The sequence below is a fragment of the Pseudomonas orientalis genome, assembly GCF_001439815.1.
Lineage (GTDB): Bacteria > Pseudomonadota > Gammaproteobacteria > Pseudomonadales > Pseudomonadaceae > Aquipseudomonas > Aquipseudomonas orientalis.
On record NZ_JYLM01000007.1, the window covers coordinates 283353 to 377564 of the forward strand.

General features: G+C 60.4%; 77 protein-coding genes and 1 pseudogene (1 of these 78 cut by a window edge). 39 read left to right on the top strand and 39 right to left on the bottom strand.

Annotation, left to right across the window (positions count from 1 at the left end; genetic code table 11):
• Nucleotides 1–270 carry the 3' portion of a CS1 type fimbrial major subunit gene (locus TU82_RS18685; RefSeq protein WP_057724819.1) on the top strand. The gene continues 216 nt to the left of window position 1, outside the view, so only the last 270 of its 486 coding nucleotides appear in the window; its start codon lies beyond the left edge, outside the window; its stop codon occupies nucleotides 268–270.
• A gap of 228 nt (nucleotides 271–498) precedes the next feature.
• Nucleotides 499–1116 (top strand): annotated as a pseudogene (locus tag TU82_RS18690) (hypothetical protein); the annotation flags it as partial.
• A gap of 63 nt (nucleotides 1117–1179) precedes the next feature.
• On the opposite strand, the gene TU82_RS18695 reads toward TU82_RS18690, so the two are convergent.
• The 3 genes from TU82_RS18695 to TU82_RS18705 all read right to left on the bottom strand — a co-directional run bounded on the left by TU82_RS18695 (nucleotide 1180) and on the right by TU82_RS18705 (nucleotide 15711).
• Complete coding sequence (locus TU82_RS18695; RefSeq protein ID WP_057724747.1) at nucleotides 1180–7404, bottom strand: membrane-targeted effector domain-containing toxin; 6225 nt, start codon at nucleotides 7402–7404, stop codon at nucleotides 1180–1182.
• 89 nt (nucleotides 7405–7493) lie between these two features.
• A complete protein-coding gene (locus TU82_RS18700; protein WP_057724748.1) occupies nucleotides 7494–12521 on the bottom strand; it encodes a dermonecrotic toxin domain-containing protein in 5028 nt (1675 codons plus the stop codon).
• A 91-nt stretch (nucleotides 12522–12612) separates the two neighbouring features.
• Complete coding sequence (locus TU82_RS18705) at nucleotides 12613–15711, bottom strand: transglycosylase domain-containing protein (RefSeq protein ID WP_057724749.1); 3099 nt, start codon at nucleotides 15709–15711, stop codon at nucleotides 12613–12615.
• A gap of 183 nt (nucleotides 15712–15894) precedes the next feature.
• Here TU82_RS18705 and TU82_RS18710 point away from each other — a divergent pair, with 183 nt between their 5' ends.
• Together TU82_RS18710 and TU82_RS18715 are read left to right on the top strand one after the other, a co-directional pair.
• On the top strand, nucleotides 15895–20487 hold the full coding sequence (locus tag TU82_RS18710; protein ID WP_057724750.1) for a hypothetical protein: 4593 nt from the start codon (nucleotides 15895–15897) through the stop codon (nucleotides 20485–20487).
• A 351-nt stretch (nucleotides 20488–20838) separates the two neighbouring features.
• Nucleotides 20839–22251, top strand: a complete 1413-nt coding sequence (locus TU82_RS18715) for an amino acid permease (protein WP_057724751.1) — start codon at nucleotides 20839–20841, stop codon at nucleotides 22249–22251.
• Between the two features lie 543 nt (nucleotides 22252–22794).
• Here the strand turns inward: TU82_RS18715 and TU82_RS18720 are convergent.
• On the bottom strand, nucleotides 22795–23925 hold the full coding sequence (locus tag TU82_RS18720) for an OpgC family protein (RefSeq protein ID WP_057724752.1): 1131 nt from the start codon (nucleotides 23923–23925) through the stop codon (nucleotides 22795–22797).
• 174 nt (nucleotides 23926–24099) lie between these two features.
• On the bottom strand, nucleotides 24100–25719 hold the full coding sequence (locus tag TU82_RS18725; RefSeq protein WP_057724753.1) for an FMN-binding glutamate synthase family protein: 1620 nt from the start codon (nucleotides 25717–25719) through the stop codon (nucleotides 24100–24102).
• A gap of 104 nt (nucleotides 25720–25823) precedes the next feature.
• Here TU82_RS18725 and TU82_RS18730 point away from each other — a divergent pair, with 104 nt between their 5' ends.
• Together TU82_RS18730 and TU82_RS18735 are read left to right on the top strand one after the other, a co-directional pair.
• Complete coding sequence (locus tag TU82_RS18730) at nucleotides 25824–26378, top strand: hypothetical protein (RefSeq protein WP_057724754.1); 555 nt, start codon at nucleotides 25824–25826, stop codon at nucleotides 26376–26378.
• Nucleotides 26379–26484: 106 nt separating this feature from the next.
• Entirely contained in the window at nucleotides 26485–26757 is a 273-nt protein-coding gene (locus TU82_RS18735) for a type B 50S ribosomal protein L31 (protein WP_057724755.1), read from the top strand.
• Between the two features lie 20 nt (nucleotides 26758–26777).
• On the opposite strand, the gene TU82_RS18740 is transcribed toward TU82_RS18735, so the two are convergent.
• The 4 genes from TU82_RS18740 to TU82_RS18755 are packed head-to-tail and all read right to left on the bottom strand — an operon-like array spanning nucleotide 26778 to nucleotide 32836.
• The gene (locus TU82_RS18740; protein WP_057724756.1) at nucleotides 26778–28157 is read right to left on the bottom strand and encodes an ATP-binding protein; all 1380 of its coding nucleotides are present in this window, start codon (nucleotides 28155–28157) and stop codon (nucleotides 26778–26780) included.
• A complete protein-coding gene (locus TU82_RS18745; RefSeq protein WP_057724820.1) occupies nucleotides 28154–29971 on the bottom strand; it encodes a DAHL domain-containing protein in 1818 nt (605 codons plus the stop codon). The genes TU82_RS18740 and TU82_RS18745 overlap by 4 nt, the downstream gene beginning before the upstream one ends.
• Complete coding sequence (locus tag TU82_RS18750) at nucleotides 29968–30936, bottom strand: cytochrome-c peroxidase (protein ID WP_057724757.1); 969 nt, start codon at nucleotides 30934–30936, stop codon at nucleotides 29968–29970. The genes TU82_RS18745 and TU82_RS18750 overlap by 4 nt, the downstream gene beginning before the upstream one ends.
• A gap of 19 nt (nucleotides 30937–30955) precedes the next feature.
• The gene (locus tag TU82_RS18755) at nucleotides 30956–32836 is read right to left on the bottom strand and encodes a putative bifunctional diguanylate cyclase/phosphodiesterase (RefSeq protein WP_057724758.1); all 1881 of its coding nucleotides are present in this window, start codon (nucleotides 32834–32836) and stop codon (nucleotides 30956–30958) included.
• Between the two features lie 201 nt (nucleotides 32837–33037).
• Between TU82_RS18755 and nosR the strand changes: the two genes are divergently transcribed.
• Genes nosR through TU82_RS18770 form a run of 3 tightly spaced genes read left to right on the top strand, consistent with a single transcriptional unit; the run spans nucleotide 33038 to nucleotide 35264 of the window.
• A complete protein-coding gene (gene nosR, locus TU82_RS18760) occupies nucleotides 33038–34351 on the top strand; it encodes a response regulator c-di-GMP phosphodiesterase, NosR family (RefSeq protein WP_057724759.1) in 1314 nt (437 codons plus the stop codon).
• Nucleotides 34348–34764, top strand: coding sequence for an NUDIX hydrolase (locus TU82_RS18765; RefSeq protein WP_057724760.1), 417 nt, complete (start codon nucleotides 34348–34350; stop codon nucleotides 34762–34764). The genes nosR and TU82_RS18765 overlap by 4 nt, the downstream gene beginning before the upstream one ends.
• The gene (locus TU82_RS18770; RefSeq protein WP_057724761.1) at nucleotides 34761–35264 is read left to right on the top strand and encodes a GNAT family N-acetyltransferase; all 504 of its coding nucleotides are present in this window, start codon (nucleotides 34761–34763) and stop codon (nucleotides 35262–35264) included. Before TU82_RS18765 ends, TU82_RS18770 begins: the two co-directional genes overlap by 4 nt.
• A gap of 207 nt (nucleotides 35265–35471) precedes the next feature.
• On the opposite strand, the gene metR is transcribed toward TU82_RS18770, so the two are convergent.
• On the bottom strand, nucleotides 35472–36389 hold the full coding sequence (gene metR, locus TU82_RS18775) for a transcriptional regulator MetR (RefSeq protein WP_057724762.1): 918 nt from the start codon (nucleotides 36387–36389) through the stop codon (nucleotides 35472–35474).
• Between the two features lie 182 nt (nucleotides 36390–36571).
• Between metR and TU82_RS18780 the strand changes: the two genes are divergently transcribed.
• The 5 genes from TU82_RS18780 to TU82_RS18800 all read left to right on the top strand — a co-directional run bounded on the left by TU82_RS18780 (nucleotide 36572) and on the right by TU82_RS18800 (nucleotide 40217).
• Entirely contained in the window at nucleotides 36572–37591 is a 1020-nt protein-coding gene (locus TU82_RS18780) for an alpha/beta fold hydrolase (protein ID WP_057724763.1), read from the top strand.
• 55 nt (nucleotides 37592–37646) lie between these two features.
• Nucleotides 37647–38300, top strand: a complete 654-nt coding sequence (locus TU82_RS18785) for a DsbA family oxidoreductase (protein ID WP_057724764.1) — start codon at nucleotides 37647–37649, stop codon at nucleotides 38298–38300.
• 218 nt (nucleotides 38301–38518) lie between these two features.
• Nucleotides 38519–39439 carry an arginase family protein gene (locus tag TU82_RS18790; RefSeq protein WP_057724765.1) on the top strand — a complete coding sequence of 307 codons (921 nt, stop codon included), beginning with the start codon at nucleotides 38519–38521 and terminating at the stop codon, nucleotides 39437–39439.
• Entirely contained in the window at nucleotides 39436–39816 is a 381-nt protein-coding gene (locus TU82_RS18795) for a DMT family transporter (RefSeq protein WP_057724766.1), read from the top strand. Before TU82_RS18790 ends, TU82_RS18795 begins: the two co-directional genes overlap by 4 nt.
• On the top strand, nucleotides 39813–40217 hold the full coding sequence (locus tag TU82_RS18800) for a DMT family transporter (protein ID WP_057724767.1): 405 nt from the start codon (nucleotides 39813–39815) through the stop codon (nucleotides 40215–40217). Before TU82_RS18795 ends, TU82_RS18800 begins: the two co-directional genes overlap by 4 nt.
• A gap of 167 nt (nucleotides 40218–40384) precedes the next feature.
• On the opposite strand, the gene TU82_RS18805 is transcribed toward TU82_RS18800, so the two are convergent.
• A complete protein-coding gene (locus tag TU82_RS18805) occupies nucleotides 40385–41155 on the bottom strand; it encodes a MipA/OmpV family protein (protein ID WP_057724768.1) in 771 nt (256 codons plus the stop codon).
• Nucleotides 41156–41384: 229 nt separating this feature from the next.
• On the opposite strand from TU82_RS18805, the gene TU82_RS18810 reads away from it, so the two are divergent.
• The 6 genes from TU82_RS18810 (at nucleotide 41385) to TU82_RS18835 (ending at nucleotide 48748) form a co-directional block, all read left to right on the top strand.
• Nucleotides 41385–42089: an MtnX-like HAD-IB family phosphatase gene (locus TU82_RS18810; RefSeq protein ID WP_057724769.1), complete on the top strand. Its 705-nt coding sequence runs from the start codon at nucleotides 41385–41387 to the stop codon at nucleotides 42087–42089.
• Nucleotides 42082–43476 carry an aspartate aminotransferase family protein gene (locus tag TU82_RS18815; RefSeq protein ID WP_057724770.1) on the top strand — a complete coding sequence of 465 codons (1395 nt, stop codon included), beginning with the start codon at nucleotides 42082–42084 and terminating at the stop codon, nucleotides 43474–43476. Before TU82_RS18810 ends, TU82_RS18815 begins: the two co-directional genes overlap by 8 nt.
• Entirely contained in the window at nucleotides 43473–44321 is an 849-nt protein-coding gene (locus TU82_RS18820; RefSeq protein WP_057724771.1) for an alpha/beta hydrolase, read from the top strand. The genes TU82_RS18815 and TU82_RS18820 overlap by 4 nt, the downstream gene beginning before the upstream one ends.
• Before the next feature lie 137 nt (nucleotides 44322–44458).
• The gene (locus TU82_RS18825) at nucleotides 44459–45583 is read left to right on the top strand and encodes a GNAT family N-acetyltransferase (RefSeq protein WP_057724772.1); all 1125 of its coding nucleotides are present in this window, start codon (nucleotides 44459–44461) and stop codon (nucleotides 45581–45583) included.
• Nucleotides 45583–47361 (top strand): sensor histidine kinase, encoded by a 1779-nt coding sequence (locus tag TU82_RS18830; protein ID WP_057724773.1) that lies wholly within the window; start codon nucleotides 45583–45585, stop codon nucleotides 47359–47361. The genes TU82_RS18825 and TU82_RS18830 overlap by 1 nt, the downstream gene beginning before the upstream one ends.
• A complete protein-coding gene (locus TU82_RS18835; RefSeq protein ID WP_057724774.1) occupies nucleotides 47351–48748 on the top strand; it encodes a sigma-54-dependent transcriptional regulator in 1398 nt (465 codons plus the stop codon). The genes TU82_RS18830 and TU82_RS18835 overlap by 11 nt, the downstream gene beginning before the upstream one ends.
• 62 nt (nucleotides 48749–48810) lie before the next feature.
• On the opposite strand, the gene TU82_RS18840 is transcribed toward TU82_RS18835, so the two are convergent.
• The 11 genes from TU82_RS18840 to TU82_RS18890 form a co-directional block, all read right to left on the bottom strand.
• Nucleotides 48811–49149, bottom strand: coding sequence for a GlpM family protein (locus TU82_RS18840; RefSeq protein ID WP_057724775.1), 339 nt, complete (start codon nucleotides 49147–49149; stop codon nucleotides 48811–48813).
• The gene (gene aauR, locus TU82_RS18845; RefSeq protein WP_478212332.1) at nucleotides 49149–50480 is read right to left on the bottom strand and encodes a two-component response regulator AauR; all 1332 of its coding nucleotides are present in this window, start codon (nucleotides 50478–50480) and stop codon (nucleotides 49149–49151) included. The genes TU82_RS18840 and aauR overlap by 1 nt, the downstream gene beginning before the upstream one ends.
• 2 nt (nucleotides 50481–50482) lie before the next feature.
• The gene (aauS, locus tag TU82_RS18850) at nucleotides 50483–52384 is read right to left on the bottom strand and encodes a two-component sensor histidine kinase AauS (protein WP_057724777.1); all 1902 of its coding nucleotides are present in this window, start codon (nucleotides 52382–52384) and stop codon (nucleotides 50483–50485) included.
• Nucleotides 52385–52541: 157 nt separating this feature from the next.
• Nucleotides 52542–53276: an amino acid ABC transporter ATP-binding protein gene (locus TU82_RS18855; RefSeq protein WP_003231449.1), complete on the bottom strand. Its 735-nt coding sequence runs from the start codon at nucleotides 53274–53276 to the stop codon at nucleotides 52542–52544.
• On the bottom strand, nucleotides 53273–53944 hold the full coding sequence (locus TU82_RS18860) for an amino acid ABC transporter permease (protein ID WP_046071144.1): 672 nt from the start codon (nucleotides 53942–53944) through the stop codon (nucleotides 53273–53275). Before TU82_RS18860 ends, TU82_RS18855 begins: the two co-directional genes overlap by 4 nt.
• Complete coding sequence (locus TU82_RS18865; RefSeq protein ID WP_057724778.1) at nucleotides 53944–54690, bottom strand: amino acid ABC transporter permease; 747 nt, start codon at nucleotides 54688–54690, stop codon at nucleotides 53944–53946. The genes TU82_RS18860 and TU82_RS18865 overlap by 1 nt, the downstream gene beginning before the upstream one ends.
• 193 nt (nucleotides 54691–54883) lie before the next feature.
• Nucleotides 54884–55810: a glutamate/aspartate ABC transporter substrate-binding protein gene (locus TU82_RS18870; RefSeq protein ID WP_057724779.1), complete on the bottom strand. Its 927-nt coding sequence runs from the start codon at nucleotides 55808–55810 to the stop codon at nucleotides 54884–54886.
• A 377-nt stretch (nucleotides 55811–56187) separates the two neighbouring features.
• Nucleotides 56188–57726: a glycerol-3-phosphate dehydrogenase gene (glpD, locus tag TU82_RS18875; RefSeq protein ID WP_057724780.1), complete on the bottom strand. Its 1539-nt coding sequence runs from the start codon at nucleotides 57724–57726 to the stop codon at nucleotides 56188–56190.
• A gap of 274 nt (nucleotides 57727–58000) precedes the next feature.
• Nucleotides 58001–58756 (bottom strand): DeoR/GlpR family transcriptional regulator, encoded by a 756-nt coding sequence (locus TU82_RS18880; RefSeq protein WP_057724781.1) that lies wholly within the window; start codon nucleotides 58754–58756, stop codon nucleotides 58001–58003.
• Between the two features lie 83 nt (nucleotides 58757–58839).
• Entirely contained in the window at nucleotides 58840–60345 is a 1506-nt protein-coding gene (gene glpK, locus TU82_RS18885) for a glycerol kinase GlpK (RefSeq protein ID WP_057724782.1), read from the bottom strand.
• 81 nt (nucleotides 60346–60426) lie between these two features.
• A complete protein-coding gene (locus tag TU82_RS18890; RefSeq protein WP_057724783.1) occupies nucleotides 60427–61284 on the bottom strand; it encodes an MIP/aquaporin family protein in 858 nt (285 codons plus the stop codon).
• 326 nt (nucleotides 61285–61610) lie between these two features.
• Between TU82_RS18890 and ybaK the strand changes: the two genes are divergently transcribed.
• The gene (gene ybaK / locus TU82_RS18895) at nucleotides 61611–62081 is read left to right on the top strand and encodes a Cys-tRNA(Pro) deacylase (RefSeq protein WP_057724784.1); all 471 of its coding nucleotides are present in this window, start codon (nucleotides 61611–61613) and stop codon (nucleotides 62079–62081) included.
• 220 nt (nucleotides 62082–62301) lie between these two features.
• On the opposite strand, the gene TU82_RS18900 is transcribed toward ybaK, so the two are convergent.
• Entirely contained in the window at nucleotides 62302–63357 is a 1056-nt protein-coding gene (locus TU82_RS18900; RefSeq protein ID WP_057724785.1) for an ABC transporter ATP-binding protein, read from the bottom strand.
• Nucleotides 63354–64274 (bottom strand): ornithine carbamoyltransferase, encoded by a 921-nt coding sequence (gene argF, locus TU82_RS18905; protein ID WP_057724786.1) that lies wholly within the window; start codon nucleotides 64272–64274, stop codon nucleotides 63354–63356. The genes TU82_RS18900 and argF overlap by 4 nt, the downstream gene beginning before the upstream one ends.
• A 432-nt stretch (nucleotides 64275–64706) precedes the next feature.
• On the opposite strand from argF, the gene TU82_RS18910 reads away from it, so the two are divergent.
• Both TU82_RS18910 and grxD read left to right on the top strand, forming a co-directional pair.
• Nucleotides 64707–66815 carry a molybdopterin oxidoreductase family protein gene (locus tag TU82_RS18910; RefSeq protein ID WP_057724787.1) on the top strand — a complete coding sequence of 703 codons (2109 nt, stop codon included), beginning with the start codon at nucleotides 64707–64709 and terminating at the stop codon, nucleotides 66813–66815.
• Between the two features lie 99 nt (nucleotides 66816–66914).
• Nucleotides 66915–67253, top strand: coding sequence for a Grx4 family monothiol glutaredoxin (gene grxD, locus TU82_RS18915; protein ID WP_057724788.1), 339 nt, complete (start codon nucleotides 66915–66917; stop codon nucleotides 67251–67253).
• Nucleotides 67254–67445: 192 nt separating this feature from the next.
• Here the strand turns inward: grxD and bfr are convergent, their stop codons facing one another.
• Nucleotides 67446–67916, bottom strand: a complete 471-nt coding sequence (bfr, locus tag TU82_RS18920) for a bacterioferritin (RefSeq protein ID WP_057724789.1) — start codon at nucleotides 67914–67916, stop codon at nucleotides 67446–67448.
• A 200-nt stretch (nucleotides 67917–68116) separates the two neighbouring features.
• Nucleotides 68117–68335: a bacterioferritin-associated ferredoxin gene (locus tag TU82_RS28030; protein ID WP_082632038.1), complete on the bottom strand. Its 219-nt coding sequence runs from the start codon at nucleotides 68333–68335 to the stop codon at nucleotides 68117–68119.
• A gap of 244 nt (nucleotides 68336–68579) precedes the next feature.
• Between TU82_RS28030 and TU82_RS18925 the strand changes: the two genes are divergently transcribed.
• A complete protein-coding gene (locus TU82_RS18925; RefSeq protein ID WP_057724790.1) occupies nucleotides 68580–69182 on the top strand; it encodes a peroxiredoxin in 603 nt (200 codons plus the stop codon).
• 260 nt (nucleotides 69183–69442) lie between these two features.
• On the opposite strand, the gene rnt is transcribed toward TU82_RS18925, so the two are convergent.
• Both rnt and pyrC read right to left on the bottom strand, forming a co-directional pair.
• Nucleotides 69443–70117 (bottom strand): ribonuclease T, encoded by a 675-nt coding sequence (gene rnt / locus TU82_RS18930; RefSeq protein WP_057724791.1) that lies wholly within the window; start codon nucleotides 70115–70117, stop codon nucleotides 69443–69445.
• Nucleotides 70114–71160 carry a dihydroorotase gene (gene pyrC / locus TU82_RS18935; RefSeq protein WP_057724792.1) on the bottom strand — a complete coding sequence of 349 codons (1047 nt, stop codon included), beginning with the start codon at nucleotides 71158–71160 and terminating at the stop codon, nucleotides 70114–70116. Before pyrC ends, rnt begins: the two co-directional genes overlap by 4 nt.
• A gap of 156 nt (nucleotides 71161–71316) precedes the next feature.
• Here pyrC and TU82_RS18940 point away from each other — a divergent pair, with 156 nt between their 5' ends.
• From TU82_RS18940 to TU82_RS18950, 3 genes are all read left to right on the top strand, one after another.
• Complete coding sequence (locus TU82_RS18940; RefSeq protein ID WP_057724793.1) at nucleotides 71317–72225, top strand: flagellar protein MotY; 909 nt, start codon at nucleotides 71317–71319, stop codon at nucleotides 72223–72225.
• A 129-nt stretch (nucleotides 72226–72354) separates the two neighbouring features.
• Nucleotides 72355–73572, top strand: a complete 1218-nt coding sequence (locus TU82_RS18945) for an argininosuccinate synthase (protein ID WP_017738284.1) — start codon at nucleotides 72355–72357, stop codon at nucleotides 73570–73572.
• 627 nt (nucleotides 73573–74199) lie between these two features.
• On the top strand, nucleotides 74200–74832 hold the full coding sequence (locus tag TU82_RS18950; protein ID WP_003188986.1) for a response regulator transcription factor: 633 nt from the start codon (nucleotides 74200–74202) through the stop codon (nucleotides 74830–74832).
• An 88-nt stretch (nucleotides 74833–74920) separates the two neighbouring features.
• On the opposite strand, the gene TU82_RS18955 is transcribed toward TU82_RS18950, so the two are convergent.
• The 4 genes from TU82_RS18955 to metG all read right to left on the bottom strand — a co-directional run bounded on the left by TU82_RS18955 (nucleotide 74921) and on the right by metG (nucleotide 79038).
• Complete coding sequence (locus TU82_RS18955; RefSeq protein ID WP_057724794.1) at nucleotides 74921–75103, bottom strand: PA3496 family putative envelope integrity protein; 183 nt, start codon at nucleotides 75101–75103, stop codon at nucleotides 74921–74923.
• A gap of 107 nt (nucleotides 75104–75210) precedes the next feature.
• Nucleotides 75211–75849, bottom strand: a complete 639-nt coding sequence (gene nth, locus TU82_RS18960; RefSeq protein ID WP_057724795.1) for an endonuclease III — start codon at nucleotides 75847–75849, stop codon at nucleotides 75211–75213.
• A gap of 69 nt (nucleotides 75850–75918) precedes the next feature.
• Entirely contained in the window at nucleotides 75919–76899 is a 981-nt protein-coding gene (gene rsxB, locus TU82_RS18965) for an electron transport complex subunit RsxB (protein WP_057724796.1), read from the bottom strand.
• Between the two features lie 87 nt (nucleotides 76900–76986).
• On the bottom strand, nucleotides 76987–79038 hold the full coding sequence (metG, locus tag TU82_RS18970; protein ID WP_057724797.1) for a methionine--tRNA ligase: 2052 nt from the start codon (nucleotides 79036–79038) through the stop codon (nucleotides 76987–76989).
• Between the two features lie 171 nt (nucleotides 79039–79209).
• Here metG and apbC point away from each other — a divergent pair, with 171 nt between their 5' ends.
• Nucleotides 79210–80304: an iron-sulfur cluster carrier protein ApbC gene (gene apbC / locus TU82_RS18975; protein WP_057724798.1), complete on the top strand. Its 1095-nt coding sequence runs from the start codon at nucleotides 79210–79212 to the stop codon at nucleotides 80302–80304.
• 462 nt (nucleotides 80305–80766) lie between these two features.
• Here apbC and fdxA read toward each other — a convergent pair whose 3' ends face one another.
• The 6 genes from fdxA to TU82_RS19000 all read right to left on the bottom strand — a co-directional run bounded on the left by fdxA (nucleotide 80767) and on the right by TU82_RS19000 (nucleotide 85921).
• Nucleotides 80767–81090, bottom strand: a complete 324-nt coding sequence (fdxA, locus tag TU82_RS18980) for a ferredoxin FdxA (protein WP_030139464.1) — start codon at nucleotides 81088–81090, stop codon at nucleotides 80767–80769.
• Between the two features lie 142 nt (nucleotides 81091–81232).
• A complete protein-coding gene (gene mutS, locus TU82_RS18985; RefSeq protein ID WP_057724799.1) occupies nucleotides 81233–83824 on the bottom strand; it encodes a DNA mismatch repair protein MutS in 2592 nt (863 codons plus the stop codon).
• A 377-nt stretch (nucleotides 83825–84201) separates the two neighbouring features.
• Nucleotides 84202–84483 (bottom strand): DUF3077 domain-containing protein, encoded by a 282-nt coding sequence (locus TU82_RS18990; protein WP_057724800.1) that lies wholly within the window; start codon nucleotides 84481–84483, stop codon nucleotides 84202–84204.
• A gap of 16 nt (nucleotides 84484–84499) precedes the next feature.
• Nucleotides 84500–85027 (bottom strand): hypothetical protein, encoded by a 528-nt coding sequence (locus TU82_RS28035; protein ID WP_231982736.1) that lies wholly within the window; start codon nucleotides 85025–85027, stop codon nucleotides 84500–84502.
• A gap of 41 nt (nucleotides 85028–85068) precedes the next feature.
• Nucleotides 85069–85440 (bottom strand): hypothetical protein, encoded by a 372-nt coding sequence (locus TU82_RS18995; RefSeq protein ID WP_057724801.1) that lies wholly within the window; start codon nucleotides 85438–85440, stop codon nucleotides 85069–85071.
• On the bottom strand, nucleotides 85433–85921 hold the full coding sequence (locus tag TU82_RS19000; protein ID WP_057724802.1) for a Panacea domain-containing protein: 489 nt from the start codon (nucleotides 85919–85921) through the stop codon (nucleotides 85433–85435). Before TU82_RS19000 ends, TU82_RS18995 begins: the two co-directional genes overlap by 8 nt.
• Nucleotides 85922–86154: 233 nt before the next feature.
• On the opposite strand from TU82_RS19000, the gene TU82_RS19005 reads away from it, so the two are divergent.
• The 11 genes from TU82_RS19005 (at nucleotide 86155) to recX (ending at nucleotide 93937) form a co-directional block, all read left to right on the top strand.
• On the top strand, nucleotides 86155–86889 hold the full coding sequence (locus TU82_RS19005) for a LexA family transcriptional regulator (protein ID WP_057724803.1): 735 nt from the start codon (nucleotides 86155–86157) through the stop codon (nucleotides 86887–86889).
• A 592-nt stretch (nucleotides 86890–87481) separates the two neighbouring features.
• Nucleotides 87482–87826: a phage holin family protein gene (locus TU82_RS19010; protein ID WP_057724804.1), complete on the top strand. Its 345-nt coding sequence runs from the start codon at nucleotides 87482–87484 to the stop codon at nucleotides 87824–87826.
• 21 nt (nucleotides 87827–87847) lie between these two features.
• The gene (locus tag TU82_RS19015; protein ID WP_057724805.1) at nucleotides 87848–88363 is read left to right on the top strand and encodes a hypothetical protein; all 516 of its coding nucleotides are present in this window, start codon (nucleotides 87848–87850) and stop codon (nucleotides 88361–88363) included.
• 136 nt (nucleotides 88364–88499) lie between these two features.
• Complete coding sequence (locus TU82_RS28040) at nucleotides 88500–88658, top strand: zinc finger domain-containing protein (RefSeq protein ID WP_082632039.1); 159 nt, start codon at nucleotides 88500–88502, stop codon at nucleotides 88656–88658.
• 38 nt (nucleotides 88659–88696) lie between these two features.
• A complete protein-coding gene (locus TU82_RS19020) occupies nucleotides 88697–89659 on the top strand; it encodes a beta propeller repeat protein (protein WP_057724806.1) in 963 nt (320 codons plus the stop codon).
• A 318-nt stretch (nucleotides 89660–89977) separates the two neighbouring features.
• The gene (locus TU82_RS19025) at nucleotides 89978–90556 is read left to right on the top strand and encodes a hypothetical protein (RefSeq protein WP_231982737.1); all 579 of its coding nucleotides are present in this window, start codon (nucleotides 89978–89980) and stop codon (nucleotides 90554–90556) included.
• Nucleotides 90557–90721: 165 nt separating this feature from the next.
• On the top strand, nucleotides 90722–91279 hold the full coding sequence (locus TU82_RS19030) for a glycoside hydrolase family 19 protein (RefSeq protein ID WP_057724807.1): 558 nt from the start codon (nucleotides 90722–90724) through the stop codon (nucleotides 91277–91279).
• On the top strand, nucleotides 91267–91737 hold the full coding sequence (locus TU82_RS19035; RefSeq protein WP_057724808.1) for a lysis system i-spanin subunit Rz: 471 nt from the start codon (nucleotides 91267–91269) through the stop codon (nucleotides 91735–91737). The genes TU82_RS19030 and TU82_RS19035 overlap by 13 nt, the downstream gene beginning before the upstream one ends.
• Before the next feature lie 81 nt (nucleotides 91738–91818).
• Complete coding sequence (locus TU82_RS19040) at nucleotides 91819–92319, top strand: CinA family protein (RefSeq protein WP_057724809.1); 501 nt, start codon at nucleotides 91819–91821, stop codon at nucleotides 92317–92319.
• 83 nt (nucleotides 92320–92402) lie between these two features.
• Entirely contained in the window at nucleotides 92403–93461 is a 1059-nt protein-coding gene (gene recA / locus TU82_RS19045; protein ID WP_005785454.1) for a recombinase RecA, read from the top strand.
• A gap of 8 nt (nucleotides 93462–93469) precedes the next feature.
• Nucleotides 93470–93937, top strand: a complete 468-nt coding sequence (gene recX, locus TU82_RS19050; protein WP_057724810.1) for a recombination regulator RecX — start codon at nucleotides 93470–93472, stop codon at nucleotides 93935–93937.
• A gap of 182 nt (nucleotides 93938–94119) precedes the next feature.
• On the opposite strand, the gene TU82_RS28045 is transcribed toward recX, so the two are convergent.
• The coding region (locus tag TU82_RS28045) for an IS3 family transposase (protein ID WP_141234440.1) at nucleotides 94120–94212 on the bottom strand (93 nt) is incomplete at its 5' end.

Here is a 94212-nt window from a genome sequence, read left to right on the forward strand (position 1 = left end):
AACTTCGATGTGAAAAACCTCAATGGCGGCGTGGCCGCGCGTCTGGGTGACACGCCGTATCTGTTGAGCGGCCGCGACCGCATCGACTTGCAGGTGCTGTTCAATCGAGTGCCCCTGACGCTTGACTCCACCGAAGTGCTCAACGCCAACGAAGCGCGCACGGGTCGGCGTGCCGAACTGGAGATTTCCGCGATCGAGCCGGACGGCGGCTACAAGGGCGGCAGCTATTACGGCACCGTGCATTTGGTGTTCGATTTTCAGGCGCCTTGAATCAAGAGGTCGTTTGGGCCGTCATCTTCATCAGGTTAACGAGTCATCATGAAACTCAGTGCATACGAAACATCGGGGGGGTGTTGTTTGCCGGGCTGCTGGCGGGGCCTACCCAGGCGATGGTCCAGGAGATCACTGCGAAATTCAGGCCTGATCCCACCAACGTGAATATGAATCGGTTTGTCAACACAACGCCGGTGACGGGGTATTGTCAGACATACCCGTCGCTACGAACTGCGTACCCCCAACCCGCTGAGCATGTCGGCTGGGCAGTATTTCGGCAGTTTCAGTTACAGTCTTGGCCCCCATAAGGATTTCGACCTGGGCGATATAATGTTGCCTGATGACTCGGTACTGACCTTGAATTTCACCCTGGACGTGGATCACATCCTCAAAATCGAACTGCCTCCCGGCGGCAACCGTGTGATCCTGCAACCCCAGGGCGGCTGGCAAGCCTGGCTCAATCAAGGCCGTCGCCCCACAAGATTGTTCCGCGACCAGACCTTCAGCATCTACTCCAGCGGGCGCTTCAAGATTAACCTTGAATGCGGCCTGGCAATCGGCAACACCTGTGGCCTGAGCAACAGCAATGGCGACCAGGTACCGCTGCAGGTGGGGGTGAGCCTGCCGTTTGGCTTGAACGATCAATACGGCCAAAGCCTCAGCAAACGCCCCTTGCGCCTCGACGGTTCCGGTACCGAATTGGTGCAGGCCACCCATTACGTGAGCAACCGGCCGGGCACCTTGCATTTCGAGGTGGGCAAGGACGATGTCGAGCAGATGCTCAAGTCGCCGGGCAGTACCTATTCGGGCCTGGTGACGGTGGTTTGGGATTCAGAGGTGTAGGGCGCTGGCTTGTCAAACCGCAGCAGTGCGACGACTCGACAGGCGCCCTGAACAGGTGAGCGATCAGAAGGCAGGTGACATTCCCTTCACTCTCTTGAGTGCGAAGATCAATATTCCAACATTGCTAAAGGGTTTAGCTTTCAACTCATCCCAGCGGTCAATGAATAATTGCCCCTGCTCGCCCATTCTGATCGGTGTGGAAACGATATCTCCCGTTCTGGCGCGATGGAGCAGATTCATTTGTACCCCTGAAGAACGTTCGATCAGGAAGTCGCCTCTCTCTCGCAACCGTGAGCGCGGCGAAGTACGGATGGGGACGGCCGACATATTCCTTTCGGTCGTGATGGCTTCGATCAAGTCTTCCATCAGCAAGAAACGTCGGTCGGCCAGCGCCGGGAATTGTTCAATGTAAAACTGCTCCACATTATCCTTGTGTATAGGGCACGTCAGGATTTCTCCAGTCGCTGAACGGTGAAGGAGGTTGGCGCGGTTCGCTGAAGGCCTCTCGATCAGGAATTCACCGGTACGGCGCAGTTGCGCGACCGGCAGTGTTGCAGCAGAGGCGTTGGAAAAATACAGGTGCTCTTTCAGGCCACTTTGCAACTGCTCCAGCGTCAAGAAGCGTTTGTCGTTCAGTTGCGGCCAACGCCCGACAAAAAGCTGCCCACGGTCATCAATTTGAATGGGCGTGGACATAATTGCTCCACTGTCGGCACGGTGCAGCACATTGGCCTCGGTCGCTGAAGGCTGCTCTATCAGGAAATCGTCGACATTTCTCAGCCAGGCGCGATCAGGCTGGGGTGTCGCCTGCGGTGCGGGTTTGCCGGCAATACCCACGTCCAGGTAGAAGTCGCTGCGCAGGGGCCTTGTGCCAGGAGAACCTGCGCCACCCTCGACGAACTCCCACGTACCTGGATGCGGCGGGCGTGCGCTGCTTGGGGCAACATCGCGTACCCTCAGGCTGACCGCATCCTGTAGTTGCGCGACGCCCGGAACACCTTGGTACATGTGGGCGTGGCTCTCGCCCATGAGCGCCACCCATTTATGCGCGCCCCGCGCCGCCTGATCGGCGTTGATCACCTCATTGGCGAAATAGTTGAACAGGGTTGTGCGCGCGTTGATGTCGCGCATCCCCCGCACGTGATAACTGGCCGTGCAATCCAGCGCCCGGACCCGTATGCCCGCTTTGTTCGCGGCCTTGATCACATAGGTGTAGCTGTCGGTGCCCGAGTAGTCCCTGCCCATATGCTTGAGCGTTTGCCTGGCCAGATAGCGATTGAGGTTGTGCGGCATGAACAGTGTGGTTTGAAAAGTCTCCAGGTCCAGCTGATGCAGATCGGTGAGCAGGTGTTCCAGGTACAGCGTCCTGACCCCTTGCTGCTTCAATAACTTCATATGGTTGATCAGCAAGCGTTTGCTCGATTGATCCGCATGGGCTTCGCCGATGATCAGCCCGCGCTTGAGTTTGTACGCCTGTTTGATAAACGCCTCTTCACTGGCCGCCGCGGCAAGGCCTGTAAAGCTGGGACGCACGGGTGGCGTGTAATTGGCAAACGCCGCTTTGGCGGCTGTATCCAACCGTTCACGGGTGGCCTTGAACGCCACGAACGCCTCTCTGTAAGGACCACTCTGGATAAAGTGGCTGCTCGTATCCAGGGTACTCGGTGTTCGCACCATATCGTCCAGGGTCGCCCTGAACGACGCCGGCAGATCAAACTTCGTGTAATGGGACGGGGGAGGCGGGAGTGGCACAACTCCTGAAGTGCTGGCTCTAGGCAATGTTTGTGATGCGGTGACCATTGTCAGCCTGTAGTCGCCCCGGGAGAGTGCGGCACTGGATGTATCGGGCAGGACTCCCACCGCCTGGCCCGCAGCGACATCTTCAACACGAAGAGCCACGACATCTTGCAAGGCAGCCAGGCCCGGCACCTCGTCAGCCGTCCCGATGCGATTGTGATCAACCAGGGCGATCCAGCCTTCATCCGGGGCTTTCGCCGCAAGGGCCTTATGGGAGTAGAAGTTTCGAATGTTGGCGTTGCGCGGGATAAACCGTTCCTGGGACGAAAGCTCCAGTACATGCTCCATAAAGTAGGAACTGGAAGCGTCCACGCCTTCGATTGCGACATTGTGTTCGTGGGCTACTTGCATCAGCTTGCTGTAGGTAAACGGGGCATCCGGCTGCCAGCCTAAAGACGTGTCAACCCGCGCCAGGTGTGCCCTGATGCGCTGCAAGGCATACTTCAGATCGCCTTTTTCTTGCCTGTTGATAATTCTAAGCTTGTTGCGAAATACATCAGCAGGCAAGTTTTCGATGTACAGCCGCTTGAGTCCTTTGCTCACCAGTGCCGGCATGTTTTCAATCAGTAGCTGCTTACTGGCAACGCTGGCGTTGGCGGCGCCAATGATCAGTCCCTGCTTGAGTGGAAACAGGGTGGCAAGCACGGTAGACGGGCTGGAATCCGCCGCCAGTACCGGTAAAGGCGCGCGGGGCGGGCGTGCGGGTGGGGAGGTAAAGAACGCGTCCGCATCTTCGGTCAATTGCTTGACCTTATTGGCATAGCTGGTACCCAGTTCGCGAAACTCGAGGCGTAGCCAATCTTGTGTTGATTCTCTAATCGGGTCATCCGGACTGCTGGCGAGGCTTCGTGCCCTTTCAGGGTCCAGCGCCGCGCGGAAATTCGGCCCTTGCTCAGGTGTCATCTCGTAGCGGGCCAGCGGCTGTTCGATCTCCTCTTGGAGGACCTGATAGCTTCTTCTGCGAAACATTCCTCCCGCGACGCCGGAGCGTATCCAACGGCCCTCGGTATCCTGGTTGACCAGACGCGCGGTTGACTGCATGTGCCCGCTGAGTGGGTCATGACGAAACAGCAAATATCGGCCCAGGGCGTCCGGTGTGTCCCTGACCCAGTATTGGCTGCCATCGAACAGCACCGGCTTCATTGCAGCAGCAAGGCCAGGGTCGACCTCATTGAGCAGCGTGGCCTGCCTTGCCACCTTGGTGGCCGGCCTGATGGGCAGTGCGTTGAGCGTACCTGTAAGGGCAGGGCGCAAATCGAACAACACCGCACCGCCCAGATTGGCCAGGTAGCCGATGTAGTGTTGCAGGGCGGCGACCGTGTCGCCCTGTTGATAGGCGTTGATGGCGAGCATCGCGTCCTTGAACGCCAGCAAGCTGCCCAGGCCCAGGCTTAACGCGGGAAAGGGGATAGTGGCGATGGCGGTGACCAGTTCGACGCACGTCCAGAGAATCCCCATGATCATGTCTGTGCGATTGACGGTGGTGGCAGTCACATCATCTATCTTGCGCTGCAACACCATGTCGTAGAGATCACTGCGCAGGTCGATCAGGGTGGTGGCGGGAATAGTCGGGTCATAACGCGCCGGGCTTGGGGTCGTACGGTCAATGGTCTCTGGTAAACCCCCGCGAGCGGTCTTCAGGAAACTCCCGATACGGGTCCTGGATTGGATCGCCACCCGACCATTGAGATAATCCGATACACCGTCGACTTTTTTCAGCCAGTAGTTGAACAGCTTCGCCTCACGAAAGTCGATGCCATCGGGTGCGTTGGGGGTGTACAGCAACACCGGGTTGTCTGCATGGCTGAACAGGTAGGTGCCCATCACCCAATCGCCGTCTATCGTCAGACGATGCACCCAATACGCGTTGCGGGTCGTAACGGCCGTGTCGCCAAGGCTGTCGATAGCACGCTCCAGCCAGGTCAGATCAGCCCGGGTGATATGGCCGCGCAGGCAGCAATCGAGCGCTGCGTATTTCATCTGCAACTGGGTGATTGCCAACGTGGCGTCGCGCCGTTTGGCATAGCCTGGACTGCTTGCGCTTTGCAATTTAGCGCGCACTTCGTCGGTGTAACGTTGGCCGATCCACACACCGCTCACCGAGCGTGAAACGTTCTGTGGGGTCAGGCGACTCAGGTCCACGCCTTCCGGCCCGCTGAAGGTGGCCGAGGTGGAAAATTTCGCGTCGATGAAGCCGACGTTATCCGTGTACCCGTCCCTGTAAAGGCGGGTATAGGAGAGAGGCTGCGGCTTGCCGCCCAACAGCGGCCAGGGCGCCGACACGTAGACGGTGTCCGGGTCAATATCATTCTGGCTGCGGCCCAGCAGGGTGTTCAGGCTGAGTTTGGCTTTGTCGTGCAGATAAGTATTGAAGGCGACGAAGTTCGCTTCTGAATCAGGCGCGGCGTTATAGGTGCGCAGAGCGCCCTGCGCATCCTCGGCAAGGCTGGTCAAGCGCGCCCGGTCGGTCGCCGAGGCCTGGCGATACCAGAGCGGGGTGCTGTATTCGTAGTCGTCCTGCGCGGTGCTGTGTGAATGCACGACCATGGCGTCCAGGCAGACCGTGTGCGAGCACAAAGGGCCGAATGTCACCTCTGCGTGTTCCCCAGCGTCGGGCCGCAAACTCAGTCCGGCGAGGAAGGTACCCATCTTCGGGCGAAAACGCAGCGGGCATTGCTCCAGCAAGTAATCGCTCATGGTGAGCCCCTTGAACCGGGTTTTATCATCGGCCCAAGCGATGATGTGCGCCTGGCATTCGCGCTCGGTGCTGAAGGCCAGAAACTGTCGCTCGCGCGGCGAATCCGGGGTGCACAACAACAAGCGTCGGGTCTGGCCGGCGGGATCCTCCTCGCGCAATAACCACAGGTCTTTGAGTTGTGCCCCGTGCAGCAGCACGGTTCGCGCGCAAAGACGCGGGTTGGTGCCGGCTCGCAGGGCTTCGAACAATGTGTGGTCGGCTTGGCTCAGATCGCCGCGCAATCGGGCGGTAAACGCGAGCAATATCAGGCGCTGATCAAACAGGTCGCGGGCCGCCCTTTTGAATTCAGGTTCGGCCCCCCGTTCTTTTAGCCGTGCGGCAAACTCCAGGCGCGATTGCAGGCCAGGCTCGCGCAGCAGATCGAGCAGGCTCTGCGCGTCCAGATCGGCGTGCTCGCCTTGCAGAGCTGCACCCGCATAAGTCAGGGTGGTCTGCGTCAAAAAGTCAGAACCGGGAAGTTCGTCGCCGGTGTGCAGCCCTGTATAGCTCAAGTCCACCAGGTTGCGGGTCTGCTCATAAATGCCGACATGGGTAACGTTGCGTCGGGTGGTGATTTGCAGGTGACGCGGATCCAGAGTGTGAATCTCCAGTTCTTCATCCAGATATTCAACCAACTGGAAATTCGCCAGGGCTTGAGGAGAGGCGGCAGGCCCCAGCAGTTCGATAAAGGTTGTGCGGGCCTGATTGTAATGCTGTATGCACCGACTCAGGGTTTCCTGGTCCGTTGACGCAGCGCTGCGATACCAATCGGGCAGACCGTTGTACAGGCTTCGCTCCAGCAACCGTTGACGCCTGAACGCCAGGCGTAGCGACAAGTCCGGCAGCGCTGCTTTCACCGCATTCTCCAACGCTGACTTGAGCAGCATCGCATCGTGCAGGGGGTTTTCAACCAGGCTTAACGCCAACGCTATGTCCTGGCGGCGCTTATCGATGATTGCGTTGTAGGTATGTTCGAACAATGGCTCGCCTTCAATACGCTGCAATTGCAATGGCCAGATATCGACGACATCCAGCGCCTGATAGTGCGCAGGCAAGTGACGGCAGAACTCCTTGTGGCCTGCCGGCAGGGCCAGGGTCGCCTTGAGGCGCTGGTCGAGTTGCGCCAACGAGTCGAATGTCTCCAGACCGCGGCTTGGGGTAAACAGCACGACTTGGCCGAGATCTTCGCCCGACGTCAGGCTGTCCACGCCAGGGCTGGACTTGCGTGTGAGCACAAAGGCTCCGGCAAACGTTACGGTATTGTCCCGGTAGCTGAAATTGAGCGCGTACATGCCCGGTCGAAAGCTCGGCCCTCGGGCGCAGTTCTCAACCATAAGCTGTTCGGCGGGGGACAGCAGGTAGTCACGCACATCCAGCTTGGCCTGTTGTTCCAGCGCGTGAGCGCCCACCGTCGAAATCAGATAACTTTTGCGACCCTGGCCGTCCACCGTGCTGGTTTCGTCCAGGGTTTGCAGCTGGTTGTTCAGGTCGGCTTTGAGCGTCGCGAGCAGCGTCTTGCCTGCCTCCTGGGTGAGGTCAGCCTCCTCCAGCGCTTCAAAAAGCTTGCGTGCCTGGTTCAGGAACTGTTCGTTGGCGATGCTCAGGGTGGTGTTCAGTTTCTCCAGCGCCAGCAGTTCAGGAGGTAAGACGACGGGACGCCTGGTTTGGCTGCGCAGGCTTGGGGCAATTTCAAGCAGATGGGTGTGCAGTTCCTGGTGCGTCGGTGACGCGGGGGGGAGGTTTGACGTGCTCATGGGCACTGTCCTCATGCTGATGGAATGAAGCAGCAGCATGAGGTGCAGACAAGTTATAGCGGAGGTAACTATTCCAAGCGTCAATCCCGTTATGCGGCGCGGTTGCTACGCCCTGTATCACGGGCGAGCGCCTGTCGGGTCAGTTGGCGCATCCATTCCTTTTCGCTGTAGCCCAAGTCGTTGAGCAGGCGGTTATACAGCTCCTCGGGCTGCTCCTGAGCGGTTTGCAGGTCGTCAAGTTGCAGGAAACGGTCGGAGTACAGCTGTTCATTCTCACGATAAGCCTGATCGTGGCTGTCGCGCAGGTACTGTTCCCAATAGGGCTCCAGCAACATTTGATTGACCAGTCCGTCGCCTTCGCCCAGTTCCATTACCTTGTCGTAGGCAGCGTTGACCTGTTCAGCGCTGACGTTGGCGGTGGTGCGGTACAGCATGTGATTGGAAATCCAGGGCAAGTCCAGCCTGGCCGCGAGATCGGTCTGGTACGCGAGGTGAACATCCACTTCATCGACCTCCCCAGGCACGCCGTTGCGCACGTCCGACCTGAACCGTTGCCCGAGGCCGCCGTCGGCCACCGGTCGCAGGCGGTGGGCGATGTCTTCGCCGACCACCTTGCCCAGCAGTTTGAGGCGCGCACTGCCTTTGGCCAGGGTGACCAGTTTGTCCTCGCACTCGGCGGCGGACGACGAGTAACGCAAGGCTTCGCTGGCCATGACCTCGATGCCCATTTCATTGAAAATCTGCGCCCCGGCGTCGGCGCACAAACCGGGGAAACTGGACATCTTGAACAAGCGCCCGCGCAGCGGGGTGTCTTCGTGGGCGGCACGTATCAATCGCCAGACTCTTTGTGTCATGGCTCTGCGGTTATCGTCGTAGCGCAGGCGGTCCTCGCCGAGCTCAAAAAACTCGGGCGGCTCGAGGAAGCGGATCACTTCGAAAAAGCCCTGGGAGCCGTGTTCCTGTTCGACCGCGTTCCATACCTGTTCTGCGATGGCGCGGATGTGGTCGTCAGTGGTTTCCAGCAGCCACGGACCGCTGTTGCCCAATGGCTCGTAGGTGCGGTTGGGATCCAGGCCGGCGGCGGTTCGGTAATGCTCATAGCGCACCAGCGACTCGACAGACAAGGCGTTTCGATCCAGGCGGGCGCGGGCAATCAAACGGGCTTGGGGAGTCCCTGGGGTGGCATTCGGCAGCGCGTCGATGGGGTTGGCGCGCAGATCGAGCAAAAAACCGTCATCGCGTGGGTGGGCGAACAGGCCGCGTGGCCACCGAGTGATGGCGCTGCGGCTCAAGCCCAGATGGCGCAACGTGGGCATCAAGCTGATGTCGGGTGTCAGTACCAACGGGTTGTTGCTCAGATCAAGGCGTTCCAGGCGGCGGGCTTTCCTGAGGCTGCGTACATCGTCCGGGCTGAGCGTCAGGTCATTGCCGCTCAGGTCGAGCTCTTTGAGCGAACGCATTTGCGTCAGTGCAGGGGGCAGATCCATGAGCTTGTTGGCATGCAGGTCCAGGCTGCGCAGGCTCGGGAAGTGTTTGAGAAAGTCGCTGTGCTGCGGGCTGAACTCGGTGTTGCTCAGGTTCAGGGCGGTCACGTGTTCGAAGCTGGCGCTCAGCCGGGGCAGTGTCGATGGCAGCGGCCAGCCGTGCAGATCCAGGCGCGCGCCACTTTGAGTGTGGCCGAACGTATCGGTGTGTTGCGCAAACCGGTCGCCCCAGCATCGCTCGATGGCCACGGACAGACGCCTTCTCCTGGCTTTTTCCGTACGATCGTCCCGACTGCCTATGGCCTGGCGGGTCGGGCTGTCTTTCCAGGTTTGCAGTTCGACATGCAACCTTTGTTTTTCCTCGGTCAATTCGTTGAGCAGGCTGCGCATTTGTGGCGCGGGGACGCTGTCGATAAAAAGGTCCAGGCGCTGTTCGTTGAGCGTGGGAAACAGCAGTTGCAAGGTTTGCCGGGCATGTTGATCAGAGGTCTCGACAGGCAGATCGGCGCAGCGACTGATACCGCCGCCGCCCAGCAGCTGCAAGGTTTCCAGATCGGCACGCCGGTACACCGGCGGCTCAGCGAGCACCACGCGCCGCTCGGCCAGTGATTCATTCTGCTGCATCAGCCACTCCTTGAAGGCATCGCCTTGGCCGGACGTGTAGCCCAGCTGCCGGGTTTTCTCGGCGGGCAATGCACCGAGGAGCGCTTCGTAGAAGTCGGTATATGAGGCCCGTCGCGTGTTGGCCTGGTCGAACAGGTCATAACCGCGCAGAGTCGGTACCAACGTTCGTCGAGTGCTTGCATCGGCAGGTCCGGCCTCACAACGCAAGGTCCCGGTCGGTGTCCGCTCACGGACCTGGAGGTGCAGATCGGCAAAGCTGTCACTGTGGAATTTGAGGGTGTTCAGCGCCAGTTGCTCCGTGGCAACCGGCAAGGGGAGCGCTGCGTAGAAGCCTTCGAAAGCGCGCACCGACTGCGCGGCCACGTCCAGCTCACGGGCCTGGTTATGCAGGCGCAGCGGCAGGCGGTGCTGCGCCATGGCGGCGTGTTCTTCACGGTTGGCGGTACTGAGCAGGCGTGTCTCCATGGCCATGTCCAGGTGCGGGAAGGATTGGCGCAGCAGCAGGTGTTCCGGGTCGTCCGTCAGCTCCCATGTCTGGTGATAGACGTTGTCGGCGAAATCCCGGCGCCAGCGCACTACGTGGTCGGCCAATTGATCGCGCAGGTGTTGCACCCGTTGCGCTGGCGCGATGTCGGCACCCAGCAACTGACGCGTGTCGGCGTCGTCGAGAAAGTCCAGCACATGCTCGGGCAGTTGACCGGACATTACCTGGGCGAAACCGAGCGGCAGGGTATCGGCGGGCGCGGCATCCGGGTTGCCGACCTTGATGCTGCGTCCGGACAAATCCGGGTTGAGGAAGACGTTGATCGCTTTGTCAGTGGGCCAGCCCTCAAGCTCGGTGACGGTTTGTATGAACCAGTCCGATGACGGATCGAGTGCCAGTGGTTTCCCCGTCCGAATCCTCTGGCTGGCGATAGCAGGGTAAGCCTGGGCCTCATAGCGCCGCAACGTGCCGGCCAGCAGCGGCGGCATGGGTTCCTGGTAGCGATGCATGGCGCGCAACACGCCTTCGTCGGTGCCGCTGGCCAGGCGTATCTGTTGCAGTTGCCGGTCGCTGAAACCGTCTACCCGATGCCCGAGGCGCCGCATCAGCGTGGCGCTGTCCCAGGTCTGCGGCTGCTCGCCCTCGTGCAGCACCGCGCCGTCGCCGTTGAACAACACCTGCGGGCGATAGGCGTCCGCCCGCGTGGGGTGGTTGATTCGATGCTCATCGGTTTGGCCTTCAGGTTGCACCTCGTAGTGTTCGCCCTCCAATCTCAGCCATTGCTTGCCTTGATGCTCATGCAGGCCGGACGGCGAGGGCTGCGAATCGACGGGCAGGCCGCTGTCTTTTTGGGCATAGGGGCGCAGGTCGGGGTTCCATAGCTTGAGCTGGCCGTTGGGCGTGTGCACCGGGTGCAGTCCATCGACGAATGGCGACACCTTGAGCCGGACCCCTTCGCCGAGCCGTGCCGCACCGGCGAACAGCCCGGCCTGGATCAGGTTCTGCGTGACACCCAGCAAGTGCTCCGCCGCCTCGGTGCGTTGGCCCTGGGTCCAGTCGACAATGCCTTCAAACGCTTCATCAAGCACCTGGTACAGGGTATAGGCCAACATCAATTCCCCCAGCAGGGGCACGAAGGGCGTGATCAGCAACAGGCTGGCATTGAGTACATCCTCGACGACCTGCGCCAGGTTATCCCACCATGCCCATCGGGCCAGTTGGTCGATGTACGCGGTGGGCACGGCCATGTCCCTGGCGTCACTGACGATCTTGTTCAACTGGACGCGGTACAGGTAATTCCACAGGTCGTTGGCGGCCGGATCGTCCGAGCGGTTTTGGTAATCCTGAGTGATGTCCTGCAGACGAAACTGCAGGTTGGGCCGTTCGTTCGGCGTGTCTCGCCAATTGGGGCGGCTGTTATCCGGCTGGCTGGCGTGCCAGGTTATCTGGCTTAGCCGCGCATTGAGTCTGGCGAAAAATTGTCCGCGCTGCTGGTGGGCCACGAACTGGCTGAAAAACTGTTGATAGAGGCCTGAGGTTCGTGGTGGTGTATCCCTCAACTGATGGGTCAGTTCCTGAATGAAGGCGATGGGGCCGGGGTATTCCTTGACCGGGTGTTCCGGGTCTCCCGGCACATACACGATGACTCGGCCACTGTTGGGCTCGGCCATGAACAGCACGATCCCGGTCAGCTGGCACTCCAGCAGGCTCAGGTTATAGCTGTTGAGGCGCCGGCCGTCGAGGTGTACGCCGTTGCGTTGTTCGATCAGGCCGAGTACCGCTTGCAAGGCGTCGGCGCTCAGGTCGCCTTTGAGGCGCGCCAAGTGGGCCGCGCTCTTGAGGCTGGCCTTGTGCGTGGTCAGGGTCTCACGGCGTACGGCGAGGGCGACCGGGGGGTTATCGAAACCCAGTCGCTGCCTGAGGCTGCTCTGGTAGCGCGCCCCGATATTCAGGACTCGACAGATATTTTTGAAGGTGTCTGCGTTGAGGCGCACACCCGTGAGGCGATGGGGAAAGTGCAGAATGTCGCGTTGCCCGCGCGGGTCTTGCGCGCTGAGAAAGGCAAAGTCGACAAAGCGATCGTCGGCGGAAAAATTGGCGAGAGCGGCGTCCAGCAGTGAAAAGGTTTTACTCTGCACACCGACAAAGAATTTGATCGTCCACCACGCTTGCTTGGCCTTGGTGTAGACGCGCAGGTAAGTGTTCCTGACGTCGATGTCACCGTAGTCGGCCAAGGCGGCCTTGAGCAGCGGCCCGGCAAAGGCATAGAGGTCGTGGATATCCCCCAGGCGTTTTTCCAGTGTGTTGTGCGCGCGCCACTGTTCGGCAATCGCGCGCCTGAGGGGTTGATGAGCTTCGGCGCTGGCGTGGGGATAAGGCATGCCGTCCGGCAGTGGTACTGCCTTGAGTGACTCAACGCGGTTCAGTGTGCTGTTTGTAAGCCAGTCGGGCAGGGCTTTCTTGAGATGTTCGATATGGCGCCCCTGGAAACTGTCCGGCGTTGCAGGGGGAGGCGAGCTGGGCATTTTTTCAACCTGAAGAGTCCTTTAAGGCGGTTGATTCTAGGGAGGCAGGAAGGTAAGTAAGAAGCACACAACTAACACCCATGGCACATGGTCACTCAACGGCGTCGTTCACGCAGGCGTGCTGGCCGTTGCCCTGCAGATAAGGCATCAACAGAGGCGCCATGCCTTTGAGCACCTGCACCGGCAGCGCCGAGGTAAAGGTGAAACCTTGCGCCGAACTGCCGGGGACGAAGGCGGTGAGCGTGCCGTAATGGCGGTCGCCGATATAAAACACAAACGTGGCGGTACGGTTGATCGCCTTGGAACTGAGGATACGCCCGCCGGCGCCGATGGCCTCGATACGGTTGTCGCCGGTGCCGGTCTTGCCGCCCATGGCCAGCGGTGTGCCGTCGGCATACTTGAAACTGCCGGCGACGCGTTTGGCGGTGCCGGCATCGACCACTTGGGAGAGCGCGCCGCGCAGGGCTGTCGCCACCTCGGAAGGCATCACCCGGCGTGCGCGGTCGGGCGCGTTGACCAGGCGGGTGTCATAGGGCGTGCCTGCGGCAAAGTGCAGGCTGTCGATGCGCAGCACCGGAATGCGCACGCCGTCATTGAGGATGATGCCCATTAATTCGGCCAGGGCTGCCGGGCGGTCGCCGGAGCTGCCGATGGCGGTCGCCAGCGACGGCACCAGATGATCAAAGGGATACCCCACGGCTTTCCAGCGCTGATGGATGTCGAGGAACGCTTCGATCTCCAGCATGGTGCGGATACGCCCGTCGCGGGCGCTCTGGTGGCGGCTCTTGAACAGCCAGCTGTAGACCTCCTGGCGCTCGAACTGACTGGCCTTGACGATCTCGCTGAACGCCGCGTCCGGGTGGTTGAGCAGGTAGCCCAGCAGCCACAAATCCAGCGGGTGCACCTTGGCGATGTAGCCTTGGTCGGGCAAGTCATAGGCGCCTGGGCCGTAGCTGTCATACAGCGTGTCGAGGCGCTTGTCGTTCAGCGCCTGCTGACCCTTGGTGCCTGCCAGGCGTGCACGCAGGAAGCTGTTGAAGCTTTCGCGGCTGGCTTCGGGCAGCAAGTAACGGTGCACGGCCGCCAGGCGGATCGGCGTGGGGTGCAGGCTGTCGAGGAAGGTTTCCAGGCGCGCCTGGGTGTCTTTTTTCTGGTACTTCTTCCAGAACTTGAGCAGGAAGGCGGTGCCTTCGCGGTCGGCGAATTGCGCCAGGTATTCCTGGCGGCGTGGCTCGCTGTCGTCCTTAAGCAACTGCGCGCTGTTGTTGGCGCTGGTGTAGGTGACGTAGCGCACCAGGTCGCGCATCAGGCGTATGAACGGCAGATTGATCGACTCGCGCAGGGCGTCGCGCAGGCTCGGGTTGCGGCCGTCGTCCTGGTTGCGAAAGTTATGGAAGCGGTGCAGGCCGCCACCGGTGAAAAAACGTTCGCCGGGGCTGGCCGAATAGGTGCGGTCCAGGGCCGCATCGAGCATGTCCGCCAGGGATTTCCCGGGATGTTGCAGCAGGTAGTCCACGGCCCAGCGGCTGAGACGGTCCTGCTCGGCGACCTCGACTTTTCGCAGGGCCGCGGGCGCCCATGCGGCGTAGCGCTCGTGCAGCTCGGCGATGATTTGCAGGTAGGTGGTCAGTACGCGCAACTTGGCGGTGGAACCCAGCTCCAGCTTGCTGCCCTCGTTGATGTCGAATGGCTGGTCGGTGTTGTCGGTCTGCACCCGCACGCGCGCGCTGTCGGCGGTGCGTTCGAACAAGGTAAAACTGTAGCGCACCTGCGGCGTGCTGGCGGGGGTGAGCAAGCGCTCGCCCAACAGGCCGACTTCCTTGGCGTAGGCCGGGTCGGCCAGTTGCTTGAGGTAGGCGGTGATCTGTTCCTGCAACTGGCCCTGCAAGGTGCTGGTGGCGGAAAGGTCGAGGCGGTCGAGGTCGTACAGCGGCCGGTCGAGCAGCGCGGCCAGGCGGCTGCGGGCCACGCTGATGCCTTTGTTGGCCTCGATCTTCTGGGTGGTCGGCTGCTGCTGCCAGTCGCGGTAGGTGACCTGGCTCGCCAGTGCGGCGTTCAGTAATCCAGGCTCGACCACGCCCTGTTGCGCCAGCAGTCGCAGGTGACTGTCGGTCAACTGCGCCAGCTCGTCGCGGCCCTTGGTCAGGTAATGGGATGGACGGCGCTGAGCGATCATCAACGACAGCACCTGGCGCAACGCCAGGCCACGGGCCGCGAGGCTGGCCGGGGTGCTGGAGGTGTCGGCCAAGGCCTGGTTGACCTGTGCGAAGTCGGCGCCGTACCACACCCGCAAACCTTCGGCCATGCCATGCACCTCACCGTGGCCCGGTACTGCCGAAAGCGGCACGCTGTTGAGGTAGTCGCGCACCACGTTCTGCCGAGCGACGAGGGTATCGGGACCGTGCTGGTAGGCGCGCACGCTGGCCGAAAGCATCTGGCGCAGCTTTTCGCCGCCCGACAGGGTCAGGCCGTCCGGCGAGTGACGGTACTTTTCCAACTGCGTGGCCAGGGTGCTGCCGCCCGCCGTCTGCCCCGGCAGATGCAACTGGCGCGCCACCTGCGACCACGCGGCCTTGGCGAAGCGCGGCCAGTCCACCGCCGGGTTGGCCTGGGCGGGCTCAGGGTCGAGCAGCTCGCGGTTTTCGATGAACAACAAACTGCGCACCATTAACGGCGGCACCTCGCTGAACTGCTCATACAACTGGGTCGGGTAGTTGAACCGATACAACGGTGCGGCGCGGCAATCGGTGATGCTCAGCCCGGCCTGGATTTTTTCTGCATAGGGGATAAACAGGCCATGGCGGCTGTAATCCATCAGCGCCTCTGAGAAACGCGCCTGTGACTGGATCACATAATTGCGCTTGAGCAGGCGCGGCAGGAGTTCCCCGAGGGCGCTGTAGCCCAGGCGCTGATCGAACGGTCCGGCGCCAGGGTACACAATGGCGTCGCTGGCACCGGGCTCCACGCGGTAGGTCAATTGCGCGGCCCATTGGCTGAGAGTACGTGCCTGCCAGCGGGCGCTGTGCATCTCGCGCAACGCTGCAAAACCCAGGGCGACCAACGCCAGCAGCAGGATCAGCCAGAACAGTCGGCGCCAGGGGCGGGGCTGTCTGGATTTTTTCGGCAATGGGGCGGGTGACGGGCTGTCGGCTGCAGCCTGGTGCGAGTCGGTTTGCCACAGTGCGCCCATAGTCGATTGATCCATTCCTACAGATTGATCGGACTTGTCTGAAGCGTAGACGCGAATTGCCCTGGCTACGAAGTTTGTCGACGGGGCAGCACACACCGCGTCATGGCAGGCGTTAATTGTCTAGGCCGGCGGGCAGGGCGGCGACGGTTAGCGTTTGGTTTTAACTGCCCTCAGAGCCTTGTCATGACCGCTTCCACCCCAGCAGCCGACTCACCGCGCCAAACCACTATCGAGCAAATCGAAACCTTGTTCCGCGAGCCGCCGTCGTTGCTGGCGGTTGCGCAGGAAAGTGCCCAGGCCTATCTGGATCAGCATCTGGCCGCAGGCAGGTGGCAAGCCGGGCTGATTTATATTGCTACGCCCGCGGACAGTGACGGCACCCTCGTTTACCAGGCCTTGCCCGAGTGGCTGCTGCAACGCCTGGCCCGCGCCGCGCCGGTGTGGCTGGTAGCTGACTATCATGTGGTTGCCCTACGGGTGCGCGAAGTGTTTGCCGAAGGTGGTCCGAGCCTGGTTGAGCTGGAAGGGCTGATCAATCGCTGCGGTACGCTGCTGCTGGGCGCTTATGCGCAACGCCTGCAAGCCTGGTGGCGTGAAGACCTGCCGGTGGACATGACGCGCTGGGGCTATCTGTCGGACGACCTGTTGGCGCTGCTATACGACTCGCCCAAACCGCCGGGCTACAGTGATCAACAATTTGCCACTTTATTCCCGAAAAACCTCCTGCGCCCGATACGTCCGGATCACGAGTGGAGTGCCCACGGTAAGGCGCTGCGAGTGCAGGCGGTGTACCTGCCGGGTCCGTCCGTTGAAATGCTGCCGGTGCTGATCCTCATTCACGGCCGGCAGCGCCTGCTGTTCAGCCCCGCCAGTGGTCTGCATCCGCTCGATGCCGTGGACGACGTCGCGGCGCTGTTGCCGGCCTATGCCGCCGAGGGAACGCCGATTGAGCGATGGTTCGTCGAGGACGTCGACAGCGATCCGTTCGATGCCCTGGCGGCCAGCTATCTGGCACGGCAACTGCGCGACATCGACGGTATTGACCGCAACCTCGCGCTTGCGCCGGGGCAGCATCAGGCGCTGCTGAGCTACATCACCGATCCACGGCGCTGGTTCGCCCTCAGCCTGAACGCGCGCCAGCGGAGCCTGCGCAACGCCATGCCGCTGTGGCTGGCCGAGGCCGACGATGAAGACAGCATCGCCTATGCACGCCTGTTCCAGGCCCTGGTGCTGGCCCGCGAACAAAACGGCGGGCAACACTTTCTCGACGGCATCGGCTCTATTCGCCAGTTTGCCGAGGACGCGTTGCAGACCTGCCTGAGCGCGCACCCGGCGGCGCGCAACGTGCGGCCTGCCGATATTCAACTGACCTTCAACCAGGTGATTGCCGCCGCCGTGCCGGTGCCCGGAGGTTTCATCGCGGGTGAGGTCGATCCGGTCACTGTAAGCCTGACCGAGCTGGCGCTGGAGAACCTGGCCGGGTTTGCGCATACCGTCACTGAGATCCGCCTGAACGGCGCCGTTGCGCCCAAGTGGCTGACCTATGAGCTGCTGCGCGATTGCGTGGAAAAAGCCGATGTCGGTCAAGCCTACCCGGATCTGCTGAAGAAAAAACTGCTTGAAGATACCGGGGAAAGTACGCGCCGCTTGCAGTTGTTCACGCGCCTGTTACGCGTACAACTGCCGATGCTGGCGCTGGAGTTGAAGATCAAGGGCGAGCACGGCCTGACCCTGGACGGCTTCAAGCGTGTGCAGGCTGCGCTGCAAGCCGGTGTGGCCGAACGCCAGATGCAAGGCCAGCTGATGGCGCTGTGGCCGTTGACATTCAAGGCGTCGGCGCAGGCCGGGGTCGATGAGGTGGCTGGCCACTACGTCATCGGCCCAGAAGTTGGGCAGGCCGGCGCGCATCTGCTCTATCGGCCGTTGCTTGAGCCGATGTTGCAGGAGTACGAGTCGATCGAATTGTTGTTCGATGCGATCAGGGCGCCGGGCCTGTTGCAGGACAGCGTGCTGACCTGGATCGAGCCGGCACGCCGTGCGGTGTATGCCAACGGTGGTTTCCACGAGCCGCATATTCGCCGCTTTTTGTCGGGCGATGAGTTCAGCGCTTATGAACAGCCCGCCCCGGCGCAACTCGGCAAGCAACTGGGCGGGGAGGATGCCTGCAGCCTGGTATTCCAGGGTACCGCCAAGGCGCTGGTGACTCTGGCCGACCGGCAATCGGTGTCGAATGCCGAACAGCGCTGGGCGCACCTCAAGCAGGTCGGCTGGCTGCTGTTCGGCAATGTCCTGCCCTTTGCCGGCGAGTCATTGCAATTGGGCGGATGGTTGCTGCAGATGGTCGTCAGCCTGCAACAGGATATCCAGGACCTGGCCAGTGACGATGAGCAGGCCAGGAACAGAGCGGTCACGGACGTGTTGAGCAACCTGATGGTGGTCCTTGCGCATCAGGCCGCGTCCCACGACCCGCATCTGCCGTTGCAACTGGAGCATCCGGTGTTCAGGCCTCTGGCCCGCGCCAAGCCCGCCGCGAAGGTGCCGACTCGCATCCCCACGCCAGCGGCATTTTATGCACCGACCCGCTGGAGCAATGCGCGTAACCACTTGACCGCTGCGCAGAATGCACTGGCGCGCAAACTGAGCCTCAGGGCTTTTTCCGGAGAATGGGATAAGGCCGAGCAAACCGGCCCGCGTAGAGGCTTGCGGCGTGATACATCCTTCTCGCCGCCGCAATGGCAGGCCCTGGTGCGTGGTCATGTGTATCGGGTACAGGAGGCGTCGAACGCGCTGCGAGTGATCAGCGCAGACGGCACGCAACGCGGCCCCTGGTTGAAAGCGCTGGGCGACGGCCACTGGGATTTTGACGGGCAATTGCGTTTGAGCGGCGGCAATGCCGATGCGGCGATCGAGGCGGGAATGCAGGCACTGGAGGTGTCGGTGCCGAGCCTTGAGCAGCAATACCGTGACGCAGGTCGCGCCCGCGCCAGGGCCGCTGCGGCGATGGAAGTTGCACGTAACCTGATGCGTGAATCATCGGGCAGGATCAGCGATGAACAGCTTGCGCGGCTGCGCGAGCGGTATCGCACGGAATTGCGGAGCAAGGTCGGTTTTTCCCAGCAGGAGCTGCAGCTGCTCATGCAACTGCGGGACATCAAGCCACGGCCGCATTACGAACAGGAACTGTGCGAGATACTGGAATCGCTGATTCTGTCCCTGCAACTGTTGGATGTGCATACCCGCGACGACATGCTGCAGATCAATCGCCGGATCCAGCCGCTGTTGCAGGTGCTGGAGTCGGAGAGCGATGACGAGGCCGGCTCCGACCTCAATCGCCAGGCGCATGCCGACCTGGACAGGAACATGCGCGCTCAGGTGGCTGCCGAGGACGCCGCGATTCAGTGGCGCAGCCTGGAAAATACCTACATGAGCCAGCTCAACAGCGTGCCGCGCCTGGGCCGTGACAAAGCCCGCTCGCTGTCCGGGAAATTGGCCGCGCGGCCCTCGATCCTGGATCTGCAAGCGCTGCAAGTGACGACCCTGTGGGGCGTCACCATTCGCATCGAGGGCGCTCCGTTGGAGGTGGAATTTTTCGAGAGCCTGAATCAGGTAATCAATCGCGCACGCTGGGCCAGCCGGTCACTGGCCGACCTGGAACACTGGCCGGCCACCCGCGAGGAGCGCATCGAAGTGCTTAAAAGCCTCGGTCGCATTTATGCCGTGACCGACGACCATATCCAGTTCTGGCGCGCCATGGCGCCGGACACGTTTGACTTGCCCAATCTGCAAAAGCTACAGGCCTTATTGTCCGGCCTGCACAGTCAGGTTGACCAGCAATTGGCTGATTTGCTGGCCCCCGAGCCCGGCGCGAGCGCGGTCAAGACGCCGGTCGCAGGCGCCAGCCGGCAGAAGAAACTCATCCGCACGCGCAACCGCGACGTTTACGTAGCCAGGGTCAAGGCCCCTGCCGGCAAGGCGGAACTGGTGGATGACAAGGGCAGTGTGATCGCCACCTTCACTGAAGCCGATGACGGCGTGTGGGACGCGGTTGCGCCGCCGGGCAAGGCGCCTGCGGCCGATCCGCAATTGGGCGCCCTGATGAACAAGGGCCAGCGTTTGTTGGCGGACGTCGACAAAGCGATACAGAAGGTACAAGGCATGTCTGATATTTGTGAGCCCGAATCCCTGCAAGCCCTGTTGACGGCGCAGGCTAACAGCCGGCGCATGGCGGCGGCGGATATCGACAGGAAATTGCGCAGCCTGGATGTTTCACGGCTGGCGGCCACCCAGCGGACCAACGCCAGGGTGCGTGCCAGCGACCTGCGCGCAGCGGCGATGCGCCTGGACGCCGCCGGTGTGCAGGCCCGTGTGCGTGCGAGCAAACTCAAGCTGGTGCGGGCCGAAGATGTGGATTTTTTGCAGGGGCTCAATGAGGTGCGCATTCATCGACAGGGCGCCCGTGTACGCCTCAAGGGCAAGTCCAGGGATTTTTTGCAGGTGTATGAGGTGGTGGATGCGCACACCGGGCAACCGCTGTGCTATGCGCATTTTCATTATGAAAACCGCCTTGGCCCGGACGATCACTACACGGCCGCACACCTCAAGAGCCCCGAACAGCAACGCCTGGGGCGCCAGGCCCAGGCCCAGGCCCAGGCCGAAGCCCTGGCGTTCGCGCGGATACGCAGCGGCCAGACCGGGCGCGTGCAGCAAACCCTGGAGATCGACCGTGCAACCATTTCCCGCGTGCTGGCCAGACGGCTGTTTTTCAGTGTGGACTGAACGGCGCGGCAGCTCTTGCATTTGATCGGCATCGGGAGCGAGAGCCGCGCCCGATCCTGACCAGTTATGCAATAATCTGCGCCGTTTTGCGCCGGGAAGGCCGATCTAGACGCTTGGTGCTTGCACCGTGCAATCGGTTTTTCTCGGGGCTTATCGCCAAATTTCCCTGTTTATTGAGTGAAAAGCCCTGACGTGGGCTTTTTATACTGCATGCCCGCTGACCTGGCCGCCTCAGGCGCGCCAGGCGGATGTGCCCATGAGGCAAGTCCGGTCCAGCCGGCGTATCGGCCCACCCGCGGATACGCCCAGGCTCGGTGGCCAAATCCAATAACAAAATGAGGTTGTATCCCTATGCCTGTCGGCAAACCACTGCCCCCTGGCGAGACCGCTCAAGGCGGTCCGCTCAAACGCGAACTCGGTGAACGGCATATTCGCCTGATGGCGCTCGGCGCCTGCATCGGTGTCGGTCTGTTCCTCGGTTCGGCCAAGGCCATTGAAATGGCCGGCCCGGCGATCATGCTCTCGTACATTATCGGTGGCCTGGCCATTCTGGTGATCATGCGCGCCCTCGGCGAAATGGCCGTGCACAATCCGGTGGCCGGTTCGTTCAGTCGTTACGCCCAGGATTACCTCGGCCCATTGGCAGGCTTTCTCACGGGGTGGAACTACTGGTTCCTGTGGTTGGTGACCTGCATCGCGGAAATCACCGCCGTCGCGGTGTACATGGGCGTCTGGTTCCCCGACACGCCCCGCTGGATCTGGGCCCTGGCGGCACTGATCAGCATGGGCACCATCAACCTGATCGCGGTCAAGGCGTTCGGTGAGTTCGAGTTCTGGTTTGCCTTGATCAAGATCGTCACGATCATCGCCATGGTCATCGGCGGCGTCGGCATCATTGCCTTCGGCTTCGGCAATGACGGCGTAGCGCTGGGTATTTCCAACCTGTGGACCCATGGCGGCTTCATGCCCAACGGCGTGCAAGGCGTATTGATGTCGTTGCAGATGGTGATGTTCGCCTACCTGGGCGTGGAGATGATCGGCCTCACCGCCGGTGAAGCACGCAACCCGCAGAAGACCATCCCCAGTGCCATCGGCTCGGTGTTCTGGCGCATCCTGCTGTTCTACGTGGGCGCGCTGTTCGTGATTCTGTCGATCTACCCGTGGAATGAAATCGGCACCCAGGGCAGCCCGTTTGTGATGACCTTTGAACGCCTGGGCATCAAGACTGCCGCGGGCATCATCAACTTCGTGGTGATTACCGCCGCGTTGTCGTCCTGCAACGGTGGCATCTTCAGCACCGGACGCATGCTCTACAGCCTGGCGCAGAATGGCCAGGCCCCGGCCACCTTCGGCACCACGTCCAGCAACGGCGTGCCGCGTAAAGCGTTGCTGCTGTCGATTTTCGCCTTGCTGTTGGGCGTGCTGCTCAACTACCTGGTGCCGGACCAGGTGTTCGTGTGGGTGACCTCCATCGCCACCTTCGGCGCGATCTGGACCTGGTTGATGATCCTGCTGGCGCAGCTCAAATTTCGTAAGGGCTTGAGCCCGACCGAGCAAGCGGCGCTCAAATACCGCATGTGGCTGTACCCGGTCAGTTCCTACCTGGCGCTGGCGTTCCTGCTGCTGGTGGTGGGTCTGATGGCGTACTTCCCGGAGACTCGCGTGGCCTTGTATGTGGGGCCTGCGTTTCTGGTGCTGCTGACCGTGCTGTATTACGTGTTCAAACTGCAGCCGACTCAGGCAGCGGAGCGTTCAGCCGCCTGATCCCTGAGGCCGAACCGGAGCCGGGAAATAGGGGAGCAGGCTTGTCGATCCTGGCTCAAATGTGGGAGGGGGCTTGCCCCCGATGGCGGCCTCAGAGCCGACCAGAATTTTGTGTCGATCCCGGTCCAAATGTGGGAGGGGGCTTGCCCCCGATGGCGGCCTCAGGACCGACCAGAATGTTGGATCAGACCGAGTACATATCCGTTTCTGCGGTAACGGCCACTTAGGGTTCCGCTTTTACAGCGGCTCACTTTTGAAAAGCCGGAATGCCGGCCCAGTCAAAAGTAAGCAAAACGCTCTTGCCCCACCACTCGGCACCTCGCTTGGGCTCGGTGTGCCCGAACGCAGGCTTGAATCCGTGGGCCGCCGCAATGGGCCATCCATGGCCCAGTGCGGCTAACCCGGCGTCCTGCCGGGTTACCCACGGATTCAAGCCTGCGTTCGGCCAGCGTGGTTTAACGGGGCGCCTGAGATCAAAAGCAGATCAAGATCAAGAGCGACTCGCTTCGCATCGTGGTTACGGTTGGGCTCTACAGAGTTGTGCTAGACAGCCGGCGGCTGGAGCGTAGCGGCCCTGCGCTGGTCCACTTGCTTGTTGAACGCCAGCCACGCGGCAAACGCAATCATCATGGCTGCCCCCACCAGCGCGGTAACTGTCCGCATGGCGAAGGTATCGCCGGTCAGCGCGTTGGCCATATCCGCCAACGGCGCCAGTACCACCCCCAGGCAAAATACTTCCAGAGAGTAGCGTCCCATCCGCGCCAGTTGCCTCGCCAACCACTGCTGCGTCCAGTCGACGCCGGAGAGCAATCTGGCGGTGACATAGGCCAGCGCCAGGAAGTGCAGCAGGCGTACGGGTGACAGGTCGGTCTTGCTGATGGGGTACAGCCATTCGCCGATCAGGCGTGGCATCCAGGCATCGTGCACCTCGGGCCAACGCCACGACAGGGTGATCACGCACGTCGTCAGCACATAAGCCGCGGCCGCGATGAACAGCGGTTGACGCAGCAAAGGGCGTCGCTCGGCGGGGGACGCCGAACGCAAGGCCGCTGCGCCGCCCAGGATAAACAGGCACTGCCAGGTGATCGGGTTGAAGTACCACACCCCGCCGTTGCTGGCGGGCAGGTTCCAGCCCTGCCAGGGCGCCAGCAGGTAGACCGCCACAGAAATGCCCACCGCGACCCTTGGCATACGCAACAGCAAGGGCAGCGTGATGGGCAGGCTGAGAATCAGCACGATATACAGTGGCAACGGGTCGGTCAGGTTGGGCTTGAAGCGCAGCAGCAACTCATCGACCAGGGCCTGCTGGGTATTGTTGAGGAAATACTCCAGGCCCATTTCCTGCACCAGGTCGCGGGTTTCGATATGGCTGTTGGCGAAAATCACGATGCCCATCAACAGCGCCAGCAGGAAAATATGCACCACGTAAAGCGTCCACACCCGGCGCAGGATTTTCAAACAGGCAATGAAATAGCCATCGCGCTGCAGGATCTTGCCGTACGCCAGCACCGCCGCGTAGCCGGCCAGGAACACGAAGATTTCGGCGGCGTCACTGAACCCGAAGTTCTGCACCGTGACATGGGCCAGGGGGTTGTGGGGCACGTGATCCCAGAAAATGAAGATCAACGCCAGGCCCCGAAAAAAATCGATGCGCGGGTCGCGTCCGTTCAGCATGGCTGCGGGCTCTTGAACAGGTTGTTGAATGAAAATTGGCGAGCGCGGGCGTTTTCGTACGCCACGCGTCGGGCGGGCGCAGGTTGGCGGTATTTGTAAGCAATTGCAAAGTCCGGGTATTACCGAATGTCTCGATGGCCTGCCCGAAGGCCGGGCAGGCATCCGCTGGCCGAGTCAGGCAGCGGCCACTTCATGCGGTTCAAAACTATCGGCCCGTGCCATCTGCCACATGCGCGAATAGAACTCGCCGTTCACTGCGCCGGTGAGCAGTTCGCCCGGTTTGAGGAATACGTGCAACTGCGAGAACAGTTTGATCTCGGTTGCCGACATGCGTCGCACCAGGTGCTTGGCTGACAGCTGCGATGGGTGATCGAGCCCGGCGGCGGCGAGCATTTCCGCCAGGGCATGGAGGGTGTTGCGGTGGAAGTTGAACACGCGCTGGGCCTTATCGGGAACCACCAGCGCGCGCTGGCGCAACGGGTCCTGGGTGGCGACGCCGGTGGGGCACTTGTTGGTGTGGCAGCTTTGCGACTGAATGCAGCCGATGGCGAACATAAAGCCGCGTGCCGAGTTGGCCCAGTCGGCGCCGATGGCCAGCACACTGGCGATGTCGAACGCGCTGACGATCTTGCCGCTGGCGCCAAGCTTGATCTTGTCGCGCAGGTTCAGGCCCACCAATGTGTTGTGCACGAACAGCAAGCCCTCGCGCAGCGGCACGCCAATGTGGTCGGTGAATTCCACGGGGGCGGCGCCGGTACCGCCTTCCTTGCCGTCGACCACGATAAAGTCCGGAAGGATGCCGGTTTCGAGCATGGCCTTGGCAATGCCCATGAATTCCCACGGGTGGCCCAGGCAGAACTTGAAACCCACTGGTTTGCCGCCGGACAGCTCACGCAACTGGGCGATGAATTGCATCAGTTCGATGGGCGTGGAAAACGCACTGTGGCGCGACGGCGAGATGCAGTCTTCGCCCATCAGGATGCCGCGGGTGTCGGCGATTTCCCGGGTGACTTTGTGCTTGGGCAAAATCCCGCCATGGCCAGGCTTGGCGCCTTGGCTCATCTTGATTTCGATCATGCGCACCTGCGGGTCCTGCGCTTGCACGGCAAAGCGTTGCGGGTCGAAACGGCCATCGCTGGTGCGACAGCCGAAGTAGCCGCTGCCCAGTTCCCACGTGAGGTCGCCGCCGTTTTCACGGTGGTAGGGGCTGATGCTGCCTTCGCCGGTGTCATGGGCGAAGTTGCCAAGTTTGGCGCCCTGATTCAGCGCGCGGATCGCGTTGGCACTGAGCGAGCCGAAGCTCATCGCCGAAATATTGAACACCGACGCCGAGTACGGCTGTGTGCACTGCGGGCCGCCGACTATCACGCGAAAGGCGCTGGGGTCGCTCAGCGGTGCAGGCCGCATGGAGTGGCCGATGAACTCGAAGCCCGACTGATACACGTCGATCAAGGTGCCGAAGGGTTTGTCGGCGGTTTCGTTCTTGGCGCGTGAATACACCAGCGAGCGCTGGGCCCGGGAGAAGGGCAGGGCATCGCTGTCGGATTCGAGCAGGTACTGGCGAATTTCCGGGCGGATGGCTTCCACCAGATAGCGGATATTGCCCAGGATCGGGTAGTTGCGGCGCACGGCGTGGGGGCTTTGCAGCAGGTCGAAAATGCCGATCAGGCTGAGCAGTCCGGTAACCAGCGTGAGGGGCCACAGCCATTCATGTTCGATGAAGGGCAGGCTGGCCAGGGTGAATATGACGCATGCGGCAAAGAACGCGTAACGGCTTAGTAACGACAGGCTCATACGGTTTTTTCCTTGGTTCGGACTCTTGAGGTCGATCCGCCATTCTGCGCCTGTACTCAAACAAGCGCCAAGGGATTGAAGGCTCTGGCGCGCAGGCGCAAGCCATGGAACTGTTGGGTGAAAGGCGGCCACTATCCGTGCAGGACGCCCGCTTTCTCACGCACCTGGAGTCATCGCTCATGCCGATCTCGTCTGCTGTTTCCGCCCATTCCCTTGTCAATCAAGGCCTGCCGCTGGCGCCCGGCCGTGAACAGTCTGCCGCTCAACCCGAGCAGCGGATCAGACCTGCTCGGCACGAGGGTTCCCACGTGAACCGCGATGGGACTCAACCGGGAAAATTTCAACGGTTTGCCGCTGAGGCCGGCAAGAATCTGTGGTTTATCCCCGGCATGAGTAACGTGTTGTCGGGCATTGCAAAGGCCAAGTCCAATGGCGAGAGCGCTGTCAGTGGGGCGCTGGCCGGGTTCAATAAAACCTGCGCAGATGGTTTTGACCAGGCGCTTGTCGGCGCGGCCACTGGGGATTACAAGGCCGTTGCCAAAGGTTACTTCGATGCGGTGAGAAAGAACGACGCCACGCCGGGCTCGGTCAAAACCGGATTGCATGAGGTGTCGGATGCAGTGAGCCTGGTCACCGCGCTACGCGCCAAACATCCGTGATAACAGCCCATTCGCTTACTGGGCTATTGCAATACGTTCTCGTTTGGGTGTGTAATTAATGTTACTGTATAACAAATTAAAAACACCCAGACGCCCCGGAGGCCTTATGAAAGCTGGTATCCATCCCGACTACCGCACCGTGCTGTTCCACGACACCGCCGCCGACGTGTTCTTCCTGATCGGCTCCACCGCCGACAGTGATCGCACCCATAAACACAGCGATGGCAACACCTACCCGTACATCCCGCTGGACGTCTCCAGCGCTTCGCATCCGATCTATACCGGCCAGCAACGCAAGACCCAGGTTGAAGGCCGTATCGCCGGGTTCAACAAGCGTTTCGCGTCGTTTGGCTCAAGCCCGAAAAAAGCCGACGAATAAGAACGGCCGGCGGCGTACCCCTACGCCGCCGTCTGCCGGATTGGCAGCACCACGCGAAACGTCGTGCCCTTGCCCGGCTCACTGCTGACCGAGATATCCCCACGGTGTTTCTTGACGATACCGTAGGACAGTGACAGCCCCAGCCCGGTGCCTTCGCCCACCGGCTTGGTGGTGAAGAACGGGTCGAAAATTTTCTGCACGGTGTCGGAGTCAATGCCGCAGCCGTTGTCCGCCACTTCCAGCCAGATGGTGTCGCCGTCCACGCCGTTGCTGATGGTGATGGTGCCGCGCTCCGGCCCCATGGCCTGGGCGGCGTTGATCACCAGGTTCATCACCACCTGGTTGAGCTGCGAGGCCAGGCATTCGATGTCCGGCAGCGGCGTGTAGTGCTTGATCACATCGGCCTTGTACTTGAGTTCGCTGGCGACGATGTTCAGCGTTGAATCGATGCCGTGTTGCAGGTTGGCGAACTGCCAGGTCTGGTCGTTATCCACCCGCGAGAAGTTTTTCAGGTCCTTGACGATCTGTACCACGCGACCAATGCCGTCCTTGGACTCGCGAATCAGCACCGGGATGTCTTCCCTGAGAAAGTCCAGTTCCAGCGCTATGCGCAATGCATCGAGCCGGTCGCGTGATTCCTGCTGCGGGATCAACGCTTCGCTGTGCTGATAAGCCTCGAGCATCTGTTGCAACTGGTTGAAATAGCTCTCGAGGGTGCTGAGGTTGGACGAAATGAAACCCACCGGGTTGTTGATCTCATGGGCCACGCCGGCGGCGAGTTGTCCCAGCGATGCGAGCTTCTCCGACTGCACCAGCTGGCTTTCCAGGTGCTTGCGCTCGTTGATTTCCAGTTGCAACGCCTGGGTGCGTTGTTCCACCAGTTGTTCCAACTGCAAGGTTTGCAGGGAAGCGCGCCGGGCCATGTCCCATTTATTCGCCAGGGTATTGGCCATTTGCTGGACTTCAATGTTGTCGAACGGTTTTTTCAGGATCAGCACGCGGTCATAAGCGTCCAGGCGAGACAGCAGGTCGTCCCAGGAGTAATCCGAGTAGGCGGTGCAGACCACCACTTGCAGGTCAGGGGCGACTTTCCACAAGTGTTCGATGGTCTTCGCGCCGTCCCAGCCCTGGGGCATGCGCATGTCAACGAAGGCCAGGGCATAGGGACGTTTTTCCGCCATGGCGGTGGTCAGCAGGCCCAGGCCTTCTTCACCGCCATAGGCACAATGCAGTTCGAATGCCTGGGCCTGCGGTCTGGCGGTGTCGCCGAACAGCGCCGACTCCATATCGTCCAGCGCCTGGTTGGCTTGTGCGTCGGGCATCAGGATCTTGCGAAAATCCTCATGGATGGAGGGTGTGTCGTCGATCAGCAGGACGCGCCGGTTGGGAGGCTGGTTCATACGGTACTTCCTGCCAGGGTCAAGGGAATCGTCAAGGTAAACACCGCGCCAAGGCCCGGGCCGTCGCTGTGGGCCGTGAGCTGGCCGTGCATTTCCACGGCGGCCAGCGCGCAGCTGTGCAGGCCGAAGCCGTGGCCTTCCTTGCGGGTGGTAAACCCGTGGGTGAAGATCCGCGTCATGTTTTCGGCCGGTATGCCTTCGCCGTCGTCCTTCACGCTGATCTGAAGCCTTTCGTCATCTGTCTGCTCGACCGTCAGGGTGATTTGCCGTGGCCGCTCGGACAGCGAGGACATGGCGTACTTGGCGTTGCTGATCAGGTTGACCATGATCAGCAGCAGCCGGTGTTTGTCCCCCAGGATCTGCGGCACCGGCGCGTACTGCTTGACCACCATGACATGGTGACGGCTCAGCGCGCCGGCGTTCATGCGCAAGGCGTCGTCCATCAGCGCGCCGATGTCGACGGGCTCGAGCAACGAGGAAGCGCCGGCATAGGATTGCTGGGTTGAAACGATGTCCTTGATGTGGTCGACGCTCTTGCTCAGTTGCGTCAATTCCTCGCTCATGCCTTGCTGCTCGATGGCAATCGCCTCCACCAGTTGGTTCAGGTAGCCCGGCAGCAATTTGCCCTTTTCATCCTCGGTGAGAAAGGTGCCCAGGTCGCCCTGATGCGCGTTGATCAGTTGCATGGCTTTGCCCAGGCCCTGGGCCTTGCTGCTGCGCAGTTTGCGGGTGACCAGGTCGGCGGAAATATTCACGCTGTTGAGCACGTTGCCGACGTTGTGCAGCACATTGGTGGCGATTTCCGCCATGCCCGCCTGGCGGGCACTGTCCAGCAGCTCGCTCTGGGCATCCTTGAGTTGCTGCGTGCGCCGTTCCACCCGTTGCTCCAGGGTTTCGTTGGCCGACTGCAAGGCGCGGTTGACGCGGTTGATCTCGGCGAAACTGCGCAGCAGGCGCACGGCCAGGTAGAGCAGCAGCAGCACCAGCAACGTCGAGAACACCAAGAGGTAGCGATGGTATTGATGATCGACGAGGTCGGCGGCCTGCTGGTCCTGATTGAGGTGGGTGGTCAGCGCGTCGAGGCGTTCGGCCACGGGCACGGCGGCAATCCGCTCAAGCAGGCTGTTGACCACCGGCTGTTCGCGCAGGATCAGCGAAATATGGTTGCTCAGAATATCCACCGGCGCCTGGAAGTCACTGGGCAGGCTCTGCTTGTTGATTGCCAGCTTGCCCAGGCCTACCAGGATATCGGCAGCGCGCTCGTCGCTGGTGACCTGGGCGAACTCCAGGCTGCTGAGCAGCAGGTCGTAGGTGTCGGTGGCCACGCCCTGCAGTTGCAGGCGGCCTTCATCGTCGATGCTGTTGAACTGGGCCTGGATGTCATCTTCGGCGGTCGGCAGAAACGCCAGTGAGTTGCGCAACACGGCGTTGTGGGATTTGAACTGGTCCACCAGCCGGGCTTTTTCCTGGATGGCCGTCTGATATGCCGCCTGGCTGGCGTGCCAAGCCGGCAGGTCGGTAGTGCTGTGGTAGGTGTCGCGGCTCTCGAGTTCCGCCCAGATGCGGGTCATCTGCGTCAGTGGCGTGACCAGTGGATCGTAGTCGTGAGTGATCGCAATCCGGGCCTTGAGCACTTCGCTGTCCCATTGGGCATTGAGCTGCTGGAGCTGGCGGATCAGGTCCCGCGACTGGGTGTAGGTGGCCGTTTGGTCGCGGGAGGACTTGAGGTACAAAAATACCAGGGTCGACGCCAGGAGCAACGTCATGAGGCTCAGCAGCAACTGGCTGGCACGGCGGCGGGCGAATCGTCTCATAGCGGCTTGCCCGCCCATTCGCCGGTCAAGGTCTTGAGAAACTGAATGATCAGGTCCTTGTCTTCCTGGGACGGGTTGCGCCCCAACTGGTACTTGAACATCACGTCAACTGCCTCTTCCAGGGTCTTGGCCGAGGCATCGTGGAAGTAGGGAGCAGTGACGGCTACGTTGCGCAGGCTGGGCACCTTGAACACGTGGCGGTCTTCTTCGTCTTTTGTCAGCAGGTAACGTCCGAGGTCGGACTCCAGCGGATTGCCGCGCACTTTGAAGTAGTCGCCCATCACGCCGAATTTCTGAAACATGTTGCCGCCAATGTTCACGCCCTGGTGGCAGGCGATGCAGCCGTAGTCCTTGAAGCGTTGATAGCCGTACTTTTCCCGCGTAGTCAGGATCTCGGTGTTACCCAGCAGGTATTGGTCAAACCGCGAGTTGGGTGTCAGCAACGTGCGCTCGTAGGTCGCCAGTGCGTTTTGCACATTGGCGGCGCTGACGCCATCGGGGTACGCCTGCTTGAAGGCGCTCTGGTAGGCGGGCAGGGCAGCGAGATTGCGCACCACGGTTTGCCAGTCGCTGCCCATTTCCGCCGGGCTGATCACGACCTGTTCGACCTGGGCTTCCAGCGTGTCCACCCGACCATTCCAGAACTGCTTGAAATTCAGGCTGGCGTTGAATACCGAAGGCGTATTGAGCTCCACCGGTTTGCCGTCAAAGCCGATGGAGAACGGTTGGTTGTCGGCCCCGCCGGTTTCCAACTGATGGCAGCTGGCACAGGACAACCGGTTGTTGACCGACAAGCGCGGCTCGTTGAACAACTGGCGACCCAGCTCAACCTTGGCCGGGTCCAGCGTCGGTACCGCCGGCAAAGGCTTGAGCGCCTCGTTCAGGGGCGCGGCGGATAGCGGCGCGCCGGTGCCCAGGCACAACGCCAGCAGCAGACCCAAACGGTAATTGGAAACGTTGATCAAGCGAGCACTCCTTGCAGGCCTAGGGCGATTGATCGGGCATCAGCGTCGCGCAGTCCGCTTGCAGCAACTGGATGAAATCCTTGGGCGGTAACGCCTTGCTGAAGAGAAAACCCTGACCTTCTTCACACTGCCTGGCTTTGAGGAAATTCAGTTGTTCGACGGTTTCCACGCCTTCGGCAATGATGTTCAGCGCCAGGCTCTTGCCCATGCCGATGATAGCGCTGATCAGTTGTTCATCCTGGTTATTTACACTGAGGCCGCGCACGAAGGACTGGTCGATTTTCAACACATCGATGGGAAAGCGCCGCAAGTAAGTGATGCTGGAGTAACCGGTGCCGAAATCATCCAGGGCCAGGCGCACGCCCATGGCCTTGATCTTTTGCAGGGTATCGACGGTTTCGTCGACATGCTGCATCAGCACGCTCTCAGTGATTTCCAGCTCCAGCAAGGCGGGCGGCAGGCCGGTCTCTTCCAGGATGGCACCCAGGTTGTCGACGAAGTCCCGCTGGCGAAGGTCGACAGCCGAGATATTCACCGACATGCACAGCGGCGCCAGGTCCATCTCCCGCCAGGCTTGGGCTTGTGTACAGGCCTGGCGCAGTACCCACTGGGTCAGGCGCACGATCAGACCGCTGTCTTCGGCGACCGGAATGAATTCGGCAGGGCTGACCCAGCAGCCTGTGGGCTGGAACCAGCGGGTCAGCGCCTCCGCGCCGACGATACGCCCGGAGTCCAGATTCAGCTTGGGCTGGTAGTGCACCACGAACTCATCGCGGTCCAGCGCCTGGCGGATCGCGCTTTCCAGATTTTGCTGATACCGGGCGCGCAGGTTCATGTCTTCGGTATAAAAACTGAAGTCGTTCCGGCCGCCTTCCTTGCGGGTATGCATGGCGGTTTCAGCCTGCTTGATCAACTCCACCGCGTGGCTGCTGTCGTTGGGGTAAATGCTGATCCCCAGGCTTGCGGTCACGCTCAGGTCATGCCCCGCGACGTGACGCGTCGCGCTGACGGCATTGAGTACCTTTTGCGCAATATGCCGGGTTTGCTGGGGATGCTGGATGTCGTTGAGCAGGATCACGAACTCGTCGGCGCCGTAGCGAAACACCGAGTCCGACGCGCGCACCGTCGTCACCAGGCTTTGGCTCACCTGTTGGAGCACCTCGTCGCCTGCCGGGTAGCCCAGGGCGTTGTTGATGCGCTTGAAGCGGTCGAGCCCGATAAACATCACCGCCAGTTGCGTGTCATGCCGCCGGCCCAGGGCGATGGCCTGGGTCAGCCGGTCGCCGAGCAGCGTGCTGTTGGGCAGCCCGGTCAAGGCGTCGTAGTGCAACAGGTGCGAAACCTTGAGCAGTTCCTGTACGCGTTCCTCAATGGTGCGTTCCAGGCCGATCACCTTGAGCGCGGCGTCCTGGGCCAATTGCCATTTCCAGGTCAGCGCATTGACCATCTGGCGGATTTCCAGAGCGTCGAAGGGTTTTTTCAGGATCAGCAACTGGTCTGTGTATTTCAGGCGCGCTTCGACGGCCTCGAAGGAATAGTCGGAATAAGCGGTGCACAGGGCAATTTGCAGGTTGGGGTCGACATCCCACAGTTGTTCGATGGTGTGCAGCCCGTCCCAGCCGGGAGGCATGCGCATATCGATAAACACCATGGCGTAGGGGGTGTTGGCCTGCAGTGCCTTGTTTACCAGCACCAGTGCTTCCTGGCCCTGGTAGGCGGAGTCCAGCTCGAATGCCTGGCGCACTGGCGCGGCGGTGCCGAACAGGGCCGACTCCAATGTATCGAGGGAGGGCTCGCCGTGCTCGTCGGCGCAGAGGATCTTGCGAAAGTCCTGGTGGATCGAAGCGGTGTCATCGACGATGAGTATGCGACGGTTGGCGCGTCCCGAGTCCGGCTTCATGGCGCGCTCCGCAGATGCAAAAGGTTCGATGGCATAACGACTCCTTCCTTGGTGCTACAGCTGAACGACGTGCACATCTGCTGTGACAGCATAGTTGAGTTACCTTGATATCGACGGCCACTTCGCGTCAAATCAACACCGTATGCGTGTTATAGCGGTTCAATTTCGCTTAACTTGATTTAATTTGAAGGCAGAGTCGCCATGGATGAACAACTCGCTACCAAGTCCGCCGTTTTGCTGGTCGACGATGAAGAATCGATCCTCAACAGCCTGCGCCGCCTGTTGCGCAGTCAACCCTATGACGTCGTGCTGGCCACCAGCGGCGCCCAGGCGCTGGAGATCATGGCGACCCGGCCCATCGACCTGGTGATGAGCGATGCGCGCATGCCCGGTATGGACGGGGCCACGCTGTTGGCCGAGGTCCACCGTCTGTACCCGGGCACCCGCCGCATCCTGCTCACCGGTTACGCCGACTTGACCACCATCGTCAAGGCGATCAACGACGGCCAGATTCACCGCTACATCAGCAAACCCTGGAACGACGAAGAGTTGCAGCTGATCCTGCAGCAAACCCTCGAACACCAGCGGCTCGAGCGTCTCACCCATGCGCAGCACGAGCAGCTCAAGGCGCTTAACGCCACCCTGGAAAAACGCGTGACGGCGCGCACCGCCGAACTGCAACAGACCGCCGACATGCTCGACCTGGCCTACGACGAGCTCAAGCGCAGCTACGTGACCGGTACCGAAGTGTTTTCCTTGCTGGCCAACCTGCGCCTGCCCAAAGACAAGCAGACCAACCGCGCATTGATCGAATTGGTCCGCGTGTACTGCGCCGCCCAATCCATTGATGAAGCCAGCACCCGCGACCTGACCATGGCCGCCGCGCTGTACAACATCGGCAAGCTGAGCTGGAACGACAGCATGATGGTGGCCCCCTCGGACAAACTGCACAGCACCGACCGCGCGCTCTATCGCGAGTACCCGACCCAGAGCGAGTCGCTGTTGATGACTCTGGAGCCGATGAAGGACGCGGCGCGCATCATTCGTCATCACCAGGAGCGTTGGGACGGCTCGGGGTTTCCCGACCACCTCAAGGGCGACGCGATCCCGCCCGGCTCGCGGCTGTTGAAGCTGGCCGTGGACTTCATCGAGCTGCAGAAGGGCCTGATCCTGGAGCGGCACCTGAACAGCGACGAAGCGCTGCTGTATATCCGCAAATACGCCGGGCGCCTGTACGACCCGGAACTGGTCGAGGATTTTGTGCAGGCCTGCGCCACCTTTCTCAGCGATGTGACCCTGGGCGACCCCACGGTCAAAGTCCTCACCACCCGCGAGCTGGAGGACGGTATGGTGCTGGCGCGCAACCTCAATGCCGACAACGGCATGCTGCTGCTCAACGCCGGCAAGGTGCTGAACCTGCCGCTGGTGGACAAGCTGATCGCATTCGAGGCGATGGAGGGGGCGAAATACAGCGTATTTATCAAGCAACCTGACGAGATAACGATTCCCATATGAGCCCTTCAACGATTCGCGTCGCCGCCGCCGTCCTGATCGATAAAAACGGCCAGACCTTGATGGTGCGCAAACGCGGGACCCTGGCCTTCATGCAGCCGGGCGGCAAGATTGACGCCGGCGAGCAACCCGTGGAGGCGCTGGCCCGTGAGCTGCATGAAGAACTGAACCTGCGCATCGACCCGGCGCAAGCGGTGTACCTCGGCCAGTTCTCGGCGCCCGCCGCCAACGAGCCGGGCTTTACCGTGCAGGCCGAGATGTTTCAGCTGCGCATCGACGTGGCGGTCACGCCGGCCGCTGAAATCGAAGAAATACGCTGGATCGATCCCATGGGCGACGGCGGCCTGCACCTGGCGCCGCTGACACGCGACGTGATCCTGCCGTTCTATCGCGATTCGCTGGCAACCGCTGGATGATCCGCGCGCTGCTCGGCAACGATGCGCACGCCTATCGGACGTTGATGCTCGAGGCTTACGGGGCTTATCCGCAGGCGTTCACGTCCAGCGTGGCGGAACGGGCCGCGATGCCGTTGAGCTGGTGGGAAAAACGCCTCGACAACCCGCTGGATCGGCTGCTTGGCGCCTTCGAGGGCGATCAGTTGGCGGGTATTGTCGGCCTGGCGTTCGAGCCTCGGGAAAAGGCGCGGCACAAGGTGACCTTGTTCGGTATGTATGTGACCCAGGCTTACCAGCAAAGGGGCTTGGGCCGGCAGCTGGTAGAGGCGGCGCTGGCGCAAGCCCGCCAGCATCCGCGCCTGAAGTTGATTCAGCTGACCGTCACTGCCGGCAACGATGCAGCGTTGGCGCTTTACCAGCGCTGCGGCTTCATTCAGTACGGCCTGGAGCCGTTGGCCGTGCGGGTAGGTGATGAGTATTTCGACAAAATCCATCTGTGGCGGGAATTGACGGATCAGTGATATCCGATGTGGGAGGGTGCTTGCCCGAATGCCAGTCAGTTAAGGCTTTTTGTAGGAGCGAGGGGGGCGCCTAGCTCTTGCTCGCGAAAAACTCACAGGCGCCGCGTTTATTGAGGAAGTACGCGTTATCGTTGACGTTTTTCGCGAGCAAGCTCGCTCCTACATAGGGCTTGCCCGCGAAGACGTCGGCCCGGCAAACACTGGCGCTTAGCGCACGGCACTGACCCCATCCAGGGTGGAAAACGACGTGTCCTTGGCCGTCAGCAAAAAGTCGCGCATATACGGCGCATCCAGCATGTCCGCCCGAATCCCCGCATACAGCGTGGCGAACAAACCTTTCTCGCCCAGCCGCTTGGCTTTCACGTAACCACGCGAGCTGTACTCATGCAGTGCCCAATGCGGCATGCCGCAGACGCCACGGCCGCTGGCCACCAGTTGCATCATCATCACTGTCAGCTCCGAGGTGCGTACCTGGGCGGGTTCGACGTCGGCCGGTTCCAGAAAGCGCGTGAAGATGTCCAGGCGATCACGTTCCACCGGGTAAGTAATCAGCGTTTCCGTCAACAGGTCTTCCGGCACAATGTATGACTTGTTCGCTAGTGGGTGCTGGTTGGCCACGGCGAGCATGGCTTCGTAGGTGAACAGCGGCACGTAGGTGATGCCGGGTAGCTCCAGCGGGTCGGACGTTACCACCAGGTCCAGGTCACCACGGGCCAGGGCCGGCAGTGGCGCGAAGGCAAATCCGGAAGCGAGGTCCAGCTCGACTTCCGGCCAGGCATCACGGAACTGGTCGATGGTCGGCATCAGCCACTGGAAGCAACTGTGACATTCGATGGCCATGTGCAGGCGTCCGGCGGTGCCGCCCGCCAACCGTGCAATATCGCGTTCGGCGCCACGCAGCAAGGGCAGGGTGGCGTCCGCCAGTTGCAGCAGGCGCAGGCCGGCGCTGGTGAAGCGCACAGGCTTGGTCTTGCGCGCGAACAACTGCATGCCCAGGCGCTCTTCCAGTTCCTTGAACTGGTGGGACAAAGCGGACTGGGTCAGGTGCAGGCGTTCGGCGGCTTCCACCAGGCTGTCGGCTTCGCGCAGGGCGTGCAGGGTCTTGAGATGGCGGATTTCGAGCACGGGCCCTCCATGAAAATAATGTGTGAAAAAGCTCAATAGCGTGAGTTTGTCTCATGTGCCGCCGTCTGTCGATCAAGACCGCCCGGCACTCTTCATCAAACTGTCATCGAACTGTGGCAGCGCGCTTGAACAAACTTCATCAGACTCGCGCTCTACTGGGGTTCTGCGTTTCGGTGTTTTTCATGCGCGTGTTGCTTTTACTGGCCGCTTTACTGTTCGGCCTGCCGTCTTTTGCGGCGTCTCGATGTGATGTCAATGTCCCGACCCAAACGGTCGACCTGGAAAAGGTGAGCATCGCCTACCAGAGTATCGGCCGTGCGTCCGATCCGGCCTTGCTGCTGGTGATGGGCCTGGGCGGGCAGTTGATCCACTGGCCCGATGAAGTGGTCGTCGCGCTGTGCCAACAGGGTTTCCGGGTGATCCGCTACGACAATCGCGATGTGGGCCTGTCGACCTGGCGCCAGGCGCCGGCAAGCGCCAACCTGACCTTTGAAGTGCTGCGCTACAAGCTCGGCCTGCCGGTGGCGGCGCCTTATACGCTGACCGACATGGCCGACGACGCCGTGGGCTTGATGGATGCGTTGCAGGTGCGGCAATTCCACGTGCTGGGTGCAAGCATGGGCGGCATGATCGCCCAGCACCTGGCGGCGATGGCGCCGCAGCGGGTGGAGAGCCTGACGCTGATCATGACCAGTTCCGGCGCCGAAGGCCTGCCCGCCCCGAATGCCGCGCTGGTGCAGTTGTTGTCGCGGCGCAGCGCGCCCAATCGCGAAGTCGCCCTGGAGCAGCAAGCCGATCTGCTTGCAGCGCTGGGCAGCCCGAATGTGCAGGATGACCGTCAGGCCTTGCTGCATCAGGCGGCGCTGTCCTACGACCGCGCGTTCAACCCCGAAGGCGTCAAGCGCCAGATCATGGCGATCCTCGCCGAACCGAGCCGCGTGCCGTTGCTCAACCAACTGCGGGTGCCGACCCTGGTGGTGCATGGCACCGCCGACCCGTTGTTACCGGTGATGCATGGGGTTCATCTGGCCGCGCATATCCAGGGCAGCCAGCTGAAGTTGATTCCAGGCCTGGCCCATCGTTTTCAGGAGGCATTCAAGGCGCCATTGCTGGCGGCGGTGCTGCCTTACCTGCAAGCCCATCGCGAAGATACCGCGCACTGGGCGCAGATTGACCTGAGCGCGCCTTCGAAGCTGTTGTAGAGGTGGTGTATCGTATGGCTTTTGCGGCGCATTAATGCCAGCGAGGTTGTCCACCATGAGTACTGCCCTGAAAATCGATTTCATCAGCGACGTCTCCTGCCCCTGGTGCATCATCGGCCTGCGTGGCCTGACCGAAGCGCTCGATCAGCTTGGAGCGCAGGTACAGGCCGAGATTCATTTCCAGCCGTTCGAACTGAACCCGAAGATGCCCCCTGAAGGGCAGAACATCGTCGAGCACATCACTGAAAAATACGGCTCCAGCGCCGAAGAGTCCCAGGCCAACCGTGCGCGCATTCGCGACATGGGCGCCGAACTGGGCTTTGCCTTCCGTACCGATGGCCAGAGCCGCATCTACAACACCTTCGACGCGCACCGCCTGTTGCATTGGGCCGGGCTGGAAGGCTTGCAGTACAACCTCAAGGAAGCGCTGTTCAAGGCCTACTTCACCGACGGCCAGGACCCTTCCGACCACGCGACCCTGGCGCTGATCGCCCAAAGCGTCGGCCTGGACCCCAAGCGCGCCGCCGATATCCTCGCCTCTGACGACTATGCCGCCGAGGTGCGAGAGCAGGAAAAATTGTGGATCACCCGCGGCGTGACCTCGGTGCCGACCATCGTGTTCAACGACCAGTACGCGGTCAGCGGTGGCCAGCCGGCCGAAGCCTTTGTTGGCGCGATTCGCCAGATCATCGAAGAAGCCAGGAAGTAAGAGCCAGGCAAAGATCAAAAAATGTGGGAGGGGGCTTGCCCCCGATGACGGTGTGTCAGTCACCAATCAGTTGGCTGACACACTGCTATCGGGAGCAAGCCCCCCCCACATTTTGATCCGTGCAGGTTTGAATATTTCGCTGGCCCGCCCCTTGCATTGTCCCCCTGAAGCCCATCCGGCCTGCGGCTGGGCGCTGCCATTAGGGGTGAAACATTACCTTGAATATTCTTGACCTCGACCACAGCCTCACCGACCAGGCGCCGATTGCCCAGCGGTTGGCCAGCGGCCGGGCCACGCGCCTCGATCTGCTGGACCTGGGCCCGAAACTGCGCTTGTGGTCCACCGAAAAAACCTGGAAACGTTTCGTCGAGCGCCTTGCCCAGCGGTCACGGCCCACCGATGCGCGCCCGGAAATCCTGTTCGTCGGCTCCGGCGACTATCACCACCTCACGCCGGCATTCCTGGCCGACCTGAAGGAACCCGTCAGCCTGATCCACTTCGACAACCACCCCGACTGGGTGCGTTTTGCGCCCAGGCGTCACTGTGGGTCGTGGGTCAATCGCGCGCTGAAAATACCGGCCATCAAACGCATCGTCACCCTGGGGCCGTGCAGTGATGACCTGCACAAGCCGCAACTGCGCGGCGGTAACCTTGGCGCCCTCAAACGCGGGCAATTGCAGCTGTTTCCCTGGCAGCACCCGCCGTCGCAGGTCTGGGGCCGGATCGGCGATGGCGCCGGGCACCAACAGCAGGAAAACCACCTGCACTGGCGCAATCTGGCGGAGCTGGACTGGGCGGCCTTCCTCGACCAGATGATTGCCAGCCTGCCCACCGAAGCGATCTGGATCACCCTCGACAAAGACGTGCTGGCCAGTGAAGACGCCGCCACCAACTGGGACCAGGGCGGCATGCGCCTGAGTCACCTGCTCCAGGCCCTGCGGGCACTGGCGGCGCATAAGCGCATCATTGGCATCGACGTGTGCGGCGAGTTTGCGGCGCCTGCCTTCAGCAACGCCTTCAAACGCTGGGAGGCCAAGTCCGACCAGCCGCCGCCCGAGCGTTGGAGCACGCAGGATCTGCAGCGCAATGCGGCGACCAACGCCGCCCTGATCGACCTGTTTGAGGAATTGTTTCCATGACCCTGACCGTGGTGCTGTTGCTGGCGTTTTCCATTGTTCTGGATGTGATCGGCCAGTTGTGTTTCAAGCTGGGCGTGGACCGTTTACCGCAACTCGATGGCGGTTTTCGCCTGCGTGCATTCTGGGGCCAGGTGTTCAATGCGCCGCTGCTCTGGGCCGGCGTCGGGGCCTATGTGATCGAGTTTTTCGTCTGGCTTGAAGCCTTGTCCCGCGCGCCGTTGAGCCTGCTGTTTCCGCTGGCGGCGTTGGCCTATTGCCTGGTGGTGCTGGCGGGCAGGGTGGTGCTCAAGGAAACCGTCAGCCGGCGGCGTTGGCTGGGCACGCTGGTGATTACTTTCGGTGTGATGTTGGTGGCGATTGCGGGAGGCCAGGCATGAATACGCAAACCCTCGATACGGGCTGGCTGCATGGGCGTCTTGGCACGCTGGTGCTGTGGGCGCTGTTGATCGCCACGGAAAGCGCCGGGCAATTGTTTACCAAGGTGGCCGGTGATCAGTTGGGCCAGATGGATTTCACCTGGCAGTGGCTGGCGGATGTGGCGCGCAATCCCGGGATTCTGGCGGCGATTGCCAGTTACCTTGGGGCGTTTTTTGTGTGGATGCTGATCCTGCGGCGCAGCAGTTTGTCGTTGGCCTTTCCGTTGAGTTCGCTGGTATTTGTGGCGGTGCTGCTGGGATCGTGGCTGGGGTTGGGGGAGCACATCAGCGTTTTGCACTGGGTGGGGGTGGCGGTGATTGTGACCGGCATTGCGTTGTTGGCGGAGGGAGAAGAGAACTGACCGGACTGGTATGTCCAACTCGGTTAAAAATGTGGGAGGGGGCTTGCCCCCGATGGCGGTGTGTCAGTCGCAGATGCACTGACTGACACTCCCCCATCGGGGGCAAGCCCCCTCCCACATTTTGATCTCCTTATATCAGGCAGATCTGCAGCGTTTTTGCGCAGGCTTTAATCGAAGGTGTAGCTGATCGCCGTCTGCACCTGGCCCTGATTCACCTCGCCAGCCTGCCTGACGATGCTGCTGTTGGCCACCGAGCCGACCAGATGCACCCAACTGGCGCTGGTCAGCAATGCCCAGTGCGGCGCCAGAGGGAACGCGAAGCTCTGGCTCAACGTCACGTTCTGCAAGCCACCGCCGGCGTTGTAAGGCCGAAAGCCCGTGGCGGCGGCTTCGTTGTTGTCCACGCCAAAGAAGGTATTGGCCTGGCGCGCATCGGCAAAATGCGCGACCAGTCCCGTGCTGCCGATAATCCCGCCACCCAGTGGATAGCCCAGTTCGCCGCCCAGTTTGCCGAGCGTGCCACTTTGCGAATGCCCACCGCCCACGGCCTGGCCCAACTGCGCGTAGACACGCCAGAAATCGGCCGGGGCGTACTGGACGAACCCGCCGACCTCGGCCATGTCCGACACATTGCGCAGGCCTTGCAGCGCGCCGTTGGATGTACGGCCCGAGAGGTAGTTGATGTACGGGCCGGCGGTGAGTCCATGGGTGTTCAACGCGCTCCAGGTCAAGCCGTCATCGGTACTCAGGCTGACGTCGCCCCAATCCAGGTCCAGGTAGGGCACGGGGCGGGTTTCGTAGCGGCTGCCCGTGGGGTCATGGGGCTGGTAGCTGAGGCCGGCGCCCACGTCGCCGCTGATGCCTTGCGCCCAGGCGGCACTGGAGACGCTGCACAACCCGAGAAATCCCGCGCATACAACAGACGTGAAGGTGGACATGGCGCGCTTTCCTGATGAGTTCATGCGCGCATGAACGCGCAGACGGCGCCTTGCGCGCAAGCACTCATCTTGTTTGTAGCAAGCTACAAAAATTGTAGCTTGCCGAACACATATCTTCTCCACACCCAGGCGCAACCCCGGGCCCGCCGGGCTTTGGCCTGTTGGCACGCTCCCTGCTCTACCGGTAATGCAAGCGCATACAGCGCGCCTCTTTCCAAAGGTAGATGCAATGAACCAATGGCATATCGTGTGTGACTTCGATGGGACCATCACCCCCACCGATGTCATCGACAACGTCCTCCAACGCTTCGCCGGCCCTGAGTGGGAAACCATCGAACAGCAATGGCTGGATGGACATATCGGTTCACGCGAATGCCTGAGCCGCCAACTGGCGCTGATCAAGGCCACCCCCAGTGAACTGCTGGCGTATTTCGACAGCGTCGAGATTGACCCGGACTTCCCGGATTTCGTCGATCACGTCATGGGCCTGGGCGCGACCATCGAAGTGGTCAGCGACGGCATCGAGCAGGGCATCGCACGCATTCTGTCGCGCAACTACGTGACCTTGCTGCCGATCCTCGCCAACCGCCTGCGCCAGGTCGACCAGAACAGCTGGCGCATCGACTTTCCGTACGCCAGCGATGCCTGCCGCGCCGCTGCCGGCAACTGCAAGTGCAAGTCCACGCCGGGCAACAAACGCGTGCTGGTGATCGGCGACGGCAAGTCCGACATGTGCGTGGCCTCCACCGCCGACTTCGTGTTCGCCAAGGGCAGCCTCGCCGAGTATTGCGTCGCCCACCGCATTCCCCATGCGCGCTTTGACACCTTTGCCCAAGTGCCTGCGTTGCTGGCTCAGCTGCCGCAAGACAGCGCCGCCAACGCCACCTCGTTCAACACCTCTTCCGACACTCAGGAACTCTTCCATCATGTCTGATATCCGCATCGCTACCGCCGAAGACCAGGTCCTTCTGGATAAGGAAGCCAAGTACTGCTCCTACGGCGACACCGTTCACTACATCGAGCCGCCGCGTATTTTCAGCCGCTGCGAAGGCTCCTACGTGTGGGACACCGAAGACCAGGCCTACCTCGACCTGCAGATGTGGTACTCGGCCGTCAACTTCGGCTATGCCAACCCGCGCCTGAACAATGCGCTGAAACAGCAGATCGACACCCTGCCGCAGATCGCCAGTCAGTACCTGCACAAAGGCAAGATCGAGCTGTCGGAAATGATCGCGGTCGACGCCAAGAAAAAATTCGGCCTCGACGGTCGTGTGCACTTCAATGTCGGTGGTTCGCAGTCCATCGAGGACTCGTTGAAGGTGGTGCGCAACGCCAGCAACGGCAAGAGCCTGATGTTCGCCTTCGAAGGGGGCTACCACGGCCGTACGCTCGGCGCCTCGTCGATCACCTCCAGCTTCCGCTACCGTCGCCGCTACGGTCATTTTGGCGAGCGCGCCAACTTCATCCCGTTCCCGTACCACTTCCGTGGCCCGAAAGGCATGACCAAGGAAGAATACGGCAGCCACTGCGTGCAGCAATTCGCGCGCTTGTTCGAGACTGAATACAACGGCGTCTGGGACCCGAAAACCAACCAGTGCGAATACGCGGCGTTCTATGTGGAGCCGATCCAGGGCACCGGCGGCTACGTGATCCCGCCGATGAACTTCTATCGCGAGCTCAAGCACGTCCTCGATCAGCACGGCATCCTGATGGTCTCGGATGAAATCCAGATGGGCTTCTACCGCACCGGCAAACTCTGGTCGATCGAGCACTTCGACGTGCAGCCGGACGTGATCGTGTTCGGCAAGGCGCTGACCAACGGCCTCAACCCGCTGGGCGGCATCTGGGCCCGTGAAGAGCTGATCAACCCGACGGTGTTCCCGCCAGGTTCGACCCACTCCACCTTTGCCTCCAACCCTTTAGGCACGGCGGTGGGCCTGGAAATGTTCAAGATGACCAACGAAGTTGACTACGGCGCGATGGTCATGGCCAAGGGCAAGTTCTTCCTGGAAGGCTTGCAGGACCTGCAGAAACGTTTCCCGATCATTGGCGACGTCGACGGCCTGGGCCTGGCGCTGCGCTGCGAAATCTGCGGCCCGGATGGCTTCACCCCGGACAAGGCGACCCTGGACTACATGGTCGAGGAAGGCATGAAGGGCGACATGGTGGTGGACGGTCAGAAACTCGGCCTGATCCTCGACGTGGGTGGTTACTACAAGAACGTCATCACCCTGGCGCCGTCCCTGGAGATCAGCTACCCGGAAATCGAACTGGGCCTGAAGCTGCTTGAGCAACTGCTGGTACGGGCGACCAACCGGTGAAAACGCCAGAGATCGACCTCGGTGAAGGTGATGCCGGCTTCGTTCTCGGTGAGGGTCCGGTCGGGATTCTGTTGATCCACGGCCTGACCGGCACCCCGACCGAATTGCGCCAGGTCGCCAAGGGGCTGGTCAAAGCGGGCAACTGTACGGTGTATGTGCCCACCCTGGCCGGGCACTGCGGCGACAACAGCGACCTGCAGGCCACCGGCTGGCGCGACTGGTACGAAGGGGTGCGCAAGACCTTCGTACAGGTCAAGCGGCGTCACGAACAGGTGTTCGTCGGCGGCTTGTCCATGGGCGCGGTGATGTCGATGTACGTGGCGGCCGAGCATCCGGGGCAGGTCGCCGGGCTGCTGATGTATTCCACCACCTTGAAGTACGACGGCTGGAGCATCAACAAGCTGGCCTTTCTCACGCCGTTGCTGATGAAGATTCCGTTCGGCGTGCACGTTTGCAGTTTCGAAGAGAAGCCGCCCTACGGCATCAAGAACGAACGCCTGCGGGCCATCGTCGAGCGGCAGATGAAGGAGGGCGCGAGCAGCGAGGCGGGGTTGCTGACCATGGAAGGCATCACCGTGCGCGAGTTGCATCGCCTCAATGCCGTGGTCAAGAAGCGCATGCCCGCAATCAAGGTCCCGGCGCTGGTGCTGCATTCCATCGAGGACGACATCACCAGCCGGTGGAACGCCGATTACGTGGAGCGCCACCTCGGTGGCCCGGTGACCAAGATCCTGCTGGATAACTGCTATCACATGATCACCGTCGATTTGCAGTACCGGCGCGTGATCGAGTTGAGTGCCGAGTTTGTCGGGCGGCATTTGGTGCAACTCAATCGTGTGGCGTGATTCGCTTACCTGTAGGAGCGAGCTTGCTCGCGAAGGTCGTTAACGATAACGCGTACTGCCAGGCTGAACGCGGTCTCTGTGCGATTTCGCGAGCAAGCTCGCTCCTACAGCAGGGGCGGTGCTAATAAGGAAAAACTGTGATAACCACCCAAGCCTACCCGACCATCCGGGCTATCCAGCGCGATGCCTGGAATGACTGTTTCCCCGGTGCCCTGGAGGACTGGGACTATTACCTCGCCGTGGAAAACGCCGCGATCGATGACTTCCAGTGGCGCTATCTGGCCGTCTACGAAGATCAAACGCTGGTGGCCGTGGCGGTTGCGTTCATCACCCATTATCGCCTCGATACCACGGTGTCCGGAGCCGGCAAGCGCTTGACCGAGCGCTTGCAACGCCTGTGGCCGGGTGCCTTACAGTTGGCCCTGTACGCGATCGGCTCGCCGGTGGCCGAGCGTTGTGACGCGGGTATCGCCAGCCATGTGCGCGACGGGCGCAGGCCGCTGTTGCTCCAGCAATTGCTCATTGCGGCGCGCCGCGATGCCGACGGGTTCGGCATCGGGCTGCTGGCGGTCAAGGACGCACCGACCCACGACTCGCACTGGGCCCAGAGTTGTCGCGCCGCAGGCTTTCAAAGCATGCCGAGCCTGCCCACCGGCGTGTTGCCGGTACCCTATGGTTCGGTGGATGCTTACCTGGGCTCGCTGGGCAAATCCACGCGCAAGGACCTGCGGCGCAAACTGCGCGCGCCGGGGCCACGGGTGGAGTGGCGGCACAACATCGATGATGTGCTGCCCGAAGTGATGCGCCTCTATGAAGCCACGCTCACGCGTGCGGACTTGCAGTTCGAACGCCTGCCCGCCGGTTACTTCACGGGGATTCTCGAGCAACTGCAAGCGCGTGCGGTGTGTGTACTTTACTGGGTGGACGAACACCTGGTGGCATTCAACCTGATCCTGCTTGACGAGCATCGGTTGATCGACAAGTTTTTCGGGCATGACATCGCGTTCAGCCGTGAATACAACCTGTACTTCCGCAGCTGGCTGACCAATGTCGACTACTGTATCCAGCACAATATTGCGCTGTACGAATGCGGCCAGGCCGGTTATGCCAGTAAACTGCGCCTGGGTTGCCAGTTCCAGGGCAACAGCCTGTTTTTCCGCCACCGCAACCGGCTGGTCAACGGCCTGCTCAAGCTTGTGAAACTGTTTATCCGACCGGACCGTTCCGACCCTGCCATGGCTGCTGCGATAAGCGAAACCTGATGATTACCAAGACCCGCCAGAAAGCCCGCCCCTTTGCCATCTCGCGCTGGAGCGTGCAGCGCAAGCTGGTGCTGGCCTTCTGGCTGGTCAGCGTCATTCCGACCATGATTGCAGCCGAATTGGCCGCCACCACGCTGTCGCAGATTTTCGACAGCAACGTGCGTATCTGGCTGCAGGAGTCGACCAAGATCGTCAAGGACGAGATCGGCGACATCCTTCACGACAACGCGCGCATGGCCAAGCTGTTCCTGCGCTACACCAGCCCGCCCTCATCCAGGCAGGCCGAACGGCATGACCGGCTCACCGCCGACATCGCCAGTGCCACCGACATCGATGTGGTGGCGCTGATTCGTACCAGTGATCACAAAGTGCTGTTCAGCACCGCCGCCGACGACATCGTCAAGCAGATCAGCCTGACCAGCAATGCGGTATTGCAGACCGTACAGGTCGCCGGCGTGAGCACCGGCCTGGTGGTGTCGACCTTCCAGACCAACCGCGATGGCGTCGATTATCTGCTGCTGGTGGCCACTTACCTGGACAGCAGCTTCCTCACCAGCGTGGCCGATGTGCATTCTCTCGACTTGCGCTTGTACCTGGCCAACCCCTCGGGTTTTTCCGAGATATTCTCGACCCAGCGCTTTGAAAATCATCCGTCGCGCATTCCCAAGGACGTCGAAACCGAGCTGCGCAGCACCCGGCAGCCGAGCGAGCAGTTCACCAGTCAGTACAGCGGTTTGTACTGGCCGATATTCAACGATGCCGGCGAGCTGCAAGGCGTGATCTTCAGCGGCCTGCTGCGCCACACCAGCCTGGTGGGGCTGGTGAACCAGAGCAATTTGTTCGTGCTGATTTTCCTGGTCAGCTCGGCGCTGTCGCTGGCCGCGGGCATGTGGGTGTCGCGACGCCTGACCCAGCCCCTGCGCGACTTGTCCCAGGGCGTGAATGCGGTGATTTCCGGCAACTACACGCACCGTGTCGTGGTCAGCGGCGGCGATGAGCTGGCGCAACTGAGCAGTACCTTTAACCACATGACGCAACGGCTGGGCGAATTGCATCATCTGGAAGCCCAGCTACGCCGGCGTGATCGCCTGCATGCCCTGGGTGAAGTCGCCATGGGCCTGGCCCATGAAATCCGCAACCCGCTGGGCATCATCAAGACCGCCACCCAGCTGTTACACCGTCGCGCCGACCTGCCGGACACCGACAAGCGCCACCTGGAGTACGTCATCAGCGAGGTCAGCCGGATCAACGAACTGATCACCGAATTTCTCGACTTCGCCAAGCCCAACCCGCCGATGCGCGTCCTGCAACCGGCACGCGCCCTGGTGGAAGAAATCCTCGGTTTCTGCGGCCCGGAGTTGAGTTCGCACACCATCGACGCACAGATTGACGACCAGGCGCCCGACGCCACGATCTACGCGGACGCCAAGCAGCTCAAGCAGGCCTGCCTCAACCTGATCCTCAACGCCATCGACGCGATGCCCGAAGGCGGGCGCCTCACCCTGGGTATCCGCAGCGCGGGCGACAACACCGTGATCAGCATCGCCGATACCGGCGAAGGCATCCCGGCGGATATGGTCGAGCGCATCTTCACGCCGTTTGTCACCACCAAGGCTTCGGGCACGGGCCTGGGCCTGGCCAAAGTCTATTCGATCATGGAAAGTCACGACGGCAGCATCGAATGCGTCACCGAGAAAGATGCCGGCGCCACCTTCAACCTGTACATTCCGGCTAACGGTGAAGACGACGGCGAGAATGAGGACGGGCATGACGCATAACGTATTGGTGGTCGACGACGAGCCCAAGCTCTGTGACCTGCTGTCGTCCGCCCTGAGCCAGAGCGGCATCCAGGTGTTCACTGCCGGTAATGGCCTGCACGCGCTCAAGGTGCTGGAGCAGGAAGCCATTGACCTGGTCATCAGCGATTGGCGCATGCCGGGCATGGACGGGCCGGCGTTGCTGGCCGAGATCAAGCAGCGTTATCCGCACGTGCCGGTGATCGTGATGACGGCCTACAGCACGGTGAAAAATGCCGTGCAGTCGATGCGCAATGGCGCCTACGACTATATTGCCAAGCCGTTCGATATCGACGAGCTGGACATCACCGTGGCCAAGGCCCTGCAGTTTCGCGACATCATGCGCGACAACGCGCGCCTGCGCGCCGAGCTGGATGAACATGCGCAGTTCGACAGCCTGGTGGGCGACAGCCCGGCGTTTCGCAAAGTGCTGCAAGCGGTGGACTCGGTGCGCGACAGCAGCGCCACCATCCTGCTGACCGGCGAAAGCGGTACCGGCAAGGAAATGGTCGCCCGCGCCATTCACAAGCACGGCAGCCGTGCCGACCAGCCGTTCGTGGCGGTCAATTGCGCGGCGATCCCCGAAGGGTTGCTGGAAAGCGAGATGTTCGGTCATCGCAAGGGTGCCTTCACCGGCGCCGTGGCGGATCGGGTAGGGCGCTTCATGCAGGCCGACAAGGGCACGCTGTTCCTCGATGAAGTCGGGGATATGCCGTTGGCCTTGCAGGCCAAGATCCTGCGCGCCTTGCAGGAACGGGTCATCGAACCGGTGGGCGACCCCCGCGAGCGCAAGGTGGACGTGCGGGTGATCGCCGCCACCAACAAGAACCTGCTGGACGCCGTGGCCAACAAGGAATTTCGCGAAGACCTGTATTACCGCCTGAATGTCTTCCCGATTCCGCTGCCGGCCCTGCGCGAGCGTGTGGACGATATCGCGCCCCTGGCCCGGCACTTCGCCCGTACCCTCAGCGCAACGGCCGGTAAGCGCATCAGCGGGTTCAGCCCCGAAGCCTTGCAGGCCATGGCGGCGTATCACTGGCCGGGCAATATCCGCGAGCTGCAAAACTGCGTGGAGCGAGCGACCATCGTGGCGGCGTCGCCGGTGATCGAAGATATCGATTTGCCGGGGTATCTGTTTGCCTCCAGGCCCGCCGAGGCTGGCGCGGCGACAATCCTGAGTGATGGGCCGGGTGTACCGCAGGATCTGGATGCGGCGCTGGCGGAAGTGGAGAAAGCTTATATTCTGGCGGCCTTGCAGGAGAGCAATGGGGTGCAGGCTGCGGCGGCGCAGCGCATCGGGATTTCAGAGCGCAGTTTCTGGTATCGCCTGAAGAAGCTGGGTATCCAGGTCGACAAAATAGTCCGCTGACAGAATGTGGTTGAAAATGTGGGAGAGGGCTTGCCCCCTCCCACATTTTTAACTGCGGTGTGTCAGGTGTGGAGGCGTACCCACACGCTGACCAGCACCGTTGCCGCCATCAACCAAGCGACTGCGGCGACTGCAAGTGATGCCTCCAACCGCATCCGATCCACCAGCACATACAACGTCGCCAGATACACAAAGTACGGAATGATCGACCACATCCCGAACAGTATCGTGGTCTTCAGATCCTCCACCGAGCGGCCTTTGCCGACGATGTAGTGGGCGATCAGCGCAAAGGTCGGAAACAGCGGCACCAGGCCTGCGATGTAATAATTTCTGGTCTTGGCCAGCGCCGCCAGTATCAGCACTACCGCTGCGCCAAGCGCGGCTTTGAGAAATAGATCCATCAGTGACTCAACCCGTATTTCTTGACCTTGTCGAACAGCGTGGTCTTGGCCATTCCCAGTTCCTGGCTGGCCTGGGTCAGGTTGCCGCCGCTGCGTTGCAGGGCATCGTTGAGCAGGTTGCGCTCGAAGGCTTCCACCGCCTCGGTAAAGGCCAGGCCCTGGGTGCTGCTACCCGTACCGCTTTTCTTGAAGGCCGGCAGGCCCAGGGCGAAGCGTTCGGCGACGTTGCGCAGTTCGCGCACGTTGCCCGGCCAATCATGGCTCATCAGGCTCGACAGGGTCTGGTTGTCCAGCTCCGGCGCGGTGCGATCGAAGCGCAGTGAGGATTGCTGCAGGAAGTGTTCGAACAACTGCAGGATGTCTTCACGGCGCTCGCGCAGGGGCGGCAGTTCCAGGGTGACCACATTGAGGCGGTAGTACAGGTCGCTGCGGAACTGGCTGGCGCGGCTCAGTTCGTCCAGGTCGGACTTGGTGGCGGCGATCACCCGGCAATCCACGGCCACGCTCTGGTTCGAACCCAGGCGCTCGAGGGTGCGTTCCTGCAGGACCCGCAGCAGTTTGATCTGCAGGTTGATCGGCATGCTTTCCACTTCATCGAGAAACAGCGTGCCCTCATGGGCGTGCTCGATCTTGCCGATGCGACGCTTGCCGGCGCCCGTGAAGGCGTTGGCTTCGTGGCCGAATATCTCGCTTTCGAACAGGTTCTCCGGCAGCCCACCGCAGTTCAGTGCGACGAACTGGTGGGAATGGCGCCGGCTGAAATCATGCAGGCAACGCGCGACCAGCTCCTTGCCGGTACCGGTTTCACCTTCGATCAGCACATTGGCCGAGGTGTCGGCGACGTTGGCGATCAGTTCGCGCAGGTTTTGCATCGCCGGCGAGCGTCCGATGATGCGGCCTTCCAATGAATCGCGCTCGGCCAACTGGCGGCGCAGCGACCAGACTTCCCGCGCCAGCCCGCGCTGTTCCAGGGCACGCCTGGCAACCTCCACCAGACGCTCGGGGGAGAAGGGTTTTTCCATGAAATCGTAGGCGCCGTTGCGCATGGCGCCGACGGCCATGGAGATGTCGCCATGCCCGGTGATCAGCACCACCGGCAGGCTTTTATCCAGGGCCTTGAGGCGGGTCAGCAGCTCCAGCCCGTCGATGCCCGGCAGGCGGATATCGCTCACGACAATGCCGGCGAAGTTCTCGCCGATGTGCGTCAAAGCTTCTTCGGCACTGCCCACGCCAACGCTGGGAATGTCTTCGAGCGCCAGGGCCTGCTGGCAACCGAGCAGCACATGGGGATCATCTTCGACGATCAGGACAGTGAGGTCTTGGGCTTGCATATTCATGTCGACTCAACTTTTTCAGCGCCCGCCAACGGCAGGTTCAGGACAAACGCGGTACCACCGCTGGCCGGATGTTCCACCGCCAGGCTGCCGCCGGTGGCGGCCGCAAGGCTTGCAGACAAAGTAAGGCCCAGGCCCAGGCCTTGCTCGCCGGGTTTGGTGGTAAAGAACGGCTCGAACAGATGCTTGCGGGCCTCGGGGTCGATGCCGTGGCCATTATCGCGCACCCGCAGGCGATATTTGCCCTCGGCGTGCTGGCCTTCCAGCCACAACTGCGGCGCAGGTTGTGCCTGCATCGCGTCGAGGGCGTTACCGATCAGGTTGACCAGGATCTGCTCCAGGCGCGTCTGGTCGATCTGCAGTCGGGCATTGGCGAACTCACGGTGCACAGCCAGGGGCGGGGTGTCCAGGCGCGCGCCGAGCACCTGGAACGCGGCGTCCACGGCCTTGGCCAGGCTCGCCTCGCCCTGGTTGTCACCGCGCCGGGCGAACGAGCGCAGGCTGGCGGTGATGCGGCCCATGCGGTCGATCAGTTCGTTGATGGTCTTGAGGTTGGTGCTGGCGGTGTCCAGGGCCCCGCGCTCGAGGAAGCGCACGGTGTTGCCGGACAGGGTGCGCAGCGCGGCCAGGGGTTGGTTCAATTCATGGGCGATGCTGGTGGACATCTGGCCGATCGCCGCGAGTTTGCCGGCCTGCACCAGTTCGTCCTGGGCGTGGCGCAGGGTTTCTTCGGCCTGGCGCCGTTCGCGGATCTGACCCTTGAGCCGTTCATTGCTGGCGCGCAGGTCGGCGGTGCGGTCGGCGATCCGCCGCTCCAACTGGCTGTTGGCTTCCTGCAAGGCTTCCCGTGCGGCAAGGCGGGTGGCGATGACTTTGCGTCGCTCGTTCCAGGCAATCAGCAAAAACGCGACCAGGCCGAACGCGACGGCGACCAGGATGCCTTGGTTGATCGCGGCGCGTCGCAGGTCATTGAGCGGGGTAAGCAGGGTGAAATTCCACGGTGTGTCATTCAACGGCCGGGTTTGTGCCAGATAGCTGACTTCGTGCTTGTCGCTGGCCACTTCGCTGTTGGCCGGGAAGGTCAGCTTTTCGCTGCCTTCGTTCAAGCGCTCGCGGGCCAGGGGTTCCAGCGCGTTCAGAGTCGCCCAGTAATATTGCAGGCTGTGGGCCAGGCGGTCCCTCGTGTCATCGCTCAGGGGCTGCACCGCCTTGAGGCGGCGGGCCGGGTCACTGGACAGGATGATGATGCCGTTTTCGTCGCTGACAAAGGCTTCGAGGCGCGCGCGTTGCCAGCGTTCTTCAAGTGCTTCCAGACGGACCTTGACCACGGCGACACCGATGATCTTGCCGTGCTCTTCCAAGCCATGGGCCAGGTAGTAGCCGGGCTCGCCGTTGGTACTGCCGATGCCGTAGAAACGACCGGGTTGGCCGCGTACGGCGTTCTGGAAATAGGCGCGAAAGGACAGGTCTTCACCCTGGTAACTGTCGGCGTCGCGCCAGTTACTGGTGGCCAGCACCCGACCGGTGGTGTCCATCACGTAGATGGCCCGGCTGCGGCTGCGGCGGTTCAGGCCCTCGAGGTAATCGTTGACGGTCTTGCGGGTTTCCTGGCTGGGATCGGCCAGGAGCAGGGAAACGCTGGATTCCAGCTCGAGCAGGCTGGGCAGGTAGGTGTATTTGCTCAGTTCGCTTTCGACGGTACGGGCATGCAGCTCCAACTGGCGTCCGCCGTTGTCGCTGAGGGTGCGGATGCCGTAGTACTCACTGACCCAGAAGCCGATATAACCCAGGCCGATCATCAGGGCGATGATCAACGGCGGCAGGAACAGTTGGCGTATCAGACGAGGCTTCACGGCAAGTGATGGCGGCGCTGCGCGATATTGATTGGGGTCGCATTTCATCACAGATGCCTTGGGTCAGCTACTTCTCGCCTGCCAACTGTAGGAGCGAGCTTGCTCGCGAAAAACTCAAAGGTACCGCGTTAATTCTGGATACACGCGTTATCGTTGTCGTCTTTCGCGAGCAAGCTCGCTCCTACAGTGGAGAAGCGAGTTGCTTTTAGTGCTGCAGGATTTTCTCGAGGAAGTGCTGCGCGCGTTCGGAGCGGGCGCTGATGTCGCCGAAGAACTCTTCTTTCGGGCAGTCTTCGATGATCTTGCCGGCGTCCATGAAGATCACACGGTCGGCCACCTTGCGCGCAAAGCCCATTTCGTGGGTCACGCACATCATGGTCATGCCTTCCTGGGCCAGTTGCACCATCACGTCGAGCACTTCGTTGACCATTTCCGGGTCCAGCGCCGAGGTCGGTTCGTCGAACAGCATGACGATCGGGTCCATGGCCAGGGCGCGGGCAATCGCCACACGTTGCTGCTGGCCACCGGAGAGTTGGCCCGGGTGCTTATGGGCGTGCGCCGACAGGCCCACGCGCTCAAGCAGTTGCAGGCCTTTCTGGGTGGCTTCTTCCTTGCTGCGGCCGAGTACCTTGATCTGCGCGATGGTCAGGTTTTCGGTGATGGTCAGGTGCGGGAACAACTCGAAGTGCTGGAACACCATGCCCACGCGCGAGCGCAGTTTCGGCAGGTTGGTCTTCGGGTCGGCAATCGAGGTGCCGTCCACGACTACGTCGCCCTTCTGGAAGGGTTCCAGTGCGTTGACGCACTTGATCAGGGTCGATTTGCCCGAGCCCGACGGCCCGCACACCACGATCACTTCGCCTTTTTTAACCTCGGTGCTGCAGTCGGTCAGCACCTGGAAGTCGCCATACCACTTGTTGATGTTCTTGATAGAGATCATACGGCAAACCTTTTTTGCAGACGCTTGACCAGCAGCGAGGCGGAAAAGCTGATGATGAAGTAGACCACACCGGCGAAGATCAGGAACTCATTGGAGCGGCCGATGATGTCGCCGTTGGAGCGGGCGGAGTTGAGGAAATCCACCAGGCCCACGGTGTAGACCAGCGAAGTGTCCTGGAACAGGATGATGCTCTGCTGCAGCAGCAGCGGGGTCATCTTGCGGAACGCCTGGGGCAGGATGATCAGGCGCATGGTCTGACCGTAGGTCATGCCCATCGCCTGAGCTGCCGCCATCTGTCCCTTGGGGATCGACTGCACGCCGGCCCGCACGATTTCGCAGAAGTACGCGGCTTCGAACATCATGAACGCCACGACGCACGAGGTGAACGCGCCGATCGGCGTGTCTTCGCCGGTGATCCAGCGCAGCACGAAGGGTACCGCCAGGTAGAACCAGGTGATGACCAGCAGCAGCGGGATCGAACGGAAGTAGTTCACATAGGCGCCGGCCACGCGCGACAGCAGCTTGCTGGACGACAGGCGCATCAGCGCGAGGATCGTGCCCAGGATGATGCCGCCTACCACGCCCATGACCATCAGTTGCAGGGTCATGACCATGCCGTTCCACAGGCCCGGGATCGCGGGGATGATACCGCTGAAATCGAAGTCCATTATTTGCCCCCCACGGAGATCAGGCCGGGCACCGCGACTTTTTTCTCGACCACGCGCATCAGCAGCATCAGGCTCATGTTCAGGGTGAAGTAGATCAGCGTGGCCAGGGTGAAGGCTTCAAACAGGTTGGCCGAAAATTCGGCGGTCTGCTTGGTTTGCGCCAGCAGTTCCATCAAGCCGATCAGGGACGCCACGGAGGAGTTCTTGAACACGTTGAGGAATTCGGAGGTAAGTGGCGGAATGATGATGCGGTAGGCCTGGGGCAGCAGCACGTTCCAGTAGATCTGCGGCAGCTTGAAGCCCATGGCGCGGGCTGCGGATTCCTGGCCGCGTGGCAGCGCCTGGATACCGGTGCGCACTTGTTCGCACACACGGGCTGCGGTGAACAGGCCCAGGCAGACGACGACGCTCAGGTAGGCGGAGGTGGTCGGGTTCAGGTCTTGCTTGTACCAGTCCTGCAGGTTCTGTGGCAGCAGATCGGGTACCAGGAAGTACCAGATAAACAGCTGAACCAGCAGCGGCACGTTACGAAACAGTTCCACGTAGCAGGTCGCAATGCCCGATACGAGGCGGTTTGGCACGGTGCGCATGACCCCAAGAATGGAGCCCAGCAGCAAGGCGACAATCCATGCCACGACAGCGATGGCAATGGTCCAGCCCAGGCCGGCGATGTACCAGTCGAGATACGTCTCGCTGCCAACGCCGGTGGACTTGAAGAACACGCCCCAGTCCCAGTTGTAATTCATTAGGGTCTCCCCCGAAATCGATCGATGTACAAGCACCCGCTTGGGGAATGCCATTTCCCACCTGACGTTGAACGCCAGGCACACACGATCGGCTCGAAAACCGCCAGGTCGAGTGTTCCAAGTTAAAGCCAGCAGGTAGTAACAGACGCCCGAGGGAAGGTTGGCTCCCTCAGGCGATAAGCTTAGTCAGGTATCAGATTTTTACTTCTGGCGCTGGTTTGTCGCTTGGGTTGGCGATCAGCTCCTTGACCTTGTCGCTCATCGGGAAGTTCAGGTTCAGGCCTTTCGGTGGGATCGGGCTTTCGAACCACTTGGCGTAGATCTTGTTGATCTCGCCGGACTTGTACAGGCCGACAATGGCGTCATCCACGGCTTTCTTGAAGTCCGGGTCGCCCTTGCGGACCATGCACGCATAGGCTTCAAAGGACTGCGGAGTACCGGTGATGACCCAGTCGTCCGGCTTCTTGGCCTTGGCTTCTTCACCGGCCAGCAGGGCGTCGTCCATCATGAACGCGACGGCGCGGCCGCTTTCGAGCATCTGGAAGGATTCGCCGTGGTCTTTGGCGGAGATGACGTTCATGCCCATCTGCTTGTCGGCGTTCATCGCCTTGATGATGCGCTCGGACGTGGTGCCGGCGGTGGTCACGACGTTCTTGCCTTTCAGATCGGCAAAGTCGGCGTAGGACGGCTTGCCTTCCTTGTCTTTCTTGACCAGCAGGCGAGTGCCGATTTCGAAGATGTTGGTGGTGAAATCAACTTGCTGGGCGCGTTCGGCGTTGTTGGTGGTGGAACCACACTCAAGGTCCGCAGTGCCGTTCTGGATCAGCGGAATGCGCGTTTGCGAGGTCACCAGGTTGTACTTGACCTTCAGGTCGGGCTTGTTCAGGTCTTTTTTCAGGGCTTCGACGACGGCCAGCTGAATGTCATGGGAGTAGCCGACAGGCTTGCCCGAACCATCCGCAATATAGGAAAACGGGATGGAGCTGTCGCGGTGAGCGAGCGTGATAGTGCCGGAGTCGTTGATTTTCTTCAGCGTGCCGGTGAGTTCGGCGGCGAAAACTGGAGTGCTGATCAGAGCAGCAGCGATAGCTGCGCCCAGGATATGGGGAACGATGCGCATCAATACTTCCTCGACATTTGTTTTTTTTATGAAGCCAGCTGAAACGGCTCTCTTGTACAGCGAATGCCTTGACGGCTCCTGAGGCGTCCCAGGCAATCGTCTTGAAGTGTAGAGCATGAGTCGTGCCATACCGCGAATAAAAGCTTAATGTCTTGAATTATATAGAAATTAATTTTATGTGACGGTCACGGTTTGCCGCCAGGGTACGGCAAACCGAATAGCGTCATGTGTTGCGTTCGGAAAACCGAATGTCACGCCCGCTGACTGTAGGAGCGAGCTTGCTCGCGAAAAACGCAAAGCGCCGCGGTTATTCTGGATAAACGCAGCGCTCTCGGGTTTTTCGCGAGCAAGCTCGCTCCTACAGTGTCGGGAGGGTGTCAGGCCGCTTCGGTTTTGCTGCGGTTCTGTTCAACCTTGGACAAGTAGCGTTGCAGGTTTTGCTGCTCCGCAGGCGTGGTGAACAGGCCCAGCTTGGTGCGGCGCCACAGCACGTCCTGAGGCTGCGTCACCCACTCTTCGGCGCACAGGTAATCGACTTCGCGGCTGTAAAGCCCGCCTCCCAGGTGCTCACCCAGGTCAGCCAGGGTATGCACACCTTCCAGCAAGCGCCAGGTGCGGCTGCCGTAGGTGGTCGACCAGCGACGGGCGATCTCGCTCGGCAGCCAGTCGAACTTGCTGCGAATGGCCTCGGCCAGGGCTTCTGGGGTGGTCATGTCTTCGCCGCCCGGCAGGCTGGCCTTGGCGGTCCAGCTTGGGCGCATTTGCGTGAAGTACGGCGCCAGTTGCGCCATGGCCGATTCAGCCAGCTTGCGATACGTGGTCAGCTTGCCGCCGAACACCGACAGGATCGGTGCCTCGCCGGTGCCGCCGGACAGCGACAGGGTGTAGTCGCGGGTAATGGCCGACGGGTTATCCGATTCGTCGTTGCACAACGGCCGCACGCCCGAATAGGTGTGGACGATGTCGTCGCGGCTCACTTGTTTCTTGAAGTGCGCGTTGACCACCTTGAGCATGTAGTCGGTTTCACCTTCGGTGATTGCAACTGCAGCCGGATCGCCGGTGTATTCACGGTCGGTGGTGCCGATGATGGTCAGGTGATTCAGGTACGGAATAGTGAAGACGATGCGTTGGTCTTCGTTCTGCAGGATGTGCGCATGCGCACCTTCATACAGTTTCGGCACGATCAGGTGGCTGCCCTGAATCAGGCGGATGCCGTAAGGCGAATCCAGCTTCAGATCCTCCTTGATGAACTTGGCGACCCACGGGCCTGCGGCGTTTACCAGCGCCCGGGCGCGGATCGAGAACAGGCTGCCATCGGCGCGCTCCATGTTCATTTCCCACAGGCCGTTGCTGCGGTGTGCGCTGATGCAACGGGTCTGGGTGTGGATATGCGCGCCTTTCTCGCGTGCGGCCATGGCGTTGAGCACCACCAGGCGTGCGTCGTCCACCCAGCAGTCGGAGTATTCGAAGCCTTTGGTGATTTCGCTTTTCAGCGGGCTGTCGGCACCGAACTTGAGGCTTTTGGAACCGGCCAGTTTCTCGCGCTTGCCCAAGTGGTCATACAGGAACAGGCCGGCACGAATCATCCAGGCCGGGCGCAGGTGCGGACGGTGCGGCAGCACGAAGCGCATCTGCTTGACGATGTGCGGAGCCTTCTCCAGCAACACTTCCCGCTCGGCCAGGGCCTCGCGGACCAGACGGAACTCGTAATGCTCCAGATAGCGCAAGCCACCGTGGATCAGCTTGCTGCTGGCGGAGGAGGTGTGGCTGGCCAGGTCATCCTTTTCGCAAAGGAATACCGACAGACCGCGACCGGCTGCATCTGCTGCAATGCCGACGCCATTGATCCCGCCGCCGATAACGGCCACGTCATAGACTTCGGCAAGCGGTGGGGCAGGCAAGGTAGAAGGGTTCATCGGCTGGCCTCGCAATCTTTTCGTATTGGAATTCGAACATTAATGTTCATTTGCGAAAATGGTAGCTGATAAATGCGCGCACAGCCACCTGACATCGATTGAAAAAACTCATCGAACGGCCGGGAAAGGAAGAATTGTGAACATGAGCCTGGGGTGGCTGAAGAAAAGGGGGGGGGATAAATCGCCATCGGGGGCAAGCCCCCTCCCACACTCGGATGTGCGACGCTATTGAAATGTGGGAGGGGGCTTGCCCCCGATGGGGACCGGCCAGGCGCTAGACGACTTCCAGACGAACCTTATGCTCATTCAACACCTGCACCAGCGCCGGCACCGGCTGCTGGTCCGTCACCAGGCAGTCCACCAGACTGATCGGTCCCAGGCGAATCATGGCATTGCGCCCGAATTTGCTGGAGTCCGCCGCCAGGATCACTTGCCGCGCATTGGCGATGATCGCCTGGGAGACACGCACTTCCTGATAGTCGAAGTCGAGCAGGCTGCCATCTTCATCGATGCCGCTGATGCCCACGAGTGCGAAATCGACCTTGAACTGGTTGATGAAATCCACACTGGCCTGGCCGACCACGCCGCCGTCACGCCGCACATTGCCGCCGGTCAGCAATACGTCGAAGTCGTCCTTGGCACTGAGCATGGTGGCGACGTTGAGGTTGTTGGTGATGATTTTCAGGTGGTGGTGATTGAGCAGCGCGCGGGCAATGGATTCGGTGGTGGTACCGATATTGATGAACAACGAGGCGTGATCGGGGATCTGCGCCGCGATGGCTTCACCGATACGCTGTTTCTCATCGCGCATCTGATCGGCCCGCATGGCGTACGCGGTGTTTTCGACACTGGAGTCATAGGCCGCGCCGCCGTGGTAGCGGCGCAGCAGATTGGCGTCCGCCAACTGGTTGATATCGCGGCGGATGGTTTGCGGGGTGACAACGAACAGCTGCGCCATTTCCTCGATACTGACATAGCCGCGTTCGCGGACCAGCTCGAGGATTTGTTGTTGGCGGGGAGGCAGATTCATGGGGCGTCCTTTGGGCTGCCATACAAAAGTGGCCCATGATGACGCAGGAATCCGCTCCCTGCCAGTTACAACCTGACGTCGGCTTATTCAGCGCCTTCGTGCGGCTCCCAGTCGCGGGTGCGGCTGACTGCTTTTTGCCAGCCTGCGTAGAGTTTCTCTTTGGAGGCCTCATCCAGCTGTGGTTCGAATTCGCGCTCGATCACCGCCTTGCCGCGCAACTCGTCCAGGCTGCCCCAGAAGCCGCATGCCAGACCGGCCAGGTAGGCCGCGCCCAATGCGGTGGTCTCGCGCATTTGCGGGCGCTCGACCTGGGTGCCGAGGATGTCGGCCTGGAACTGCATCAGGAAATTGTTCGCGACCGCGCCGCCGTCCACGCGCAGGGCTTTGAGGCGTTCGCCCGAGTCCTGTTGCATGGCGTCGAGCACGTCACGGGTCTGGTAGGCAATCGACTCCAGGGCTGCGCGAATAATGTGGTCCACGCGTACGCCACGGGTCAGGCCGAACAGTGCGCCACGGGCATACGGGTCCCAGTACGGCGCGCCCAGGCCGGTGAAGGCGGGCACCAGGTACACGCCGTTGCTGTCCTTGACCTTGCCGGCGAAGTATTCGGTGTCGGTGGCATCGGCGATGATCTTCAGCTCGTCACGCAGCCACTGTACGGTGGAGCCGCCGTTGAATACCGCGCCTTCCAGGGCATAAGCCACTTCGCCACGTGGGCCGCAGGCGATGGTGGTGAGCATGCCGTGCTTGGATTTCACCGCTTTGTCGCCGGTGTTCATCAGCAGGAAGCAACCGGTGCCGTAGGTGTTCTTGGCTTGACCGGCTTCGACGCACATCTGGCCGAACAGTGCAGCCTGTTGGTCACCCGCGATGCCGCCGATGGCGATGCCGCTTTTGGTACGGCCATAGATTTCCGAGGAAGACTTCACCTCCGGCAGCATTTCGCGCGGTACGCCGAGGATCTCCAGCATCTTCGCATCCCACTCCAGCGTGTGGATGTTGAAGAGCATGGTGCGCGAGGCGTTGGTGTAGTCGGTGACGTGGGTCTTGCCGCCGGTAAATTTCCAGATCAGCCAGCTGTCGATGGTGCCGAACAGCAGTTCACCGTTACGCGCACGCTCGCGGCTGCCTTCGACGTTGTCGAGGATCCACTTGAGCTTGGTGCCGGAGAAGTACGGGTCGGTGACCAGGCCGGTGGTGTCATTGATGTATTGCTCGTGGCCGTCGCGTTTGAGCTGCTGGCAGATCTCGGTGCTGCGCCGACATTGCCAGACGATCGCGTTGTAGATCGGGCGGCCGGTGACTTTGTCCCACACTACGGTGGTTTCACGCTGGTTGGTGATGCCGATGGCGGCGACCTGGTCATGGTGCAGGCCGGCCTGCGCCAGCGCTTCGACCATCACCGCGCTCTGGGTCGCGAAAATTTCCATTGGGTCATGCTCGACCCAGCCCGCTTGCGGGTAGTGCTGAGTGAATTCACGCTGGGCGGTGCAGACCACGTTGGCGTCGCGATCGAAGATGATCGCGCGGGAACTGGTGGTGCCCTGATCAAGGGCAATGATGTAGTTCTTATTCTGAAGGTCGGTCATGTCGATTGCCTTAGACGGAAAATAAGGAAGTAAGGAATCAGCCGGGTCCGCAAAGAGGCAGTGCGGGCCAGGCCGGCGGTATCAGGAAATACGCGTCTTGCCGTTGACAGCCGTGTCAGTTGTTTCTTCAGCCATAGCAGGTGCGGCGCTCGGCAGATGACGGGCAATCAGCCCGCGATACGCGGCAGCGCCGAGGCATGCGCCGACAATCGGTGCGAAAATCGGTACCAGGAAGTAAGGAATATCGCGTCCGCCAGTAAAGGCCATTTCACCCCAGCCGGCGAAGAAGGTCATCAGCTTGGGCCCGAAATCCCGCGCCGGGTTCATCGCAAAGCCGGTCAGCGGGCCCATGGCGCTGCCGATCACGGCGATCAACAGGCCGATCAGCAGCGGAGCCAAGGGGCCACGTGGCAGGCCATTGTTATCGTCGGTCAGCGCCATGATCACGCCCATCAGGATCGCCGTGATGACCATTTCCACCAGGAATGCCTGGGCCGTGCTCAGCAGCGCATGGGGATAAGTGGAAAACACCGAGGCCAATTCCAGGCTGGCCTGGGAGCCACGCACCATGTGGTGGGTTTGTTCGTAATCGAAAAAAAGATTGCTGTAGAGCGTGTACACCAGCGCGGCGGAACAGAAGGCTCCGGCGATCTGGGCAAGGATATAGAAGGGCAGTTTGCGCTTTTCGAAATCGGCGAAAATGCACAGGGCGATACTCACCGCCGGATTGAGGTGAGCCCCGGAAATACCGGCACTCAGATAGATCGCCATGCTGACGCCGACGCCCCAGATAATGCTGATCTCCCACAAGCCAAAGCTCGCACCCGCGACCTTAAGTGCAGCGACGCATCCGGTACCAAAGAAGATCAGCAGCGCAGTGCCGAGGAATTCGGCCATGCATTGGCTCGAAAGTGAAGGCTGTTGAAGAGCAGTTGTCATGGAAAACCTCAGTTGTTGTTCTTGTCTGGCGCACTGCCTCAACGGGCGGTTGCGCGATTTTCACCGTGACAAGGATCCCCATCCTGCGCCACGGCTTACTGCTCGAGTACTGGGGAGCTATTCCTACAGTATTCGGAAACGAAAAAATATAGACAAGAATGACCGCTGTCAAAGGTCGAAAGTGAACGATTGGTCATTTCCGAACTATTGGTGTGGTGAATGATCATGGAACGAGCCAGATATCCGTGAGCGCGGAGGACTGAACTAGAGCGTTTTGAGCAGGCTTGGCCTAGAATTGGCCGTCAGTTCGCCCTCTCGGAGCCCACATGACCCCTGCTTTGGATCTGTTGAAAAAAGTTCGCGCCGAACATCGTATCCACAGTTATGAACATGATCCCAAGGCGGCGTCGTATGGCCTGGAGGCCGCGGAAAAATTGGGCCTCGACCCGGCGCAGGTGTTCAAGACATTGCTGGCCAGCACTGAGAAAGGCGAATTGCTGGTGGCAGTGGTGCCGGTCGTCGGAAGTCTGGACCTCAAAGCCCTGGCGAATGCGGCGGGCGTCAAGAAAGTCGAAATGGCTGACCCGGCGGCCGCGCAGCGTTCCACCGGGTATCTATTGGGCGGTATCAGCCCCTTGGGGCAAAAGAAGCGCCTGCGCACGTTCATCGATGTGACCGCGCAGCCGTTTGCGACGATTTTTGTCAGTGCCGGCCGGCGCGGGTTGGAAGTCGAGCTGTCAGCCAGTGTGTTGGCTGAACAGACCCAGGCCAGGTTCGCGCCGATTGGGCGGGCCTGATTTTCAGCCCTACGCAAAACCAAATGTGGGAGGGGCTTGCGCTAATGCCAGTCAGTTAAGCGTACGTGGCCCTTTGTAGGAGCGAGCTTGCTCGCGAAAAACGTCAACGATAACGCGTGCTTCCTGGATGAACGCGGTGCCTGTGAGTTTTTCGCGAGCAAGCTCGCTCCTACAGACGGCATTAGGGCAAGCCCCCTCCCACATGTTCAATCCGGTTTCGTCAGCTGGCTGATTGTGCCTGGAACAGCACCAGATGCTCGGCAGCCACTCGAATGCCCACATCCGCCCCGACCTGCTGATCGACGTGGCTGGGAAAAATCGACTCCAGCTGTGCGCCCGTCGGCAGTTGCAGACGGTATAGCGTTGATGCGCCGAGAAAAGTCTTGCCGACGATCCGCGCTTTCAACGCACTGTCCGGCGCATAGACGATGTCGTCCGGTCGCAGCAATACATCCACCGCGCCACCGATCGGCCAGGTATAGGCACGGTTGCCACGCAGCTCGCCCAGCTCAGTGCTGACGGACTCATGCGAGCTCAATTGGCCGCGAATGAAATAGCCCTGGCCGATAAAGCTGGCCACATAGGGCGTCTGCGGTTCGTGATAGAGGTTGTAGGGCGTATCCCATTGCTCAAGACGACCCTCCTTGAAAACGCCTACATGGTCGCTGACGGCGAAGGCTTCCTCCTGGTCGTGGGTGACCAGGATCGCACTGGTGCCGCGCGCCTTGAGGATGTCGCGCACTTCATGGCTGAGCTTGCGCCGCAGTTCGCCATCCAGGTTGGAAAAGGGTTCGTCCAGCAACAGCAACTGTGGTTCCGGCGCCAGGGCACGTGCGAGCGCGACGCGCTGTTGCTGACCACCGGAAAGCTCGTGGGGGAAGCGTTTGCCCAGGTCTTTGAGGTTGACCAGGTCGAGCAGCTCGGCAACCACACGATCCTTGTGCGGGTGCTTGCGGATACCGAAGGCGATGTTGTCGGCCACACTAAGATGAGGAAATAGCGCGTAGTCCTGGAACACCATGCCGATACGACGTTTCTCCGGTGCCAGTGTGAAACCGGCACTGGAGATCACTTCGCCCGCCAGGCTGATTTCGCCTTCGTGCACCGGCTCAAACCCGGCAATGGCGCGCAGGGTGGTGGTCTTGCCGCAGCCCGAAGAGCCCAGCAGGCAACCGATGTCGCCCGCGTTCAAGTGCAGATTGAGGTTCTGCACCACCCGTTGATCTTGATAGCCGCATGCCAGGTTGCGCAGGTTCAGCAGTAATGGCGGGCTCATGCGTGGTGGTACGACGGCGGGACGAGAAATTCGAGCAGGGCCTTTTGCGCATGCAGGCGGTTTTCGGCCTGGTCCCAGGCGACCGAACGCGGGTCGTCGAGCAGGTCGAGGCTGATTTCCTCGCCACGGTGGGCGGGCAGGCAGTGCATGAACAGCACATCCGGCGCGGCCAGGTCGAGCAGGGCGCGGGTGACCTGGAACGGCGCGAACAGGGCCAGGCGCTTGGCGGTTTCGTCTTCCTGGCCCATGGAGGTCCAGACGTCGGTACTCACCAGATGGGCGCCGATCACCGCATCTTTCGGATCGCGCAGCAACTGCACGCGGCCATCGGCCTTGGCCATGAATTCGGCGCTGGGTTCGTAACCTTCCGGGCAGGCGATGCGCAGGTGGAAGTCGAACTGGATCGCGGCTTCTATATAGCTGTTGCACATATTGTTGCCGTCGCCGATCCAGGCCACGGTCTTGCCCTGGATCGAGCCGCGGTGTTCGAGGAAGGTTTGCATGTCGGCCAGCAACTGGCACGGATGCAGGTCATCGGACAGACCGTTGATCACCGGCACGCGCGAGTTGGCGGCAAATTCGGTCAGGGTGCTGTGGGCGAAGGTACGGATCATCACGGCATCGAGCATCCGCGACATGACGATGGCGCAATCGCTGATCGGCTCGCCACGGCCCAACTGGGTGTCGCGCGGCGACAGGAAGATAGCCTGGCCACCCAGCTGAATCATGCCGGCTTCGAAGGACAGGCGGGTGCGGGTCGAGGACTTCTCGAAAATCATCCCGAGCACGCGGTTTTTCAGAGGCTCAAACAGTACGCCGCGGTTACGCAGGTCTTTAAGCTCAATGCCTCGACGGATCACGCTGACCAGCTCTTCGGGCGTGCAATCCATCAGGGAGAGAAAGTGCCTTGCGCTCATCATTAACTACCTTTTGCAACAGACCGCAGATACTCAAAGCCTTGTTTATTGTGACAACGGGCGAGACCTGCGGCGAAAGCCGCACGGGGCGACGAAATAGGGGAAGGCGCGATATTGACATTAAATGTCGCGTCTTACCAATAGGGCTACGGTTTTTAGAGGTGTTCAAGCAGGGCGCCGGGGCGCTTTTGAAGACGGTTTCCTGACAGCAGCGGCCCATTTGTACACTGGCGTTGAGACCTTTTGCAATGCGCAGCGGCGCCTGCGGACCCGGTTGTATCGGTTTAGGGCGCTTATGGGACGTTTCTGAAACATTTGCTCACGCTTAGCCATGCCCTGGGCTATATCCGCCGATTCACCGCGCGAACGTTGCTGGCGCACCGCGTGGGCGCGGCCCATAGTTGAACAAAGCCCTTATAAAAGAGACTGGCCATGACCAAGACTCTCCATCACCGTGCCTGCCACCTGTGTGAAGCCATCTGCGGCCTGACCCTGGAAACCACTCAAGCCGCAGACGGCGGCCTGACGATTACCTCAATCAAGGGCGACCCGCTGGACACCTTCAGTCGCGGGCACATCTGTCCTAAAGCCGTGGCATTGCAGGATATCCAGAATGACCCGGACCGCCTGCACCAGCCCATGTTGCGCGTCGGCGGTGAATGGCAACCGATCCCGTGGGAAGATGCGTTTGCGCTGGTAGCCGAACGCCTTGGGGGCATTCAGGCCAGGCACGGGCAAAATGCGGTGGCGGTGTACCAAGGCAACCCCAGTGTGCATAACTACGGGCTGATGACCCACAGCAATTACTTTCTCGGCCTGCTGAAAACCCGTAACCGCTACTCTGCCACGTCGGTGGACCAACTGCCCCATCACCTGTCCAGTCACCTGATGTACGGCCATGGCCTGTTGCTGCCCATTCCGGATATCGACCACACCGACTTCATGTTGATCCTGGGCGGTAACCCTCTGGCCTCCAACGGCAGCATCATGACCGTGCCCGATGTGGAGAAACGCCTCAAGGCGATTCAGACCCGTGGCGGCAAAGTGGTGGTGGTTGACCCTCGACGCAGTGAGACGGCGGCGATTGCCGATCAGCATCTGTTCGTGCGCCCCGGCGGCGACGCGGCGTTGTTGTTCGGGCTGCTCAACACGCTGTTTGCGGAGGGCTTGACCCGCGACAGCCATTTGCCGGTCGAGGGGCTCGACAGCGTGCGCCAGGCAATCGTCGGGTTTACCGCCGAGACCATGAGCCGCCAATGCGCGGTGCCTGCCGAGCAGATCCGCCAGTTGGCGCGGGACTTCGCGGCTGCGGACAAGGCCGTGTGTTATGGGCGCATGGGCGTCTCGACCCAGGCGTTCGGCACGTTGTGTCATTGGCTGGTGCAGTTGATCAATCTGGTCACCGGCAATCTGGATCGCGTGGGCGGCGCCTTGTGCACCACGCCGGCGGTGGACCTGGTGGCCTCGACCGGGGGAGGGCATTTCAACCGCTGGCAGAGCCGCGTGTCCGGGCGTCCCGAGTATGGCGGCGAACTGCCGGTATCTGCCTTGGCCGAGGAAATGCTCACCGAAGGTGAAGGACAAATCCGCGCCCTGGTGACGGTGGCCGGCAACCCGGTATTGTCGACGCCCAACGGCCGTCAGTTGGAGCAGGCGCTGGACGGGTTGGAGTTCATGGTCAGTGTCGACCTCTATATCAACGAGACCACGCGCTATGCCGACCTGATCCTGCCGTCCACGTCGGCATTGGAAAATGATCACTACGACACCACCTTCAATATGTTCGCGGTGCGCAACGTTACGCGCTTCAATCGCGCGATCCTGCCCAAGCCCGAGGGTGCGCTGCACGACTGGGAAATCTTCGTCGGCCTGGCCAAGGCGTTTGCGGCACATACCGGCGCGGTGCTCAAGCCGACGATGCCGCCCGCGCAGATGATCGACTTTGGATTGCGCGCCGGGACTTACGGCGACGCATCGGCGCACAAGCTGTCAGTGGCGATGCTGGCCGATCATCCCCATGGTGTGGACCTGGGGCCGCTCAAGCCGAACCTGGCCGAGCGGCTCAAAACCGTCGACGGCAAGGTGCAGGCGGCGCCGGCGGTAATCCTGGCTGACCTGGCGCGTTTTGCCGCGCAACCGCTGCCTGTGGCTGACGAACTGCTACTGATTGGCCGTCGCCACGTGCGCAGTAATAATTCCTGGATGCATAACTATCACCGACTGGTGAAGGGCAAGCCGCGCCACCACCTGCTGATGCACCCCGACGACCTGGCCAGTCGGCAGTTGAGCGACGGTCAACGGGTGCGTGTCAGTTCGCGTATCGGGATGGTCGAAATCGAGGTAGTGGCCAGCATGGACATGATGCCAGGCGTGGTCAGCCTGCCCCACGGCTGGGGGCACGGGCGCCCGGGTGTGCAGATGAGCATCGCCAGCGGCCAGCCCGGGGCGAGTGCCAATGACTTGACCGACGAACGGCAATTGGACGAGTTGTCAGGCAATGCGGCGCTCAACGGCGTACCCGTGAACGTATCGGCAGCTTGAGGCTGGCTGTCGGCGCGCCCGAGCATGCTGCAGGTTTTTTGCGTTACAATGCGCCACCGTGCCGACCCGTGAGTCGCAAAGTTCCTGCAGAGGTGTTCCATGGATATCATCGAAACGATCAAAGAGCAGATTGCCAACAACACCATTCTGCTTTACATGAAAGGCGCGCCAAACGCGCCTCAGTGCGGTTTCTCCGCGAAGGCTTCCCAGGCTGTGATGCAGTGTGGCGAGAAGTTCGCTTACGTGGATATCCTGCAAAACCCTGAAATCCGCGCAAACCTGCCAAAGTACGCCAACTGGCCGACGTTCCCGCAGCTGTGGGTAGCCGGTGAGCTGGTTGGCGGTAGCGACATCATCACTGAAATGGCAGCTGATGGCTCGTTGCAAGCGCTGGTCAAAGACGCAGCGGCAAAAGCGGCAGCCAAGACCGAAGCGTGATGCTTCTGTAAAAGGCGCCGCAATAAAAAGCCCCGCTTCTCATAAGAGAGCGGGGCTTTTTTTGGCTTCTCTGTAGGAGCGAGCTTGCTCGCGAAAAACGCCCAGGCAACGCGTTCATTCTGGATAAACGCGGTGGCGCTGAGTTCTTCGCGAGCAAGCTCGCTCCTACAGTAAAAATAAGAGCCGCAGGGGTTATTCGCCCATCTGCGATTGCAGGTAATTCTCCAGGCTGACCTTGTCGATCAGGCCCAGTTGGGTTTCCAGCCAGTCGATGTGTTCTTCCTGGTCTTCCAGGATGTCTTCCAGCAATTCGCGGCTGCCATAGTCGCCAGTGGCTTCGCAGTGTGCGATGGCGGCCTTCAGGTCGCTGTGGCTCTTGCGTTCAAAGCCCAGGTCGCTGCTGAGCATTTCCTGGGTGTGCTCGCCGATATTCAGCTTGCCCAGATCCTGCACATTCGGCAGGCCTTCCAGGAACAGGATGCGTTTGATCAGCGCATCGGCGTCCTTCATGGCCTTGATGGATTCTTTGTATTCGCGCTTGCCCAGCTTTTCCAGGCCCCAATCGTCGTACATGCGTGCATGCAGAAAGTACTGATTGATCGCGACCAGTTCATTGGCAAGGATTTTGTTGAGTTGCTGGATGACTGAGATGTCGCCTTTCATGACTGGGGTCCTGCCCTGTAATAGCTGTGTATGGGCGGAGTTTGAGCGGCGACAATCCTGGTGTCAAACCTAAGTTATTGAATAATAAATGAAAATTAATCGGAATAAGAATGTTTGTGTTCCGCGTCTTGGCGCTAACTAATTGAATTGCAGACATAAAAAAACCGGACACAGGGTCCGGTTGTTTAAAACACGCCTATTCAAGCGTGTGTAAATTCTGCTGAATACGGCGTCGCAGCCTGGGCTGTCTGCAACTGCGTAAGGGTTTCCCGTACCACTTGCTTGGCGAGGCATGCGCATTTACCGCACTGGCTGGCAACGCCGGTGGTTTCACGCACTTCCTTGTAGCTGCAGCAACCTTCATAGATTGCTTCGCGGATTTGTCCGTCGGTGACGCCAGTACAGAGGCACACATACATAAGGGAGACCGTCGCGGGTTCAGGGCTTAAGTGCGATGGATCTTAATGTTAACGAGAATGATTGTCAAAGTAGTTTCATCGACTATCCCTTGGGCGTTGCCTGCGCGCTGACGAACGGTTTTTTCGGTGTATGATGGTCGGTCTTTACGAAGCGTGACTGCGTCACAGGGCTGTCGCTTATAAACGGCAGACTCAGGGCCGGTCCTTTTACTTCAATCGTCACCCCTACATCAGGAGATACCCAATGAGCGTACTCGTCGGCAAACAAGCCCCGGATTTCGACGTACCTGCCGTCCTCGGCAATGGCGAAATCGTAGACAGCTTCAAACTGTCCGAAGCCATCAAAGGCAAATACGGCCTGGTGTTCTTCTACCCGCTGGACTTTACCTTCGTCTGCCCATCCGAGCTGATCGCTCTGGATCACCGCATGGACGATTTCAAGGCGCGCAACGTTGAAGTGGTGGCCGTTTCCATCGACTCCCATTTCACCCATAACGCCTGGCGCAACACCGCCATCAATGATGGCGGCATCGGCAAAGTCAAATACACCATGGCGGCCGACATGAAGCACGACATCGCCAAGGCTTACGACGTCGAGTCCGAAGGCGGCGTGGCTTTCCGTGGCGCGTTCCTGATCGACGACAAGGGCGTGGTTCGCTCGCAGATCATCAACGACCTGCCACTGGGCCGTAACATGGAAGAGCTGATCCGTCTGGTCGACGCCCTGCAATTCCACGAAGAGCACGGCGAAGTCTGCCCTGCCAACTGGAAGAAAGGCGACAAGGGCATGACCGCTTCCACCGAAGGTGTTGCGGCTTACCTGACCGAGAACGCCGGCAAGCTGTAAGCCGGATTCAAGGTAGAAAAAAACCGGCCTGTGAGGGCCGGTTTTTTTATGGGCGGGGCGGTGCGACGATTCGACTTGCGCGTGATTGCGCAGTATCAGCCCATAAATACGTCACTGACACGCCGCAAGCCCTAATGCCTTGTAGGAGCGAGCTTGCTCGCGAGAAACTCACAGGCACCGCGTTCATTCAGCAAGCACGCGTTATCGTTGACGTTTTTCGCGAGCAAGCTCGCTCCCCTACAGACCTGGCGGGACGAGTCTCAGTCGCTGAAGTCTTCCCAGCCGCCCATCTGTTTCCAACGATTGACGATGCCGCAGAACAGTTCGGCGGTCTTTTCGGTGTCGTAGCGGGCCGAATGCGCCTCGCGGCCGTCGAAGTCGATACCGGCTGCGCCGCAGGCTTTTGCCAGCACTGTCTGACCATAGGCCAGGCCCGCGAGCGTGGCGGTGTCGAAACTGGAGAACGGATGAAACGGGTTGCGCTTCATGTCCAGCCGCGCCACGGCGGCGTTCAGGAAGCCCAGGTCGAAACTGCTGTTGTGCCCCACCAGGATTGCGCGCTTGCAGCCGTTGGCCTTCAGCGCCTTGCGCACGCCACGGAAGATATCGGTCAGCGCCGCTTCTTCACTCACCGCCATGCGCAGCGGGTGATCGAGCTTGATCCCGGTGAACTCCAGGGCGGCCGCTTCGATGTTGGCCCCTTCAAACGGCTCGACGCGGAAGAAGTGGGTATGGTCCGGGTACACGAAGCCCTGCTCGTCCATGCCGATGGTGGTCGCGGCAATTTCCAGCAAGGCGTCGGTGGCGCAATTGAAACCGCCGGTTTCTACGTCGATAACGACAGGCAGGTAGCCGCGGAAACGCTCGGCCATCGGATGGCGCGAACCGCCGCCACCGCCGTGTTCCTGGTCGTCCTCGTAATGGTCTTCACTCACTTGCTTTCCTCCAGCAGGCGCCAGCGCAGTGTTTCACCGGCGCGCAGCGGGATAACGGTCAACTCGCCAAAGGGCAGGCTGGCGGGGGCGGTCCAGTCTTCACGAACCAGGGTGATGCGATCGGTATTGGCCGGCAGGCCATAGAAGCGCGGGCCGTTGAGGCTGGCGAAACCCTCGAGCTTGTCCAGGGCGTTGCGTTGTTCGAACGCTTCAGCGTACAGCTCGATGGCGGCAAACGCGGTGTAGCACCCCGCGCAACCGCAGGCGGCTTCCTTGGCGTGCTGGGCGTGGGGTGCGGAATCGGTGCCGAGGAAAAACTTCGGATTGCCGCTGGTGGCGGCGTCAAGCAAGGCCACCTGGTGGGTGTTGCGCTTGAGGATCGGCAGGCAATAGAAGTGCGGCCGAATCCCGCCCACCAGCATGTGGTTACGGTTGTACAGCAGGTGGTGTGCGGTGATGGTCGCGCCGACGTTGGCCGAAGCCTCGGTGACGAACTGCACGGCGTCTGCGGTGGTGATGTGTTCGAACACCACTTTGAGGGTCGGGAACAGCTCGACCAGGCGGCGCATATGCTCGTCGATGAAGATCTTTTCGCGGTCGAACACGTCGACATCGCCACGGGTGACTTCACCGTGGATCAACAGCGGCATGCCGACGTCGGCCATGGCTTCGATGGCCGGCATGATCTTGTCGATGCTGGTCACGCCGGAATCGGAGTTGGTGGTCGCGCCGGCCGGGTACAGCTTGGCGGCGTGCACGAAACCGCTGGCCTTGGCCTCGCGAATCTCCGAAGGCTGGGTGCGGTCGGTGAGGTAGAGCACCATCAGCGGTTCGAAACGGCTGCCGGCCGGTCGTGCAGCGAGGATCCGCTGGCGATAGGCGTCGGCTTGCTCGGCGTTACGCACCGGAGGTACCAGGTTAGGCATGATGATGGCGCGGCCAAAGGTGCGCGCGACATCGGCCACGGTGTGGGGTAACGCAGCACCATCGCGAAGATGTATATGCCAGTCGTCGGGACGCAGCAGGGTCAGGCGGTCGGACATTGGGGATTCCAGGCGGGTCAATCTGGTGGGAATGCTACCGGAAAAGACTCGTGCAGGCACTCGCTATCAAGTTTTGCAGGATGCAACCGATAGCACTGGGTATGCCTTAACGATGTATGACGCTTTGAAGTGTTGTAGAAACCAGTGGAGCCTCCCGTGCGCCAGCATTATCTAGCCCTGCTCAGTGTGTTCGCCAGCCTGCCCGCAATGGCCCTCACGTTCCAGACGCGTCTGGAGAATATTGAGTGGAAAGTGGAGGGCGATCAGTTCGAGTGCCGCCTGACCCAGCCGATCACCGATTTCGGTTCGGGTGAGTTCGTGCGTCGGGCGGGCGAGCAGGCGACATTTCGCCTCAAAGCCTCCAACGGTTCGCTCGGTGCCGGCTCCGCCACGTTGCTGGCCGCCGCTGCGCCCTGGCAACCGGGCCGCGGCGACATCAACCTCGGTGCGGTACGCGTCGGCAGTGGTGATGTGCTGTTTAACAGCTCCCAGGCCCAGGCGGGGCGCTTGTTCACCGGCCTGCTCGAAGGCCGCAGCCCGACCGTGCGGCATTACGAGCGCGCGGGTGGTTATTCGGAAATTCGTCTGCTGCCGGTGAAGTTCAACAAAGCCTACAACGACTATCAGTTGTGTACAGCCAAGCTGTTGCCGATGAATTACGATCAGGTCAAGCAGACGGAAGTCGGCTTTCCCGGTGGTGGCATCGAACTGGATGCGGCGGCCAGGAAGAAACTGTCGGTGATCGTCGCGTTCATGAAAGCCGACCCCACGGTCAACCATATCGAGTTGAACGGCCATTCGGATAACAGCGGCAACCGCCTGACCAACCGGGATGTCTCACGGCGCCGTGCCTTGGCGGTAGTGGACTACTTCAAGGCCAACGGCATCCCGGAATCCCAGATCACCATGCGTTTCCACGGTGAAAGCTACCCCTTGGCGCCCAACACCAATGCCGCCAACCGGGCGCGCAACCGTCGGGTCAACGTGCAGCTCGAGCGCGCGGCTGCGCCCGAGAAGCCGGCGCCCCAGGCCGTCGCTCCCAGCAACCCTGCAGCGACCTCCTAAGGTGCGATCATCGGTCGCCCGTTCGACATAATCTGTCGCTTTATCTTCATTTGCTGTCGCGCCCCTGTAATTTCGCGGTTTTGATCGGTAGAATCGTCGCCTTTCCGTACAACCCCGTGGAGTGATGGCATGGCCGACGTAAACAAGGTCGTTCTCGCGTATTCCGGCGGCCTGGACACTTCGGTGATCCTCAAGTGGCTGCAGGATACTTATAACTGTGAAGTGGTGACCTTCACCGCTGACCTGGGTCAGGGCGAAGAGGTCGAACCTGCACGTGCCAAGGCGCAAGCCATGGGCGTGAAAGAGATCTACATTGACGACCTGCGCGAAGAATTCGTCCGCGATTTCGTTTTCCCGATGTTTCGCGCCAACACCGTCTACGAAGGCGAGTACCTGCTGGGTACCTCCATCGCACGTCCGCTGATCGCCAAGCGCCTGATCGAAATCGCCAACGAAACCGGCGCTGACGCCATTTCCCATGGCGCCACCGGCAAGGGTAACGATCAGGTGCGTTTCGAACTGGGCGCCTACGCGCTCAAGCCCGGCGTGAAAGTGATTGCGCCCTGGCGTGAGTGGGACCTGCTGTCCCGTGAAAAGCTGATGGACTACGCTGAAAAGCATGCCATCCCGATCGAGCGTCACGGCAAGAAGAAATCCCCGTACTCGATGGATGCCAACCTGCTGCACATCTCCTACGAAGGCGGCGTGTTGGAAGACACCTGGACCGAGCACGAAGAAGACATGTGGAAATGGACCGTCTCCCCGGAGAACGCGCCAGACAAGCCACAGTACCTGGAACTGACCTACCGCAACGGCGACATCGTCGCGCTCGATGGTGTCGAGATGACACCCGCCACTGTGCTGGCGACCCTGAACCGTATTGGTGGTGAACACGGCATCGGTCGTCTCGACATCGTCGAGAACCGTTACGTGGGCATGAAGTCCCGCGGCTGCTACGAAACACCGGGCGGCACCATCATGTTGCGCGCTCACCGCGCCATCGAGTCCATTACCCTGGACCGTGAAGTGGCTCACCTCAAGGATGAGCTGATGCCCAAGTACGCCAGCCTGATCTATACCGGCTACTGGTGGAGCCCTGAGCGTCTGATGCTGCAGCAGATGATCGACGCCTCCCAGGCCCATGTGAACGGTGTGGTGCGCCTGAAGCTGTACAAGGGCAATGTGATCGTGACCGGTCGCAAATCCGATGAGTCTTTGTTTGATGCCAACATCGCAACCTTCGAGGAAGATGGCGGTGCCTACAACCAGGCGGATGCAGCGGGCTTCATCAAGTTGAACGCCTTGCGCATGCGCATCGCGGCCAACAAAGGACGCAAGTTGTTCTGAGTGTTTTGCTTGTTTTGAAAAAGCCCCTTTTGCAAGGGGCTTTTTTTTGCCCTGAAGATACCTATAAAAGCATTAATCAGGGTGGGCGACGTTTAAAAATGTTTGGAGTGTGTTTAAGAATTTTCTCAAGTTTTTTCGAATTTTTTTCAATTCATAAAAACTACTTTCCTGAAGAAAGGTTTTTTACATCTAGATAGGAACTATGTCTTACAGAAAATTCACTCATGTAGGCGCAAAGGAAATGTGATTTGTGGAATTTTCTGTAGGAAAATTGGGTGTATATAAATATGTTAAATGGAACTGAAACTGACGCGGGTTTTTCAGCCGTTTGTATAAGTCGCAATGGCAAGCAAGGGGTATTTCCTGAGAGACCTGTGCGCCACGTTTACTGCGTAGGTCCAGGGATGAAGATATTTCACTCAAAATATGTACGAGCAGGGAAAGGTCTGAAGGGTTCCATAAAGTCCAATACACTAAAGTTGGCGAATTTTTGTAGGCTAATTCCTTTCTTCTTGTGGGGTGGGTCTCTGCCTGCTGTTGCTCGGGGGGGCACGCTATGCCAACTAGCAGACGACTAGGCTATTGTGCTTTCTCTAAATAATTCGAACAGCGAAATTGGACTTTCTCATGAATAAAGTGCTGATCGTGGATGATCATCCCGTCATTCGGCTTGCTGTGCGCATGCTCATGGAGCGTCATGGTTATGAGGTCGTTGCCGAGACTGATAACGGTGTCGATGCGCTGCAACTTGCGCGGGAACATATGCCGGACATTGTCATATTGGATATCGGCATCCCCAAACTCGATGGCCTTGAAGTTATTTGCCGGCTGGCCTCGACCAAGCAAGCCGTATCGTTCAAGGTGCTGGTGCTGACGTCCCAGGCGCCGGGGCATTTTTCCATGCGTTGCATGCAGGCCGGGGCCGCCGGCTACGTGTGCAAGCAGCAGGACCTGACCGAGTTGTTGAGCGCCATCAAGGCGGTGCTTTCCGGCTACAGCTACTTCCCGAACCAGGCGCTCAACTCGGTGCGGTCCACCATGGGCAACGCCAGCGAAGCAGACATGGTCGAACGTTTGTCGGGGCGGGAGATGATGGTGCTGCAACAGCTGGCCCGTGGCAAAACCAACAAGGAGATTGCCGACGGCATGTTCCTCAGTAACAAGACCGTCAGCACCTATAAGACACGCCTGCTATTGAAGCTCAATGCTCGATCGCTCGTCGACCTGATAGAGCTGGCCCAGCGCAATGGTCTGGTGTGAGGAGGGGCGCTTCGCCATTCTGACGCCGTTGTAAAAACCGGCACAAAAAAGCCTCCGTCAGGGAGGCTTCCGGCCAGCTGCCGGAGTGTCAGAGGTCGAAGTCGTAATCGGCCAATTGCTTTTGCAAGCGCCGCTCTTCCAGGAGATTGTCGATAATCAGGCGTTTGCTCAAATTGGTCTTGGCCACCTCCGGGACGGGCGCCGGCGCCTCATCGTCTTCCAGCTCCACCAATTCGTCATCTACTTCCAGTTGTTCTTTGCCAGTGCTCATAAGGTTCACTCCAGGCTAAGACTGCCGTTGGCGCTCCTTATAGCGATAATCCACGAACGCGTAAAAAAGATTTTTTCAATCGATTGATAGGGAAAGCCCAGCAACCCTCAATCGTCGGAGGTCTTGTCCTTGTATTCACAGAGATCTTCGATCCGACAACTGCCGCACCGAGGCTTGCGCGCCTGGCAAACATAGCGTCCGTGAAGAATCAGCCAGTGGTGGGAATCGAGCAGATAGGGCTTGGGGACGAATTTCATCAGCTGTTTCTCAACCTCCACCACATTCTTCCCGCGGGCGATGCCGGTTCGGTTGCTGACGCGAAAAATGTGCGTATCCACCGCCATGGTCAACTGCCGAAACGCCGTATTGAGTACGACGTTGGCGGTCTTGCGGCCCACGCCGGGCAATGCTTCGAGGGCTTCGCGGGTTTGCGGTACTTCGCTTGCGTGCAGTTCCATGAGCAGGCGGCACGTCTCGATCACGTTCTTGGCCTTGCTGTTGTACAAGCCGATGGTCTTGATGTACTCGGATAACCCTTCCACACCCAAGGCGTAAATCGCCTCCGGCGTGTTGGCCACCGGGAACAGTCTGGCCGTGGCCTTATTGACGCCGACGTCCGTGGATTGCGCCGAAAGGATCACTGCGATCAGCAGCTCGAACGGCGAGGAGTAGGCCAGTTCGGTCTTGGGTTCCGGATTGTCTTCGTGAAACCTGCGGAAAATTTCCAGGCGTTTTGCAGCGTTCATAAGGGCGGACGTTTCCTTGCAGGCGGTCGACGTGATTGTACCAATACACAGCGCGGCGTCAGCTATGTGTCAGGTGTTATCGCTGGCGTCGTAAGTAGCCTCGGCATCATGCAGCGTCTGCTCGGCGGCGTTCAGCGCGGCACTCAAACTTGCCAGTTGCTGCTCGCCAGCCTGCTGATCCTGGGCCTTTTTCAATGCTGCCCGGCGCATTGCCAGCTGTATCTTCGCGCGCTTGAGTTCAGCACTTTTGGTGGTCGGCGGCGGTGGCGGGCTGTTGATTTCCAGCGCGGCAAGCGCCTGCTCCGAGGCTTCGAACTGCCTTTGCAGGACAATCAGTTGCGACTGTTGCTCAAAGGTCGGAGGGTGCCCAAACGCCTTCAGGGATTTGTGCAGTTGAGCGCGGCTCATGGCGACATTGATTTTGGCTCGCTTGATCGCTGCATCCTGGGCCGCCTGATGGCTATCGGCTTGTGCCACTGCCACGGGCTCAATGCGCTTGGTTCGTGCCTGGCGTTCGGCGAGTCTACAGGCGTGCTCATGTTGCAGGCGCGCGTTGCGCTGTTCGAAACGCCGCCGTGCGCGGTCGCGTTTGAGGCCACGTTCGCGCCGCTCATCGTCGCTGTGCGCCAGGCCTCCCACAATAGGCAGGACCTCAGCGAGTGGGCGCATCTCAATGCAGTCCACAGGGCAGGGCGCCACACACAGGTCGCAACCGGTGCACTCGTGGATTATCACCGTGTGCATCCACTTGGCGGCGCCAACGATGGCGTCCACCGGGCAAGCCTGGATGCATTTGGTACAACCGATGCATTCAGCTTCACGGATATAGGCGACCTGGGCCGGCGCGTCTCCGCGGCTGGTGTCCAGGGCCAGTACCGGCACGCGCAGCAACTGCGCAAGCCCGGCGATGGCTTCCTGGCCACCCGGTGGGCACTTGTTGATGGCCTCGCCGTTGGCGATGCCTTCGGCGTAAGGCTTGCAGCCCGGGTGCCCGCACTTGCCGCATTGAGTCTGCGGTAGCAGCGCGTCGATACGTTGAATGAGGTTCATGCTTTGATCATAGCGTTGACGCCCGGCCCGCCGACGTGGGCGGGCTGAAAAGCCCCGACGCGCAAACGCCGGGGCATCTTGCAGGGTTTACTTGATGCGTTGACCCGGCTTGGCGCCGCTGTCCGGGCTGAGCAGATAGATTTCTTCGCCGCCAGGACCGGCTGCCATCACCATGCCTTCAGAGATGCCGAACTTCATTTTTCGTGGCTTGAGGTTGGCGATCATCATGGTCAGGCGACCGTCGAGCTTGGACGGGTCCGGGTAAGCGCTCTTGATGCCGGAGAACACATTGCGCTGTTCGCCGCCCAGGTCCAGGGTCAGGCGCAGCAGCTTGTCGGCGCCTTCCACGGCTTCGGCCCTGACGATCAGTGCAACCCGCAGGTCCACGGCGGCAAAGGCGTCGAACTCGATTTCAGCGGATATAGGGTCCTTGGCCAATTCGCCGTTACCTGCAGGCGCAGTGGCGCCGGTATCGGTCTGGCTGGCGACCAGGTCTTCTTTCGAAGCGTCGGTCATGGCCTGGACTTTCACCGGGTCAATGCGGGTCATCAGCGGCTTGAACGCGTTCAACTGATGGTTGCCCAGCAGCGTGGCGTGGTCGCTCCAGGTCAGCGGCGCGACGTTGAGGAACGCCTCTGCATCGGCGGCCAGCAGCGGCAGCACCGGTTTGAGGAAGATCACCAACTGACGGAACAGGTTGACGCCGGTGGCGCAGATTGCCTGGACCTCAGCTTCCTTGCCTTCCTGCTTGTTCAGCGACCATGGCGCCTTGTCGGCAATCCAGGCGTTGGCGCGGTCGGCCAGGCCCATGATCTCGCGCATGGCGCGGGCAAAGTCGCGGGCTTCATAAGCGTCGGCGATGCTCGGCGCGGCGGCCAGGAATGCATCGGTCAGTTCCGGGGCGGCATTGTCAGCGACCAGCACACCCGCGTTGCCCTTGTGGATGAACCCGGCACAACGGCTGGCGATATTGACGACTTTGCCGACCAGGTCCGAGTTGACCTTCTGTACGAAGTCTTCCAGGTTCAGGTCGAGGTCGTCGACGCCACGGCCCAGTTTGGACGCGTAGTAGTAACGCAGATATTCCGGCGACAGGTGGTCCAGGTAGGTGCGCGCCCTGATAAAGGTGCCACGGGACTTGGACATTTTCTGCCCGTTCACCGTCAGGTAGCCGTGCACGGCAATGCCGGTCGGCTTGCGGTAGCCCGAACCTTCGAGCATCGCCGGCCAGAACAGCGCGTGGAAGTTGACGATGTCCTTGCCGATGAAGTGGTACAGCTCGGCGGTGGAATCCTTGCCCCAGAACGCATCGAAGTCCAGCTCCGGCGTGCGGTCGCACAGGTTCTTGAAGCTGGCCATATAGCCGATCGGCGCATCCAGCCACACATAGAAGTACTTGCCCGGCTCGCCCGGGATCTCGAAGCCGAAGTAAGGCGCGTCGCGGGAGATGTCCCACTGTTGCAGGCCACTGTCGAGCCATTCGGAGAGTTTGTTGGCCACCGCGTCCTGCAAGGTGCCGCTGCGCGTCCAGGTTTGCAGCATTTGCTGGAAATCCGGGAGCTTGAAGAAGAAGTGCTGCGAGTCCTTGAGCACCGGAGTAGCGCCGGAGATCGCCGACTTGGGATCCTTCAAGTCGGTCGGTGCGTAGGTCGCCCCGCATTTTTCGCAGTTGTCGCCGTACTGGTCTTCGGTGCCGCATTTCGGGCAGGTGCCCTTGATGAAGCGGTCGGCCAGGAACATCTTCTTTTCCGGGTCGAAATACTGGGTCACCGAACGCTGGTCGATGTGCCCGGCTTCTTTCAACCGCAGGTAGATCTGGCTCGACAACTCGCGGTTTTCGTCGGAGTGGGTGGAGTGGAAGTTGTCGAACTCCACCAGGAACTCGGCAAAGTCGGCGCTGTGTTCAGCCTGCACATTGGCGATCAGTTGTTCCGGGGTGATGCCTTCCTTTTCGGCGCGCAACATGATGGCCGAACCGTGGGCGTCGTCCGCGCAGATGTAGATGCATTGATTGCCGCGATGCTTCTGGAAGCGCACCCACATATCGGTCTGGATGTACTCAAGCATATGGCCAAGATGGATGGAACCATTGGCATAGGGCAGGGCGCTGGTGACGAGGATCTTGCGTGGCTCGGACATGGGGCTCGGCTACTTGATGAAACGGAGGTCGGCCACTATAAAGCGCCGGGAAATTTATTTCACCCCGTGGTGCTGTTTCAGCATCTTCCCATCCTGCGAAAGCATGCCGCTGGCGGCCTGGAACGGTTAGGATAGCCGCCTGTTTCAGTCAGTCTTTTTCGGGAGTAGCCCATGAGCGCCGTCAATCGCGCAGCGGTGGAAGCCGTTCTTCGCCAGTACACCGACCCCTATTTGAACCAGGACCCGGTCAGTGCCGGCTGTGTGCGGGCCATCGAGGTCCAGGGTGACCAGGTATCGGTCCAGTTGGAGCTGGGCTATGCCGCCGGCCTGTTCAAAAACGGCTGGGCGCAGATGCTGCAGATGGCCATCGAAGGCCTGGACGGCGTGCGCTCGGCCAAGGTCGACATCCGATGCGTGATCGCGTCGCACAAGGCCCAGGCACAGATCCCCGGCCTGGCCAACGTCAAGAATGTGATCGCCGTGGCGTCGGGCAAGGGCGGCGTGGGTAAATCCACCACCGCCGCCAACCTGGCCCTGGCCCTGGCCCGCGAAGGTGCGCGCGTGGGCATCCTCGACGCCGATATCTATGGCCCGAGCCAAGGTGTGATGTTCGGCATTGCCGAAGGTACGCGGCCCAAGGTCAAGGACCAGAAGTGGTTTGTGCCGATCGGGTCCCTGGGTGTGGAAGTCATGTCCATGGCCTTCCTGACCGATGACAACACACCCATGGTCTGGCGCGGGCCGATGGTTTCCGGTGCGTTGCTGCAATTGGTCACCCAGACTGCCTGGGGCGATCTGGACTATCTGGTGATCGACATGCCCCCCGGTACCGGCGATATCCAGCTGACCCTGGCGCAGAAAGTCCCGGTGGCCGGTTCGGTGATCGTTACCACGCCGCAGGACCTGGCGTTGCTGGACGCCAAGAAAGGCGTGGAGATGTTCCGCAAGGTCAACATCCCGGTGCTGGGCGTGGTGGAAAACATGGCGGTGCACATCTGCTCCAACTGCGGCCATGCCGAACATCTCTTCGGCGAGGGCGGTGGCGAGAAGCTGGCGACCCAATACGGCGTCGAACTGCTCGCCTCGTTGCCGCTATCGATGTCTATTCGTGAACAGGCCGATGGCGGCAAGCCCACCGTGGCTGCCGAGCCCGATGGTCAGATTGCCATGGTGTATCAGGAGCTGGCCCGCCATGTGGGCGCGCGGATAGTGCTGCAGGAGGCGACCAGTCCTGCGATGCCGACGATTACCGTCAGCGACGACTGAACCAACTGTGTAGGAACGGTACCGCCCAGGCTTGTGACGCTCTTTTCCCAATGAGTCGTGTAAGCATTCGCTTACCTTCATGTAGGTATTCGGTTTTTTTACCGGGAGCGAGCGTCTCGACTCGGCGAGCGACATTTCTAACTGTTTGAAATAAAACAATTATTTAATGTCGCTTGAGCATCGGTGGCTGGCCGCCGCCCATTTGGATCCCGTTGAACTTATCTGGGAACGCTCTAACATCAGCCCTGTGTCCACGGATTGGCACAGCCATCAAGGAACGGTGGTTTGAAGGAATGTCGCAGGATGCGATTCATCAGGACGATGAAAAGGATTAAAGGGACTAGGGAAAAAATATGGGCGGGTCATACCGCCCTTTTTTTCGCCTGTAGAAAAGTGAAAACGGCTACATGAAAACGCAGAAAAGGCCCGCAAAGGGCCTTTTTTTTGGCAACGACGCTGCTATCAGCGTTCGAGATCTGCAATCTTGCCGGTCTTGCCATCCCATTCTTCTGCATCGGGCAGCGCGTCTTTTTTCTCTGTGATATTCGGCCAGATGTCTGCCAGCTCGGCATTCAACTCAATGAAGTTTTCCATACCCGCAGGTACTTCATCTTCAGAGAAAATAGCGTTAGCCGGGCATTCTGGTTCACACAGAGCGCAGTCAATGCACTCGTCCGGGTGGATGACCAGGAAGTTCGGGCCTTCGTAGAAGCAGTCCACCGGACACACTTCTACGCAGTCGGTGTACTTGCACTTGATGCAGTTGTCGGTGACGACGAAGGTCATTTCTAATTTTCTCCTCAGGCGGCGGCAGCGAAACCCTGTGTGGCAGGGCTCGCGAGGTTCGGGAGCGATAGTCTGCAGGCCAGGCTAAAAGCCCGCAGCATCCCAAACCGCGCGAGAGTCTACCAGCTTGCACGCGTGTGCGTTATATCCGAGTCTTCAGTGCATATAACATTTCGAGCGCTTTACGCGGCGTCACGTCATCCAGATCAAGTTTGGCCAGCTCATCGAGTACCGGATGGGGCAGGCTGGCGAACAGGTCGCTCTGGTGCGGCGCGGCGGGTTTCCTGCTGGCCTTGGCGGGGCTGGCGACCACGGTTTCATGGGGCAGGGCCGTGGTTTCCAGGCGGCTCAGGTGTTCGCGGGCGCGGGTGATCACATCATTGGGCACGCCGGCCAACTGCGCGACCGCCAAGCCATAACTCTGGCTGGCCGGGCCCGGCAGCACATGGTGCAGGAACACGATGCGCTCGTTGTGCTCGGTGGCATTGAGGTGCACGTTGGCTACCAGCGGCTCGCTTTCCGGTAACACCGTCAGCTCAAAATAGTGTGTGGCAAACAACGTATAGGCGCGCAAATGTGCCAGACGCTCGGCCGCCGCCCATGCCAGGGACAGGCCGTCGAACGTGCTGGTGCCGCGTCCTACTTCGTCCATCAACACCAGGCTACGGTCGGTGGCGTTATGCAGGATGTTCGCGGTTTCGCTCATTTCCACCATAAACGTCGAGCGCCCACCGGCCAGGTCGTCGCTGGAACCGATCCGGGTGAAAATCCGGTCCACCAGGGACAGCTCGCAACTGGCCGCCGGCACGAAGCTGCCGATGTGTGCCAGCAGCACGATCAGCGCGGTCTGGCGCATATAAGTGGATTTACCACCCATGTTCGGGCCGGTAATCACCAGCATGCGAGTGTCGTCGTCCAGCGACAGGTCGTTGGCGACGAAGGGCGTGGTCAGCACCTGCTCCACCACCGGGTGACGACCTTGCACGATGCGCATGCACGGCTCGCTGACAAACCGCGGGCAGTTGAGGTCCAGGTTCAGCGCTCGTTCGGCAAGGTTGCTCAGCACGTCCAGTTCCGCCAGGGCGGCAGCGGTGTCCTGCAACGGCGCCAGGCGGCTGATCAAGTCCTCAAGCAAGGCTTCGTAGAGCATTTTTTCCCGCGCCAGGGCGCGGCTTTTGGCCGACAGCGCCTTGTCTTCGAACGCTTTGAGCTCCGGGGTGATAAACCGCTCGGCGCCCTTGAGCGTCTGGCGACGTTGATAGTCGATAGGCGCCGACTCGGCCTGTTTGCTCGGCAGCTCGATAAAGTAGCCATGTACGCGGTTGTAGCCGACTTTCAGGTTAGCCAGGCCCGTACGGGCTTTTTCGCGCGCCTCCAGGTCGATCAGGAACTGCCCGGCATTTTCGCTCAACGATTGCAGCTCATCCAACTCGCTGTCGTAGCCGGTTTTCAAAACGCCGCCGTCACGGATGATCGCCGGCGGGTTGTCGATGATGGCCTTTTCCAGCAGCGCCGCGAGGTCCGGGTAAGTGCCGGCGGTGACTGCAAGCTGTTGCAGGTGCGGCGTGTCCAGTTCGGTCATTGCCACTTGCAGTTGCGGCAGGGCGCTCAACGCGTCCCGCAGGCGCGCCAGGTCACGGGGCCGCGCGTTACGCAGGCCGATCCGCGCGAGGATGCGCTCGATATCGCCGATTTCCTTGAGTTGCGGCTGCAGCTTTTCAAAGCGATAGCCGTCAAGCAGGCAGGTAATAGACGTCTGACGTGCCTGAAGGACGGTCAAATCCCGCAGCGGACGGTTCAACCATCGGGTCAGCAAGCGGCTGCCCATCGCAGTCTGGCAGCGGTCCACCACCGATTGCAGCGTGTTATCGCGCCCGCCCGCCAGGTTGGTGTCCAGCTCCAGGTTGCGACGGCTGGCGCCATCCAGAACCACCGTATCGTCCAGGCGTTCATGGCGCAGGCTGCGCAAGTGCGGCAGGGCCGTGCGCTGGGTTTCCTTGGCGTAGCTGAGCAGGCAGCCGGCGGCGCCGATGGCCAGGGTCAAGGTCTCACAGCCAAAGCCCTTGAGGTCCTGTACGGAGAATTGCTGGCACAAACTTTTCAGCGCCGAATCACGCTCGAAATCCCACGGTGCACGGCGCTTGGTCCCACGGCGCTTCTCTGCCGGCAAATCCTTGGGCCAATCATCCGGAATCAACAACTCCACCGGATTGATACGCTCCAGCTCCGCCAGCAGGTTCTCCCAACCCTTGATCTCCAGCACGCTGAAGTTGCCGCTGGTGATATCCAGCACCGACAGGCCGAACAAACGCTCATCGCCCAACACCGCAGCGATCAGGTTGTCGCGACGCTCATCCAGCAGCGCCTCATCACTCACCGTGCCCGGCGTAATAATGCGCACCACCTGACGTTCCACCGGCCCCTTGCTGGTCGCCGGGTCGCCAATCTGCTCACAGATCACCACCGACTCGCCCAGCTTCACCAGCTTGACCAGGTAGCCTTCCAATGAATGGTAAGGAATCCCACACATCGGGATCGACTGCCCAGCCGACTGCCCGCGCGCGGTCAGGGTGATATCCAGCAACTTGGCGGCCTTCTTCGCGTCTTCGTAGAAGATCTCGTAGAAGTCGCCCATGCGATAGAACATCAACTGATCAGGGTGCTGGTTTTTCAGGCGCCAATACTGCTGCATCATTGGCGTGTGGGAGGACAGATCGGAGGTGTTTTTACTCATTGGGTAATAGGCAAATTCGTTGAAAGTGATGGGGCAAAGGGGGCGCGTGGTCCAGTGTCGATCAGTTTGGAAATGCGCACGTCAAAACAAAGCAGGTCGAATGTGGGAGCTGTCGAGCTTTAGCGAGGCTGCGATGGGATCACCGCGCTGTACCTGCGGACCGCATCACCCGCATCGCTGAAGTTCGAAAACCTCACACCTTGCCCAATCCTGGTCGCTTAACTGATCGGCATTGGGCGCTTGGCCCAGCATTTTTTGCGATGGGCGCAAGGTTAACATGCGAAGTCGACCCTTCGCAGGTCGCAAACGACCAGGTAGAAATAGAAGAAGGGCGCAGCGCATTCATTCAAATACACCGCCCCCTTCTTTTTATCGCCTTACTGAATGTTGCCGGGCGAATCCAACACCTTCACCACATCATCAATCACCGCCTTGACCATCTCCTGCAAGTAATGCGACGCCCAGGCATAACGGTCCGTCTCCTTGGTCATCGCCGCATCTTCTGCGAGCATCTTGGCGACATGGAGAAGATCGGAGGCGTGGTGCAAGGCTTCTTGCAGGGAAACACCGCTGTTGACGCGGAATAGAGGCTGGTCGGAGTGAAAGGAGAAGGGGGTGACGCCGAGGGTGGTTAACGCAGGCGGATTTGTAGCAGTCATTGGTAAAACTCCCATATCAAGTGAGAGCTACCACGTTCGTTCTCAGGCGAATAGGTGGCAGCTGTGCGCAGGCTGAGAAACCGGAGATACAGGAACCCGGCAGACCCGAAGGTCTCCCACGCACAGCCGCCATTGCACGAAACTGCATGTCTTCAAACCGGCCAGAATCGGGTTTTATCGGGTAGAAACCGTCATCATCTTTAAACGGCAAAGCCTCAAGCTCGGACACGCTTAGTGGACGACCTTTCTTTGCTTCAACGCAGGCCGGAGTGTCTTTCATGACATCACAGAACTCAAAACCGTCTTTACGTTTAAATCCCAGAAGTTGCATGCATTGAAATTGGAGTACCTGTTCATTTATGGGTAATTGAGTCAATGAGCCGCCTACAGGGTCACCACATTCCGCCATCGCAGCCTTAACATCATCGACGCTCGTGGAGGCACGCTGCCACTGTGTGAATTCAGCTGGTGGCGGACAGCCTGTGAGTAAAAGTACCGATGCGATCAATGCCGGGAGAGTGATGATCTGGCTTTTTCGCAGCATATTAATCCTTCAAAGTTGGAATTACTGCGCGGTCCAACAGGCTATCTGGACCTACGGCCACTAGCCGGAAACAGCCCTCTGATCACCCCAAGAAACGCCGCAAACAAATTGATTGAAGTCGCCGTAGTGATGGCAATTAACACGTTATCCGAGAACGGCGCTTTACCCGAGTAATACGTCGACCACCCATTCCACACCAACAGAACCGCCCAAAAAATCACGCCACAAGCCGCAAACCAAAACGCACGCCCCGCATACTTCTTGCGCAGTTGCCTTTCAGCCTTCTGGTCTTTGAGATTCTGGTTTCTTTCATCGTCGGGGCCTATGGCTTGCTCGCCACCGGCTTGGGAGTCCTGGTCAGGCCCTGCCACCGGGGGCAGGGTCAGTTCAAGATTGTCGAGTTCTTCACTCACGGATGCGGCTCTTTGGGTGAATGAGTGTCGCCATGTCTTCCCAGTCAATGGCGGAGCCGTCGGCACCCTTTAGGGCCCAGGCTGTGCCGTCCTCGTGGGACAGGTTGGACAGTTGAGTGCCGGACCATTTGCCGTATTTGTTGATGATCCGGTCAATCAAACGATGGGTGTAGGTATCGCTCTCGGGAACCCTCGGTGTAACGAAGACAATGTCTTCGGCGTCGGGTTTCAGGTTGCTGAGAAGCGACGTCACCGGGCGATTACCGTAGGATTTCAACTCATGGTACAGCGACGGGATGACCGGGCCATATTGCCAGCGCGCAAAGTGGTCATCCATGAGCGGTTGATCCCGCTCGCGCAGATGCCAGGACTGCGTATAGAACAGCAGTTTTTGCAGCTTCATGGGCGTCAGGCCCGAAAGCTTTCCTTCCTTCGAGCGTTCAATGAAGGCGTTAGCGACAGCTAGCGCTGAATAAGCCATGAGCACCTCCGTCGTTGCTGGCTATGTTGTTACAGAGTCTTATACATAGGCCCTTAGTTGTCGACAAGCAAGGTGTCGCCCGGCGGCACTATCAAGCTGGCGGGATAATAGAGCGCAAAATAGCTGGCTGTATATACAGTATTTTGTTTCGGCTAATTGAAATTGGGGGGTTAATGCATAAATATGCAAATTAGCATTTGCCAAGCTCAAAAACTCCCGTCAATATCCGCGTTATGCAAAAACGCAACGTTTCTATCGTCTTGAAAGAGCTGCTGGACCGCGACCGGATCTCCCCCACGGAGCTGCACCGACGCACCGGCGTGCCTCAATCCACCCTGTCCCGGATCCTCAGCGGCAAGATCGTTGATCCGTCGGACAAACACATCTCGCGCATCGCCGAGTACTTCCGCGTCAGTACCGACCACCTGCGCGGGCGCGCCGGGGTGGGTGCTTTGCGTGATGACGCGCGCGACCCGATGCATTCGGAACTCAAGGACATAAGCCTGTGGGACGACGACACGCCCGTTAATGATGACGAGGTGTCGATCCCCTTTCTGCGCGAGGTTGAATTGGCTGCTGGATCAGGAAGATTCGTCATCGAGGAAAGCGAGAAAGCCAGCCTGCGTTTTGGAAAGCGCAGCCTTCGGCACAACGGCGTGCAGTTCGACCAGGCCAAATGCGTGACGGTGCGTGGCAACAGTATGCTGCCAGTACTGCGCGATGGCGCGACGGTGGGGGTAAATGCCGGCAAGAGCGGGATCGGAGACATCGTTGATGGTGACCTGTATGCCATCAATCACAATGGACAGCTGCGGGTTAAACAGCTCTACCGCCTGCCTTCCGGGATTCGCCTGCGCAGCTTCAACCGTGAAGAACATCCGGATGAAGACTACAGCTTCCAGGATATACAGGATGAGCAGATCAGCATCCTCGGTCATGTTTTCTGGTGGGGCATGTATGCCCGTTAACCTCCTTACGTAAGCCAAAGCCCGCCAACGAGCGGGCTTTTTTTCGTCTTCAGAAAACCGGCAAACCCGTTGCGCGCAGGGCTTCCAATGCGTTGGTGCATCCCGATCGCCAAAATAAATGCATTTATGCATTGACTGTATATGCATACATGCATATTCTTCATCTCAAGCCAGCCAACAAGGCCTGGTGGAGGTGGCAAGGATGCTGCCAAGGAAGACAGGGAAGGCACGCAACATCGGCAAGGACGCCATCAGAGCGATGGCAGGGATGCCAGGCAACACCGGCAAGGATGCCGACGCTCTTTAGTTTCACCCAGCTTCAAGAACAGGCATCGATGAACCGGCCTTGACGGTTCAGAGGGTTGGCAACTGACCCGGGTGTGCAGCGTAAAGCACCAGAAGCAGTTATCCGGCAGACAGGGATCGTGGTCGGAAAAATATTCAGGAAAGGACCGTACCGCGCCAGTAGCGCCGAAAGTCCGAGGACATCATTACTGAAAAGCCCGGGCGACCGGGCTTTTTGGAATGCCTACCTATCGAAGTGTGTGTAATTGAAAAACGGACTATTCAGTGCTCAGCCAGGAGGCGTGACATGACAAACGAACAACAAGCGTTAGCGGAAATGCCTATCTGGCTGGTGATCATATTGGCTCTGGTCGGCGGCGTTTCCGGCGAGATGTGGCGCGCCGACAAGGAAGGCGCCCGCGGTTGGTCGCTGGTTCGGCGCCTGGCGCTAAGGTCCGGGGCGTGCATGGTCTGCGGGGTCTCGGCCTTGATGCTGTGCTACGCCGCCGGTATGTCGATCTGGACCGCCGGAGCCATAGGTTGCCTGACCGCCATGGCCGGCGCGGACGTGGCCATCGGCCTTTATGAACGTTGGGCGGCCAGGCGCGTCGGGGTCAACGAGGCCCCGACCTCTCGCCCGGATCAGCAGTAACCGCTGCAAGGATGCAAGCAAATGACACTTCTCGAAAAACCTTCGCAACTGCCGATGGCAATTGGGATTGCACTGAAGAGCGCGTTCCCGCAACTACGGGTAGGCAATCACCAGGACTTTTCCGGCGCGCCGGATAACACCGGCGTTTTGATCAGCGTGGAGCGCAACGGTCCGGGCGTTCGTTCCCTCGCAGGACGCAAGGCGCATGCGTTGTCGATCTCGCTCAGGGCCATGGTCGGCAGGGCGTCGGCACCGTTTGACGCCTGCGATCTGGCCAGCCAATTGATGGACCTTGCCTTGGACAACCGCTGGGGCCTGCCACCCGAGCAGTGCGACCTGCCCTCCGCCATTATCGCGGCACCTTCCTCACTCACCGGTGCGGAAACGGACTACGACACCTGGACCGTTTCCTTCAACCAAAACTTCTACCTCGGCCCGTCACTGCTCGACGATCCCGCCGGCAAACCGCCGTTTGCCCGCAGCTGGGAAGTCACGAACATCGACGATCCAGACCAGTACCGTTCGTTGCAGGAGTAGTCAATGCATTGCTACGGGATAGCCTCGGCCTGGTCTCGATACTGCCAGATCGCAACAGTAGCTTCCAAGCCAGCCAAGGCCCCCACTGCTCGCACGAGCGGGAGGGAGCTTGGCAGATAAATAAACGGACTTGCAGATGTTGAAAGAATTCAGATGCGGTAACTGCGAAAGACTTCTCGCCCGCACGGGTGGGTTTACAGAGCTCCAGATCAAATGTTCCCGATGTGGGACGCTGAATCATGTGAAGGCCGCGAGCCTCGAGCAATCGCCCATGAGCGCCATACGCCCAATATAGAGGCCTGAACTTAAATCAGCTCAGTAGCGGAGTTTAAAATGGAAAACGCAAATTCGGCGTCTCAAACCTTGCAAGATCTTTGGACCCAAGTGCAACCGGTGGATAACACCGGCATGCTTAGGCGCGTGGTTTTTGGGGACGGCAAGTTTTATGCGGCTGGTGGCAACGGTCTTCCCACAACCACTCAGCTTGTCAGCGGAGGCACGACTGGTACAGCGTGGACCAAGCTTAAGGGCGCCGTCACCTCTGATAGCGGAAAGGTCCTCAACGACCTGTACTGGAACGGTATTGGGGTACAGCTTCAAGCCCTTTCTCAATCCGGCAATGTGGTCTACGGCAGCACAGCACGCCCTGAAAGGGCTTGGACAGACATTACGGCAACTGTTCGCGCGTCCGGAGACTTGCAAGGCATTGTGTATTATGACCCAATTTTCGGCAGCAACACGACCTGGATACTGGTTGGGTCTAACGGTAAAGTCTTTTCCCGTTATGGCGATTGGTCAGGCCAGGTGGAGCGCACTACGACCTTCACTTCTGGCGAGACTGTGTACTGCGTCAACGTCATTGGCGATTTTGTGTTGGTTGCGGGATCGAATGGGAAGCTGCTTAGCGCTGTGAAGATGCCGACGGAGAATCCGCAATCATTTGCGACCAGAACCAGCACCTTCGGCACTAGCACCATCCTTTCCATGAAGCTTTGCAACGGGAAAATGTTTATCGTTGGTGCGGATGGCAAGATGGCATATTCATCCGGTGGGCTTATCTGGACTGCTGTTGAAGATACCAGTTTCGGTGGAACCATCATCCGCGACATTGCTTACGGTAATGGCAAGTATGTAGCGGTCGGCGACGGCGGCAAGACAGCCGTTTCCGAGGATGGGATCGGCTGGGTTCAGCAAGCCAACACTTTCGCAGGAGCCGATATCCGGAGCGTCGCCTTCGGTAACGGCAACTTTGTAGCTGTTGGTGCAGGCGGCAAGATTGCTTACTGGACTCCATGATCTTCTATCTCCTTGCGTAATAGAGCCCAGCCGTCGCGCTGGGCTTTTTCAGTTCTGATTCAGGCTCGCCACAGCCAGGGTGGCCCTTCGGGAGATGCCTGGGCGCGGATAAGCCGGTAGTACCGCGATGCAAGAAAACACCGGCAGCCCGCGCATCCTGACCTCACTGTGCTTCCAGGGGGGGCGAGACAGTACAGGCGAGATCGTGCATTGGGGCGTCGACACTGGAATTGTCTTTGGCTGGCAGCGCGGGAAGACGCGCACACCTATTCAGGGCCTCAGCTTCGCTGGGGCTTTTCTCGTTATGAGGCAAGGAAAATGTCCGGCACTATCCAGTCCAGCAACTACGTGCCGGGCGTTTCCGGCTGGAAGCTCAATACCCTCACCGGTGAGTTCGAGATTAACTCTTGCACCCCCGGCAGCGCGGCCAATGCGCCAGAGCGTCAGATGGTGTCGGTCGAAGTGGCCAGCTGGAGCAAGTACGACCTGCACAAGAATGCCGCCAACCTGCTCCAGTTCATGCAGGCCGAGCTGCAGAAGGTCCCCGAGCGGTATCGCCATGTCGCCGAATTCGAAGAGTTCGATGCGAGCTACGGCGATGAGTCGTTCAATCCCCGCCTGTTCCTAAGCTACGCCCGACTCGAAATAGAAGAAGAGCTGGCCGATCGCCTGGCGAAGGCTAAGGTTGCTGGTACACGGGTCAGCATCAAGAACGGCTTGACGACTGTCATCCACGATGGCGTTCACGCTAATTCACGGCCTGCCACTGAGCGAGCCTTTTCGTTTTCGACTCCACCACACCCATTGCTCCGAGCTGGGAGTTCTGCTGGAGCTGACTTATTTGTACAGGTCGTACCTCGTCCACTTTTACTCTATAGAAGTGGCGATGGATCCTAACGACCTGGCCCTTGGCGTGTTCGCGTGGCTTGGTGGTACCGGCACTGTGTTGCTTGGTGATCTGTGGTGTTGCTCCACTGCCACGCAGATGCACACACCCACCAGATGATGTGCCAATGACGACCGTTGCCTACAAAGATTGCGTGATCACCAAGAGTCAAACCCATGCTCATGACGCTCCCCCAACTGCTTCAGGTGATGCCTGGCGCCCGTGCGCGTGCGGGCCTGTTTTTAACCGCCCTGAATGCAGCGTTCGTTCGCTACGAGATCGACCGCCCACTACGCATCGCCGCCTTCCTCGCCCAGGTCGGCCACGAATCCGCCGAGTTGCGCCATGTGCGCGAACTGGGCAGTGATGCGTACCTGAGCAGGTACGACACCGGCCCGTTGGCCGCGCGCCTGGGCAATACCCCGCAAGCCGACGGCGACGGCCAGGCATACCGGGGCAGGGGGCTGATCCAGATTACCGGTAGTCACAATTATCTGGCCTGCAGCCGGGCATTGTTCGGCGATGACCGTTTGTTGCGCGAGCCGATGCTGCTCGAGTTGCCCCAATGGGCCGCCGCCTCGGCCGGCTGGTTCTGGCAGAGCAATGGCCTGAACGAGCTGGCCGACAAGGGGCAGTTCACCACCATCACGCGGCGCATCAACGGCGGGCTCAATGGGCTGGAGGATCGCCTGCGGCTGTGGGCGCGGGCGAAGGAGGCGTTATGCGTTTCCTAAATGTGTGCCGGCTGATAGGCGTGGGCCTGCTGGTGGCGGTTGTCTGGCAGGTGCAGGCATGGCGTTACTCGGCGCGGATTGAACATTTGTCGGCAACACAGACCCAGGCAGCTCTGCGTCAGCAACAGTTCGCGCAAGACCAACGGCTGGCCCTTGAGCAACAGCTCACTGCCAGCGACACACGACATGCCCGGGAGTTGAGCGATGCCCAACGTCATCAAGCGGCTCTGCGCGACCGCCTGGCCACTGCTGATGTGCGGTTGTCAGTCCTTCTCGACGCCTCCAGTGGCTGCGCAGTGCCAGCCGCTACCGGCGCCGGCAGCGTGGTTCATGCAGCCGCGCGAGCCCGACTTGACCCGGCGCATGCTCAACGAATTATCCGCATCACCGACGACGGCGACAGCGCCCTGATCGCCTTGCGCGCCTGCCAAGCCTATGTGCGGGCCGTCGTGCGTTAGTCTTTTGATGCATTCTGCAACTTGCATGGCCGATGGGCTGCTGTAGGGTAGGCGAACCATCGCCCATCCCTGGAGACGACCGTGAAGGAAATCACTCAACTGGCGGCTGAACTGGGGCGCCGTTTGCAGGTGCTCAATGCCCATGTCACCACCGCCGAATCCTGCACCGGCGGCGGTATCGCCGAAGCCATTACGCGGATTCCGGGCAGTTCGGCGTGGTTCGAGGCGGGCTATGTCACCTATTCCAACCGGCAGAAAACCCGGCAATTGGATGTGCCGCAAGCGCTGTTTGCCAAAGTCGGCGCCGTCAGCCAGGAAGTGGTGGAGGCGATGGCGCGAGGGGCTCATGAAAAAAGCCTGGCACGCTTTGCTGTGGCGGTCAGCGGCGTGGCGGGCCCGGACGGCGGTTCGCCGGACAAGCCGGTAGGCACGGTATGGCTGGCGTTTGGCGTGGGCGATGAGATCACGGCCGAGCGTGCGCACTTTCCCGGCAACCGCGACGAGGTCCGTCGACAAACGGTAAAGGCCGCGCTGGAGGGCTTGTTGCGACGAGCTGCAGCAGAAATAGACAATCAGGGGTAGGCGATCTTCGATCTTTGTGGAACAATACTGTCTACTTATACAGGTGTTGGCCGTCAGGCCTTATTGATTACGTGAGGACTTTAATGGACGACAACAAGAAGAAAGCCTTGGCTGCGGCCCTGGGTCAGATCGAACGTCAATTCGGCAAGGGTGCCGTAATGCGTATGGGCGATCACGACCGTCAGGCGATCCCGGCTATTTCCACTGGCTCTCTGGGTCTGGATATCGCGCTCGGCATTGGCGGCCTGCCAAAAGGCCGTATCGTTGAGATCTACGGGCCTGAATCTTCCGGTAAAACCACCCTGACCCTGTCGGTGATTGCCCAGGCTCAGAAAATGGGTGCCACGTGCGCGTTCGTCGATGCCGAGCACGCCCTGGATCCTGAATACGCCGGCAAGCTGGGGGTCAACGTTGACGACCTGCTGGTTTCGCAGCCGGACACCGGCGAGCAAGCCCTGGAAATCACCGACATGCTGGTGCGTTCCAACGCCATCGACGTGATCGTGGTCGACTCCGTGGCGGCGCTGGTACCGAAGGCAGAAATCGAAGGCGAAATGGGTGACATGCACGTGGGCCTGCAAGCCCGTCTGATGTCCCAGGCACTGCGTAAAATTACCGGCAACATCAAGAACGCGAACTGCCTGGTGATCTTCATCAACCAGATTCGTATGAAGATCGGTGTAATGTTCGGCAGCCCGGAAACCACAACCGGTGGTAACGCGCTGAAGTTCTACGCCTCGGTCCGTCTGGATATCCGTCGTACCGGCGCGGTGAAGGAAGGTGACGAGGTTGTCGGTAGCGAAACCCGCGTTAAAGTTGTGAAGAACAAGGTAGCCCCGCCTTTCCGTCAGGCAGAGTTCCAGATTCTTTATGGCAAAGGCATTTACCTGAATGGCGAGATGATCGACCTGGGTGTGTTGCACGGTTTTGTCGAGAAATCAGGCGCCTGGTATGCCTACAACGGCAGCAAGATCGGTCAGGGCAAGGCCAACTCGGCCAAGTTCCTGGCGGACAACCCGGATATCGCGGCCACGCTTGAGAAGCAGATTCGCGACAAGCTGCTGACGCCAGCGCCAGACGTCAAGGCCGCCGCCAACCGCGAGCCGGTTGACGAGATGGAAGAAGCCGATACTGACATCTGAAGCAAACGATGACTGTGGTAGTGGATACACTCGTCGCCGTTCGGCGCACTGCAATGGACCTGCTCGCACGCCGCGAGCATGGCCGAGTCGAGCTGACGCGCAAATTGCGTCAGCGCGGCGCAGAGCCTGAGATGATCGAAACGGCCCTCGACCGATTAACGGAAGAGGGCTTGTTGTCGGAATCCCGATACCTCGAGAGCTTTGTGTCTTATCGCGCACGCTCCGGTTATGGCCCTGCGCGGATTCGCGAAGAGTTGAGCCAGCGTGGCCTGCAACGTGCCGATATCGACCTCGCTCTGCGCGAATGCGATATCAGTTGGCAGTCGCAGTTGGAAGAGACCTGGCGCCGCAAGTTTGCTGGTCATCTGCCGATTGATGCCAGGGAGCGTGCGAAGCAAGGTCGTTTTCTGAGTTATCGCGGATTTTCGATGGAGATGATCAGTCGCTTGTTAAGTGGCCGGGACATGGACGACTGAGCGTAAAAATCACGCCGGCTGTTGATGATCGTTCCCTCGCTCCGCGTGGGAATGCATCCCGTGACGCTCCGCGTCGCCATCGCGCAGGCACCTGATTTTTCGCTGAAAGCAGGACGCGGAGCGTCCCGAGTGGCATTCCCACGCAGAGTGAACTGACCCCACAAAGCTGGACGATTTTCTGTCTACGCCTGAGCGGCCTGAGTTCTGTATTCAACAGGACTCAGGCCGTTTAGCTTCAATCTGATACGCGAGTGATTGTAATACTGGATGTACTC

Bases quoted from the DNA above. Each gene is read 5' to 3' on its own strand.
- rsxB (WP_057724796.1), bottom strand. From the start codon at position 76,899: ATGAACCTCATTCAACGTATCGACGCGCTGCTACCGCAGACTCAATGC.
- pyrC (WP_057724792.1), bottom strand. From the start codon at position 71,160: ATGTCCGACCGCCTGACCCTGCTGCGTCCCGACGACTGGCATATACAT.
- TU82_RS18865 (WP_057724778.1), bottom strand. From the start codon at position 54,690: ATGAATTACAACTGGGACTGGGGCGTGTTCTTCAAGTCCACCGGCGTT.
- glpK (WP_057724782.1), bottom strand. From the start codon at position 60,345: ATGACCGACCTTCAGAATAAGAACTACATCATTGCCCTTGATCAGGGC.
- grxD (WP_057724788.1), top strand. From the start codon at position 66,915: ATGGATATCATCGAAACGATCAAAGAGCAGATTGCCAACAACACCATT.
- recX (WP_057724810.1), top strand. From the start codon at position 93,470: ATGACTGTGGTAGTGGATACACTCGTCGCCGTTCGGCGCACTGCAATG.
- TU82_RS18725 (WP_057724753.1), bottom strand. From the start codon at position 25,719: ATGAGCCTGTCGTTACTAAGCCGTTACGCGTTCTTTGCCGCATGCGTC.
- argF (WP_057724786.1), bottom strand. From the start codon at position 64,274: ATGAGCGCAAGGCACTTTCTCTCCCTGATGGATTGCACGCCCGAAGAG.
- TU82_RS18700 (WP_057724748.1), bottom strand. From the start codon at position 12,521: ATGCCCAGCTCGCCTCCCCCTGCAACGCCGGACAGTTTCCAGGGGCGC.
- TU82_RS18695 (WP_057724747.1), bottom strand. From the start codon at position 7,404: ATGAGCACGTCAAACCTCCCCCCCGCGTCACCGACGCACCAGGAACTG.
- recA (WP_005785454.1), top strand. From the start codon at position 92,403: ATGGACGACAACAAGAAGAAAGCCTTGGCTGCGGCCCTGGGTCAGATC.
- TU82_RS18755 (WP_057724758.1), bottom strand. From the start codon at position 32,836: ATGAAGCCGGACTCGGGACGCGCCAACCGTCGCATACTCATCGTCGAT.
- TU82_RS19025 (WP_231982737.1), top strand. From the start codon at position 89,978: ATGTCCGGCACTATCCAGTCCAGCAACTACGTGCCGGGCGTTTCCGGC.
- nth (WP_057724795.1), bottom strand. From the start codon at position 75,849: ATGAACGCTGCAAAACGCCTGGAAATTTTCCGCAGGTTTCACGAAGAC.
- TU82_RS28040 (WP_082632039.1), top strand. From the start codon at position 88,500: ATGTTGAAAGAATTCAGATGCGGTAACTGCGAAAGACTTCTCGCCCGC.
- TU82_RS18705 (WP_057724749.1), bottom strand. From the start codon at position 15,711: ATGGGCGCACTGTGGCAAACCGACTCGCACCAGGCTGCAGCCGACAGC.
- TU82_RS18720 (WP_057724752.1), bottom strand. From the start codon at position 23,925: ATGCTGAACGGACGCGACCCGCGCATCGATTTTTTTCGGGGCCTGGCG.
- apbC (WP_057724798.1), top strand. From the start codon at position 79,210: ATGAGCGCCGTCAATCGCGCAGCGGTGGAAGCCGTTCTTCGCCAGTAC.
- TU82_RS18880 (WP_057724781.1), bottom strand. From the start codon at position 58,756: ATGAATCTGCCTCCCCGCCAACAACAAATCCTCGAGCTGGTCCGCGAA.
- mutS (WP_057724799.1), bottom strand. From the start codon at position 83,824: ATGAGTAAAAACACCTCCGATCTGTCCTCCCACACGCCAATGATGCAG.
- TU82_RS18830 (WP_057724773.1), top strand. From the start codon at position 45,583: ATGATTACCAAGACCCGCCAGAAAGCCCGCCCCTTTGCCATCTCGCGC.
- TU82_RS18795 (WP_057724766.1), top strand. From the start codon at position 39,436: ATGACCCTGACCGTGGTGCTGTTGCTGGCGTTTTCCATTGTTCTGGAT.
- TU82_RS18780 (WP_057724763.1), top strand. From the start codon at position 36,572: ATGCGCGTGTTGCTTTTACTGGCCGCTTTACTGTTCGGCCTGCCGTCT.
- TU82_RS18810 (WP_057724769.1), top strand. From the start codon at position 41,385: ATGAACCAATGGCATATCGTGTGTGACTTCGATGGGACCATCACCCCC.
- bfr (WP_057724789.1), bottom strand. From the start codon at position 67,916: ATGAAAGGCGACATCTCAGTCATCCAGCAACTCAACAAAATCCTTGCC.
- TU82_RS18840 (WP_057724775.1), bottom strand. From the start codon at position 49,149: ATGGATCTATTTCTCAAAGCCGCGCTTGGCGCAGCGGTAGTGCTGATA.
- TU82_RS18785 (WP_057724764.1), top strand. From the start codon at position 37,647: ATGAGTACTGCCCTGAAAATCGATTTCATCAGCGACGTCTCCTGCCCC.
- TU82_RS18890 (WP_057724783.1), bottom strand. From the start codon at position 61,284: ATGACAACTGCTCTTCAACAGCCTTCACTTTCGAGCCAATGCATGGCC.
- TU82_RS19015 (WP_057724805.1), top strand. From the start codon at position 87,848: ATGACACTTCTCGAAAAACCTTCGCAACTGCCGATGGCAATTGGGATT.
- TU82_RS18910 (WP_057724787.1), top strand. From the start codon at position 64,707: ATGACCAAGACTCTCCATCACCGTGCCTGCCACCTGTGTGAAGCCATC.
- TU82_RS19035 (WP_057724808.1), top strand. From the start codon at position 91,267: ATGCGTTTCCTAAATGTGTGCCGGCTGATAGGCGTGGGCCTGCTGGTG.
- TU82_RS28030 (WP_082632038.1), bottom strand. From the start codon at position 68,335: ATGTATGTGTGCCTCTGTACTGGCGTCACCGACGGACAAATCCGCGAA.
- TU82_RS18740 (WP_057724756.1), bottom strand. From the start codon at position 28,157: ATGAACCAGCCTCCCAACCGGCGCGTCCTGCTGATCGACGACACACCC.
- TU82_RS19010 (WP_057724804.1), top strand. From the start codon at position 87,482: ATGACAAACGAACAACAAGCGTTAGCGGAAATGCCTATCTGGCTGGTG.
- TU82_RS18745 (WP_057724820.1), bottom strand. From the start codon at position 29,971: ATGAGACGATTCGCCCGCCGCCGTGCCAGCCAGTTGCTGCTGAGCCTC.
- TU82_RS18900 (WP_057724785.1), bottom strand. From the start codon at position 63,357: ATGAGCCCGCCATTACTGCTGAACCTGCGCAACCTGGCATGCGGCTAT.
- TU82_RS18815 (WP_057724770.1), top strand. From the start codon at position 42,082: ATGTCTGATATCCGCATCGCTACCGCCGAAGACCAGGTCCTTCTGGAT.
- metG (WP_057724797.1), bottom strand. From the start codon at position 79,038: ATGTCCGAGCCACGCAAGATCCTCGTCACCAGCGCCCTGCCCTATGCC.
- nosR (WP_057724759.1), top strand. From the start codon at position 33,038: ATGGATGAACAACTCGCTACCAAGTCCGCCGTTTTGCTGGTCGACGAT.
- TU82_RS19020 (WP_057724806.1), top strand. From the start codon at position 88,697: ATGGAAAACGCAAATTCGGCGTCTCAAACCTTGCAAGATCTTTGGACC.
- aauS (WP_057724777.1), bottom strand. From the start codon at position 52,384: ATGAAATGCGACCCCAATCAATATCGCGCAGCGCCGCCATCACTTGCC.
- fdxA (WP_030139464.1), bottom strand. From the start codon at position 81,090: ATGACCTTCGTCGTCACCGACAACTGCATCAAGTGCAAGTACACCGAC.
- TU82_RS18990 (WP_057724800.1), bottom strand. From the start codon at position 84,483: ATGACTGCTACAAATCCGCCTGCGTTAACCACCCTCGGCGTCACCCCC.
- TU82_RS19005 (WP_057724803.1), top strand. From the start codon at position 86,155: ATGCAAAAACGCAACGTTTCTATCGTCTTGAAAGAGCTGCTGGACCGC.
- TU82_RS18925 (WP_057724790.1), top strand. From the start codon at position 68,580: ATGAGCGTACTCGTCGGCAAACAAGCCCCGGATTTCGACGTACCTGCC.
- TU82_RS28035 (WP_231982736.1), bottom strand. From the start codon at position 85,027: ATGCTGCGAAAAAGCCAGATCATCACTCTCCCGGCATTGATCGCATCG.
- TU82_RS18855 (WP_003231449.1), bottom strand. From the start codon at position 53,276: ATGATCTCTATCAAGAACATCAACAAGTGGTATGGCGACTTCCAGGTG.
- TU82_RS18770 (WP_057724761.1), top strand. From the start codon at position 34,761: ATGATCCGCGCGCTGCTCGGCAACGATGCGCACGCCTATCGGACGTTG.
- TU82_RS19030 (WP_057724807.1), top strand. From the start codon at position 90,722: ATGCTCATGACGCTCCCCCAACTGCTTCAGGTGATGCCTGGCGCCCGT.
- TU82_RS18730 (WP_057724754.1), top strand. From the start codon at position 25,824: ATGGAACTGTTGGGTGAAAGGCGGCCACTATCCGTGCAGGACGCCCGC.
- TU82_RS18800 (WP_057724767.1), top strand. From the start codon at position 39,813: ATGAATACGCAAACCCTCGATACGGGCTGGCTGCATGGGCGTCTTGGC.
- TU82_RS18945 (WP_017738284.1), top strand. From the start codon at position 72,355: ATGGCCGACGTAAACAAGGTCGTTCTCGCGTATTCCGGCGGCCTGGAC.
- TU82_RS18950 (WP_003188986.1), top strand. From the start codon at position 74,200: ATGAATAAAGTGCTGATCGTGGATGATCATCCCGTCATTCGGCTTGCT.
- TU82_RS18955 (WP_057724794.1), bottom strand. From the start codon at position 75,103: ATGAGCACTGGCAAAGAACAACTGGAAGTAGATGACGAATTGGTGGAG.
- ybaK (WP_057724784.1), top strand. From the start codon at position 61,611: ATGACCCCTGCTTTGGATCTGTTGAAAAAAGTTCGCGCCGAACATCGT.
- TU82_RS18835 (WP_057724774.1), top strand. From the start codon at position 47,351: ATGACGCATAACGTATTGGTGGTCGACGACGAGCCCAAGCTCTGTGAC.
- TU82_RS18805 (WP_057724768.1), bottom strand. From the start codon at position 41,155: ATGTCCACCTTCACGTCTGTTGTATGCGCGGGATTTCTCGGGTTGTGC.
- glpD (WP_057724780.1), bottom strand. From the start codon at position 57,726: ATGAACCCTTCTACCTTGCCTGCCCCACCGCTTGCCGAAGTCTATGAC.
- TU82_RS18735 (WP_057724755.1), top strand. From the start codon at position 26,485: ATGAAAGCTGGTATCCATCCCGACTACCGCACCGTGCTGTTCCACGAC.
- TU82_RS18710 (WP_057724750.1), top strand. From the start codon at position 15,895: ATGACCGCTTCCACCCCAGCAGCCGACTCACCGCGCCAAACCACTATC.
- TU82_RS19000 (WP_057724802.1), bottom strand. From the start codon at position 85,921: ATGGCTTATTCAGCGCTAGCTGTCGCTAACGCCTTCATTGAACGCTCG.
- TU82_RS18860 (WP_046071144.1), bottom strand. From the start codon at position 53,944: ATGGACTTCGATTTCAGCGGTATCATCCCCGCGATCCCGGGCCTGTGG.
- TU82_RS18765 (WP_057724760.1), top strand. From the start codon at position 34,348: ATGAGCCCTTCAACGATTCGCGTCGCCGCCGCCGTCCTGATCGATAAA.
- TU82_RS18715 (WP_057724751.1), top strand. From the start codon at position 20,839: ATGCCTGTCGGCAAACCACTGCCCCCTGGCGAGACCGCTCAAGGCGGT.
- TU82_RS18870 (WP_057724779.1), bottom strand. From the start codon at position 55,810: ATGCGCATCGTTCCCCATATCCTGGGCGCAGCTATCGCTGCTGCTCTG.
- aauR (WP_478212332.1), bottom strand. From the start codon at position 50,480: ATGCAAGCCCAAGACCTCACTGTCCTGATCGTCGAAGATGATCCCCAT.